Source organism: Kineococcus terrestris, from assembly GCF_041020755.1.
GTDB lineage: Bacteria > Actinomycetota > Actinomycetes > Actinomycetales > Kineococcaceae > Kineococcus > Kineococcus terrestris.
Genome location: NZ_JBEUEI010000001.1, coordinates 112,324 through 227,666, shown reverse-complemented (window position 1 = coordinate 227,666; position 115,343 = coordinate 112,324). Strand labels below are relative to the sequence as shown.

95 protein-coding genes (2 of these 95 only partly in view) are annotated in these 115,343 nt (G+C 76.6%); 44 read left to right on the top strand and 51 right to left on the bottom strand.

The genetic code is table 11. The features are described from left to right. The 7 genes from AB8M62_RS01010 to AB8M62_RS00980 all read right to left on the bottom strand — a co-directional run. On the bottom strand, positions 1–178 hold the start of the coding sequence (locus AB8M62_RS01010) for a hypothetical protein (RefSeq protein WP_369068349.1). Its footprint begins 635 nt before the window's first position; the window shows 178 of its 813 coding nt (coding positions 1–178); it begins with the start codon at positions 176–178; its stop codon lies off the left edge, out of view. Next, complete coding sequence (locus AB8M62_RS01005; RefSeq protein ID WP_369068348.1) at positions 175–2,217, bottom strand: alpha-galactosidase; 2,043 nt, start codon at positions 2,215–2,217, stop codon at positions 175–177. The genes AB8M62_RS01010 and AB8M62_RS01005 overlap by 4 nt, the downstream gene beginning before the upstream one ends. Next, on the bottom strand, positions 2,214–2,999 hold the full coding sequence (locus AB8M62_RS01000) for a carbohydrate ABC transporter permease (RefSeq protein WP_373694824.1): 786 nt from the start codon (positions 2,997–2,999) through the stop codon (positions 2,214–2,216). Before AB8M62_RS01000 ends, AB8M62_RS01005 begins: the two co-directional genes overlap by 4 nt. 89 nt (positions 3,000–3,088) lie before the next feature. After that, positions 3,089–3,970, bottom strand: a complete 882-nt coding sequence (locus AB8M62_RS00995; RefSeq protein WP_373694823.1) for a carbohydrate ABC transporter permease — start codon at positions 3,968–3,970, stop codon at positions 3,089–3,091. A 101-nt stretch (positions 3,971–4,071) separates the two neighbouring features. Continuing rightward, a complete protein-coding gene (locus tag AB8M62_RS00990; RefSeq protein WP_369068346.1) occupies positions 4,072–5,367 on the bottom strand; it encodes an ABC transporter substrate-binding protein in 1,296 nt (431 codons plus the stop codon). Beyond that, positions 5,364–6,716: a cellulase-like family protein gene (locus AB8M62_RS00985; RefSeq protein WP_369068345.1), complete on the bottom strand. Its 1,353-nt coding sequence runs from the start codon at positions 6,714–6,716 to the stop codon at positions 5,364–5,366. Before AB8M62_RS00985 ends, AB8M62_RS00990 begins: the two co-directional genes overlap by 4 nt. Next, positions 6,713–10,117 carry a DUF5107 domain-containing protein gene (locus AB8M62_RS00980; protein ID WP_369068344.1) on the bottom strand — a complete coding sequence of 1,135 codons (3,405 nt, stop codon included), beginning with the start codon at positions 10,115–10,117 and terminating at the stop codon, positions 6,713–6,715. Before AB8M62_RS00980 ends, AB8M62_RS00985 begins: the two co-directional genes overlap by 4 nt. A gap of 106 nt (positions 10,118–10,223) precedes the next feature. Between AB8M62_RS00980 and AB8M62_RS00975 the strand changes: the two genes are divergently transcribed. Next, entirely contained in the window at positions 10,224–11,093 is an 870-nt protein-coding gene (locus AB8M62_RS00975) for an AraC family transcriptional regulator (RefSeq protein WP_369068343.1), read from the top strand. Positions 11,094–11,345: 252 nt separating this feature from the next. Then, entirely contained in the window at positions 11,346–12,761 is a 1,416-nt protein-coding gene (locus AB8M62_RS00970) for an ATP-binding protein (protein ID WP_369068342.1), read from the top strand. Between the two features lie 25 nt (positions 12,762–12,786). On the opposite strand, the gene AB8M62_RS00965 is transcribed toward AB8M62_RS00970, so the two are convergent. From AB8M62_RS00965 to AB8M62_RS00930, 8 genes are all read right to left on the bottom strand, one after another. Next, positions 12,787–14,574, bottom strand: coding sequence for an ABC transporter ATP-binding protein (locus AB8M62_RS00965; RefSeq protein ID WP_369068341.1), 1,788 nt, complete (start codon positions 14,572–14,574; stop codon positions 12,787–12,789). After that, positions 14,571–16,460, bottom strand: a complete 1,890-nt coding sequence (locus AB8M62_RS00960) for an ABC transporter ATP-binding protein (RefSeq protein WP_369068339.1) — start codon at positions 16,458–16,460, stop codon at positions 14,571–14,573. Before AB8M62_RS00960 ends, AB8M62_RS00965 begins: the two co-directional genes overlap by 4 nt. Before the next feature lie 67 nt (positions 16,461–16,527). Continuing rightward, positions 16,528–19,911, bottom strand: a complete 3,384-nt coding sequence (locus tag AB8M62_RS00955; protein WP_369068338.1) for a glycosyl hydrolase 2 galactose-binding domain-containing protein — start codon at positions 19,909–19,911, stop codon at positions 16,528–16,530. Positions 19,912–19,926: 15 nt separating this feature from the next. Continuing rightward, positions 19,927–20,844: an ABC transporter ATP-binding protein gene (locus AB8M62_RS00950; protein ID WP_369053049.1), complete on the bottom strand. Its 918-nt coding sequence runs from the start codon at positions 20,842–20,844 to the stop codon at positions 19,927–19,929. Continuing rightward, positions 20,841–21,698, bottom strand: a complete 858-nt coding sequence (locus AB8M62_RS00945; RefSeq protein WP_369053051.1) for an ABC transporter ATP-binding protein — start codon at positions 21,696–21,698, stop codon at positions 20,841–20,843. Before AB8M62_RS00945 ends, AB8M62_RS00950 begins: the two co-directional genes overlap by 4 nt. Beyond that, the gene (locus AB8M62_RS00940) at positions 21,695–22,669 is read right to left on the bottom strand and encodes an ABC transporter permease (RefSeq protein ID WP_373694818.1); all 975 of its coding nucleotides are present in this window, start codon (positions 22,667–22,669) and stop codon (positions 21,695–21,697) included. Before AB8M62_RS00940 ends, AB8M62_RS00945 begins: the two co-directional genes overlap by 4 nt. A 13-nt stretch (positions 22,670–22,682) precedes the next feature. Continuing rightward, the gene (locus AB8M62_RS00935) at positions 22,683–23,669 is read right to left on the bottom strand and encodes an ABC transporter permease (RefSeq protein ID WP_369053053.1); all 987 of its coding nucleotides are present in this window, start codon (positions 23,667–23,669) and stop codon (positions 22,683–22,685) included. Between the two features lie 27 nt (positions 23,670–23,696). Next, entirely contained in the window at positions 23,697–25,430 is a 1,734-nt protein-coding gene (locus AB8M62_RS00930) for an ABC transporter substrate-binding protein (protein ID WP_369068337.1), read from the bottom strand. 220 nt (positions 25,431–25,650) lie between these two features. On the opposite strand from AB8M62_RS00930, the gene AB8M62_RS00925 reads away from it, so the two are divergent. Then, a complete protein-coding gene (locus AB8M62_RS00925; RefSeq protein ID WP_369068336.1) occupies positions 25,651–26,886 on the top strand; it encodes an ROK family transcriptional regulator in 1,236 nt (411 codons plus the stop codon). A gap of 37 nt (positions 26,887–26,923) precedes the next feature. Then, positions 26,924–27,529 carry a YdeI/OmpD-associated family protein gene (locus AB8M62_RS00920; protein ID WP_369053059.1) on the top strand — a complete coding sequence of 202 codons (606 nt, stop codon included), beginning with the start codon at positions 26,924–26,926 and terminating at the stop codon, positions 27,527–27,529. A gap of 13 nt (positions 27,530–27,542) precedes the next feature. Here AB8M62_RS00920 and AB8M62_RS00915 read toward each other — a convergent pair whose 3' ends face one another. Beyond that, positions 27,543–28,151, bottom strand: coding sequence for a hypothetical protein (locus tag AB8M62_RS00915; protein ID WP_369053062.1), 609 nt, complete (start codon positions 28,149–28,151; stop codon positions 27,543–27,545). 125 nt (positions 28,152–28,276) lie between these two features. Here AB8M62_RS00915 and AB8M62_RS00910 point away from each other — a divergent pair, with 125 nt between their 5' ends. Beyond that, positions 28,277–29,200 carry a hypothetical protein gene (locus AB8M62_RS00910; protein WP_369053064.1) on the top strand — a complete coding sequence of 308 codons (924 nt, stop codon included), beginning with the start codon at positions 28,277–28,279 and terminating at the stop codon, positions 29,198–29,200. Positions 29,201–29,212: 12 nt separating this feature from the next. Here the strand turns inward: AB8M62_RS00910 and AB8M62_RS00905 are convergent, their stop codons facing one another. The 5 genes from AB8M62_RS00905 to AB8M62_RS00885 all read right to left on the bottom strand — a co-directional run bounded on the left by AB8M62_RS00905 (position 29,213) and on the right by AB8M62_RS00885 (position 35,155). Next, a complete protein-coding gene (locus AB8M62_RS00905; protein WP_369053066.1) occupies positions 29,213–30,880 on the bottom strand; it encodes an ABC transporter permease in 1,668 nt (555 codons plus the stop codon). Beyond that, positions 30,877–31,851, bottom strand: a complete 975-nt coding sequence (locus tag AB8M62_RS00900) for an ABC transporter ATP-binding protein (RefSeq protein WP_369053069.1) — start codon at positions 31,849–31,851, stop codon at positions 30,877–30,879. Before AB8M62_RS00900 ends, AB8M62_RS00905 begins: the two co-directional genes overlap by 4 nt. Before the next feature lie 72 nt (positions 31,852–31,923). Further along, positions 31,924–32,619, bottom strand: a complete 696-nt coding sequence (locus AB8M62_RS00895; protein ID WP_369053071.1) for a TetR/AcrR family transcriptional regulator — start codon at positions 32,617–32,619, stop codon at positions 31,924–31,926. A 91-nt stretch (positions 32,620–32,710) separates the two neighbouring features. Beyond that, the gene (locus AB8M62_RS00890) at positions 32,711–34,396 is read right to left on the bottom strand and encodes an amidase (RefSeq protein WP_369068335.1); all 1,686 of its coding nucleotides are present in this window, start codon (positions 34,394–34,396) and stop codon (positions 32,711–32,713) included. Between the two features lie 120 nt (positions 34,397–34,516). Then, on the bottom strand, positions 34,517–35,155 hold the full coding sequence (locus tag AB8M62_RS00885; RefSeq protein ID WP_369053075.1) for a hypothetical protein: 639 nt from the start codon (positions 35,153–35,155) through the stop codon (positions 34,517–34,519). Positions 35,156–35,339: 184 nt separating this feature from the next. On the opposite strand from AB8M62_RS00885, the gene AB8M62_RS00880 reads away from it, so the two are divergent. From AB8M62_RS00880 to AB8M62_RS00870, 3 genes are all read left to right on the top strand, one after another. After that, complete coding sequence (locus AB8M62_RS00880) at positions 35,340–35,801, top strand: pyridoxamine 5'-phosphate oxidase family protein (protein WP_369053077.1); 462 nt, start codon at positions 35,340–35,342, stop codon at positions 35,799–35,801. A gap of 49 nt (positions 35,802–35,850) precedes the next feature. After that, positions 35,851–37,122, top strand: a complete 1,272-nt coding sequence (locus tag AB8M62_RS00875; protein ID WP_369053079.1) for a hypothetical protein — start codon at positions 35,851–35,853, stop codon at positions 37,120–37,122. Between the two features lie 293 nt (positions 37,123–37,415). Next, a complete protein-coding gene (locus AB8M62_RS00870; RefSeq protein WP_369053081.1) occupies positions 37,416–37,682 on the top strand; it encodes a DUF8836 family protein in 267 nt (88 codons plus the stop codon). A 207-nt stretch (positions 37,683–37,889) separates the two neighbouring features. Here AB8M62_RS00870 and AB8M62_RS00865 read toward each other — a convergent pair whose 3' ends face one another. Further along, positions 37,890–38,948 (bottom strand): hypothetical protein, encoded by a 1,059-nt coding sequence (locus AB8M62_RS00865; RefSeq protein ID WP_369053083.1) that lies wholly within the window; start codon positions 38,946–38,948, stop codon positions 37,890–37,892. Positions 38,949–39,000: 52 nt separating this feature from the next. Beyond that, positions 39,001–39,879 carry a LysR family transcriptional regulator gene (locus AB8M62_RS00860; RefSeq protein WP_369053085.1) on the bottom strand — a complete coding sequence of 293 codons (879 nt, stop codon included), beginning with the start codon at positions 39,877–39,879 and terminating at the stop codon, positions 39,001–39,003. A 110-nt stretch (positions 39,880–39,989) separates the two neighbouring features. On the opposite strand from AB8M62_RS00860, the gene AB8M62_RS00855 reads away from it, so the two are divergent. Next, positions 39,990–41,327: an MFS transporter gene (locus AB8M62_RS00855; RefSeq protein ID WP_369068334.1), complete on the top strand. Its 1,338-nt coding sequence runs from the start codon at positions 39,990–39,992 to the stop codon at positions 41,325–41,327. Between the two features lie 168 nt (positions 41,328–41,495). Beyond that, positions 41,496–42,656: a hypothetical protein gene (locus tag AB8M62_RS00850; protein WP_369068333.1), complete on the top strand. Its 1,161-nt coding sequence runs from the start codon at positions 41,496–41,498 to the stop codon at positions 42,654–42,656. Positions 42,657–42,694: 38 nt separating this feature from the next. Here the strand turns inward: AB8M62_RS00850 and AB8M62_RS00845 are convergent, their stop codons facing one another. Continuing rightward, positions 42,695–43,537 (bottom strand): alpha/beta hydrolase fold domain-containing protein, encoded by an 843-nt coding sequence (locus AB8M62_RS00845; protein ID WP_369068332.1) that lies wholly within the window; start codon positions 43,535–43,537, stop codon positions 42,695–42,697. A 20-nt stretch (positions 43,538–43,557) separates the two neighbouring features. After that, complete coding sequence (locus AB8M62_RS00840; protein ID WP_369068331.1) at positions 43,558–44,376, bottom strand: hypothetical protein; 819 nt, start codon at positions 44,374–44,376, stop codon at positions 43,558–43,560. A 223-nt stretch (positions 44,377–44,599) separates the two neighbouring features. Here AB8M62_RS00840 and AB8M62_RS00835 point away from each other — a divergent pair, with 223 nt between their 5' ends. Genes AB8M62_RS00835 through AB8M62_RS00825 form a run of 3 tightly spaced genes read left to right on the top strand, consistent with a single transcriptional unit; the run spans position 44,600 to position 47,221 of the window. After that, positions 44,600–45,442 (top strand): fumarylacetoacetate hydrolase family protein, encoded by an 843-nt coding sequence (locus tag AB8M62_RS00835; RefSeq protein ID WP_369068330.1) that lies wholly within the window; start codon positions 44,600–44,602, stop codon positions 45,440–45,442. Further along, entirely contained in the window at positions 45,439–46,212 is a 774-nt protein-coding gene (locus AB8M62_RS00830) for an SDR family NAD(P)-dependent oxidoreductase (protein WP_369068329.1), read from the top strand. Before AB8M62_RS00835 ends, AB8M62_RS00830 begins: the two co-directional genes overlap by 4 nt. Before the next feature lies 1 nt (position 46,213). Then, on the top strand, positions 46,214–47,221 hold the full coding sequence (locus AB8M62_RS00825; protein ID WP_369068328.1) for an aldo/keto reductase: 1,008 nt from the start codon (positions 46,214–46,216) through the stop codon (positions 47,219–47,221). Here AB8M62_RS00825 and AB8M62_RS00820 read toward each other — a convergent pair. From AB8M62_RS00820 to AB8M62_RS00810, 3 genes are read right to left on the bottom strand one after another with little or no spacing between them, the layout of a single operon-like run. Further along, positions 47,205–48,125, bottom strand: a complete 921-nt coding sequence (locus AB8M62_RS00820; RefSeq protein ID WP_369068327.1) for an acetamidase/formamidase family protein — start codon at positions 48,123–48,125, stop codon at positions 47,205–47,207. The two genes, AB8M62_RS00825 and AB8M62_RS00820, sit on opposite strands and share 17 nt — an antisense overlap. 19 nt (positions 48,126–48,144) lie before the next feature. Then, positions 48,145–50,268 carry a hypothetical protein gene (locus AB8M62_RS00815; protein ID WP_369068326.1) on the bottom strand — a complete coding sequence of 708 codons (2,124 nt, stop codon included), beginning with the start codon at positions 50,266–50,268 and terminating at the stop codon, positions 48,145–48,147. Continuing rightward, positions 50,265–51,602: an ABC transporter substrate-binding protein gene (locus tag AB8M62_RS00810; RefSeq protein WP_369068325.1), complete on the bottom strand. Its 1,338-nt coding sequence runs from the start codon at positions 51,600–51,602 to the stop codon at positions 50,265–50,267. Before AB8M62_RS00810 ends, AB8M62_RS00815 begins: the two co-directional genes overlap by 4 nt. A gap of 181 nt (positions 51,603–51,783) precedes the next feature. Between AB8M62_RS00810 and AB8M62_RS00805 the strand changes: the two genes are divergently transcribed. From AB8M62_RS00805 to AB8M62_RS00795, 3 genes are all read left to right on the top strand, one after another. Further along, positions 51,784–52,815: an alpha/beta hydrolase gene (locus AB8M62_RS00805; RefSeq protein WP_369053109.1), complete on the top strand. Its 1,032-nt coding sequence runs from the start codon at positions 51,784–51,786 to the stop codon at positions 52,813–52,815. An 88-nt stretch (positions 52,816–52,903) separates the two neighbouring features. After that, positions 52,904–55,408 (top strand): putative bifunctional diguanylate cyclase/phosphodiesterase, encoded by a 2,505-nt coding sequence (locus AB8M62_RS00800; protein WP_369068324.1) that lies wholly within the window; start codon positions 52,904–52,906, stop codon positions 55,406–55,408. A gap of 149 nt (positions 55,409–55,557) precedes the next feature. Continuing rightward, a complete protein-coding gene (locus AB8M62_RS00795; RefSeq protein WP_369053113.1) occupies positions 55,558–56,382 on the top strand; it encodes an aldo/keto reductase in 825 nt (274 codons plus the stop codon). 124 nt (positions 56,383–56,506) lie between these two features. On the opposite strand, the gene AB8M62_RS00790 is transcribed toward AB8M62_RS00795, so the two are convergent. The 4 genes from AB8M62_RS00790 to AB8M62_RS00775 form a co-directional block, all read right to left on the bottom strand. Next, the gene (locus AB8M62_RS00790) at positions 56,507–57,631 is read right to left on the bottom strand and encodes an alpha/beta hydrolase family protein (RefSeq protein ID WP_369068323.1); all 1,125 of its coding nucleotides are present in this window, start codon (positions 57,629–57,631) and stop codon (positions 56,507–56,509) included. Continuing rightward, a complete protein-coding gene (locus tag AB8M62_RS00785) occupies positions 57,628–58,887 on the bottom strand; it encodes a kynureninase (protein ID WP_369068322.1) in 1,260 nt (419 codons plus the stop codon). Before AB8M62_RS00785 ends, AB8M62_RS00790 begins: the two co-directional genes overlap by 4 nt. Before the next feature lie 76 nt (positions 58,888–58,963). Then, on the bottom strand, positions 58,964–60,010 hold the full coding sequence (locus AB8M62_RS00780; RefSeq protein WP_369068321.1) for an NAD(P)-dependent alcohol dehydrogenase: 1,047 nt from the start codon (positions 60,008–60,010) through the stop codon (positions 58,964–58,966). 72 nt (positions 60,011–60,082) lie between these two features. After that, a complete protein-coding gene (locus AB8M62_RS00775) occupies positions 60,083–60,403 on the bottom strand; it encodes an L-rhamnose mutarotase (protein WP_369068320.1) in 321 nt (106 codons plus the stop codon). Positions 60,404–60,510: 107 nt separating this feature from the next. On the opposite strand from AB8M62_RS00775, the gene AB8M62_RS00770 reads away from it, so the two are divergent. Next, positions 60,511–60,837, top strand: coding sequence for a putative quinol monooxygenase (locus AB8M62_RS00770; protein ID WP_369053123.1), 327 nt, complete (start codon positions 60,511–60,513; stop codon positions 60,835–60,837). On the opposite strand, the gene AB8M62_RS00765 is transcribed toward AB8M62_RS00770, so the two are convergent. Further along, a complete protein-coding gene (locus AB8M62_RS00765; RefSeq protein WP_369053125.1) occupies positions 60,777–61,772 on the bottom strand; it encodes a cupin domain-containing protein in 996 nt (331 codons plus the stop codon). The two genes, AB8M62_RS00770 and AB8M62_RS00765, sit on opposite strands and share 61 nt — an antisense overlap. A 189-nt stretch (positions 61,773–61,961) precedes the next feature. Between AB8M62_RS00765 and AB8M62_RS00760 the strand changes: the two genes are divergently transcribed. Further along, complete coding sequence (locus AB8M62_RS00760) at positions 61,962–62,369, top strand: pyridoxamine 5'-phosphate oxidase family protein (protein ID WP_369053265.1); 408 nt, start codon at positions 61,962–61,964, stop codon at positions 62,367–62,369. A 34-nt stretch (positions 62,370–62,403) separates the two neighbouring features. Here the strand turns inward: AB8M62_RS00760 and AB8M62_RS00755 are convergent, their stop codons facing one another. The 5 genes from AB8M62_RS00755 to AB8M62_RS00735 all read right to left on the bottom strand — a co-directional run bounded on the left by AB8M62_RS00755 (position 62,404) and on the right by AB8M62_RS00735 (position 70,388). Continuing rightward, complete coding sequence (locus AB8M62_RS00755) at positions 62,404–65,184, bottom strand: alpha-L-rhamnosidase (protein WP_369068319.1); 2,781 nt, start codon at positions 65,182–65,184, stop codon at positions 62,404–62,406. Between the two features lie 58 nt (positions 65,185–65,242). Continuing rightward, a complete protein-coding gene (locus AB8M62_RS00750) occupies positions 65,243–66,070 on the bottom strand; it encodes a carbohydrate ABC transporter permease (protein WP_369053127.1) in 828 nt (275 codons plus the stop codon). Further along, on the bottom strand, positions 66,067–67,020 hold the full coding sequence (locus AB8M62_RS00745) for a carbohydrate ABC transporter permease (protein ID WP_373694822.1): 954 nt from the start codon (positions 67,018–67,020) through the stop codon (positions 66,067–66,069). Before AB8M62_RS00745 ends, AB8M62_RS00750 begins: the two co-directional genes overlap by 4 nt. Continuing rightward, positions 67,014–68,327, bottom strand: a complete 1,314-nt coding sequence (locus tag AB8M62_RS00740) for an ABC transporter substrate-binding protein (protein WP_369068317.1) — start codon at positions 68,325–68,327, stop codon at positions 67,014–67,016. Before AB8M62_RS00740 ends, AB8M62_RS00745 begins: the two co-directional genes overlap by 7 nt. Positions 68,328–68,525: 198 nt before the next feature. Next, on the bottom strand, positions 68,526–70,388 hold the full coding sequence (locus tag AB8M62_RS00735; protein ID WP_369068316.1) for a diguanylate cyclase domain-containing protein: 1,863 nt from the start codon (positions 70,386–70,388) through the stop codon (positions 68,526–68,528). A gap of 265 nt (positions 70,389–70,653) precedes the next feature. Between AB8M62_RS00735 and AB8M62_RS00730 the strand changes: the two genes are divergently transcribed. After that, positions 70,654–72,615: a serine/threonine-protein kinase gene (locus AB8M62_RS00730; protein WP_369068315.1), complete on the top strand. Its 1,962-nt coding sequence runs from the start codon at positions 70,654–70,656 to the stop codon at positions 72,613–72,615. Between the two features lie 11 nt (positions 72,616–72,626). Here the strand turns inward: AB8M62_RS00730 and AB8M62_RS00725 are convergent, their stop codons facing one another. Next, positions 72,627–73,985 carry an MFS transporter gene (locus tag AB8M62_RS00725; RefSeq protein ID WP_369068314.1) on the bottom strand — a complete coding sequence of 453 codons (1,359 nt, stop codon included), beginning with the start codon at positions 73,983–73,985 and terminating at the stop codon, positions 72,627–72,629. Positions 73,986–74,251: 266 nt separating this feature from the next. On the opposite strand from AB8M62_RS00725, the gene AB8M62_RS00720 reads away from it, so the two are divergent. From AB8M62_RS00720 to rplI, 6 genes are all read left to right on the top strand, one after another. Beyond that, entirely contained in the window at positions 74,252–76,516 is a 2,265-nt protein-coding gene (locus tag AB8M62_RS00720; RefSeq protein WP_369053135.1) for a transglycosylase domain-containing protein, read from the top strand. Between the two features lie 67 nt (positions 76,517–76,583). Continuing rightward, positions 76,584–78,017: a glycosyltransferase 87 family protein gene (locus tag AB8M62_RS00715; protein ID WP_369068313.1), complete on the top strand. Its 1,434-nt coding sequence runs from the start codon at positions 76,584–76,586 to the stop codon at positions 78,015–78,017. 235 nt (positions 78,018–78,252) lie between these two features. Continuing rightward, a complete protein-coding gene (gene rpsF / locus AB8M62_RS00710; protein ID WP_369053138.1) occupies positions 78,253–78,549 on the top strand; it encodes a 30S ribosomal protein S6 in 297 nt (98 codons plus the stop codon). Further along, positions 78,549–79,133, top strand: coding sequence for a single-stranded DNA-binding protein (locus AB8M62_RS00705; protein ID WP_369068312.1), 585 nt, complete (start codon positions 78,549–78,551; stop codon positions 79,131–79,133). The genes rpsF and AB8M62_RS00705 overlap by 1 nt, the downstream gene beginning before the upstream one ends. 113 nt (positions 79,134–79,246) lie before the next feature. Next, complete coding sequence (gene rpsR / locus AB8M62_RS00700; protein ID WP_369053140.1) at positions 79,247–79,483, top strand: 30S ribosomal protein S18; 237 nt, start codon at positions 79,247–79,249, stop codon at positions 79,481–79,483. A gap of 14 nt (positions 79,484–79,497) precedes the next feature. Further along, entirely contained in the window at positions 79,498–79,950 is a 453-nt protein-coding gene (gene rplI / locus AB8M62_RS00695) for a 50S ribosomal protein L9 (protein ID WP_369053141.1), read from the top strand. 77 nt (positions 79,951–80,027) lie between these two features. Here the strand turns inward: rplI and AB8M62_RS00690 are convergent, their stop codons facing one another. Then, positions 80,028–80,435, bottom strand: coding sequence for an ASCH domain-containing protein (locus AB8M62_RS00690; protein WP_369068311.1), 408 nt, complete (start codon positions 80,433–80,435; stop codon positions 80,028–80,030). A gap of 281 nt (positions 80,436–80,716) precedes the next feature. Between AB8M62_RS00690 and AB8M62_RS00685 the strand changes: the two genes are divergently transcribed. Both AB8M62_RS00685 and AB8M62_RS00680 read left to right on the top strand, forming a co-directional pair. Further along, on the top strand, positions 80,717–81,541 hold the full coding sequence (locus AB8M62_RS00685) for a class I SAM-dependent methyltransferase (protein WP_369053144.1): 825 nt from the start codon (positions 80,717–80,719) through the stop codon (positions 81,539–81,541). A gap of 49 nt (positions 81,542–81,590) precedes the next feature. After that, on the top strand, positions 81,591–82,373 hold the full coding sequence (locus tag AB8M62_RS00680; protein WP_369068310.1) for a carbon-nitrogen hydrolase family protein: 783 nt from the start codon (positions 81,591–81,593) through the stop codon (positions 82,371–82,373). 4 nt (positions 82,374–82,377) lie between these two features. Here AB8M62_RS00680 and AB8M62_RS00675 read toward each other — a convergent pair whose 3' ends face one another. Beyond that, the gene (locus tag AB8M62_RS00675) at positions 82,378–83,727 is read right to left on the bottom strand and encodes an MATE family efflux transporter (protein WP_369068309.1); all 1,350 of its coding nucleotides are present in this window, start codon (positions 83,725–83,727) and stop codon (positions 82,378–82,380) included. Between the two features lie 448 nt (positions 83,728–84,175). Here AB8M62_RS00675 and dnaB point away from each other — a divergent pair, with 448 nt between their 5' ends. The 7 genes from dnaB (at position 84,176) to AB8M62_RS00640 (ending at position 94,414) form a co-directional block, all read left to right on the top strand. Next, positions 84,176–87,328 (top strand): replicative DNA helicase, encoded by a 3,153-nt coding sequence (dnaB, locus tag AB8M62_RS00670; RefSeq protein WP_369068404.1) that lies wholly within the window; start codon positions 84,176–84,178, stop codon positions 87,326–87,328. Positions 87,329–87,426: 98 nt separating this feature from the next. Then, a complete protein-coding gene (locus AB8M62_RS00665; protein WP_369068308.1) occupies positions 87,427–88,416 on the top strand; it encodes an LLM class flavin-dependent oxidoreductase in 990 nt (329 codons plus the stop codon). Between the two features lie 52 nt (positions 88,417–88,468). Further along, entirely contained in the window at positions 88,469–89,833 is a 1,365-nt protein-coding gene (locus AB8M62_RS00660; protein WP_369068307.1) for an alpha-amylase family glycosyl hydrolase, read from the top strand. Between the two features lie 241 nt (positions 89,834–90,074). Beyond that, entirely contained in the window at positions 90,075–90,569 is a 495-nt protein-coding gene (locus AB8M62_RS00655; protein ID WP_369068306.1) for a hypothetical protein, read from the top strand. A gap of 88 nt (positions 90,570–90,657) precedes the next feature. Continuing rightward, a complete protein-coding gene (locus AB8M62_RS00650; protein ID WP_369053154.1) occupies positions 90,658–91,332 on the top strand; it encodes a DUF305 domain-containing protein in 675 nt (224 codons plus the stop codon). A 303-nt stretch (positions 91,333–91,635) separates the two neighbouring features. Continuing rightward, positions 91,636–94,017 (top strand): heavy metal translocating P-type ATPase, encoded by a 2,382-nt coding sequence (locus tag AB8M62_RS00645; RefSeq protein ID WP_373694817.1) that lies wholly within the window; start codon positions 91,636–91,638, stop codon positions 94,015–94,017. A 100-nt stretch (positions 94,018–94,117) separates the two neighbouring features. Continuing rightward, the gene (locus tag AB8M62_RS00640) at positions 94,118–94,414 is read left to right on the top strand and encodes a metal-sensitive transcriptional regulator (RefSeq protein WP_369068304.1); all 297 of its coding nucleotides are present in this window, start codon (positions 94,118–94,120) and stop codon (positions 94,412–94,414) included. Between the two features lie 59 nt (positions 94,415–94,473). On the opposite strand, the gene AB8M62_RS00635 is transcribed toward AB8M62_RS00640, so the two are convergent. Further along, positions 94,474–94,863, bottom strand: a complete 390-nt coding sequence (locus AB8M62_RS00635) for a TIGR03618 family F420-dependent PPOX class oxidoreductase (RefSeq protein WP_369068303.1) — start codon at positions 94,861–94,863, stop codon at positions 94,474–94,476. A gap of 11 nt (positions 94,864–94,874) precedes the next feature. Then, positions 94,875–95,507, bottom strand: a complete 633-nt coding sequence (locus tag AB8M62_RS00630) for a TetR/AcrR family transcriptional regulator (protein WP_369053159.1) — start codon at positions 95,505–95,507, stop codon at positions 94,875–94,877. Between the two features lie 99 nt (positions 95,508–95,606). Here AB8M62_RS00630 and AB8M62_RS00625 point away from each other — a divergent pair, with 99 nt between their 5' ends. Then, positions 95,607–96,770 (top strand): epoxide hydrolase family protein, encoded by a 1,164-nt coding sequence (locus AB8M62_RS00625; protein ID WP_369068302.1) that lies wholly within the window; start codon positions 95,607–95,609, stop codon positions 96,768–96,770. 51 nt (positions 96,771–96,821) lie between these two features. On the opposite strand, the gene AB8M62_RS00620 is transcribed toward AB8M62_RS00625, so the two are convergent. The 4 genes from AB8M62_RS00620 to AB8M62_RS00605 all read right to left on the bottom strand — a co-directional run bounded on the left by AB8M62_RS00620 (position 96,822) and on the right by AB8M62_RS00605 (position 100,490). Further along, entirely contained in the window at positions 96,822–97,718 is an 897-nt protein-coding gene (locus tag AB8M62_RS00620; protein WP_369068301.1) for an NAD(P)-dependent oxidoreductase, read from the bottom strand. A 14-nt stretch (positions 97,719–97,732) separates the two neighbouring features. Then, positions 97,733–99,169 carry a four-carbon acid sugar kinase family protein gene (locus tag AB8M62_RS00615; protein ID WP_369068300.1) on the bottom strand — a complete coding sequence of 479 codons (1,437 nt, stop codon included), beginning with the start codon at positions 99,167–99,169 and terminating at the stop codon, positions 97,733–97,735. Between the two features lie 309 nt (positions 99,170–99,478). After that, positions 99,479–100,186, bottom strand: coding sequence for a FadR/GntR family transcriptional regulator (locus AB8M62_RS00610; protein WP_369053165.1), 708 nt, complete (start codon positions 100,184–100,186; stop codon positions 99,479–99,481). Positions 100,187–100,277: 91 nt separating this feature from the next. Further along, positions 100,278–100,490 carry a hypothetical protein gene (locus AB8M62_RS00605; protein WP_369053166.1) on the bottom strand — a complete coding sequence of 71 codons (213 nt, stop codon included), beginning with the start codon at positions 100,488–100,490 and terminating at the stop codon, positions 100,278–100,280. 393 nt (positions 100,491–100,883) lie between these two features. Between AB8M62_RS00605 and AB8M62_RS00600 the strand changes: the two genes are divergently transcribed. Together AB8M62_RS00600 and AB8M62_RS00595 are read left to right on the top strand one after the other, a co-directional pair. Then, a complete protein-coding gene (locus tag AB8M62_RS00600; RefSeq protein WP_369053167.1) occupies positions 100,884–102,110 on the top strand; it encodes an acyltransferase family protein in 1,227 nt (408 codons plus the stop codon). 44 nt (positions 102,111–102,154) lie between these two features. After that, complete coding sequence (locus AB8M62_RS00595) at positions 102,155–103,621, top strand: sensor histidine kinase (protein ID WP_369068299.1); 1,467 nt, start codon at positions 102,155–102,157, stop codon at positions 103,619–103,621. Here the strand turns inward: AB8M62_RS00595 and AB8M62_RS00590 are convergent. Continuing rightward, on the bottom strand, positions 103,594–104,271 hold the full coding sequence (locus AB8M62_RS00590; RefSeq protein WP_369053170.1) for a response regulator transcription factor: 678 nt from the start codon (positions 104,269–104,271) through the stop codon (positions 103,594–103,596). The genes AB8M62_RS00595 and AB8M62_RS00590 overlap by 28 nt on opposite strands. Before the next feature lie 265 nt (positions 104,272–104,536). Between AB8M62_RS00590 and AB8M62_RS00585 the strand changes: the two genes are divergently transcribed. Continuing rightward, positions 104,537–104,809 carry a GlsB/YeaQ/YmgE family stress response membrane protein gene (locus AB8M62_RS00585; protein WP_369053172.1) on the top strand — a complete coding sequence of 91 codons (273 nt, stop codon included), beginning with the start codon at positions 104,537–104,539 and terminating at the stop codon, positions 104,807–104,809. Positions 104,810–104,880: 71 nt separating this feature from the next. On the opposite strand, the gene AB8M62_RS00580 is transcribed toward AB8M62_RS00585, so the two are convergent. Then, positions 104,881–105,633, bottom strand: a complete 753-nt coding sequence (locus AB8M62_RS00580) for a sulfite exporter TauE/SafE family protein (RefSeq protein ID WP_369053175.1) — start codon at positions 105,631–105,633, stop codon at positions 104,881–104,883. Positions 105,634–105,716: 83 nt separating this feature from the next. Here AB8M62_RS00580 and AB8M62_RS00575 point away from each other — a divergent pair, with 83 nt between their 5' ends. From AB8M62_RS00575 to AB8M62_RS00560, 4 genes are all read left to right on the top strand, one after another. Beyond that, positions 105,717–107,111: a DNA polymerase IV gene (locus tag AB8M62_RS00575; RefSeq protein ID WP_373694816.1), complete on the top strand. Its 1,395-nt coding sequence runs from the start codon at positions 105,717–105,719 to the stop codon at positions 107,109–107,111. Positions 107,112–107,255: 144 nt separating this feature from the next. After that, positions 107,256–108,458, top strand: a complete 1,203-nt coding sequence (locus AB8M62_RS00570; protein ID WP_369068298.1) for a GNAT family N-acetyltransferase — start codon at positions 107,256–107,258, stop codon at positions 108,456–108,458. Beyond that, on the top strand, positions 108,455–109,309 hold the full coding sequence (locus tag AB8M62_RS00565) for a DNA-3-methyladenine glycosylase family protein (RefSeq protein WP_373694821.1): 855 nt from the start codon (positions 108,455–108,457) through the stop codon (positions 109,307–109,309). The genes AB8M62_RS00570 and AB8M62_RS00565 overlap by 4 nt, the downstream gene beginning before the upstream one ends. A 63-nt stretch (positions 109,310–109,372) precedes the next feature. Beyond that, complete coding sequence (locus tag AB8M62_RS00560; protein ID WP_369053181.1) at positions 109,373–110,107, top strand: SDR family oxidoreductase; 735 nt, start codon at positions 109,373–109,375, stop codon at positions 110,105–110,107. Between the two features lie 163 nt (positions 110,108–110,270). On the opposite strand, the gene mprF is transcribed toward AB8M62_RS00560, so the two are convergent. Together mprF and AB8M62_RS00550 are read right to left on the bottom strand one after the other, a co-directional pair. Further along, entirely contained in the window at positions 110,271–112,820 is a 2,550-nt protein-coding gene (mprF, locus tag AB8M62_RS00555) for a bifunctional lysylphosphatidylglycerol flippase/synthetase MprF (protein WP_369068297.1), read from the bottom strand. Between the two features lie 231 nt (positions 112,821–113,051). Then, on the bottom strand, positions 113,052–113,969 hold the full coding sequence (locus AB8M62_RS00550; RefSeq protein WP_369068296.1) for a LysR family transcriptional regulator: 918 nt from the start codon (positions 113,967–113,969) through the stop codon (positions 113,052–113,054). 74 nt (positions 113,970–114,043) lie between these two features. Here AB8M62_RS00550 and AB8M62_RS00545 point away from each other — a divergent pair, with 74 nt between their 5' ends. Then, positions 114,044–115,303 (top strand): MFS transporter, encoded by a 1,260-nt coding sequence (locus AB8M62_RS00545; protein ID WP_369068295.1) that lies wholly within the window; start codon positions 114,044–114,046, stop codon positions 115,301–115,303. Further along, positions 115,300–115,343 carry the 5' portion of an NAD-dependent protein deacetylase gene (locus AB8M62_RS00540; RefSeq protein WP_369053190.1) on the top strand. It continues 802 nt past the right edge of the window, so 44 of the gene's 846 nt are visible here — the first part of the coding sequence; its start codon is at positions 115,300–115,302; its stop codon lies beyond the right edge, outside the window. The genes AB8M62_RS00545 and AB8M62_RS00540 overlap by 4 nt, the downstream gene beginning before the upstream one ends.

Below are 115,343 nucleotides of genomic sequence, written 5' to 3'. Positions count from 1 at the left end.
CCTCCACCCCACCCGCGTCGACGAACGCGTCACCGGGCCGCACGGCGGCGCGCGCCGCTGCGGGCACGGCGGGGTTTCGCCACAGCCACTCCCGCTCGGGCGTGCGCAGCGACGTCCACCGCCCGCCGCGGGCGTCGTCGGTCTCCACGACCAGCGAGCGCGGCCGCCACCCGCTCACACGCGGTCCAGTACCACGACGTCGCAGTCGCCGCGCGACCACGTCACCGCCAGCCCGTCCTCCGCCCGGACCGTGGAACCGTCGGAGCGCGCACGCAGCAGGGAACCGGCGGGCAGGTCGCCCAGCGGCACCCGCCAGGCGGCGGGGCGGCCCGGTCGCGCCCACGCCAGCACGACCACCGTCGCCGCGTCCGTGTACTGCACCGCGTAGGCCACCTCCGACGGGGTGCCGTGCCGGCGCACCACGCCGCCGTGCAGGACGTGCCGCACCGACCGGTGCAGCGCGACCAGCTCGCGCACCCGCCCCCGCTGCTCGGGGTTCCACCGCAGCAGGTCCCCGCCCAGGCCCATGACCCCGGCCATCGCCACGACGCACCGGAAGTCGAGGCTGACCGGCTCGCGGTCCAGCACGTCGGGCTCGTCGGTCACCCAGGAGCTCATCACCCACGCCGGGTACGCGGACAGGAAGCCGTGCTGCACGGCCAGCCGGTCGCGCGGGCCGGTCTCGTCGCTGGGCCACACCACGTCGGTGCGGGCCAGCACCGCCAGGTCGATCCGGCCGCCGCCGCCCGCGCACGCCTCCACCGTCACGTGCGGGAACTCGGCGCGCAGCGCGTCCAGCACCCGGTGGTACGCCTGCGTGTGCCGCCACGACCAGTCGTCCCCGCCGGGCACGGCGGCGCCGCCGTCGGTGACGGCGCGGTTCATGTCCCACTTCAGGTAGCTGACCTCGTACCGGCCGAGCAGGCGGCGCAGCGTCGCCAGCACCCACGCCTCCACCTCCGGCCGGCCCAGGTCGAGCAGGAGCTGGTGGCGCAGCCGCACCGGGTCCCGGCCCGGGACGCGGTGCACCCAGTCGGGGTGGGCGCGGTGCAGGTCGCTGTCCTCGTTCACCGCCTCCGGCTCCACCCACAGCCCGAAGCGCAGACCCCGCTCGCGCACACCCGCGATCAGCGGCTCCAGCCCGTCGGGGAACTTCGCCCCGTCGACGTCCCAGTCGCCGAGCCCGGCGCGGTCGGAGGTGCGGCCGCGGAACCAGCCGTCGTCGACGACGAACACCTCCGCGCCCAGGTCGGCGGCGACGTCGACCAGCGCGAGCTGGTGCTCCACCCGCACGTCGAAGCCGGTGGCGTACCAGGAGTTCGCCACCACCGGCCGGTGCTCCGGGCCGGTGGAGCGGGCCAGGGTGCGCTGGTAGGCGTGCCAGGCCTGGGCGGCCTCGTCCGGCCCGCCGCGCACCCACAGCCCCGCCAGCTCCGGGGTGGTCACCGACCCGCCCGGCGGCAGCGTCACCACGCCGGACTCGTCGTCGGGGCCGCCGGCCACCCGCACGTGGTCGGTGAACGGCACGGCCTCCACCTGCAGCCGCCACGACCCGCTCCACGCCAGCGCCACCGCGTACGTGCCGGCGTCCCGGCCGTCGCGGGCGCGGACGGTGACGACGGGGGAGGCGCTGTGCGAGGTGATGCCCTGCCGGCTGCCGAGGCTGAACGTCCCCACGGGCAGGTCCACGACGGCCCCGGTGAACTCCCGCGACCACGCCCCGGTCAGCGTCCCGACGTGCGCGCCCGGCCCCACGGGCGGGGTGAACGCGCCGCCCCAGCAGCGCAGCAGCTCCACCGCGTGCTCGGAGCGGTTGCGGACGACCGCGTGCTTGGTGACGACGTCGTGCGCCGTGCTGCTGCGCAGCACCAGCTCCACGTCCAGCCCGGCCAGCTCGTCGGTGAACGGTGCGCGCAGCTCGTGCGCGTCCCCGTCCACCGTCAGCACCGGATCGCCGGCGGGGCGCAGCCGGGCCCCGCGCAGCCCGTCGGCGCGGCGCACCACGAGCTCGGCGGCGTGCGCCGCGCGGGTGCCCAGCGCGGTGGCCTCCAGCGGCAGCAGGTCCAGCGGCGTCTCGAACGACGCGCGCCGCGGCGCGCGGGCCGGCTGGGCGCCGCCGCGGGCGCCCCAGTGCACGCGCACCAGGCCCGCCCCGTCCGGGGCGGGCGCGACGACGTGCTCACCGGAGCGGGTCGGCAGCGTCCACGGGCCGCTCACTTGTTCGAGCCCACGAGCAGCCCGGAGACGAACTGCTTCTGGAAGAGGAAGAACACGATGGCGGTGGGGACCGCCGCCACGAGGGAGGCCGCCGCGATGACGTTCCAGGCGCTGGAGTAGCCGCCCATGAGGTTCAGCAGCGCCGCCGTGATCGGGAACTTGGACTCCGAGCGCAGCACCGTCAGCGCCCAGATGAGGTCGTTGAAGATCCACGTCGTGGCGAGGGCCGCCAGCGCCGCCATCGCCGGGCGGCTCAGCGGCAGGACGATCCGCCAGTAGATGCGCCCCGCGCCCGCCCCGTCCAGGCGCGCCGCCTCGAACAGCTCCTCCGGCAGCCCGCGCATGAAGCCGTGCAGCACGAAGGTGTAGAAGCCGATGCCGAAGCCCACCTGCACCGCCACGAGCGCGAAGAGGGTGTCGGCGATGCCGAGGGACTCGCTGATCCGCGCCACCGGCACCAGCAGGATCTGCGGGGGCAACAGGTTGCCGGCCAGCATCGCCAGCAGGATCGTCTTGCGGCCGGGGATGGCGAAGCGGCTCAGGGAGTACGCCGCCCACGAGGACAGCACCAGCGAGGCCAGCACCGCGCACGCGGTCACGGCGACGCTGTTGCCCAGCGCCCGCACCAGCCCGCCGCCGCTGAACGCCGTCGCGAACCCGTCGAGGGTGAAGGAGGCGGGCATCGCCGCCAGCCCGCGCGCGGCGATGTCGTCGAAGGAGCGGAACGCGATGAGCCCCACGTAGACGACCGGGCTCAGCCACAGCAGGGTCAGCGGCACCATGAGCACGTGCAGCCACGGCGAGCGGGCCCGCCGCGGCTTGCGCCACTCCTGCGGCGTCGCGGCCGTGCCGGGGGCGAGGGTGGTGGCGCTCACGACTGCTCCTCCGCGCGGGCCTGGCGGGCCAAGTAGGTGATGATGAAGCCGATCGCCAGGACGAAGATGACGACCGCTATCGCCGAGGCGTAGCCGAGGTTCCCCGACGTGAACGCCTGCTGGAACATGTACGTGCTCAGGAGCTGCGTCGTGTTGTAGGGGCCGCCGCGGGTCATCGCCCACACGATGTCGAAGGTGCGCAGCGAGTCGATGACGGTGACCGCGAAGACCACCGTGTTCACCCCGCGAAGCTGCGGCATGACGATGTGCCAGAAGCGCTGCCAGGCGCTGGCGCCGTCGACGGCCGCGGCCTCCTCCAGCGTGGCGTCGCAGCCCTTCAGCCCCGCCAGGTACAGGACCATGATGTAGCCGACCTGCCGCCACACCGCGGCGACGAGGATCGCCGCCAGCGCCACGTCCGGGTCGGCCAGCCACTGCCGCGTCAGCGACTCCAGCCCCACCGCCTCCAGGCCCGCGTTGATCGGCCCGCCCGGCTGGTACATGACCCGCCAGAACAGGCCCGTCACGGCCATCGAGACGACCATCGGCAGGTAGATCGCGCTGCGGTAGAAGCCCACCCCGCGGCCGGGCTTGTTGAGCGCCACCGCCAGCGCCAGGCCGCCGACCACGGACAGGACGCCGAAGCCGACCACCCACAGGGCGTTGTTGGTCAGCGCCGTGCGGAAGATCGGGTCGTCGGCGAGATCTGTGAAGTTCTGCAGGCCCACCGGCTCGGCCGGGCTGATGCCGTTCCAGCGGGTCAGCGACAGGGAGAAGGAGTTGGCCGCCGGCCAGAAGACCCAGAACAGCTCCACGGCCACCGGCACCAGCAGGAAGACCCACACCAGCAGCGGCACCCGCCGCAGCCGCGCGCCCAGCGACGGGCCGCCCGGCCGGGCGGGACCGCCGGAGCGGGCGGCGGGACGGGTACCGCCCGGGCCCCGCCCCGCCGTCCGCGCCGCGGCCGACACGTCGCTGCTCACTGCCCGAAGACCCCCTCCGCGGCCCGCTGCCACTCCTCCAGGATCCGGTCGCGCGAGCCCGGGTCCGCGAGGAACTGCGTCAGCGCGGTGTCCGCCGTCGTCTGCAGCGCGTCGGAGGAGTCGCGGTTGAAGAACTGGGTGATCTCCTCCGTGGAGTTGAGCAGCTCGATGCCCTTCTGCACCAGCGGGCTGAACTGCGAGGTGTCCACGTCCGGGGACGTCGGCAGGTTGGAGGAGCCGGACTGCTCGATGAACGCCTGCTGCTGCTCGGGCGCGGCCAGGTAGGACAGGAAGGCGATGGTCGCGTCCGGGTCGGCGGTGCCGGCCGCGGCGAAGTAGCCGTCCGTGGGCGCCTCCTCGGCCGTGGGCACGTCCGGGTTGATCACCGGGACGGAGAAGAAGTCCAGGTCGTCCTGCTGGTCCTCCGGGAAGTACTGGGTGACGAAGGCGCCGATGAGGTACATGCCGGCCTGGTCCTGCGCCATCGGCACGGCCGCGTCCTGCGCCGAGTAGGACGCGGCATTGGGGTCGAAGTAGGGGATGAGCCGCTCGTACTGCTCCATCACCGCGACGACCTCCGGGTCGGTGAAGGAGCGCTCCCCGGCCAGCAGCTCCCGGTGGTACTGCGCGCCGTTGACCCGCAGGTTGAGGTAGTCGAACCAGCCCGAGGCCATCCACGGGGTCGAGCCGATGCCGTTGGCCAGCGGCGCGACGCCCTGGCCGGACAGGTTCTCGCACAGCGCGAGGAACTCGTCCCACGTGCTGGGCGGCTCCACGCCCCAGCGCTCGAAGGCGCTGCGCTTGTAGAAGACCGACCACCAGTAGTAGTTGGTGGGGACGAAGATCTGCGTGCCGTCGTCGGCGGTGGACAGGTTCTTCAGCGCCTCGGAGAAGCCGGCGCAGGCGCCGTCCCCCTCCCACATGCTCGACACGTCCAGCAGCAGGCCCTGGGCGGCGTAGTCGCGGGCCACCGACCCGGCGTACCAGCTCATGACGTCCGGCGGGGTGTTCGAGCGCAGGTAGTTGGTCAGCTGGGCGCGGAACTGCTCGGTGGCGACCGAGTTCATCGTCACGTCGCCGTCGTAGCCCTGCACGATCGCCTCGAGGGCGGCCTTGGGGGCGGTGTCCTGGATGGAGTTCTGGAAGACGATGCCGCCGCCGCCCCCTCCACCGCCGGCGGCCGTGCCGCCGCCCTCCGAGCCGCTGGTGCCGACGCAGCCGGTCAGCAGACCGGCCCCGCCGAGGCCGGCCGTGGCCGCGAGCAGGCTGCGCCGCGAGAGTCGGGAGTTCATCGTCGAACCTCCTGTGCGCCGTCCTCGGCGCGGTCGGGGTGGGTGGTGCCGGGCCCGTCGGGCCGGTCGGAGGGGGTGGTGCCGGTCAGGAGGGCCGCGCACTCGCGCTGGAGGGCGACGTCCGCCCACATGCTGTGCTGCGGCGCGGCGTTGGAGCAGACCACCGCGCCCCACGCGCCGAGGCGGTGGGCGTCGCGGACGGCGCGGCGGCACAGCTCCGCGCCGACCGGTCCCTCCTCGAAGCGCCCGTGCTTGGGGGTGTAGCCGACGTACCCCTCGCCCAGCACGAGCGGGACGCCGCGGGCGGCGGCGTGGTCGGCGGCCACCTCCAGCCACAGGGTCAGCTTCTGCTGCACCGCGAGCCGGTGCTCGCCCCAGCGGTCGTACAGCCAGCGGTCGAAGGCCTCCGGGTCGCACCAGTCGTGCACGTACACCTCCGGCAGCGACACGACGGTGGCGTCCAGCTTCCAGGCGTTGCCCTCGCCCGGCCCCCAGTCGCCGACCTCCGGGGCGCCGGGGCGCAGCAGCGGCGCGGCCCGCTCGCGGGAGAACCCCTCGACCGGCCCGCGCAGGCCGAAGACGTCGATGAGCTCCTGCAGGTTGCCGTAGGCGTAGGGGTGGACGACGAGGACGTCGGCGCTGGGCGGGACGGCGCTCAGCGCGGCGACGGGGACGCCGGCGTAGTTCACGGTGCACAGCCGGTCGGGGTGGCGCTGCTTGAAGCGGCGGATGCCGCGCTCCAGGCGGTCCGTCAGCGCCCTCACCGCCGGGTCGCCCCGCTCCACACCGAGGCCGTCGACGAGGAAGCCGATCTGGACCTCGTTGTGCAGCTCGGTGAACAGCACCGTCCCGTCCAGGCCCTGCTCGACCAGCAGGTCCAGCAGGTCGGCGTGCGCGTCGGCCAGGACCTCCGCGCGCTCCTCCGGGTCTACCGCGTGCAGCGCCTCGTACCAGGCGGGGTCGAGCGCGAACGACGGCGACTGCTGGTACTCCCAGCTGGAGACGATGACGTGGACGCCGTGGCGCTGGGCCGCGCGGAAGAACGCGAGGGTGTGCGCGCGCGCGTCGATCGTCGTCTCGTGGGCGACGTCGTACCAGCGCACGCCCTGCCCGTACTCCCCGCCCAGCGGGCCCAGCCGCAGCGCGGAGGTGTCGAGGCCGGAGCGGAACAGCAGGAACGGCATCGCGCAGATCCGCACGGTGTTGTACCCGCGCTCGACGGCCTGCGCGAAGGCCGCGTCCAGGTCCTCGAACGGCTCGCCCGGCCCCGTGCGCACGTACCAGGAGAAGTCCCACAGGCTGATGACGAGCTTCTCCGGCGCACCGGCCGGCAGGTTTCGGGTCCTCACCGGGCCACCTCCTCGACACGTGTGACGGACGGTTCGGGAACGCCCAGCAACCCCGGGCAGGTGGCCAGCGCGTGCGCCAGGTCGGCTGCGTGCCGGCTGGCCGCCAGCCGCGGGTCGTCCAGCAGCTCGCGCGCGCGGGCGGCGTCGCCGTCCAGCAGCGCCAGCTGCGCGTCCAGCACCGCGCTGCGCCGGTCGCGCACCACGAGCGGGTCCTCCTCGAACAGCAGCAGGTCCGGCAGCGAGGTGGCGAAGTAGTCCACGACCGGGACCGACGCCGCGAACTCGTCGCGGAAGCGGCGCAGCGACGCGGTCAGCGGCCCGTCGTCGCGGCCCAGCCGGCGCAGCGCCAGCACCGAGGAGAACGTCGCCTCGCTGTGCTCCTGCGTGCTCATCGCCAGGAAGTCCCCGCGGTGCTCGGCCGCGACCTCCCACGCCGTGCGCGCCGCGGCCGCGTCGCCGGCCGCGGCCAGCGCGTCGCCCAGCAGCAGGTGCAGCTGCGCGGTGGCCGCCAGCGGGTGCCGCGCCTCGCCCAGGCACGCGGGGCTGTCCAGCGCCGCCCGCAGGTGCGCGACGGCCGCGGCCGGGTCGTCCGCGAGCACCTCCAACGCCAGGCGGGTGCGGGCCCGCTCCCACGCCGAGAGGACCTGCCCCTCTCCGCCCTCCCACGGCTGGAACGTGCGGCCGGTCAGCAGCTGCACGGCCCGCGCGGCGTCGCCGGTGCTCACCAGCAGGTGCGCGACCTCCACGAGCGCGTCGTCGCGCTGCTCGGCCAGGTCCCAGCGCTCGCGCCAGCGCGTCAGCCGCTGCTGGGGGCCCAGGCCGCGCAGCGCGTCGAGCTGGTCCACCTCGAAGCGCAGCCGCGCCTCGTCGGGGGCGGCCTCCTCCGCCCGCGCGTACGCGGCGCGCGCCGCCTCGAGGTCGTGGTGGTCGTTGACCAGCGCCAGGCCGAGGTTGCGGTGCGGGACCGGGTCGTCCGGGGCGCCCGCCGCACCGGCCAGCCAGTCCTCGACGGCGTCGGCGTGCCGGCCCGCCGCGTACAGCCAGTGCCCGCGCAGCGCCCGCGCCCGCGGGTCGGCCGCCGAGGCGCTCAGCGCGGCCACGTCCTCGCGTCGGCCCGGGAAGCACCACGTCGTGTCGCGGGTGGCGGCGTCGGCGCGGGCCGCGGCCGCCTCACGAGCGCGGCCGAGACGGTCGAGGACGAGGGCGCGGTGGTGGGCCAGCAGCGGGCCGGCCGCCGGCTGCCCCGACGCCCGCAGGGGCTCGCGCGCCTCCGCCTCGTCGAGCACGCGCAACGCGCCCTCCAGCTCCCCGGCGCCGGCCAGCTCCAGCGCCACGTCCAGGCAGGTCTGCGCGTCGGCGCTCGCGGGCAGGCCGTCCAGGTGGCGCAGCCACGCGTCCAGCGGGTCCAGGGCGCGGGCGGCGGCCAGGACGTCCTCCGCCACGCCGGACTCCACGTCGCCGAGGCGACGGCGGCACACCACCTCCAGGGCGGCGGCCTGCAGGTGCTCCGGTTCCACCCGGCGCACGTCCGCCAGCCGGTGCAGCGCGGCCGCGGTGCGCCCGGCGCGCGCGTCCAGCCGCGCCATCCGGTACCCGGCCGGACCCCGCCACGCCCGCGTCCACGACGCGCGCCCGTAGGCGTCGTAGGCGTCGTCCTCGCAGCCGCGGGCCTCCAGGACCACACCGAGCAGGTACAGCGCGGTGGTGTCCTGCGGGGTGGGGTGCCGGGAGGTGAGGCGGTCCACCGCGCGGCGCAGCAGGTCCTCCGCCCGCTCGTCCAGGCCCGCGCGGTAGGCGCGCACCGCCAGGCCCACGAGGCTCGGCACGTGCCCGGGGTCGCGGGCCAGCGCCTCGCGCCAGTACGGCTCGGGGGAGCGGGTCGCGTGCCGGTACAGCTCCAGGTGCTCGGCGGTCAGCGCCAGCTCCTCCACGCTGGTCACGTCCGCCGGTGCGGGCGGCTCGGTGGCGGGGCCGGGGACCTCCCCGATCCCGGTGCGCTCCTCGGCGGTGCTCCAGCGCACCAGTTCCCGGCCCTCGTGGACGACCGACACCTCCACGTCGCCCGCGGGCACCTCGTGCGCGCGCAGCAGCGCCGCCGACGGGTCCAGGTCCACCGTCTCGACCGCGACGACGTCCCCGCCGGCGCGCAGCTCCACCCGCACCCCGGCGCGCGGGCGGGTGACGACGACGGCGAGCCGCACCCGGTCGCCGTCGCGGCGCAGGCTGACGGCCGCGTCGGCGCTCGCCCGGTCCACCGGGCCGGTGTGCCGCACCGGGTACCAGGACTGGGTGAACACCTTCGTCTCCCCGGGCGCCAGCACCGAGAAGTCCGGCTGGTTGTCGGTGAACACCCCCGCCATCAGCTCGACGTAGTGCGCGCCGTCGTCGGCCAGGTTCGCGTCCCACGCGTGCCCGAACGGGGAGTTCCCCCACGTCCACTGCTTCTTGCCGACCGCGACCTGGTGGTCGGCGACGTGGACGAAACCCACCCCGCTGGCGTGGTCGTAGCCGCCGAAGAAGTCCTCCCGGCTGCCCAGGGCCATGTACGAGGTCGGCACGGGGATCGTGCGGTACCAGTCGATCCGGTCGCCGGTACCGCGCGCGCCGTCGGCCGCGGTGAACTCCTCGCCGGCGCGGGCGGGGTAGTCCACGCCGTAGTAGTGCCGGTCCGCGGCCGGGTACCCGGTCACCGCGCGCTTGGCGTGGTCGGCGACCACGGTCACGTCGTGCGGGAAGAAGGACTGGTAGTCGTCGTCGACGCGGGCGGCCACGTTGGCCCACCACAGGAACGACTGCGGCAGCTCGGTGCGGTTGGCCAGGCGCACCTGGAGCTCCAGCACGGAGCTGCCCGGGCGCAGCCGCAGCGCGTGCGTGCCCCGCATGCGCGTGAACGGGTCGTGGTCGGAGCAGCGGACGACGACCGCGCCGTCCTCCTCGGTCACCGCCTCCCAGTCCGTCGGCAGGTAGGTGGCCGGGCGGTGGTGCTGCGGCCAGTTGAACTCCACGCCGCCGGCGATCCACGGCCCGGCCAGCCCCACCAGGGCGGGTTTGACGACCGGGTTCGCGTAGAAGAGGTCCCGGCCGCTGGTGCGGTCGCGGACCACGTGCACGCGCCCGCCCAGCTCCGGCAGCACCACCACGTGCAGCCACTCGTTCTGCAGGTGCACCGCCGTCCAGGCGTGCTCGACGGGCTCGGTGGCGATGCGGTGGTGGAACGGCAGCGGGTACACCCGCCCCGAGGAGCCCTGGTAGACGCGGCGGTCCAGGTAGGCGGGGAACACCTCCGGCGGCAGCGGGTGGTACGTCGGCAGCGTCAGCGGCGCGCTCCAGGCCGCGGCCGGGAGCTCCGCCAGGGCGGCGGGCCGGGCCGGCAGGCCGAGCTGCGTCTCGTCGTCGAGCATGCCGCGACGGTAGGCCGGAGATCACCGCGCGGAGAAGGGACGATCCGACGCGAGCACCTGGACGATCCGACGGTCAGGACCACCCGGACGGCGCTAGCGTCGCGGCGTGCGCATCCGCGAGGGGTTCCCCGGCCAGCGCCTGCGGGTCCTGCCCGCCGACGTCGCCCGCGCCGCCGCCGCGTCCGGGCCGACGTCGCGGTTGCTCGTCACCGACGCCGGGTACTTCCCGCACGCCCACCACCACGGCCGCACCCGCCGCCGCGGCGCCAGCGGCACCGTCGTCATCGTGTGCGTGGGCGGGCGCGGCTGGTGCCGCACCACCGGTGGGGAGGTGGCCGTCGCCGGCGGGCAGGCGCTCGTGCTGCCCGCCGGCCTGCCGCACACCTACGGCGCCGACGACGCGCACCCCTGGACGATCTGGTGGCTGCACGCGGCCGGGCCCGACGCCCGTTCCTTCGACCGCCAGCTCGGCGGGGACCCGCCGCGCCCCGCCGTCGTCGACCTGCACGACGTGCTGGAGGTCCAGCGCGACGTCGAGCGCGTCGTGGAGCACCTGGAGACCGACGAGACCGGCCCGACCTTGCTGCGCGCGGCCGGCGCCGCCTGGTCGGTGCTGGCGCAGGTGGCCGCCGACGCCGCCGCCGGCAGCCCCGAGCGGCGCGAACCCGTGCGCCAGGCCCAGGAGCACCTGCGCGCCCACCTCGACGCGCCCGTGTCCGTCACCGCCCTGGCCCGGGAGGCGGGGCTGTCCACCTCCCACTTCACCGCCCTGTTCCGCGCCGCCACCGGGGGAGGGGTCGTCGAGTACGCCAAGCGGCTGCGGATGGCCCACGCCTGCGAGCTGCTCGTCACCACCGACCTGCCGGTGGCTGAGGTCGCCCGCTCCGTCGGGTACGCCGACCCCTTCTACTTCGCCCGGCACTTCCGCGGGGTGCACGGGTGCAGCCCGACGGCGTTCCGGCGCCGGGAGGAGTGAGGACGCGTCACTCACCTGGCGCGTGACTTACCTGGGACGTCACTCACCTGGGACGTCAGCGGTGCCGAGCCGCTGCGTCAGCGGGAGGTGGCGTCGGGGAGGGGTTGACAGCCAGCCTGCGCGGCCACGGCGACGCGCCGGTCGTGGGCGTCGCCGGCGCGGCGTGTCGGCCGGTACTCGCAGGCCGGCTGTCAGCTCTGTCGGGCTGCAGAACTCCCCATGCATCTACTCTAAAGATGTTAGAGTACAGAAGTGGAGCAGCGAGACGTCGACGAAGCCCTGGAGGCACCTCCGGAGGAGGTCGGCCGCGCCCTCGCCGCCCTGCCGGAGAGCCAGTGGTTCGAGCGCAAGAGCGCCCGCACCAGCCCGGCCAAGCTGAGCCAGGCGGTGATCGCCCTCGCCAACGCCGAGGGCGGCACGCTCGTCGTCGGCATCCACGACGGCCGGGTCGAGGGCACCGACGCGGACCCCCGGCACCGGAACGAGCTGCAGCAGGTCCACGTCCAGCACGTGCAGCCGCCAGCCCGCGTCCACACGCGCTTGCTGCCGTGCCGCACCGACGACGGCCGCGACGACCACCTCCTCGTCCTGGACGTGAACCCCGGCGACGAGGTGCACGCCACCACCAGGGACGACGTGTACCTGCGCCTCGGCGACGAGACCCGCCGCCTCACCTACGTGCAGCGCCGCGAGCTCTTCTTCGACCGCCGCCAGGCGGGCTTCGAGGCCCAGCTCACCGCCGTCCGCCTCGACGACCCCGGTGACGTCGACGTCGAGGCCGCGCAGGCGTACGCGGCCCGGGTCGGGCACCCGACGTGGCAGGGGCTGTTCGCGGCGCGCGGGCTGGTGCGGGACGGCAGGCTCACCGTCGCGGGCCTCCTCCTGTTCGGGCGCCACCCCGGCAGCGAGTTCCCCAACGCCCACGTCCGGGTCACCCGCTTCGCCGGCCGCGACCGCGGGACGGGTTCGCGGCAGCAGGTGCTGTCTGACGAGCGCGTCGAGGGTCCGCTGCCCAGGCTCCTGCGCGACGTGCCCGCGCACGTCCGGCAGGTGCAGCCCCGCCGACGGGCCCTCGGCAGGGGAGGGCGGTTCGAGCAGGTGCCCGCCGTCCCGGAGGACGCCTGGCTGGAGGCCGTGGTCAACGCCGTCGTCCACCGCTCCTACAGCCTGCAGAGCGACCACGTCCACGTCGACGTCTTCGACGACCGCGTCGAGGTCGAGAGCCCGGGGAGGTTCCCCGGGCTGTCGGACCTGCGGGACCCGCTGTCCATCCACCGGTTCGCCCGCAACCCGCGGATCGCCCGGGTGTGCGCCGACCTGGACTTCGGGCAGGAGTTCGGCGAAGGCATCCGCCGCATGTTCGAGGAGATGCGGCTGGCGGGCCTGCAGCCGCCCCTGTACCGGCAGACGGAGAGCAGCGTCCGCCTGGTCCTCGCCGCGGAGCGTTCGGCCGGTGACGACGGGGCCCGGCTGCCGGAGGAGACCCCCCTGGTGGTCGCCGCACTGCGCGAGGCCGGACGACTGAGCACCCGCGACCTCGCCGAGGTGATGGGCCTGGCGCGCCCCACCGCGATCAAGAGGCTCGCGCAGCTGCGCGAGCAGGGCGTCGTCCGCTGGAACGGGCAGTCCCCCCGGGACCCGCGGGCCTACTGGGACCTGCCGTCCTGAGCGCCGTGGACCGAGCCCTGCTGCCTCAGGAGTGCTGGGCCGTCCAGGCCGCGTGCAACCGCGAGTACGGCCCGCCCGCGTGCGCCAGCTCGGCGGCCGGGCCCACCTCGACCACGCGCCCGGAGTCCACGACCACGACGGTGTCGGCGGCCTCGGCGGTCGAGAGCCGGTGCGCGATCGCCACCGACGTGCGGCCGGACAGCACGCCCTCCAGCGCCCGCTGCAGGCGCACCTCGGTGGCCGGGTCGACCGAGGAGGTCGCCTCGTCCAGCACCAGCAGGTCCGGGTCGGCCAGGTGCGCGCGGGCCAGCGCCACCAGCTGGCGCTCGCCGGCGGACAGGCGCTCGCCGCGCTGGCCGACGGGGGTGTCCAGCCCCTCGGGCAGGTCCTCCAGCCACGCGGTCAGGCCCAGGTCGGCGAAGGCCGCGGTCACGTCGTCGTCGGTGGCGCCGGGCCTGCCGCGGCGCACGTTGTCCCCGACGGTGGCGTCGAAGAGGAAACCCTCCTGCGGGACGGCCACCACGCGCCGGTGCAGCTCGCGCCCGGGCAGGTCGCGCGCGTCCACGCCGTTGAGCAGCACCCGCCCCGAGGCCGGGTCCACCAGGCGGGTCACCAGCCGCGCCAGCGTCGTCTTGCCCGAACCGGTCTCCCCGACCACGGCCGTGCGCGACCCGGCGGGCAGGTGCAGGTCCACTCCGCTCAGCACGACCCTGTCGGTGCCGGGGTAGGTGTAGGCGACGTCCTCCACGCGCACCTCCACCGGCCCGGCGGGCAGCTCCCGCACCCGCTCCGGCGCCGGGTCCGGCACCACGACCGGGGTGTCGACGAGGTCGACCACGCGCCGCCACCCGGCCAGGGCGTTCTGCAGCTCGTTGAGGACCTCGGTGGCCGCCTGCACCGGGCCCACCCACAGCTGCGCGAGGAACAGGAACGCCAGCAGCCGGCCCAGGGTGATGTCGTCGTCGACGCCCAGCAGGGTGCCGACCACGATGACGAGGGCGACGACCAGGCCGGAGACGAGGACGCCGGTGGAGAACGTCGCCGCCGTGGCGACCTGCGCCTTGACGGCCTGCTTGCGGTGCGCCTCCACGGCCGCGTCCACGTTGCGCCACGAGCGCGCCGAGGCGGCGTGCGCGCGGATGACGTCGGCGCCCACGACCGTCTCGGAGACCGCGCCCAGCAGTTCGCCCATCCGCACCCGCACCGCCGCGTAGGCGCGCGCCACGGGCCGCTGCAGCTGGTGGCGGGCCAGGACCAGCGGCACGAAGCAGCCGATCACCACCAGGGCCAGCTGCCAGGAGTAGACGAGCATCAGCGCCGTCGCCAGGACGACCTGTCCCAGCGACAGGACGAGCACGAGCATGCCGGTCTGCAGGAACGTGGAGATGGTGTCCACGTCGCTGGTGACGCGGCTGACCAGCGACCCGCGCCGCTCCCCGGACTGGGTGAGCACCGACAGGTCGTGCACGTGCCGGAACGCCCGGGTGCGCAGGTTCGCCAGCCCCGCCTCGGTGGCGCGGAACAGGCGCACGTTGACGACCCACGCGGTGACGGACGTGACGACGAGGACCGCCGCGGCCAGCGCGCAGATCAGCACGACCCGGCCCACGTCCGGGCCGCCGTCGGCCAGCACACCGGTGTCGATGGTCTGCTGCACCGCGATCGGGACGACGAGCTTGCCGAGCGTCGTGGCCGCGGCGATGGCCAGGGTCAGACCCAGGCCGTCGGCGAACTGCGGGGCCAGTTCCCGCGAGCGGCGCAGCACGCCCTCGCGGCGGCGGTCGGCGGGGGAGGGGGCGGTGGTCGCGCTCACGCCATCCCCGCCCCGCGGGCCGCCTCGCCGCGCTCGCGCGCCGCGCGCGCGTACGCGGTGACGAGCTCGCGGTAGCCCTCGTCGCGCGCGGCCACCTCGTCCGCCGGTCCCCGGTCCACGACCCGTCCCCTCTCCAGGTGCACCACCTCGTCGGCCAGCGCGATCGTCGCCGGCCGGTACGCCACGACCACCACGGTCGTGCCCGCCCCGGAGTCGGCCAGGCCGTCCAGGACGGCCCGCTCCACCGCCGGGTCCAGCGCGCTGGTCGCGTCGTCCAGCACCAGCAGCCGCGGCCTGCGCACGAGAGCCCGCGCCAGGGCCAGGCGCTGGCGCTGCCCGCCCGACAGCGTCGAGCCGCGCTCGCCGACCAGCTCGTCCAGCCCGTGCGGCAGGGCGGCGACGAAGTCCTCGGCGCGCGCCAGGCGCAGCGCCTGCCACACGTCCTCGTCGTCCACGCGCCGGTCGGCGGGGACCTCCTCGCTGTCCAGGCCGAGGGCGATGTTGCCGCGCACGGTGTCGTCGAAGACGAACGTCGTCTGCGGCACCAGGGCCGCCGCACCGGCCACGCGGCCCTCGGCCAGCTCGCGCACGTCGACGCCGTCCAGCAGGACCTGCCCGGAGGTGGGGTCGACCAGGCGCACGAGCAGCCCGGCCAGCGTGGACTTGCCGGCGCCCGTGCCGCCGACGACGGCGACGGTCGTGCCGGGGGCGACGTCGAGGGTGACGTCGGCCAGCGCGGGCCGGGCCTCGCGCCGGGCCGGGCGGGCGGGCGCGTCCGGGCCGCGGCGCTGCGCGGCCAGCGGGTCGGCGGCCGGCTCGGGGTGGCGGTAGCCCAGGCCGGTCGCGGCGACGGTCGCGGGCGCCTGGGAGGCGGGCAGGTCGCGCGCGCCCCACGGGGTCGTCGCCGCCTCGCGCAGGACCGCCTGCACGCGCGCGTCGCCGGCGACGGTGCGCGGCAGCTCGGCCAGCACCCAGCCGAAGGAGCGCACGGGGAAGGCCAGCAGGCTGAGCAGGTAGGCGATCTGCACGAGGTCGCCGACGCTGACGTCCCCGGCGGCGGCGCGGGCGACGCCGACGGCGAGGACGGCGAGGGTCCCCAGGCTCGGCAGCGCCTCGATGATCGGCTCGAACGCGCCGCGGGTGCGGCCGGCGGCGACGTTCGCGGCGCGCAGGCGGTCGGCGTCGGTGGCGAAGCGCTCGACCTCCTCCTCGCCCAGGCCGAGGGTCTTGACGACCAGGGCGCCCTCGAAGCTCTCGTGGGCGGTGGCCGACACCTCGCCGCGCAGCTGCTGCACGCGCGCCACGCGCGGGGACATGCGCCGCTGGTAGGCGACGTTCGCGGCCAGCAGCGCCGGCAGGACGAGCAGGCCGACGGCGGCGAGCACCGGGTCGGCGGCGGCCATCGCGACCCCGGCGACGGCGATGAGGACGACGACGCCGAGCGCGAACGGCAGCACCGCCATCGCCTGCCAGGTGGCCTCCACGTCGGAGCCGGCGGTGGCCAGCAGCCGTCCGGCGGGGTGGGCGTGGTGCCACGACAGCGGCAGTTCCAGGTAGCGGCGGGCCAGTCGGCGGCGGTAGCGCGCCTGCAGCGCGTACATGGTGGCGCCCGCGGCGATGCGCCGCAGCAGGATCCCGACGACGGTGACGAGCGTGACGCCCATCAGCGTGGCCCCGGCCAGCCACACGTCGCCGGTGTCCACGGAGCCCTCACCGGTGACGGCGGGCACGACGACGCGCTCGGTGGTGCGCCCCACGAGCCAGCCGGTGGCGGCGGTGCCGGCGCCGTAGACGAAGGACCCGACGACGGCCAGGCCGAACAGGCGCGGTTCCTCCCGCGCACCGCGGGCCAGGGTGCGCATGCCGCTGACGAAGGTGCCGCTCACTGCACGAAGACTGGCACGCGGCCGGTGATCCGGCCGGTCGAGGTGCGCCGCGGCAACCAGCCGGGTCTCAGACGCCCACCCGCTCCCGAGCGGGCGCGGTGGTGCCGCGCACGACGACGGTCGACGGCGGCCCCGCGGGCATCCGCGCGTCGCCGCCGGCCAGGACGCTGAGGACGGCGCGGCCCAGGCGCTCGCCGCGGTGGTGCACGTCCAGGCTCATCGCCGTGGTCGGCGGCACGGACAGCTCGCACAGCGGGGAGTCGTCCACGGCCAGCAGGCTGACCTCGCCCGGCACGTCGACCCCGCGGGCCCGCAGGTGCTCCAGGGCCGCCACGGCCATGACGTCGTTGTCGAACAGCACGGCCGTGGGGGGTTCGCGCCGCGCCAGCAGGGCGTCGACGGCGCGCACGCCCGCGGCGGCGCTGTAGTCGGTCTCCACCGTCGCCACGACGAGCCCGCGCCGGCGGGCGTGCTCGGCGACGGTGGTGGTGCGCTCGCCGGTGTGCACCAGGCGGCGGGGCCCGCACACGTGCCCCAGGCGGCGGTGCCCGAGGGCGACGAGGTGGTCCAGGGCCGCGCCGACGCGCACGGCGTCGTCGGCGACCTCGCTCGTGCACGCCCACGGGCTGTCCACGTGGGCGGCGAGCACGAACGGCAGCCCGAGCCCGGCCAGGGCGCCGGGCCGCGGGTCGTCCTCGACGAGGTCGACGACCACGGCGGCGGCGACCTCGTCGTCGGCGCTCCAGCGGCGGTAGGCGGCCAGCTCGGCGTCGGGGTCGTCCACGAGCAGGACGAGCACCGCGAACCCGGCCGGGTGCAGCACCTCCTCCAGGCCGTCGACGAGCTCGGCGAAGAACGGCTCGACGCCCATCCGGTGCGTGGGCCCGGGGATCACCAGGCCCACGACACCGCCGGTGCCGGGGGGGGGGGGGGGGGGGGGCGGCCCCCCCCCCCCCCCCCCCCCCCCGAACTGGTTGGCCGTGCGCAGGACGTCCCGCCCGCCGAAGCGGGCGGTGTCCACGGCGGCGGCCGTGCGCACGGTGAACGTGCGCGACTCCCCGGGCAGCAGGCTCACGAGCCCGTCGTCGACGGCGGCGTCGGGCGCCAGCACGTCGGCGAGCAGGGTGACGTCGCGGGCGACGGCGTGGGCGCGCACCCGCACCGCGTACCCGCCGGGCACGGGCGTGACGCTCGCGGTGACGGGCTCGGGATCCCAGGCGGTCTCGCGGTCCTCGGCGAACGCGTGCAGGGTCCGCGACCCGCCGGCGTCCACGACGAGCACCTCGCGCGCCGGGTCGCCGGCGCCGGTCAGCGCCGCCGGCAGCGGCACCTCGGCCACCGAGCGGGCCGCGACGTCCACGGCGAGGACCTCCTCGTGGTGCACCCGCCCGTCCACGCCGGTGCGCCGGGCCAGCGCCCGCACCGGCCACGGCTGCCCGGTGTCGTTGACGACGGCCAGCACCAGACCCTGCTCCCGCGGCTGCACGGTGACCACCCTCGGAGCGTAGGCGTGCCGCAGCGCGTGGAAGGCGGGCTTGCGCCGCCCGGCGCCGTCGACGACCGACCAGGAGGTGACGGGCCAGCAGTCGTTCAGCTGCCAGTAGACGCTGCCCGCGGTGCGCGGCCACCAGGAGCGGTGGTGCTCCACGGCCGTGGTCACCGCGCGCGCCTGGTTCAGCTGCGCGGCCCACACCCAGTCGTCGAAGTCCGCGGGCACGCCGGTGTGCGGGGCCATGCCGCGCTCCAGCTTGCCGTTGCCGTCCACGGCCTTCTGGTGGGCCAGGAACACCGCGGAGGTGGTGGAGCGCTCGCCCGGCCCGAGCAGCTCGGCGAGGGTGGCCGCCGACGGCGGCGCCTGCCAGCCGTACTCGGAGCAGAAGCGCGGCACGCGGTCGCGGTAGCGGGTCCAGTCCAGCTCGTTCCACACGTCCCACACGTGGTGGGTGCCGTGGTCGGGGTCGTTGGGGTGCGGGCCGGCCACGCCCTCCGGGCCCGCCGGGCTGGAGGGGCTGCCGGGGGAGTACGGGCGGGTGCCGTCCAGCTCGGCCAGCACGCGCGGGACCAGCTCCTCGTACCAGCCCAGCCCCCACGTGGACCCGCCCAGCTCCTCCTTCCAGCCCCAGTCCTCGTGCCCCCACAGGTTCTCGTTGCCGCCGTTCCACACCGCCAGGGACGGGTGCGCGGCCAGGCGGGTCGCGTTGTCGCGCAGCTCCGCCTCCAGCTCCGCGCCCAGCGGGTCCTCCTCGGCGTAGGCGGCGCAGGCCAGCAGGACGTCCTGCCACACCAGCAGGCCCAGCTCGTCGCACAGGGCGTAGAAGTCGTCGCTCTCGTAGATCCCGCCACCCCACACGCGCACGAGGTTCACGTTCGCCTCGACGGCGTCGCCCAGCGCCCGCGCGTACCGGGCGCGGTCCAGCCGGGTCAGCAGGTGGTCCTCGGGGATCCAGTTCACCCCGCGCACGAACACGGGCAGCTCGTTGACGACGAGGACGCAGGAGGTGCCGTGCTCGTCGGGCGTGGTGTCCAGGCGCACCGAGCGGAAACCGGTGCGGTGCCCGGAGCGGTCCAGGAGGTCGCCGGCGGCGGTGCGCAGCTCCACCTCCACGCGCACCAGCGGCTGCTCGCCGTACCCGCGCGGCCACCACACCGGGGCGCGCTCGACGTCCACGGCCACCTCGGCGGCGCGCGCGCCCGCGGCGACGGGCGCCGACGCGGTCAGCTCACCGCCGGGCAGGTCGCGCACCCGCACGTGCACGACCAGGCCGCCGGCCCCCTCCAGCCCGGAGCGCTCGACGTCGACGGCCACCCGCAGGCGGCCGGTGGAGCCGTCGAGGACCGCCAGGGGCCGCACGGCGGCCAGCCGCGCTGTCCGCCAGCGCTGCAGCGACACCGGCCTCCAGATCCCGGCGGTCTGCAGGTCCGGGCCCCAGTCCCAGCCGAAGCTGGCCGCCATCTTGCGCACGGCGTTGAACGGGTGGGCGTAGGCGCGCGGGCGGGCGCCGAGGTCCTTCTCCACGCCCTCGGCGTGCTCCAGGGCGGAGGTGAACCGCACCCGCAGCCGGTTCTCCCCGGCCGCCAGCGCGCCGGTGACGTCGAACCGGTACCGCCGGTGCATGTTCGCGGTGCGCCCCAGCGGGACGCCGTTCAGCTCCAGCGCGGCCACGGTGTCCAGGCCGTCGAGCGCCAGGTCGGTGCGCTCACCGGCGGCGGGGGCACCGGCGGTGAACGTCAGCTCGTAGTCCCAGGCGCTGCGGTGCAGCCACGCCTGGTCGGCCTCGTTCAACCCGGCGTAGGGGTCGTCGAGCAGACCGGCGTCCAGGAGGTCGGTGTGCACGGTGCCGGGCACGGTCGCCGGCAGGGGGCCGGCGGCGAAGCCGCGGCGCACCCGCTCGGGCAGGTCGCCCTCGAGCGGGTGCAGCGTCCAGCCGTCGTGCAGCTGCTGCACGTCCACGGGGGTGTCCTCTCCTCAGGTGGTGGCGCGCGAGCGGGCCGCGCCGTCGGTGGTGCGGTCGGTGCTCGTCCAGGCGCCGAGGTGGTGGTCGTAGCAGACGGTGCCGTCGATCGAGGCGCGGTCGACGACCTGCTCGCCGGCCACGACCTTGCCCACGCGCTCGGGGTCGGGCGCGGCTGCCGCCAGCAGCTTCGTGTAGTCGTGGTGGGGGTCGAGGATGACCGCGTCGGCCGGCCCGCGCTCCACGACCCGGCCCCGGTACAGCACGAGGACCTCGTCGGAGAAGTGCCGTGCCGTGGCCAGGTCGTGGGTGATGTAGAGGACGGCCAGGTCCTCCTCGCGCTGCAGGCGGGCCAGCAGGTTCAGCACGCCCAGGCGGATCGACACGTCGAGCATCGAGACCGGCTCGTCGGCCACGAGGACCTTCGCGCCGGGGGCCAGGGCGCGGGCGATGGCCACGCGCTGGCGCTGCCCGCCGGACAGCTCGTGCGGGCGGCGGGCGGCCACCACGTCGGAGGGCGTCAGGTTCACCCGCTCCAGCAGCTCCAGCACCCGCTCGTGGGTCTCGCGGGCGCCGCGGGTGCGCTGGTGCAGCTGCAGCGGCCGGGCGATGTGGTGGGCCACGGAGTGGAAGGGGTTCAGGGAGGCGAACGGGTCCTGGAACACCATCTGCACCTGCCGGCGGTACAGCGAGCCCTGCACGGGGGTGCCGTCGTCCAGGGTCACGTCGACCGAGCCGGAGGTGGGGCGCTCCAGCCGGGTCAGCAGCTTGGCGATGGTGGACTTGCCCGACCCCGACTCCCCGACGAGGGCGACGGTCCGCCGCGGCAGCAGGTCGAAGCTGACCCGGTCCACGGCCCGCAGCGCGGTGCGGCGCACCCCCGCCCGCACGCGGTACTCCTTCGTCAGGTCCTTCACGGCGACGCTGGTCACGCGACCTCCTCCTGCACGCCGGTGCGGACGAACGCGCCGCGCTCGCCGGACAGGCTGGGGAACGAGCCGAGCAGCTGGCGGGTGTACGGGTGCGCCGCCCGCCGGTACAGCGCCTCGGCGGTGTCGAGCTCGACGATCCGGCCGTGGCGCATGACCGCGATCCGGTCGCTGATCTCCAGCAGCAGCGGCAGGTCGTGGGTGATGAAGACGACCGCGAAGCCCAGGTCGTCGCGCAGCCGGACGATCTCGCGCAGGATGTCGCGCTGCACGACGACGTCCAGGGCGGTGGTGGGCTCGTCCATGACCATCACCTGCGGTTCCAGCAGCATCGCCATCGCGATCACCACGCGCTGGCGCATGCCGCCGGACAGCTCGTGCGGGTAGGAGCGCGAGCGGGCGGGGTCGACCCCGACGCGCTCGAGCACCTCCGCCGAGCGGGCGCGCCGGCGCTGCCGCGACATCGAGCGGTCGTGCGCGCGCAGGGTGTCGTCGAGCTGGGCGCCGACCGTGCGCACCGGGTTGAGGGCGTTCATCGCGCCCTGGAAGACCATCGACAGCTTCGCCCAGCGGAAGGCGCGCAGGGCCTCGCCCTCCAGGGCGAGCACGTCGACCTCGGTGCCGTCGCGGTCGTGGAAGAGGACCGACCCGGCCGCGGTGCGCGCCGGCGGCTGGTGCAGGCGGCTGACCGCGTACGCCAGCGTCGTCTTGCCGCAGCCGGACTCCCCGGCCAGGCCGAGGACCTCCCCGCGGTGCAGGACGAACGAGGCGGAGTCGACGGCCGTCACCGGCTGCTCGGTCTCGTAGACGACGCTGACGTCGCGGACGCTGAGCACGGGTTCGCGCGTGGCGGTCACCGCTGCTGCCTCCTCGCGGCCTTCGCGGCCAGGCGGGTCCGCCTGCGGTGCAGGCGGACGTTCTTCAGCTTGGGGTTGACGATCTCGTCGATGGAGAAGTTGATCAGCGACAGGCCCGTCCCGAGCAGGGCGATGAGCAGGCCCGGCGGGGCGAACCACCACCAGGCGCCCAGCGGCAGGGCGAAGCCGTTCTGGGCGTAGAAGAGCATCGTGCCCAGCGTGGAGGAGCCGGAGGCGCCCAGGCCGAGGAAGGACAGGCCCGCCTCGCCGAGGACGGCCGCGATGACGGCGAAGACGAACTGCGAGGCCAGCACCGGCAGCAGGTTCGGCAGGATCTCCACGACGATGACCCGCCACGAGCGCTCGCCGGCCAGCCGGGACGCCGCGACGTACTCGCGCTGGCGCACCGACAGGGTCTGCGCGCGCAGCACCCGCGCCGACGCCGCCCAGCTGGTCAGCGCGAGCACCACCGCGATGGTCCACAGGCCCCGGCTCTCGCGCGGGACGAACCCGGAGATGACGATGACCAGCGGCAGTCCGGGGATGACGAGGAAGACGTTGGTCAGCAGGGAGAACGCCTCGTCGGCCGCCCCGCCCAGGTAGGCGCCGTAGATGCCGAAGAACGCCGACAGGACGGTGGCCAGGACCCCCACGAGGAAGCCGATCTGCAGCGACCCGCGGGTGGCGTGGGCGAGCTGGGCGAGGACGTCCTGCCCGGTCTGGGTGGTGCCCAGCCACAGGTCCGCCGTGGGGCCGGCCAGCCCGACGTCCCTGATGGTGTCCGGGTCCCCGACCAGGAGCGGGCCGAGGAGGCCGAACAGGCAGATCCCGCCGACCAGGGTCAGGCCCAGCGCGAGCCACGGGGTCATCGTCGGCAGGAGCAGCCGCCAGGCCGGGGTGGGGCCGCGCCGGTCGGCCGGCTCGGCGCTCGCGCCCAGGTCGACGGGCGGTGCGGACTCGATGTTCGTCACGGGACCTCCTCCGTCACCGGGCGCGGGTGCGCGGGTCGATCAGGGTGTACAGCAGGTCGACCACGAGGTTCGCCCCCAGCACCGCGAGGGTGATGAAGAGGAACACGCCCTGCATGAGCGCGTAGTCGTTGTTCGTGACCGCGGCCAGCAGCCGCGAGCCGATGCCGGGGTAGGAGAACACCTGCTCGGTGACCACCGACCCGGACACGACGAACGCCAGCGAGATGGCGAACCCGGCCACCGACGGCAGCACGGCGTTGCGGGCCGCGTAGTCGCGCAGCACCCACCGGTCCGGCAGGCCCTTGGCGCGGGCGGTGAGGACGTAGTCCTCGGACAGCGTGGAGACCATCATGTTGCGCATCCCCAGCAGCCAGCCGCCGACCGAGGCCAGGACGATGGTCAGCGCCGGCAGGAACCCGTAGTAGAGCGCCGAGCCGATGAACGCGGTGTTCCAGCCGGGGTCCAGGACGACGTCGTAGCCGCCCTGGGCGGGGAACAGGCCCATCACCCGGGACAGGACGTAGACGAGGACGAGCGAGAGCCAGAAGTACGGCACCGCCGCCAGCAGCGTGGTGGCGGGGACCATCGAGTCCAGCCACGTCCCCGGCCGCCACCCGACGAACGCGCCCAGGAGGACGCCCAGCAGCGCCGCGATGACGGTGGCGATGCCGATGAGGACCACCGTCCACGGCATCGATGCGCCGATGACCTCGGTGACCGGTGCGGGGAAGTAGCTGATCGACGTCCCCAGGTCGCCCCGGAAGATGTTGGTCAGGTAGGTCCAGTACTGCGCGAGCAGCGGCTGGTCGGTGTCCCCGCCCAGGAGCGTGGCGTAGGCCGCACGGGTCTCGGCGGTGACGGTCGCACCCCGCTGGCTCAGCTTGGCCAGCAGGATGTCGACCGGGTCCCCGGGCAGCAGGCGCGGGATGACGAAGTTCAGCGTCAGCGCGGCCCAGCAGGCGACGGCGTAGAAGCCGAGCTTGCGCAGCAGGTAGTTCACGTCGTCTCCTCGCCCGGGGACCCGCGCTCAGTCCGCGCTGTTCGGGGTCAGCGTCTTGAAGACCTCGGCCGCGTCGAAGGCGGACCACACGGCCGGGAAGGCGTACTGGTCGCCGTCGACGGGCCAGCCGGAGAACTTCGCGGTGTTCCACACGCTCGTGTTCGACCCGGTCATCAGCGGGACGTACGGCATCTGCTCGACGACGGCGGCCTGGATGACGTCGAACTGGGCCTGGCGGCCGGCGGTGTCCTCGGGCGAGAGGCGGGCCAGCTCGTCCAGGGCCGCGTCGACGGCCGGGTCGGCGAACCTCGAGTAGTTGTTGCCGAGGGCCGTCTCACCCACGGGGGAGGTCATGCGGCTGTCGTAGAAGTAGCTGTAGACGTAGAAGGGGTCCGGGGCGGGCCCCTGGTGCAGGGAGTCGATGACGAGCTCGAAGTTCCCCTTCAGGCGCTTGTCGGTCCACTCGTTCCAGGAGGACTGCGCGGCGTCGACCTCGATGCCGGCCGCCTTGGCCTGCTCGGAGACGGCCTGGATCGCGGTGATGTAGTCGGTCCACCCCGTGACGACCTCGACGGTGAGGGCCAGCCTCTCGCCGTCCTTCTCGTAGATCCCGTCGGCGCCCCTGGTCCAGCCCGCGGCTTCGAGGACGCGGCTGGCCTCCTCGGGCTGGGCCGTGCTGGGAGCGACCTTCGGCTCCACGGACGCCGAGATCGTGGACTCCTGGCTCCGGGTCAGCGCGAACGTCGGGGAGATCTCGACCGCGGTGTCCTGGAAGGCCAGCCGGTTGAGCTGGGTGCGGTCGACCGCGTGGAAGAGCGCCTGCCGGACGGCGGGGTCGGTCTGCGGGCCCTCGCACCCCAGGTCGGCGTTGGCGCACGCGCCCAGGACCATCTGGGCCTGCGCGATGGACCCGGTGTCGTAGTTCGGGAAGTTCCGGCTGGTGTTGGCCATGTCCGGGATCGGGCCGGTCTGCCAGTCGATCGTCCCGGCCGCGATGGCGTCGGCGCCGGCCTGGTTGCCCGACAGGGCCAGGAACCGGACGGCGCTCACGGCGGGCTCGCCACCCCAGTAGTCGGGGTTGGCGGTGAGGGTGAAGGCCTGCCCCTTGAAGTCGCCCAGCGTGAAGGCGCCGGTGCCGACGGGGTCCTCGACGACGTCGGTCTCGGGGTCGATGTCCCGCCACAGGTGCTCGGGGACGATGACGATCGAGCTGAGGGTGTCCGGGCCCTTGGTGAAGGCGGGGGCGTCCCACGTGAACGTCACGTGCGTGGCGTCGACCTTGCTGACGGTCCCGTCGAAACCGGTGCTGTTGATGCCGGGGGTGTCCAGCAGCATCTGGTAGGTGAAGACGACGTCGTCGGCGTCGAAGGCCTCGCCGTCGGTCCAGGTGACGCCCTCGCGCAGGGTCACGTCGAGCTGGGTGCCGTCCTCGTTCCAGGTGTACTCGGTGCCCAGGAGCGGCTTGGGGTCGCTCGCGGCGGTCTTGTTGATGAAGAAGAGCGTCTCGTAGATCTTGCCCCTCGACCCGATCTCCGAGGGGGAGAAGGGGTTGAAGTTGAGCTGGTAGTCCCCGGCCTGGCCCGTGTAGGCGATCAGGGTGGTGCTGGAGCCGCTGGGACCGCTGCCCTCGGCCCCGCCGGAGCAGCCGGCGGCCAGCAGGGCGGTGACGGAGATCCCCGCGGCGAGCAGGCGCAGGCGCCGGCGGCGGGTGCGGGGGGAGGTGGACGGGGCGGGGAGCGGGTGCGACGACGTCAGGCGCATGGCGGGGTCCTCGGTCTCCTGGCCGCGACTCGCGGCGGTGCGAGTGCCGGACCGCTCCTCGGGCACCGCCATCGGTACCGGGTCTTCCACGATCCGTCGTCATCAACTTAATCAAGTGAACTAAGAAGCGTCAAGACCTCCGGCGGCCCCGCGCGCCCCGGCTACAGTCGAGTTCGCCGGCCGGCCGCGCGCCCGCCGCACCCGCCCCCCAGGAGCAGTCATGACGTCGCTCGACGAGCACCCCGGCGTCCGCCGCCGCCCCGGTCGCCCCGGAGCCCGCGAGCGCCTCATGGACGCCCTGCGCGCCTCCGGCCCGGTCAGCCGCGTCGAGCTGGCCGCCCTCACCGGCCTGACGGAGGCGTCCGTGTCGACCACCGTGCGCCGCCTGCTGCAGGAGGGGCTGGTCACCGAGGTCGGCCGCGCCCCCACCGCCGGCAAGCCCCGCACGCTGCTGCAGCTGGACCCGGGAGGACGCACGGCCGTCGGCATCGACCTCGCGACCACGACCGTCACGTACGTCCTCACGAGCCAGACCGGCGGCGTCCTCGCGCGCCTGACCCGGCGGGTCGCGGCCCGCGCCACCGCCGACGACCTCGCGGCCCGCCTGGCCGCCGACGTCGACCGCCTCCTGGAGGGTTCCGGGCACCCGCGGACGACCTGCCTGGGCATCGGGCTGGTGTGGGGAGGAGCCGGGAACGGGATGCTGCGCCGCGCCGCGCGCGGTCCCGGGCCCGACGAGGGCGGGCGGCAGCGCGGCGTCGACGGCGAGCGCCTGCGCGAGCGCCTGTCCGAGCTGACCGGGTGGCCCGTGCTCGTGGAGAACGACGCGACGGCCGCGGCCGTCGGGGAGTACTGGGTCGCCCGCCTGGACAGCGGCCGCTCGTTCGCCGCCCTCTACCTCGCCGACGGCATCGGCGCGGGCCTCGTCCTCGGTGGCGCCGCCCACCGCGGCGCCCGCGGGCTGGCGGGGGAGTTCGGGCACGTGTGCGTCGACGTCGACGGCCCGCCGTGCCTGTGCGGGGCCCGCGGCTGCCTGGAGGCCGTGGCCGGCCCGGTGGCCGTCGTCGCCCGCGCCCTGGCCGACCCGGTGGCCCGGGCCGAGGCCGGGCTGGGGGCCACCTCGCGCCGGGCCGTGGTCACCGACTTCGCCGCCGTGGCGCGCGCCGCGCGCACCGGCGCTCCCGCCTGCCGGGCGCTGCTGGCCGGTTCCGCCCGCTACGTGGCCGCCGCGGCCGAAACCCTCGTCAACCTCGTCGACGTCGACCTGCTCGTCCTCACCGGCCCCGGCTTCGCCGCCGCCTCGAGCATCTACGGGCCCGCCATCACCGAGCGCGTCGGCAGTCCCGGTCGGCGGGTGTGGGGCCGCACGGTCGGCGTGACCGTCTCCACCGCCGCGGCCACCGCCCCGGCCGTCGGCGCCGCGGCCCTGCTGCTGCAGGAGCGCCTGGCCCGCTGAGGCCCTCCGTGTCGGAGGTGCGCCCTAGCGTGCCGTCGTGGCCGCGCAGGAGCTGGAGGAACTCGTCGTCCCCGACGCCGCCGCGCTGCGCGCGTGGCTGGCCGAGCACCACGCCACCTCGCCGGGCGTCTGGCTGGCGCTGGGCCGCAAGGGCGGGACGGTGACCACGCTGACGTGGCAGCAGGCCGTCGACGAGGCGCTGTGCGTCGGGTGGATCGACGGGCAGGGCCGCAAGCGCGACGAGCAGACCTCGCTGGTCCGGTACACCCCGCGCGGGCCGCGCAGCCTGTGGTCGCAGCGCAACGTCGCCAACGTGGCGCGGCTGGAGGCCGAGGGCCGGATGCGGCCGGCGGGGATCGCGGCCGTGGAGGCGGCGAAGGCCGACGGCCGGTGGGCCGCCGCGTACGCGGCGCCGTCGGAGGCGGAGGTGCCGGACGACCTGGCGGCGGCGGTCGCCGCCGACCCCGCGGCGGCGGCGCTGTTCGCGGTCCTCACCAAGACGAACCGGTACGCGCTGATCCACCGCCTCGGCGCGGTGAAGCGGCCCGAGACGCGGCAGCGGAAGATCGCGGAGTTCGTCGCGATGCTCGCCCGCGGCGAGACGCCGTACCCGCAGAAGGCGCGACCGCAGGACCCGCGCTGACCACGAGGCCGGCTCACCCGTCGTCGGTGGCGCGGGCGGGTGCGTAGCGCCCCCGCGCGTACGCCAGGACGACACCGGTCATGACGAGGCCGGCGAGCACCGCCGCCGCGTCGGCGGCGCGGGGGACGCCGAGCGCGCCGGCCGCCAGCCCGAGCCCGCCGAGGGCGGTGACGGCCCCGCCGAGGTGCAGGAACATCCGCTCGCGGAACGCCCGCGCGAACGGGACGAAGTGCAGCCCGACGGCCAGGGCGATCAGCGCGGGCCGCAGCTCGCCGCGCCCCGCCGCGTCCAGGGCCCGCGACCCGGCGGCGATGAGGACCAGCTCGCCCACGACGCAGCCGCCGTACACCGCCAGGGCGAGCGGGCTCGGGCGGGCCAGCGGGCCCAGCGGCACCGGCCGCACGTAGTGGGCGACCAGGGCCGCCACGACGCCCACCGCCGCCGCCGTCCCCGCGAGCGCGGCCACCACCGGACCCAGCGCACCGGAGTAGCTGGCGACGAACACCGCGCCGCCGGCCAGGCCGACCAGGCTGCCCCAGCGCCGCGGGTCCACCAGCAGCGGCGGCTCGCCCGCGGCGCGGCCGTGGGCCACCCCCGCCCGGGAGCCACCCGCGGGGTTCACCGGTCACCTCGCGTCGCCGGTCCGCTCACGCGGCCATCCTGCCCCCACCGGCACCGGCGGGCTCCGTCCCGCGCCCGGCGGGGGCCTAGGCTCGGCGCCCCGACGACGACCTCCCGGAGCCCGCCGTGCCGAAGAAGAAGCCCGCCCGCCGCAGGGGCGGCGACCCGCGCCGCGCCCCCCGGCCCACCGGGCCGCAGTCGCCGCTGAAGGTCGGCGGCAGGGCGCTCGGCGCGCTGCAGGTGCCGTTCCGCACCTGGCTGGAGGCGCAGGACGCCGACGAGACGTGGATGGACCCCGGCGACGTCGAGGCCCGGCTCATGGAGTCCCTCGGCTGGCTCGTCCTGGAGGGCCGCGACGAGGTCGTCGAGGGGTCCGGGAACCACGTCGCGGCCGGTGAGCTGACCGACCTGCTGTGGCGCACCGTGCCCGCCGTCGCCGAGGCCAACGACCTCGACGCCGGTGAGCTCGCCGAGGAGGTCGCCACCGCCTGGCGCCTGTACCTGACGTTCCTCGACGAGAGCGGCGCCTGGCCCGGCACCGGCGACGACCTGGCCGACTGCCTGGACGCCGTCAGCGCCACCCCCGTCGCCCCGCAGCCGAACGTCGTCCTCGCGCTGCTGGCGCAGCTGGCCGCGCAGCAGTCGCCGGAGGACGAGCGCGCCGGCCTGGTCGCGGTCCCGGCCGCCGCCGAGGCCGCCGCCGGGGCGGGAGGCACCCCGGACGACGAGCTGCGCGCGGCCCGCACCGCCGTCGCCGAGCGGATCGCCGAGCGCCTGGACGTCCTCGACGGCCGGCCCGCCGTGCAGTCCGCCGTCCTGTCCGTCCTCGTCTCCGCCGCCACCGGCCAGCCGCAGGACGGCGACGGCCTGGCCGCCGCGCTCGCCGGCGGCGACGAACCGGACGCCGTCGACGAGGCGCGCGCCCTGCTCGGGCAGCTCGTCGCCGACGGCGTCCTCACCGGTTCCGACCCGTGGACCGGGTCGCCGGCGCTCGCCGCGCCGCTGCTGTCCGTCGTCGACGCGTTCGTCGAGGTGGGCGGCCGCTCCTGAGGGGCGGCCCCCTCACACCGCCGGCAGGTCCCGGCGCCGGAAACCGGCGAACGCCAGCGCCCACAGCGCCGCCGCGACCGCCGCCGTCACCAGCAGCGGCGCGGCGGTGACGTCCTCCAGCGGCACCCGGGGGGCGGCGTCGAACGGGTCGAGGGCGGCGACCGCGGCGGGGACGTCGAGCAGCGGCCCGAACACGCCGACGACGGCGGCGAACGCCAGCAGCGCCCACGGGACGGCGGCCGCCGCGCGCGGCACCCACGCGTACAGGGCCGCGGTCAGGCCCAGGTACACCGCCAGCGCCGGCACGTGGGCGAGGACCGCGACGAGGTAGGTGCCCGGCCCGGGGTCGGTGACGCCGACGAGCACGGCCCCCAGCCACAGCGTCACGCCGGTGACCAGCACGAGGACGCCCGTGCCCAGCGCCGCCGTCCCCGCCTGCGCGGCCAGCCAGCGGCTGCGCGACACCGGGAGCGCCAGCACGGGTTCCAGGCGGCCGGCCGACTCCTCCCCGCGCGCCCGCAGGACGGCGGCGATCCCGTACCCGGCGGCCAGCAGCACCCCGAACCGCACCATCACCGCGAGGAAGCCCGCGACGAGCTCGTCGCGGCCGCCGAACAGCTCCAGCACCTGCGGGCTGGTGGCGGACAGCTCCCGGAACATGTCCTCCACGCCCTCCAGGTAGGTGCCGGTCGCCAGCCACATGAGGCCCAGCCCGGCGCTCCACCACGCCAGGGCCGTGCGCTGCTGGCGCCGGGCCAGCGCCGCGGGCGAGCGCAGCGACGGCGCCGCCGCGGCCCGGCCCGGCCGCGGGGCCAGCAGGCCGGCGCCGACGTCGCGGCGCCCGGCCAGCCACGCCCCCAGCACGAGCAGCGCGGCGGCCAGCGCGACGTGCAGGAGCAGCGGCCACCAGCGCAGGTCCACGAACGCGCGGGTCTGCTGCGCCCAGCCGATGGGGGACGTCCACGACAGCCACGAGCCGTGGGTGCGCTGCACGTCACCGAAGGCGCGGGCCAGGAAGGCGGCGGCCAGGACGGCGACGCCGAGGCCGACGGCCCCGCGGGCGTGCTGGGTGACCTGGGCGACGACGACGCCGACGGCGGCGAACACCGCCCCCAGCAGGACGGTCGCGACCCCCAGCGCCAGCGAGTCGACGAGGGCGAGGCCGCCCGCGACCATCACCAGGGCGCTGAGCAGGCCGATCGCGACGTCGGCGAGCAGGACCGCGCAGAACGCGGCCGCGGCCTGGGCGTGGCGGCCCGCGACCCCGGCGCGCACGAGGTCGGCGCGCCCGGACTCCTCCTCGCCGCGGGTGCCGCGCACCACCTGGGTGACGTTGAGCAGGGCCAGGGCGATCGCCACCCAGCCGACGAGCTCGTTGGTGAGCATCGCCCCGACCGTGTAGTCGTCGAGGCCGTAGCCGGGGCCGGCCATCATCGTGCTGACGGGCGACTCCACGAGCGCCGCGCGCGACTGCCGCTCCGCGCTCGTCGTGTAGAGCGCCGACAGGGCGGTGACGAAGTAGGCGTGCAGCGCCACGAGGGACGCCGTCCACACCGCCAGGCGGACCCGGTCGCGGCGCAGCGCGAACCGCAGCAGGTGCCCGGTGCCGGTCAGGTCCAGCACCGGCGCGCGGGTCCCGGCGCGGCGGGGTGCCGGACGGGCCGGCGCGAGCGCGCTCACCGCGCACCCGCCGCGTCGCGGGAGCCCTCGGTGGAACTCCCGCCGGAACTCCCGCCGGGAACCTCACCGGTGTCGCCGTAGTGGCGCAGGAACAGGTCCTCCAGCGACGGCGGTGTCGCGGTGAACCCGTGCACCCCCAGCGGTGCCAGCGCGCCCAGCACGTCGCCCACCCGGTCGTCGTCGACGTCGAAGCGCACCCGCACCGACCGCCCGGCGGGTTCCGCCGAGAACCCGTGCACACCGGGCAGTCCGGCCACCGCGCGCGGGTCGGCGTCGACGACCGCCCGCACGGTGGAGCGGGTCAGGTGCCGCAGCTGCTCCAGCGTCCCGTGCTCCACGGACCGGCCGGCGCGGATGATCGTCACGGTGTCGCAGACCTTCTCGACCTCGGGCAGGACGTGGCTGCTCAGCAGCACGGCGGTTCCGCGGGCGCGGGCCTCGCGCACGAGGTCGGTGAACACGGCCTCCATCAGCGGGTCCAGGCCCGAGGTGGGTTCGTCGAGGACGAGGAGTTCCACGTCGGAGCAGAACGCGGCGACGAGGGCGACCTTCTGCCGGTTGCCCTTGGAGTAGGTGCGCGCCCTGCGGGTCGGGTCCAGCTCGAAGCGCGCGAGCAGTTCCGCGCGGCGGGCGGGGTCGACGGGGCCGCGCAGGCGGGTCAGCAGGTCGACCGCCTCCCCGCCGGTCAGGTTCGGCCACAGGTCGACGTCGCCCGGCACGTACGCCAGGCGGCGGTGCAGGGCGACGGCGTCGGCCCACGGGTCCCCGCCGAGCAGTTCCACGCGGCCGGCGTCGGCGCGCAGCAGCCCCAGCAGGACGCGGATGGCGGTGGACTTGCCGGCCCCGTTGGGGCCGAGGAAGCCGGCGACCTCGCCGGCGCGGACGGTGAGGTCGAGGCCGTCCAGGGCCTGGACGCGGCCGAACGCCTTGCGCAGGCCGCGGACCTCGAGAGCGGTGGTCGTCGTGGACACGGGTGCTCCCCGGGGTGACGTGGTGTGGTGGTGCGGAGGTGGCCTCGCGGACCGGGGGTCGCGGGCGGTGGGTCAGCTGACGTCCTCGTCGGCGGCCGCGGGCGGGTCCGGCACGTAGGCCAGGTAGTCGTCGAGCATGCGCCGGGTGGTGAGCATCCCCTCGGTGTAGAGCTCGAGGGCCGGCAGGGCCACGGCGTCGAAGTGCCGGCGCATCAGGCCCGTCAGGTCGGCGGGGTCGGCCGGCGGGTCGAGCGTCACCGACAGCAGGCCGGCGCCCAGGGTGCCCAGGACGAGGAACCGCGCCCTGGCCCGCTCGTCGCGGCTGGGGCGGATCGTGCCCGCCGCGACGCCGTCGGCCAGGTACTCGACCGCGTCGTCGACCATGTGGTCGACGAAGTCGCGGGCCAGCGGCCCGCCGTGCTGCAGCGAGCGCAGCACGTAGGCGAACACGTGCGCGAACCGCTCCGCGGTGGCCAGGGCCTGCAGGAAGGTGCCGCCGCCACCGGTGACGAGCTGCTCGTGCTTGGCGCGGCGCACCACCTCCAGCACGTGCGCGTCGCACGCCGCGCGCAGACCCTCCTTGGTGCCGAAGTGGTGGATGACCAGCCCGGCGCTGACACCCGCGTCGGCGGCGACGGCGCGCACCGGGGCGCCGAACCCCTCGCGCCCGAAGCGCAGCACCGCGGCGTCGCGGATGCGGGCGCGGGTCGTCAGGTCCTCCGCGGGGACGTCCGCGAGGACCCTCCCGGCCCGCTCGGCTGAACGCACGTGCAGCAGGCTAGACGCGTGTTCAGCCCGCGTCCAGGGGGGTGGTGCCCGCAGCCTCCCCACCGGGCTGCGGGCACCTGGAACGCCGGGCTCAGCCGCGCTCGCGCGCCGGCCCGGTCGGCGTCACGACCTCCGGCACGGTCCCGTCAGCGGGCAGTTCCGGCGTGCTGGCCGGGGGCCGGCGGTGACCGGTGGCCTGCTCGTAGTCGTAGGCCATCGCGAGCATCGTGGCGTCGGTGGAGCGCGGCGCCACCAGTTCCAGGCCGACGGGCAGGCCCTCGGAGGTGAAACCCGCCGGCAGGGAGATCGAGGGCACGCCCGTGTTCGCGCCCACGTCGCAGAACGTCGTGCCCGCCCAGTCCGCGGCGGTCGGCGCCTCGCTGGTCGGCATCGCCAGGGCGTCCAGGTCGTGCTCGGCGAAGAACGCGTCCACCGCCGCCTTGCCCGCCTCCTGCGCCGCGACGGCCTCGTCGTAGTCCGGGTTCGGCACGTCCGCCAGCTCCAGCCAGGAGCGCCGGGTCTCCTCGCTCAACGCCGACCGGCCGTCGGCCACGACGTCGGAGAACGTCAGCCGGTCCTCCGGCGCGGTCAGCTCCGCCAGGCCCTCGGGCCAGCGGGCCGGGGTCTCGGCGAGGAACGCGTCGACGCTCGCGCGCATGTCGATCCACCCGCCGCTGGCCAGCTGCCCGGTGACGAACTCGCGCGTGAACGGCACCTCGACGACCTCCGCGCCCTGCGCGGCCAGGTCCGCGACGGCCCGCTCGACGACCTGCGTCACCTCCCCGCTCCCGGGGCGCGGGCCGTCCGGCGTGGACCCCGAGAAGTCCCAGCGGACGACCCCGATCCGCTTGCCCTCCAGGGCGGTGTCGCTGAGGCCGTCCACGAAGGTGGACGGGTCCTGGTCGTCGGCGACGACCGTCTGCGGGTCGGCCGGGTCGTACCCCGCGAGGACGCTGCCCAGCAGCGCGGCGTCCTCGACCGTCAGCGTCATCGGCCCGGACACGTCCTGGCGCAGCGACAGCGGGACGATGCCCGCCACGCTCGTCAGGCCCATCGTCGGCCGGTAGCCCACCAGGCTCTGGTGGGCGCTGGGGCCGATGATCGACCCGCACGAGTCCGTCCCCAGGCCCGCGGCGGCGAAACCGGCCGCGACGCTGGCCGCCGCCCCGCCGCTGGAACCGGACGCGCTGCGCGACTGGTCGTAGGGGTTGTTGACGTACCCGCGCACGGAGCTCTCGGAGAACGTGCCGTGCCAGGCGAACTCCGACATGTTCGACTTGCCCAGGACCAGCGCGCCGGCCGCGCGCAGCCGCGCGACCGCGGTCGAGTCGTCGTCGGTGCGGTAGTCGGCCAGCGCGACGCTGCCCGCCGACGTCGGCATGTCGTAGGTGGCGTAGTTGTCCTTCACGAGCACCGGGACCCCGTGCAGCGGGCCGCGGACCGTCCCGGACGCGCGCTCGGCGTCCAGCAGCCGGGCGTTCTCCAGGGCGGTCGGGCTGACGGTGACCACCGAGCGCAACCCCGGCTGGTCGGCGTAGGCGTCGTCGTAGGCGGCGATGCGGGCCAGGTAGGCCTCCACCAGGTCGACCGACGTCGTCTCCCCGCGCTCCAGCAGGTCCACCGCGTCGGCGACGCCCAGGCCGAGGACGGGCGGCGGGGCGTGGTGCGCGGGGACGGCGGGTGCCGCCGCGACGGGTGCGGCGGCGGCGGGGGCGAGGCACAGGACGGTCGCCGCCAGCAGGGCGGTGCGGCGGCGGGCGCGGGTGGGCACGGGCACGGGTCTCCTCCGGTGGGCGGGGTGCGGCCCGGCGGAAACTAGGTGCCTCGTGTGTCGTCGGCGTGACGGCCGTGGGTCGGACCGGTCACGGGAGTTCCCCGGCCGGTGCCGGGCGGTTCCTCAGCCCGTGGTCAGGTCGGTGTCCGCCAGCACGGGCGCCGAGGACGCGCCACCGCGGCGCAGCGACACCCGGTACGTCCAGCGGCCCCCGGACGCGGGCGCGCCGGTGGTGAACCAGCCCTCGTCGTCGGCGTGCGGCACCGGCGCCGGGTCGACCGGGCGCCAGGCGCCGCCCGCCGGACGGACCTCGAACACCGGCACCTCGCCGTCGGCGGGACGGGGGTGCACGAGCAGGTCGACGGTGCCGGTGCGCGGGCTGCGGACCTTCAGCCAGCCGGCCGGGCGCGGCGCCGGGGCGCTCGGGGCGCTCGGGGCGCTCGGGGCGGCCGGGCGCGGCCGGGCCACGGGGGGCACCGGGGGTTCGACGGCGGCGGGCTCGGCGGGCTCGGCGAGCTCGGCGGGTCCGGCTGGCACGGCGGCGGGTCCGGCGGCGGGTCCGGCGGCGGGACCGGTGACGGGACCCGGCGGGACGGGACGGGCGCCGCGGGCCCCCCGGGCGACCGCGCCCGCCAGCGACGACGCGGTGCGCGCCGACGTCAGCGGCGAGCCGGTGACCAGGCCGAGCGAGACCAGCCGCAGCAGGTGCACGACGCCCAGCCCGAGACCGCGCACCAGCGGGTGGTCGTGCTCGAGCGCCACGGGGACCTCCGGGGGACGGGGACGCCCCGCGCGCGGGGCCGTACTCCTGCTCATCGGCGCGGGAACCGCGGGTCTGGAGGCCCCCTCCACCAAGCCCTCCACCGGGCCCTCCACGACGTGCCCGCCCGCTGCCGGGCTGGCACGATCTCCGCACGACGGACGGCGCACGGCCAGGGGGCTCGCGATGGTGGACGAGGGCGGCGAGGGCAGGGGCGGCACGACGGAGGAGCTGTCCCGCGAGGACTGCTTCCGGTTCCTGCAGTCCCACCAGGTGGGACGTCTCGGGGTGGTCCTCAAGGGCTACCCGGTGATCCTGCCGGTGAACTACGCGCTGGACCGCGGGGTCGTCGTCGTGCGCACGCGCAGCGGCAGCGCGCTGTCGGCGGCCGACCACGCCAACGTCTGCTTCGAGGTGGACCAGGTCGACCCCGCCCACCGCACCGGCTGGAGCGTCCTGGTGCGCGGGCTGGCCGAGGACGTCACCGACCTCGAGGGCGACGACGTCCTGCGCGCCAGCCGCGCCGCCGGCACCGACCCCTGGGTGGGGGAGCGGGACCGCTGGCTGCGGGTCATCCCGCACGAGGTGACCGGCCGGCGCATCCGGCCGCGCGAGCTCGCGGCCGTGGAGCTGGGCGGCTACCTGTGACGCGCCCGCGGGCGTGAGGGCGCGCGCGGCGGCTGGCAGGCTGCTGCGCATGACGACACCGCAGCCGCCCGGCGACCCCGCGGACCGCCCGGAGCCTGTCAGCCCTGGACCCCTCGACGGGGTCGTGGTGCCGGGGCTCCCCGGGGACCTCGGCCCCGCGGACCGCGCGCTGCGCGACCTGCGCGCGCCGCTGGTCGCCTGGTTCGACGAGTGGACCGGCGAGGACCCGGAGGTGGACGGCGAGGCCGTCGTCGAGGTCTTCGCCGGCACCCTGGACGACCTGCTGGAGCTGCGCGGCGGCGAGCCGACCGCGACCGCCTTCACCCCCGCGGACCTGGAGCTGCTGCTGGGGCGCGTCGTGCCTGCGCAGGTCGCCGCGAGCGGCACGGAGGACCCGCAGGGCGTCACCGACGACCTGCGCGCCGTCTGGTCGGCCTACCTGCTGTTCCTGGAGGAGACCGGCCGCTGGACCGGCACCCCCGAGGACCTGGCCGCCTGCCGCGAGGCGCTGCACCCCGCCGAGCCCGACGTCGCCGAGGTGCTCGCCGCGGCCGCCGCCGACGTGGACGCGCAGCAGGAGGACGCGGTCGTGCTCACCTCCTTCCCGGTGCGGGCGGCGCGCGCCGTCCTGGAGCGCGTCGGCGACCGCCTCGCCGTCCCCGAGGACGAGGAGCTGGCCCTGCCCGACGTCGAGGCGCTGCTGGCCGCCCTCGACGTGCGCCCGGCCGAGGCGCCGGCCGCGCTGGAGGACGTGCCGTGGCTGCAGCAGGTCGTCGTCACGATGATCGACCTGGAGCTGCTCGACGGCGACGACGAGACGGAGCTGCGCCCGGGCCCGCAGGCACCCACCTGGCTGGACCCCGACGAGGAGGCGCGCGCGGTGCGCCGGGCGCTCGTGGGCCGCTTCGTCGTCCACGACCCGGACGTCCTGGGCGGCGGGTTCAGCGTCGCCGAGGCGCTGGTGCCGACCGTCCTGGCCGCCGCGGCGACCGGCACCCCGTTCAGCTCCCGCACCCTGGACCGCCTCGTCGACCGGGCCGGCCCGCTGGGCGCGGCGGCCGGCGCCGCCCTGGAGCAGCTCGTGGACCGCCTGGGCGACCTGCGGGCGTTCGGCCTGGTCAGCGAGGAGCCGTGGACCGTCGAGCCGGGCCTGTGGCCGGCGCTGGCGGCCGCCACCGCCGAGGAGGACGAGGAGGCGCCCGGCCCGCTGGGCGACCTGTTCGCCGGTCCCGACGTCGAGCAGCTCTTCGACGCCGTCGCCGGCAGCCTGGGCCTGAGCGAGGAGCAGAAGCGGCAGGTGCGCGGGGCCCTCGGCGGCTGACGGCCCGCCCGGGCGGTGGCACCGGCCCCGCCGCCCGGGCATGACGCGCGTCACAGCCCGCCCGGGAAGGGGTGCGGGGGGTCGCCGGTTGTACCGGGTGGCGGTGCCCCGGACATGCCCCGGGCTCCAACCCTCGTCGCTGCGAGCGACCACCGTGCCGACAGGCGCTGGCGGGGCACCGCCGTCCACTCCCACCCCGCGGCCGCGACGCCGCTCCCGCGGGGTCCTCTCGCTCCGGGCGAGCACTCCCTCAGCACCACCCCCAGCACCACCCGAGCCGCCAGGAGGCAGCTGTGAAGGGCGACCGCGTCGAGGTCGTCGTCGAGGCCGGCGACGACACCCGCACCTACGAGGTCCAGGCCACCCGCGCCGGCCGGCGCGTGGAGGTCGCGCACGGCCGCGGTGTCGTGGAGGTCACCGAGGTGACCCGCGGCGGCACCGCCGTGCGCACGGCCCGCTTCATGGCCGCGCGCGTCGTCGCGCTCGTCGAGCACCCCGCCCCGCGGGCGGTGCCGCTGGACGACGACGAGCCGGCCACCCCGCTGGTCCGCTCCGCCTGAGCGGACCGGCACCGCCGACGGCCTCGCGAGCACGCGCTCGCGGGGCCGTCGGCGCGTCCGGCCGCCCTCTCGCGGTGATCACGGACAGGTGAACGCTCACCCATCCATGATCACCGCGGGGTCCTGCCGTGATCTCGCTGGTGATCCCTGCAAGACCACGGCGGGAGGGGCGGGGTCGCGGGACGAGCGGAGCGGGGAGGGGCGGGGTCAGTCGTCCTCGCCCTGGGCGCGCATCCGGGCCACGTCGGCGTTGACGAGGCCGAGCAGCACCAGGTCGACCACCAGGCCCGCGGTCGCGGCGAACTGCGAGGTCGCGAACAGGAACACCTGCGTCACCAGCAGCGAGACGAGCACCGCCCGCTGCAGCGACTCCACGGCGGCGCGACGGCCCGCGCGGCGCGCCTGCACCACCGCGACCAGCGCGAACAGCAGCGACGCCGAGGCGCCCACCAGCACCCCCCGGCCGGACACGCCCAGCCCGCCGCCGGCGCCCTGCAGCGCCGCGACCGTCAGCGCCGACCCGGCCGCCTGCACCAGCAGGAGCACGGCCATCGCCGGCACCGCCCACGGCCGGTGGGCCGCGCGGTCGAACCCCCGGTCCACGCGCGCCCACAGGTGCTCCAGCCGCGCCGGCACGGGCGCCGGGGCCGGCTCGACCGCCGCCAGCAGCGTCCGCAGCTCGGCCGCGCCGGGGGAGCGCGGCACCCGCTCCAGCGAGCGCAGCACCTCGTCGCGCCGGCTCGCGGGCAGCCGCCCGGCCAGGCCGTCGACGAGCACGTGCGCGGCGTTGGCGACCACCTCGTCGTCCTCCAGCGTGCGGTGCCGGCGCCACCAGTAGGCGCCCACCACGAGGGCGGCGAACACCACGTACATGATCGCGGCGGCGGGCTCGAAGAAGTAGTCGTTGTCGGCCGTGACGAACTTGCCGACCTCGTCGATGAACAGCCCGAACCCGACGCCGCCCAGCAGCGCCGCCACCGGCCGCGGGCCGCGGCCGACGTAGGCGAACTGCAGCACCAGCGCCGCCAGCATGAGCAGCCCCCCGGGCAGGACGTGGGCGACGTGCAGGTCGCTGTCGCCGCCGATGCGCGGGTAGCCGCTCAGCGCCAGGAAGGCGCGCGTCACGAGGATCGTCGCGACCCCCGCGACGACGAACGTCGTCAGGTGCTGCACGGCCTTCTCGCTGCGCACGAGGTCCATGCGCAGCAGCGGGCTCAGCCGCCGGGACGGCGCGCGGGAGGTGGGGGAGGGGACGAGGGCCGGCACCCGGCCACGCTAACGAGCCGCCGGCGCCCCGCGCCCCCGGGCGGCGCGCCGTTCAGGAGGGCGCCAGCGTCCCGGGGCCGCTGGACAGCACCGCCGCCGCCAGCGCCCGCGAGGCGGGCCGGTCGCGCGTGCGGGGGTTGGTCAGCAGCACCAGGTCGATCTGCCCCAGCTCGGGCAGCTCGTGCCGCTTGCCCAGCGGCGTCAGCTGCGGCGGCACCAGGCTGGTGGCCAGGCAGGAGACGCCGATCCCGGCGGCCACCGCGGCGATGAGGCCGTTGACGCCGCGGCACACGCACGCCGTGCGGTAGGCGATCCCGGCCGCGTCCAGCGCCTCGTGCATCGCCGAGGCGCTCAGGCTCGGGCCCGGGTAGACGGCCAGCGGCACCGGCCGGGCCAGGTCCAGGCGGGTGGTGGGCGTGCCCACCCACACCAGCCGCTCGCGCTTGACCAGCTGCCCCTCGCCCGAACCGCGCGGGCGCTTGCCGATGAACACGTCCAGGCGGTCGTTGCCCAGCCGCCGGTGCAGGCTGCCGGACTGGTCGACCGTCAGCTCCAGGTCCACGCGCGGGTTCTCGGCGCGGAAGTCGCGCAGGATCTGCGGCAGCCGGGTCAGCGCCAGGTCGTCGGACATGCCGATCCGCAGCCGCCCGTGCGGGCGCTCGCCGCGGAAGTAGCCGGCGGCCCGCTCGTGGCTGGCGAGGATCGCGCGGGCGAAACCCGCCATCGCCTCCCCGTCCGGGGTCAGCGCCACCGAGTGCGTGTCGCGCTGCACCAGCAGCCGTCCGACGGCGTCCTCCAGCTTGCGCACGTGCTGGCTGACGGTGGACTGGCGGACCCCGGTGCGGGCCGCGGCCTGCGTGAAGGAGTTCGTCTGCGCCAGCGCCAGGAACGAGCGCAGCTGCACCGGGTCGAACGTCGCCGTCGGGTCCACTCGACCGCCCCATCACGGATCGGAATGACTGATAGTCGCCCGATCACGGTAACTCCTCGCCGTGGAGGGGGGTAGGAAGGAGGAGACGACGCACCACGAGAGGCCCCACCGTGACCTCGGCGACCGCCGACACCCGCACCGCACGACCGCCCCGCCGCCACCTCCCGCCGCACATCCCCCGGCCGCACCTGCCGCGCGCCACGTTCGCCGCGCTGGCCGTGCCGAACTTCCGCCTCTACGTCGGCGGCCAGGCCGTCGCCAACACCGGCACCTGGATCCAGAACATCGCCCTGGACTGGCTGGTGCTGCAGCTGACCGGCAGCCCCGCCGCCGTCGGCGTCGCGATGGCGCTGCAGTTCACGCCGATCCTGCTGTTCGGCATGCACGGCGGGATGCTCGCCGACCGGTACCCGAAGCGGACCATCCTGCTCGTCACGCAGCTGCTCAACGCCTGCGTCGCGCTCGCGCTGGCCGTGCTGACCGTCACCGGCGCCATCACGGTGGGCCTGGTCTACGTCCTCGCCCTCGTCGGCGGCCTCGTGTTCGCCGTCGACAACCCCACCCGGCAGAGCTTCGTCAGCGAGGTCGTGCCCGCGCACCACCTGCGCAACGCCGTCGCCCTCAACGCCGCCGTCTTCCAGACCACCCGCCTCGTCGGGCCCGCCGTCGCCAGCGTCCTCATCGCCGGCGTCGGCACCGGGTGGGCGTTCGGGATCAACGCCCTGTGCTACCTCGGGCCCACCCTCGCGCTGGCCGCGATGAGCACCGCCGCCCTCGTGCGCCACCCCGTCGCCCCGCGCGCGAAGGGGCAGCTGCGCTCCGCCCTGCGGTACGTGCGCGAGCGCCCCCACGTGGCGTGGACGATCGCCCTCGTCGGCGTGTTCGGCACCTTCGGGCTGAACTTCCCCGTCGTCCTGACCGCCATGGCCAGCCGCACCTTCGACGGCGACGCCGGCCTGTACGGGTTCTTCAACGTCGTCGTGGCCGTCGGCTCCATCGCCGGTGCGCTCATCGCCGGCGGGCGCACCCACACGCGGCTGCGGCTCATCGTCGCCCTCGGCGCGGCCTTCGGCGTCGCGCAGCTGCTGGCCGCGTTCGCGCCCACGCTGGAGCTGTTCGTGGTGGCCCTGGTCGCCATGGGGGTCACCAACCTCGCCTTCCAGGCGATGGCCAACTCCACCGTCCAGCTGTCGGTGGACCCGGAGTACCGCGGGCGCGTCATGGGTCTGTACGTGCTCGTCTTCATCGGCGGCACGCCGTTCGGCGCCCCGCTCATCGGCTGGGTCACCGAGCACGCCGGGGTGCGCGCCGGGATGGCGGTGTGCGGGGCGGTGCCGCTGCTGGCGGCCCTCGTCATCGGCGCCGTCCTCGCGCGCCGCGCCGCCCGGCTGGAGCGCGGGACGGTGCCCGCCGCGGTCCCGGCCACGGCGCCGACCGCGGTCCGCTGAGGACGCTGTCCACACGGCTCCACAGTCGTCCACACCCTGTGTCCACAGCTGTGGACGACGGTGGGGACCGCGGGCGGGCGGCGGGGAGGACGACGCCGCCGCGCGCGCCCCGGTGCCGACCGCGCCCCGGTGGGTAGGGTGGGCCGACCGTCGACCACGAGGTGCCCCGTGCCGAAGAAGAAGCTCGCACGCCGACGCCCCGGCGGCCCGCAGCGGCCCACCGGGGAGCTGTCGCCCGTGCGCGCCGGCGGCCGCGCCCTCGACGGCCTCCAGGTCCCCTACCGCACCTTCCTCGAGCTCGAGGAGGACGAGACGGTCATGCCCGCCGGGGACATCGAGGCCCGGCTCATGGAGTCCCTCGGCTGGTTCCTGCTGGAGCGCGGCGAGGACGTCGTGCCCGCCGCCGCCCGCCGCTTCGAGGCCGACGACCTGCGCGGCTTCCTGCACGAGCTCGTCCCGCAGGTCGCGCAGGAGCACGGCGTCGACCCGCAGGCCCTCGTCGACGAGACCCGCGTGGCGTGGACGACCTACCTGATGTTCCTCGGCGAGTCCGGGCAGTGGGAGGGGCAGCCGGAGGAGCTCGCCGCCTGCCTCGACGTGGTCTCCGGCGGCGCCACCGGCGCCGAGGGGGACAAGCACACCGTCCTCGACGCCGTGGAGGCCGTCGCCGTCGCCGCCGGGGACGACGCCGAGCGCCGCGCCCTGGCCCGGCTGCCGTTCACCCGCGGGGTGGGGGCGCTGCTGGACCGCCTGGCCGCCGGCGAGGACGTCGGCACCGCCGACGTCGCCACCGGCCGCGGCGTCGACCTCGTGCGCGGGGCCGTCGGCGAGGACGGGCCCGACGCGACGGCGCTGTGGCTGGAGTGGCTGTCCGGCGGTGTCGTGGAGGTCGAGGACGGGCGCACGCGCGTGCCGGGCGCTCGCCGGGGTGAGGACGGCGCGGACAGCGGCGAGGACGGCGCGGACGCGGACGAGGGGGACCTCGACCTGGACGTGGCCCGCGACGTGGCCGTGGCGTGGGTGGGCGAGCAGCTGGCCGCCGCGGGGTCGCCCGCGGCCGTCGTGGGCGCGCTGACCGCGCTCGCGGCCGCCGTCGTCGACCCCGTCGACGAGGCGGGCCTGGCCGACACCCTCGCCGGCTCGGGCGACGAGGCGCTCCTGCCGCAGGTGCGGGCCGTCGTGCAGCGCCTGGCCGACGGCGGTCTGCTGTCCGGCGAGGCGCCGTGGCGCGCCGACGAGGGCTTCGCCCGCACCGTCCTGCAGGTGCTGGAGCAGTTCTTCGACCCGCCCAGCGGCGGCGACTTCTTCGACTCCGCCGGCCGCGGCTGACCCCCGCGACCCGGCCCGGCGCGGTCCGGTACCGCGCCTCAGCGGCGCAGGACCTCGTCCAGCCAGTCGAGCACCGGGCCGGTCAGGCGCCGCTCGAACTCCGGGCCGGCGTGCCCGACGCCCGGCAGCAGCCGGAACGTCACGTCCGCGCGCCGGCGCACCAGCTCCTCCACGACGAGCACCGTCTGCTGGTGCGGCACCAGCGGGTCCTCCGAGCCCGCGGCCAGCCAGAACGCCGGCAGCACCGGCGCCGCCCGCAGCCACGGCACCGGGTTCGCCTCCTGCACCAGACCGGGCACCTCGGCCAGCGGCGCGCCGAGGAACCGCGACTCGGGGGAGTCCGGGCCGCCGTGGTCCATCACGGGCGTGCCGTCGCGCGGGGGAGCGGCCGCCAGCTGGGCGTCCATGAGGGAGAAGTCCGAGGGCCCGTACCAGCCGACGACGGCCGCCACCGAGGAGTCCGCGCCGACCGTGTCGAAGGGCGTGCGCCGCCCGCCCGTCGCGCCCGCCATCACCGCCAGGTAGGCGCCCGCGGAGCGGCCCCACGCCGCGAACCGCTCCGGGTCCAGGCCCAGCTCGCCGGCGTGGTGGCGCAGGTGCGCCAGCGCCCGCTTCACGTCCTGCACGGCCGCGGGGAACACCGCCTCGCCGGACAGGCGGTAGCCGACGGCGGCGACGGCGTACCCGCGCGCCAGCAGGGCCGGCAGGGCGTCCAGCTCGCGCGTGCGGTCCCCGGCGCGGAACGCGCCGCCGTGCACGGCCACCACCACCGGGTGCGGACCGGGCCCGTCGGGCACGTGCAGGTCGAGCAGCTGGCGGGGGGAGTCCGAGCCGTAGGGGACGGTCCGCCACGGGAGGGGCGCGGGGGGCTCCGGGGGCACCCGCCGACCGTAGCGGCGCCTCACAGCGGGGGAGCGGCCAGGCTCTCGTAGGCGTCCAGCTCCCCGTGGTGCGCTTCGCGCTCGCCCGCCGCCGTCCACGCCATCGCGACGGCGTGGCGCTGCAGCTGCACCACCTCGTCGGGCGCCAGGTCCGCACCGGCCACCACCGCGCGCAGGGCCGCCGTCGGGCCGGACGGGGCGGAGGCCGCGACGGCCACCCGCACCCCCGCGCGCAGCAGCCTGGCGACGACGTCCGGGTCCGGGCGGCACGTCAGGCCCGCGCCGCGCCGGCGCACCAGCTCCAGCAGCTCCGGGTCGCCGGCCAGGCCGCCGGCGTCGGACAGCCGGTCGGCGCCCAGGTCCCCCAGCGCGCGCCGCGCCCTCCCGGCGCCGCCGTCGCCGTCACCCTCGCCGGCCCGGTCGGCGGCGCCGCAGCGGACCGCCAGGCCCAGCCCCGCCTCCCGCACCCGCGCGGCGAGCCCCCCGGGCCCCCCGTCGAGGTCCCCGTCGAGCTCGGCACCGGCGAGGAGGTCGCGGGAGGCCAGGACGTCCTCCAGGAGCTCCGGCGCCGAGGCGTCCAGGCGCACCACGAACCCGCAGGTCGTGCCCCGCTCGCGCTCGACCTCGTCCGCCGCGGCGCGGAGGTCGCGCAGCAGGTCGCCGAGCGGGACGCCGCCCGCCGGGCGCGGGTCGAACGTCACCTCCGCGTGCAGGACGTCCTGCTCGGCCGCCGCGCGCAGGTACGCGGTCAGCCGGGCGGGCAGGTCCCCGTCCTGCGCGTCCAGGCGCACGTCCAGGTCGCACTTGGGCAGCTCGTCCACGAACGCCGTGAGGTCCACCGCGCGATCCTCCCGCGCCGACGTCCCCGTGTCTGCCCCGGACGTCTCTCCGCGGAAACCCGGGTCTTCGCGGTCCGTCGCGCCACGACACGCTGGAAACCCGGGTTTCCGCGGGGAGACGAGCGGGGTGGTCGCGTTGACACCCCGTCGGGGCCGGTGCCAGGCTCCGTGAACGCTCACGGTGGACGATCACCGCGGGACGACGACGGAGTCTGGAGCAGCGGTGAAGCTCGTGCGCCACGGACCCGCGGGCGCGGAGCGCGCCGCGGCCCTCCTCGACGACGGCTCGGCCGTCGACCTCTCGGACGTCCTGCCGGCCGACCGGCCGTGGAGCTCCGAGGACCTGGAGCGCGCCGCCGGCGCCGTCCCCGGGGCGGCGGCCGTGGACCTGGCCGGCCGGCGCCTGGGCGCGCCCGTGCCGCGGCCCGGCGCGGTGTTCTGCATCGGCCTGAACTACCGCGACCACGCCGCCGAGACGGGTGCCGAGCTGCCCGCCGAACCCGTCGTGTTCCTCAAGCTGCCCGCGACCGTCGTCGGCCCGCACGACACCGTCCTCGTCCCCCGCGGCAGCGAGAAGACCGACTACGAGGTCGAGCTGGGCGTCGTCGTCGGCCGCACCGCCCGCTACCTGGACTCCGCCGAGGAGGGCCTGGCCCACGTGGCCGGGTACGTCGTCTCGCACGACGTGTCCGAGCGCGAGTTCCAGCTCGAGCGCGGCGGCACCTGGGACAAGGGCAAGAACTGCGAGACGTTCAACCCGCTGGGCCCGTGGTTCGTCACCGCCGACGAGGTCGGCGACCCGCAGGACCTGCGGCTGCGCACCTGGGTCGACGGCGAGCTGCGCCAGGACGGCACGACCCGCGACATGGTGTTCGGCGTCGGGGAGCTCGTGGCGTACCTCAGCCGGTTCGCCGTCCTGCAGCCCGGCGACGTCGTCAACACCGGCACCCCCGCGGGGGTGGCGCTGGGCCGGCCGGACCCGAAGCCGTACCTGCGCGCCGGGTCCGTCGTCGAGTGCGAGGTCAGCGGCCTGGGCCGCACCCGCAACCCGCTGGGCGCGGCGTGAGCGCACCGGCGACGCTGGCCGGCTGCCGCGTCCTGGTGACCGGCGGCGCCTCCGGCATCGGCGCCGCCACCGCCGCCCGGTTCCTCGCGGAGGGTTCCGCGGTCGCCGTCCTGGACCGCGACGTCACCGGCGCGCCGGCCGGGACGGTGACCTGCGAGGCGGACCTGACCGACGACGCCGCCGTGCGCGCCGCCGTCGAGCGCGCCGCGACGGCCCTGGGCGGGCTCGACGTCCTCGTCAACAACGCCGGCACCGGCGCCGTGGGCACCGTCGCCGACGGCGACGACGAGCAGTGGCACCGCGTCTTCGACGTCAACGTCCTCGGCATCGTGCGCACCACCCGCGCCGCCCTGCCGCACCTGCGGTCCTCGGCGTGCGCGGCCGTCGTCAACACCGGTTCGGTCGCCGCCTGGACCGGCCTGCCCGCCCGCGCCCTGTACTCGGCCACCAAGGGCGCCGTGCAGGCCCTCACGCTGGCGATGGCCGCCGACCACCTGGCCGACGGGATCCGCGTGAACTGCGTCAACCCCGGCACGGCCGACACCCCGTGGGTGCAGCGGCTGCTGGCGGCCGCCGACGACCCGGCCGCCGAGCGCGCCCGGCTGGAGGCGCGCCAGCCCACCGGCCGGCTGGTCACCGCCGAGGAGGTCGCCCACGCGGTCGTGCACCTGGCCGACCCCCGCTCGGGCGCCACCACCGGCACCGTCCTGGCCGTCGACGGCGGCCTGCACTCCCTGCGCCTGCCGGCGCCCGCACCGGAGGTGTCCTGACGTGATCACGGCGGAACTGGGGTCGACCGGGGTGCGGGTCACCGCGCTCGGCTTCGGGGGAGCCCCGCTGGGCAACCACCTCGCCGAAGTCGCCGACGACGACGCGCGCGCCGCGCTGGACGCCGCCTGGGACGCCGGGGTGCGCCTGTTCGACACCGCCCCCCACTACGGCGTCGGGCTGTCCGAGCGCCGCGTCGGTCAGGCGCTGCGCGGACGCCCCCGCGGGGAGCTCACGCTGTCCACCAAGGTCGGCCGCCTCGTCGTCCCCGCGGACTCCGAGCGGGGCAGGACCGGCGACGCCGACCACGGGTTCGTCGTCCCCGACACCCACCGGCTCGCCTTCGACTTCTCCGCCGCCGGGGTGCGCCGCTCGCTGGAGGAGTCGCTGGAACGGCTCGGGGTCGACGCCGTCGACGTCCTGCTCGTCCACGACCCCGACGCGCACCTCGACGAGGCCCGCGCCGGCGCCCTGTCGGAGGTCGTGCGGATGCGCGAGGAGGGCCTCGTGCGGGCCGTCGGCGCCGGGATGAACGACGCCGTCCCCCTCACCGGTTTCGTCGAGGAGTTCGACCTCGACGTCGTCCTCGTCGCCGGGTGCTGGAACCTGCTGGACCGCTCGGCCCTGGACCACCTGTTCCCCGCCGCCGCGCGCACCGGCACCTCGGTGCTGCTCGGCGGGGTGTTCGCCTCCGGCGTCCTGGCCACCGACCGCCCCGCGCCGGGCGCCACCTACCGCTACGCCCCCGCGGGCGCGGACCTGCTGGCCCGCGTCCACGGCCTGGCCGACGTCGCCGAGCGGCACGGGCTGACGCTGCCGGCGCTCGCCGTCCGCTTCGCGCTCGCGGCCCCGGCGGTGGCCTCGGTGCTGCTGGGCGTGCGCACCGCGGAGGAGGTGCGGCGCAACGCGTCCCTGCTCGGGGAACCGGTGCCGGACGCGGTGTGGGAGGACCTGCTGCGCGCCGGGCTGCTGGACGAGGAGGCGGTCGCGGTCGTCACCGGCGCCGCCTGAGGGCGTCGTGCGGCAGGGCCGCGTGCACGCCCCACGTCCGGTTCGCCACCTGGGTGACGCGCAGGTCCACGCACGCGCTGGCCAGCGCCAGCGCGCGGGTGCGCGGCAGGTCGAAGAGGGCCGACACCCAGGTGAGCATCGCGCCCAGGGCCGCGTCGGTCGCGGCGCCCAGGTCGGCGTCGAACCCGAACGTCAGCCGCTCGCGCGGTGTCACGGCGTGCACGCCCGGCAGGACCGGGTCGGCGACGAGGTCCAGGCCCAGCACGGACGTCGTCCCGCACTCCACGGCCGTCCCGCAGACCTCCCCGTCGCCCTGCGCGGCGTGCCCGTCGCCGACGCACAGCAGCGCGCCGTCGACCTGGACGGGCAGGAACAGGGTGCTGCCGGCCACCAGCGAGCGGCAGTCGACGTTCCCGCCCGTGCCGGGGCGCGGCGGCACGGTGGAGTGCTCGCCGGGTTCCGCCGGCGTGGTGCCCAGGACGCCGAGGAACGGCGCCGTGCGCACCTCGAACCCGTCCTCGTCGACGGCCGTGCCCGCCGCGTCGTCCACCTCCCACAGCACCCGCACGGGGTCGGTGGCGCCGAGGCGCTCGTTGAGCGGTGTCGGCGTCCCGGCGACCGTCCAGCCCCAGCCGTCGGTGCGCACGGAGCGCACGTGCACGGCGAGGACGTCGCCGGGACGGGCGCCCTCGACGGCGACCGGCCCGGCCAGGCAGTGCCCGCGGCCGTCGGGGAACATCCGCGGCGCGTCGCCGCCGGCGGGCGGCCGTTCCAGGTGCCCGCCGGAGTCCAGGGCGCGCACCTCGACCTCGTCGCCCGGGCGCACCGCGAGCACGGGCGGGCGGGAGGGGTCGAACACGTCGGTCACCAGGTGCGGCAGGGGGTCCAGGCGGTGTCGCGTCACCCGCCGATCCCACCACCGCTCAGGGCGAGCGCACGAGCCCCTCGGCGCGCACGTCCCACGAGCCGTCGTCGGGGAACCCCGGGGCGGGCCGGCCCCCGTCGCCGTCCCAGCCGCCGGCCATGAGCGCGACCGCCGCCAGCAGCCCTCCGTTGCCGGGCAGGTAGGCGGGCAGGACGGGGCTCTGGTGGTTGTGCCCGCTGGGCAGGTGGTGGTTCTTCGCGTGCGGGGCGAGCAGCACGTCCACGGCCAGGCCTGGTTCGCCCACCCGCGCGGCGGTCATCGCGGTGGCGGGGAAGTCCCAGCCCCACGCGCTGGCCCAGTCCCAGTCGGCGAGGACGTCGTGCAGGCTCGCCCGCACCACCGCGGGGTCCACCAGGCCCGTGTCCGGGACGACGCCCAGCGCGCCGAGCATCGAGGGGTGGTCGGTGCGGCGCAGCGGCTCGTCGAGGTCCAGGGCCGCCAGCACGCCGTCGCGCACCACGGGGGCGGCGATCCGCTCCGCGACCCGCTCCCAGGACGGGTCCGGCACCAGGCCCGCCCGGCGGTGCAGCTCCGCGGCCGTGCGCAGGCACCAGCGCCACTGCGCCAGCTCGAACGACGGGTCGGCGGCGCGCTCGCGCACGTCCGCCCACGACTCCTGCGCGGGCACCAGCGGCGGCGGCAGGTGCAGGCGCCCGTCCGGGCCGGGCACCGGCAGGGCCGCGGCGAACCGGGCGGTCTCGGCGACCAGCGGGACCCACCGGCGCAGCACCTCCGCCTCCCGGTCGGTGCCGGCGGCGCTGCGCCGCAGCAGTTCCGCGAACTGCACCGGGTGGGGCTGCTGCCACAGCAGGAACGGGCCGATGTCGCTGGGCGTCTCCTCGCCGTCGGGGGTGACCTGCTTGGGCCAGCGCGCCCCCGGCAGCCCCTGCCGGTGGGCGGTGCGCCGGGCCCGCGGCAGGACCCGCTCGTACCAGGGCAGGCTGCGCTCCAGCAGGTCCGCGCGGCCCCACAGCGGGAAGTGCGCGGCGTGCCAGGGGTGCATCTCCAGGTGGCCGCGCCCGCGCCAGCTGTTGACCAGCAGCCCCGTCTCCGCCGGCGGCAGGGTGCCGGCGCTGTGCACGGCGGTCAGGTGCTGCGACAGCACGATCCGCCGCTGCAGCTCCCCGGCGCGCGGGTCGCGGCTGGCGGTGACGTCGACGGCGGCGCCGCGCGTCCAGAACTCCTCCCACCAGGCGGAGGACGCGGCCAGCACCTCACCGGCGCCGGGGACGTCGAGGTCCCCCTCCGCGCCCGGTGCGGCGAGCAGCACGAGGTCCAGGGTGCCGGTGCCGGACGGCACCACGTCCACGGCGTGCGCGCCGGCGACCCGGACGGAGCCGTCCGTGCGCGCGCCGAGGCGGTAGCGCGTGGCGTCCAGCGTCCGGTGGACGAGCGCGCCGGCAGCGGTGGTGCGCACGTCGGTGCGGTGCGCGCCGGGGCGGGTGTCGTCGCGCGAGAGGTTCCACGACGGCGACGCGGCGCTGAAGCCCACCCGCACCCCGATCCCGGTCAGGTCCCCGCGCACGCGCACCGCCAGCGCGTCGGCGTGCGGGTGCGCGGCCGTGGTCACCTCGAACCGGCGACCGGCCAGGTCCACGCGGCTGGTCAGCGTCCCCGACCACAGGTCCAGCCGCTGCCCGGCGTCGCGCAGCTCGTGCGGGCGCGCGGGCCGCCCGTCGACCGTGAGGCCGGCGCGGAACAGGTCGAACCGGTGGGGGTTGGCGCGCAGGTGCGCCTCCGCCGCGCTCAGCCCGGCCGCGCTGCGCCCGTCCGCGCCGCGGGTCATGTCCACGTAGACGGCCGGGCCGTGAGCGGTGTCCACGACCCGCTCGGCGTCGGCGGTGGAGAACCCCGCGGGGTCCGGGTCGCTGTGCCAGGCCCACTCGGCCAGCGTCCCCAGCATCGAGCCGGCCGGCCCGCCGCCGGCGTCGGGCAGCGGGTGCAGCTGCGGGAACGTGTGCAGGCCGGTGACGTCGACGGTGGTCGCGAACCGCCCGTTGCCCACCGACAGCGGGCTGGCGGGCAGGACGCCGCGCACGACGACGTCGTGCGCGGCGACGAGGGCGCGCCGGTCGAGGCGCGGGGGAGTCCCTGGAGGAGTTCCGGGGATCGTGGCGCTCACGCGCCGATCGCCGCCCCGACCTGGTCCAGGAAGGCCTGCGCGGCGTCGGCGGGGGTGGTCCGCTCGAACAGCACGTCGGCGTTGAGGCGCTCGACGACCCCGCGGGTCTCCGTGGAGCCGACCGGGCCGATGACGAGGGCGTCGCCGACGAGCGGGGTGACGCGGGCGACGAACTCCGCCTGGGCCCGCTGGTCGTCGTCCAGGTCCGGCGTGATCGCCGCCAGCACCTCGGCGTTCGCCGGGATCCCGCGGTCGGCCCCGATGATGCGCCCCGCCTCGGGGGAGTTGACGAGGAAGTCCACCAGCCGCGCCGCGGCCTCGCGGTTCCGCGTGCGGGAGCTGATCGCGTACAGCTGCGAGGCCTGCAGCCACATGCCCGGCTGCCCGGTGGACTCCCCGGGCGCGCGCAGCAGCTGCAGCGGTTCCCCGGCCGCGGCGCGCAGCGCCGGCAGCGTGTTGCTCCAGCCCAGGGTGATCGCCGCCTGCCCGCGGCCCATCAGCGTCTGCTCCGGGGCGGCGTCGCCGAGCAGCTCCGTCGTGATCGTCGCGGGGGGCGTGGCGCCGTCCCGCGACATCCGCAGCGTCCTCGTCCACCACTCCTCCAGCGTCGCCGCGGAGATCGCCAGACCGCCGTCCTCGGTGTAGAGGCCCTCGCCGCGCTGGCGGGAGAACAGGTCCAGCGCGTCCGCGGTGGTCGGGTCGACAGCGCCGACCACGCCCTCGGGCGACGCCGCGGACAGGTCGCCGGCCAGGGCCTCGAACTCCTCCCACGTCCACGTCGCGTCGTCCGGCAGGGCGACGCCCGCGGCATCGAAGAGGGCGGGGTTCACGACCGCGCAGTACGTGTTCACGCCCGTCGGGACGCCGTACTGCACGCCGGAGAACTCGCCGTTGGACAGGGCCGCCGCGTCGATGCCGTCCAGCGGCAGCGCGTCGGAGACCTCCGCCAGGTCCAGCAGCGCGCCGCGGTCGCCGTACTCGCGGGGGTACGCGCCGCCCAGCGTCATGACGTCGGGGGCGTCGTTCGCGGCGACGTTCGTGGCCAGGCGGTCGAAGTAGCCGGTGAAGTCCGCCCACTCGCCGCTGACCGTCGTGCCGGGGTTCGCGGCCTCGAACGCGTCGATCGCCGCCTGCGTGTCGGCGGCCCGGTCGGCGTTGCCCCACCAGGAGAAGCGCAGCGCGCCGTCGCCCCCGCCGGAGGAGCCGCCGCCGCAGCCGGCCGCGAGCAGCGTCAAGGCGCCCAGGCCGCCGGCGCCGACCAGGCGGCGGCGGGTCAGCAGGGGGCCGGTGGAGCGGTGGCCGGGTGCGTGGTGGGGCGTGCGGCCGGACGTCATCGTCGTGGGGTCCCTCCCGTCCGCGACCTCGCGGACTCTCTTGAAACGTTCTACGGGCCCGGGGCCGGGAGGGTCAACCCGCCACGGGCCGAAACACGACCGAAACTCCCGCGTCGCCCGCGGGACACGCGCGCGGAGGACCGTGGGGCGGGACCGGACCCGAGGACCCGAGGAGGGACCCGTGCCGACCACCGCCCCCGGCCCGCGCGCCACCGACCGGCTCCAGGTCGTCCACCCCCGTGGCGAGCTGCGGCCCGACCCCCGCCTCAGCGACCCCGACGCCGCCCGCCTCGTCGCCGAGCACGCCCGGCGCACCGCCGGCTGGACCCCCCGCCACCTCGCCGGCGTCGCCACCGCCCGCGCCCGCGACCGCCGCGGCGGCCCCGGCCCCGTCGACGACGAGCAGGTCCTCGTCACCGACCTGCACGTGCGCGGCGCCGCCGGGCCGTTGCGCGCGCGCCGCTACGTCCCCCGGACCACCCTCGCCGGCGCGGGCACGCTCGTGCACCTGCACGGCGGCTGGGTCACCGGCGACCTCGACACCGACGACGCCCTGTGCCGGGTGCTGGCCGCCCGCACCGGCGCCGTCGTCCTCAGCCCCTGCTACCGGCACGCGCCCGAGCACCCCTTCCCCGGCGGGCTGCGCGACGCCGCCGCCGTCCTCGGCCTCGTCGCCGACGGCGCCGTGCCCGGCGTCCCCGCCGGCCCGCTGGCCGTCTCCGGCACCTCCACCGGCGGCACCCTGGCCGCCGCCCTGGCCCGCTGGGCGCGCGACGGCGCCGCGCCGCCCGTGGCCGCCCAGCTGCTGCTGTCGCCCGTGCTCGACCACCGCCTCGACCGCGACTCCCACGCGCGCTACGGCGACGGCCTGCTGCTGACCCGCGACGACCTGGCCTGGTCCTGGGACCTGTACCTGCCCGACCGGCGCCGGCGCGCCGAGCCCGACGCCAGCCCGCTGCGCGTGAGCGACCCCGCCGGGCTGCCGCCCGCCGTCCTCGTCGTCTCCGGCGCCGACCCGGCGCGCGACGAGGGTCTGGAGCACGCCGAGCGGCTGCGGGCCGCCGGTGTGCCCGTCGAGCTGCTCCTGCGCGAGGGCGTGCCGCACGCCCACGTCGCCCTGCCCGGCCTGCCCGCCGGCGAGCGCGACCTGGCCGCGGCCGCCGACGCCCTGCGCGCCCTGCTCGCGCGGCGGGCGGCGCCCGCCGTCCGCTGACCCGCGACCCGCTGCGCCCGCGACCCGCCCGCCCCGCCGATGCCCGCGAGTCCCCCCACCGGGGGGACCGGTGCGGCAGGATCCGCACGTGACCTCCCCAGCCCGGGGCGTCGCGACGGCCGCCGCCGGCCCGCGACGCCCCCTCGGCGCGCCGGCCGGCGGCCCGGGGCGGTCCGACCCCGGCGACGTCGCGCCCGCCCCGCACCCCGCGCCGCGCCAGCGCGCCCTCCTGCTGGCCACGACCGCCTGCTGGTGCGCCTACGCCCTGCTCGTCCTGGCCGGCGGCCTCGGCGGCGCGTGGAGCGGGGCCGCCCGCTGGGGCGACCTCGTGCCCGGCACGCTCGTGCAGGCCGGTGTCGTCGTCCTGCTGGCGCGGCGCTCGCGCGCCGGCGGGCCCGAGGCGCGCGCCTGGGGCACCTACGCGCTGGCGTGGGCCGCCTACAGCGCCTCCGAGGTCGCCCACGACGTCGTCGTCGCCCGCGGCGGCTCCCTCGACCCCGCCGGGCGCCCGCTGCTGGTCACCCTCGCCCTGCAGGCCGGCTACCTCGCCGCCTACCCGCTGGTCCTGCTCGCGCTGGCGCGGCTGCTGCGCCGCCGGCCCGGCGCCCCGCGCGCCGGTCACCTCGCCGGCCACCTGACCGGCACCGTCGCGCTCGTCCTCATCACCGCCGCGCTCCTGCAGCAGCTGCTCGTCCACCCCCTCGCCGAGCGCACCGGCCACCCCCTGCCCACCACCACCGCGTGGGTGCTCAGCACGGCCGCGGACGTCGCGGTCGCCGTCTGCGCGGCGGCCGTCGCCGCCGGCTCGCGCGGCGACCCGCGCTGGTGGTCCCTGGCCGCCGGCACGCTCGTCTTCTCCGTCGGGAACGTCGTCTGCGTCGTCCTCGCGCTGCAGGGGCGCTACCACCCCGGCACCGGCCTGGACCTGCTGTGGACCGGCGGGATGCTGCTGGCCGCCCTCGCCGCCGTCCGGCCCGCCCGCTCCCGGCCGCCGCGCCCGCCCTCGTCCACCGCCATCCTGGCCGCGCCCGTCCTCGTCGTGCCCGCGTGCGTCGGCCTGCTCTTCGCCGGCCAGTTCGCGCCCCTGGCCACCGAGGTCGCCTGGGCGTGCCTGCTCGCCGCGGTCCTCGCCGCCGCCCGCTCGGCGGGTGCCGTCCGCGAGCTCGTCGACCTCGCCCAGTACCGCCGCGCCGCCCTCACCGACGAGCTGACCGGCGTCGCCAACCGCCGCGCCCTGCTCGCCGACCTGGAGCGGCGCAGCGCCCGCGCCGAGGTGTTCGGCCTGCTCGTGCTCGACCTCGACCGCTTCAAGGCCGTCAACGACGGCCTCGGCCACGCCGCCGGCGACGAGCTGCTGCGGCAGGTCGTGCGCCGCCTCGCGGCTGCCCTGCCCGTCGGCTGCCTCGTCGCCCGCCTCGGCGGCGACGAGCTGGCCGTCGTCCTGCCCGGCAGCGGCCCCGAGGAGGCCGGGCGCTTCGGGGCGCTGGCCGCCGCCGCCGTCACCGGCCCCTACGACCTGCTCGGCACCCGCGTGCACGCCGGCGGCAGCGTCGGCGCCGCCGCCCACCCCGCCCACGCCGGCACCCCCTCGCGGCTGCTGCGGGTCGCCGACGACGCCATGTACCGGGCCAAGGCCGACGGCGGCGGCGTGCGCACCTGGTCCCCGGCGGTCCACCCCGGGGACGCCCGCGCCGGGCAGGGCGCCGGCGACCCCGCCGCCCGCGACCTGCTGCGCCGCACCCAGCTGCGCACCGCCCTCGGTCTCGACCCCGCCGCCGCCCCCGAGGACCGCCGCGCCGCCGGCCGGCTCGTCCTGCACTACCAGCCGCAGCTGGACCTGCGCGACGGCACCCTGGCCGGCGCCGAGGCCCTCGCGCGCTGGGAGCACCCCGCCCTCGGGCTGCTCGGGCCCGCCGAGTTCCTGCCGCTGGCCGAGCGCGACGGGCTGATGCCCGCCCTGACCGGCTGGGCGCTCGCCGAGGCGCTGGGCGCCTCCGCGCGCTGGTCGGCCCGCGGCCACGACGTCCGCGTCGCCGTCAACGTGCCCGCCAGCGCCCTGCGCGACGGTTCGCTGCCCCTGGCCGTGGCCGGGCTGCTGGCCGAGCACGGGCGCCCCGCCGAGCTGCTGCAGCTGGAGGTCACCGAGTCCGTGGCGATGGCCGACCACGAGGCCACCCAGGTGCTGCCGCAGCTGGCGGACCTCGGGGTGTCCCTGAGCATCGACGACTTCGGCACCGGCTACTCCTCCCTGGCCTACCTGCAGCGCCTGGTCTTCGACGAGGTCAAGCTCGACCGCACCTTCGTCGCCGGTGTCGGCACCGACTCCCGCTCGGCCGCGATCGCCGCCTCAACGGTGTGGCTGGCCCACCAGCTCGACGTGCGCATCGTCGCCGAGGGCGTCGAGGAGGCCGCCGTGCGCGACGCCCTCACCGACCTCGGCTGCGACGTCGGGCAGGGCTTCCACCTCGCCCGGCCCCTGCCGGAGGACGGGTTCACCGCGTGGCTGGACGTGTGCGACGTGCCCGCCGGCGGCTCCGGCACCCTCGCCGCGCCCGCCGTCCCGCCGGTGCCGCGGCCTCCCGCCGAGGCCTGACGCCGGAGCCTGACGCCGGAGCCTGACGCCGGAGCCCGAAGCGGACCTCCCGCCGCGCGCGCGGGCGCCCGTCCACCTAGCCTCGCGCGGGTCACCGGGCGCCGCGGCACGCTGTCCGCCGCGCGCCCCACCGCGACCGAGGAGGACGCATGAGCGGGGTCCCCGACCTCACGCTGCACGACGGCACGACCATCCCGCAGGTCGGGCTGGGCGTGTTCCAGGTGCCGCCGGAGCAGACCGACGAGAACGTGCTGCGCGCCCTGGAGGCCGGCTACCGGCACGTCGACACCGCCGCCGGGTACGGCAACGAGGCCGGGGTCGGCAACGCCCTGCGCACCTCGGGCCTGCCGCGCGAGGAGGTGTTCATCACCACCAAGCTCGCCAACGGCGAGCACGGGCGCGACAAGACCCTGCGCGCCTTCGACGCGAGCATGCAGAAGCTGCAGCTGGAGGTCCTGGACCTCTACCTCATCCACTGGCCGCAGCAGGCCGACGACTACGTCGAGACGTGGAAGGCGTTCGAGGAGCTGCACCGCGACGGGCGCATCCGCACCATCGGGGTGTCGAACTTCCAGAAGACGCACCTGCGCAAGCTGCTCGACGAGACGGAGGTCGTCCCCACCGTCAACCAGGTCGAGCTGCACCCGTACCTCGTGCAGGAGGACCTGCGCGCCTTCCACGCCGAGCACGGCATCGCCACCGAGGCGTGGAGCCCCATCGCCAAGGGCGGCCAGCTGCTGTCCGACCCGGTGATCACCGAGATCGCCGCCGACCTGGGCCGCGACCCCGCCCAGGTGGTGCTGCGCTGGCACGTGCAGCTGGGGAACATCGTCATCCCCAAGTCGGTGACGCCCGAGCGGATCGTCAGCAACCTCGACCTGTTCTCCTTCGAGCTGTCGGACGAGCAGGTCGCGCGGATCAGCGGCCTCAACCGCGACGAGCGCACCGGCCCGGACCCCGACACCTTCGGCTGACGCCTCCGCCCCCTCACCGTGATCATGGACGGGTGAGCTTTCACCCGTCCATGATCACCGCGATCTCGCTGGGAAACCCTGCGAGATCACGACGGGAGGGGGTGGTGGGGGAGCGGGGCCGGGGTCAGGGGCGGACGCGGGTGGCGACGAGGTCGGCGACCTCCGCCCACAGCGGTGACGCCGGGTCGACGGGGGCGAAGTGGTCGCCCTCGCCCTCCACCTCCAGGACGTCGTCGCCGGCCGCGCGCGCGGCGGCGGCGAACGAGCGGGACACGTCGAGCAGGTCGGGGTCGTCCTGGCGGGCGCGGACGACGGCCACCGGCAGGCCGATCGGCAGCCGCGCCAGCGGCGAGGAGGCCGCGTAGACGTCCGGCACCTCCTCGGCCCGCCCGCCCAGCGCGCGCGAGGCCGCGCCCTCGGACAGCCACCGACGGTCGACGGTCACGAGGTCCAGGCACCCGGCCAGCGACACCACCAGCGCCGGACGCACCACCGCCCCCTCCCCGCCCGCCAGGTCCGCGGCCAGCCGCACCACCAGCTGCCCGCCCGCGGAGTGCCCGAGCAGCACGACCCGTCCCGGGTCCAGCCGCGCCCCCGCCGGTCCCGGCACGTCCGCCAGCGCCCGCACGGCCGCGGCGACGTCCGCGGTGGTGGCGTCCCAGCCGTCCGCGTCGGGCCGGCGGTACTCGGCGTTCCAGCTGGCCCACCCGCGCGCCGCCAGGTCCACCGCCAGCGGTTCGAGGGTGTCCGCCTCCCAGCGCGAGCGCCAGTACCCGCCGTGCACGAGGACCGCGACGGGCACCGGGCCCGTCCCCGCGGGCAGCCGCAGGTCGGCGTGCTGGTCCGGGTGCGGGCCGTAGGCGTGCCGGACCGACGGGTGCGCGCGCTGCGCCCACCACGCGTCCACCGCCCAGCGCAGCCCCGCCAGCCCGCGCCCGCGCACGTGCCGGCGCACGGCGCCCGAGCGGTCGGGTCCGCGCTCGACGACGTCCACGCGTACGACCCGCGCGTCCCCCAGCGCCAGCCCCAGGGCGTCCACGTCGACGGCGGGCGGGGGCAGCAGCAGGAGCTCCCCGTCGCGGGCGGCGGCGGCCGCCGCGTCGCGGAACGCGGCGTCCGAGGCGGTCGCCACCAGCCGCGCCCCGACCCCGCGGGCCGCGGCCGCGCGCGCCAGGACCTCCCGGGCCGTGCGCTCGTCGCCCAGCGCGCCGGGCGCCGCGACGGCCGGGACGACGGGCGTCCCGCTCACGCCGGTGCGCCCGCGGCCACCCCGCGCAGCGCGAGCACGCCGTCCAGGACCTCGGCGAAGCTCGTGGACAGCGGCGCCAGGCCCAGGCGGATCCCGTCGGGCGCGCGGAAGTCCGGCAGCACCCCCTGCTCCCACAGCCGGTCGTTGACGGCGCGGAAGTCGCTGCGCCGCAGCGTGAGGTGCCCGCCGCGGCGCTCCGGCTCGCGCGGGGAGGCGACCTCGACGCCCAGCGGGGCCAGCAGCTCGTCGGCCGCCCGCAGCGCGAACGACGTCAGCAGCACCGACTTGGCGCGCACGGCGGCCGTGCCCGCGCGCTCCAGCTGCTCCACGCCCACCCGCACCGGGACCATGGCGACGATCGGCGGGGTCCCGGAGACGAGCTGCCGCGCGGCCGCCGCGGGCTCGTACGCCGGGCCCATCGCGAACGGGTCGGCGTGCCCCATCCAGCCGTGCACGGGCTGGCGCAGCCGGCCGTGGTGGCGGGCGGCGAGGTAGGCGAACGCGGGGGCGCCGGGCCCGCCGTTGAGGTACTTGTACGTGCAGCCGACGGCCAGGTCGACGCCCCAGGCGTCCAGGTCCACCGGCACCGAACCCGCCGAGTGGCACAGGTCCCACAGGACCAGCCCGCCGGCGTCGTGGACGACGCGGGTGATCGCCGCCGCGTCGGCCAGGTGCCCGGAGCGGTAGGAGACGTGGCTGAAGGTGGCCAGCGCGGTGCGCTCGCCGACGACCTCGCGCACCTGCTCGGCGGTGATCCCGGCGGCGGGGTCGGTCTCCACCCAGCGCAGCGTCAGGCCGCGCTCGGCGGCGATCCCCTGCAGGACCCAGCGGTCGGTGGGGAAGTCGCCGGTGTCGCAGACGACCTCGTCGCGGCCGGTGGCGACGGCGGCGTCCACGGCGGCGCGCACCAGCTTGTAGAAGAGGACGGTGGTGGAGTCGGCGACCACGGTCTGCCCGGGCGCCGCGCCCAGGGCGACGCGGCCCAGGTGGTCGCCGACCTCCTCGGGCCAGCCCATCCACCCGTCGGTCCAGCCGCGGATGAGGCGCCCGCCCCACTGCTCGCGCACGAACGCGTCCAGCGCGGCGGCGGTGGCCCGCAGCGGCCGGCCCAGGGAGTTGCCGTCCAGGTAGGACGTCACCGCCGGGGCGGCGTCGAGGAGGAACTCCTCGCGGTGAGCCGCCAGGGGGTCGGCGGCGTCCAGGTGGGCGGCCTCCTCGCGCCAGGGCGCGAGGAGGCGGTCCGGCGTCAGCGTCATGCCGGGCATCCTGCCCCGCCGCGGCCGGCGCGGGGGCGTCCCCCGCACCGGCCGCGGTCCCGTCGGGTGCGGCCGGTCAGCCGATCGTGGCGGTGTCGATGACGAAGCGGTAGCGCACGTCGGAGGCCAGGACGCGCTCCCACGCCTCGTTGACCTGCTCGGCGCGGATGACCTCGACCTCGGCGCCGATGCCGTGCTCGGCGCAGAAGTCCAGCATCTCCTGGGTCTCGGGGATGCCGCCGATGTTCGACCCGGCGACCGAGCGGCGCGCGGGGATGAGGGAGAACACCTGCAGCGACAGGGCCTCCGGCGGGGCGCCGACGTTGACCATCGTGCCGTCCACGGCCAGCAGCGACAGGTAGGCGTCCAGGTCCAGCTTCGCGCTGACCGTGTTGACGATCAGGTCGAAGGAGCCCTTCAGCTGCTCGAAGGTGTCCGGGTCGCTGGTGGCGAAGTAGCGGCTCGCGCCCAGGCGCAGGCCGTCCTCCTGCTTCTTCAGCGACTGCGACAGGACGGTCACCTCCGCCCCCATCGCGGCGGCGATCTTGACGGCCATGTGGCCGAGGCCGCCCAGGCCGACGACGGCCACGCGGGTGCCGGGGCCCGCGCCCCAGTGCCGCAGCGGCGAGTAGGTGGTGATCCCCGCGCACAGCAGCGGGGCGGCCTCCTCGGAGGAGATGCCCTCGGGCACGCGCAGGACGAAGTCCTCGGTCACGACGATCTTCTGCGAGTAGCCGCCCTGGGTGGGCCGCCCGTCGCGGCCGGTGGCCGCGTAGGTGCCGGTGTTGCCCTTCAGGCAGTACTGCTCCAGGCCCTTGACGCAGTTGGCGCACTCGCGGCAGGAGTCGACCATGCAGCCGACGCCGACGCGGTCGCCGACGGCGTGCTTCGTGACCTCCGAGCCGACCTCCTCGACGACGCCGACGATCTCGTGGCCGACGACGATCGGGTAGGGCACCTGGCCCCACTCGCCGCGGGCGGTGTGGATGTCGGAGTGGCAGATGCCGGCGTGGGTGATGCCGATGAGGACGTCGTGCGGGCCGACGTCGCGGCGCTCGATCGTGGTGGGGGCCAGCGGCTGGTCGGCCGCGGGCGCGGCGTAGGCCTTGACGGTGGTGGGCATGGGCGCCATCGAAGCACCGCGCTGCGGTGGTCGCACGACGTGGTGGCCCTCCCCCGGGGGGCCCGCGAGCGCTCAGGCGAGGTGGAAGTACTCCTGCAGGCGCTCGCGCTCGCGGACGGTCCCGTCGCCCGCCGCCGCGGGGGCGAAGAAGCGCGACATCGTCGCCTCCCAGCGGGCGCTGACGTCCTCGCGCTCCATCGCGGCCGTGGCGGCGGCGAAGTCGTCGGCCTCGCAGTAGCCGACGACGAGGCCGTCCTCGCGGCGCAGGAAGAGCGAGTAGTTGCGCCAGCCGCTGCGGCTCAGGACCTCCGGCCACACCTCCTGGTGCACGGCGAGGTACTCCTCGACGAGCTCGGGACGCAGGTGCAGCAGGAAGCAGGCGCGGTCGGTCACGGTCGCTCCGTCGGGACGTGAGACGTTTCAGGGCTCACGACCCTAGGCGCCCGCGCCCGCCCCCGGCAAGGACGCCCGGGCGGGGCGCCCGTCCTACAGTGGGCGCCGTGATCCTCATCGTCGTGAAGTGGCACGTGAAGCCCGAGCTCGCCGACCAGTGGCCCGAGCTGACCCGCGAGTTCACCGAGGCGGTGCGCGCCGAGCCCGGCAACCTGTTCTTCGACTGGTCCCGCAGCGTCGAGGACCCGAACCGGTACACGCTCGTCGAGGGGTTCCGCGACGACGAGGCGGGCCGCGTCCACGTGGCCGCGGAGCACTTCCGGAAGGCGGTCGGGCAGATGCCGGACTGGGTCAGCCGCAGCCCCGAGATCATCTACGTCGACGCCGCGGACGTCGACGGGTTCGGCCCCATGGCGGAGGTCCAGCCCCGCTGAGGCGCCCCGGGGGCCCGCGGGTCCCCGGCGTCCGCCGGACCCTCCACGGCCCGCCGGAACCCGCTCGGGCTGGTGCCGCGGACCCGGCGGAACGCGGCGCTGAACGCGAAGGGGTCCGCGTACCCGACGCGCCGCGCGACCTGCGCGACGGTCGCCTCCGGCCGCTCCAGGAGCAGGTCGGCGGCCAGCGTCATGCGCCAGCGGGTCAGGTACGTCACGGGCGGTTCACCGACGCGGTCGGTGAACCGCTCGGCCAGCGTCGAGCGCGACACCCCCGTGCGGGCCGCCAGCGACGCCACCGTCCACGGGGCCGCCGGATCGGTGTGCAGCAGGCGCAGCGCCTCGCCGACGACGGGGTCGCGCTGCGCCGACCACCAGCGCGGCGGCCGCCCGCCGGGCCGGTCGAACCACGTGCGCAGCGTGCACACCAGCAGCCAGTCCAGCAGCCGGTCCAGCACCGCCTGCTGCCCCGGCGCCTCGACGGCGACCTCGGCGGCCAGGTGGTCCAGCACGGGGTCCTCGACGTCGCCGGACTCGCCGCCGCCGACCCGCAGCACCGGCGGCAGGGCGTCCAGCAGGCGGCGGCCGATCTCCCCGCGCGCCGGGTAGGCGCCCACCACGAGCGTCGAGGCCCCCGGCGGCGCGCTGCCGGGCTCCGCCCGCCCGGGCCGCCAGGGCACGGGGTCCACGTCCGCGGCGGGCTCGCTGGTCAGGCGGAACGGCGCCGGCCCGCGCACCACGACCGTCTCCCCGGCGGCGACGGGTTCCGGCGGGCCGTCCTGCGGCACCACCCGCGCCGCGCCGGACAGCAGCGCGCACAGGGTCAGGGGCGCCCCGCCGTCGAAGCGCAGGTCCCACGGCGGCCGCAGGACCGAGACGCCGAAGAGCGAGCCGTGCGAGCGGACCCCGCGGACCAGGTCGCTGAACACGTCCACGGCGCGGAGCGTAGGCGCGGGCGGTCGCCGGGACCAGGCCGGGCGCTGGACGAGCGCCCAGGTGCCCCGGCGTCGCACCCATGGCGCCGTCCGGGCGGGCGGCGGTGTGCTGGACCCGTGAGCGAGCAGACGACCCACCGACCCGCCGACCACCCCGCCGACCACCGCCCCGACCACCGCGCCGACCGGCTGACCGGGGAGGACCGCGAGCTGCTGCGCCGGCCGCTGCTCGGGTTCTTCACCGCGGCCGCCGGCCCGGTCCCGCCGCAGCCGCGCCCGGTGTGGTTCGAGCTGACCGCGGACGACGAGGTGCAGCTGTTCACCCCGCCGGGCTCGCTGAAGGTGCGCCGGCTGGAGCGCGACCCGCGCGCCTCCCTCGTCGTGGCCGCGCCCGCCGACGAGCGCGAGCACTGGGTCTCGGTGGCCGGGCCCGTCACCGTGGAGACCGACGGGGCGCACGAGCTGGCCGAGCGGCTGGCCGCGCGCTACTGGGACCTGGGCGACCCGGTGCGCGCCGCCGACCGCGAGGGCCTGCTCGCCGAGCGGTACGTGCGGCTCGTCCTGCACCCGGAGACGGTGCGCCGCACCGTCTTCTGAGCCGCCGGACGTCCCGGGTCCAGGACGTGGCGGTTCAGGACGTCGCGGCCCGCACCGCCTCGTCCGCGCGCTGCTGCACCGGCAGCGGCACGCGCCGCAGGACGTCGGCCAGGCGGCCCCGCGGCACCCAGCGCGTCTGGTCGCGGACCGCCCGGGCGAGGTCCTCGTCGTGGGCGCGCAGCGTCGCCATCAGCGCCGCGTAGGCGGCGGGGTGGTCCAGCACGTCGGCGGGGCTGGAGGCGAGCGTCACCGGTCCCCGCGGTGCCGGCCCGACGCCGGGGTCGGCGCCGCGCCACTCGTGCCGGCCGGAGACGACGTCGAGGACCTCCTCGCGCGCCCACGGCAGGCGCACGCGCGCCGTGGTGCCGGTGGGCACGACGGCGGTCACGACCAGCTCGCCGTCCTCGCGCCGCCAGCCGGCCTCGGCCCGCCCGTAGGGGGTGTCGTGGACGAAGCGCGCCGAGTCGAGCCCGGGCAGGGGGTGCGGGGCGACCTCGATGCGCCGGTACCCGGGCGCCGCCGGGGCCAGGCCCGCGACGACGCGGTGCAGCCAGTCCGCGACCGCGCCGAACGCGTAGTGGTTGAACGAGGTCATCTGGCCGGGGTTCACCGACCCGTCCTCCAGGAGGCTGTCCCAGCGCTCCCACACGGTCGTGGCGCCCATCGTCACCGGGTACAGCCACGAGGGGCACTCGGTCTGCAGCAGCAGCCGCGCCGCGGCCTCGTCGTGGCCCGTGGCCGTCAGCGCGTCGCACACCAGCGGGGTGCCGACGAACCCGGTCGCGACGCGGTACCCGGCGGCGCGCACGAGGTGCGCGAGGCGCCCGCCCAGCGCGGCCCGCACCTCCGGGTCGGTGACGATGCCGTACCGGATCGCCAGCGCGTACGCGGTCTGGGTGTCGCCGACCACGCGCCCCGCGGGGGTGACGTGCTCGCGCAGCCAGGCCCGGCGCACCTCCTCGGCCGCGTCGCCGTACCGCCCGGCGTCCTCCTCCCGGCCCAGCAGCCGGGCGGTGCGCGCCAGCAGGTCCGCGGAGCGGAACAGCTCCGCGGTGGCGACGAGGTCGGGGTCGGTGCGCGCCTCGCCGGGGCGGTCCGGCGGGGCGGCGGGGTCCAGCCAGTCGCCGAACTGGAAACCGCCCTCCCACAGCCGGCGCTCCCCGGCGGCGGCCAGTTCCACGTCCACCCAGGCGCGCATGCTCGCGTACTGGGCGGCCAGCACGCCGGTGTCGCCGAACCGCTCGTGCAGGACGGCGGGGACGACGGTGGCCGCGTCGCCCCACGCGGCGGCGGGCACCACGTGCGGGCGCACGCTCGGCACCACGTACGGCACCACGCCGTCGTGGTCGGCCTGCTCCAGGGCCAGGTCGCGCAGCCAGGAGGTGAGGAACCCGTCGCAGTCCAGCAGCGCCGAGGCGGTCGGTGCGAACACCTGGATGTCGCCGGTCCAGCCCAGCCGCTCGTCGCGCTGGGGGCAGTCGGTCGGCAGGTGCAGGAAGTTGCCGACGGTGCCGCGCACGACGTTGTCGTGGAACCGCGACAGCAGCTCGTGGGAGCACTCGAACCAGCCGGTGCGGCGCAGGTCGCTGGAGACCACGACGGCGACCACGTCGGCGGGGTCGAGGTCGCCGGGCCAGCCGTCGACCTCGGCGTAGCGGAACCCGTGGAACGTCGACCACGGTTCCCACGTCTCGCGGCCGGTGCCGGCCAGCACGTACCGGTCGGTGGCCTCCGCGCTGCGCAGCGGACGCGTGCACAGCTCCCCGTCCTCCAGGACCTCCGCGTGCCGCAGCGTCACGGTGGCCCCGGCCGGTCCGGAGACGGTGAACCGCACCCACCCGACGAGGTCCTCGCCGAAGTCGAGGACCGTGCGCCCGGACGGTGTGGTGAGCACCTCGGCGACGGGCACCTCGCGCAGCCGGCGGGCGCCGGGCGACAGCCGCGCCTCCGGCACCGGGCACGGTCCGTCCACGCGCACCGGGGCCCAGGCGGAGTCGTCGAACCCGGGGGAGGACCAGCCGGGCAGCGCCCGGCGCGCGTCGAACGTCTCGCCGGGGTAGATGCCGCTGCGCCGCAGCGGACCCTCCCCGGTGGCGCGCCAGTCCCCGTCCGTGGTGATCGTCCGGGTGGTGCCGTCGGCCAGCTCCACGACCAGCTGCAGCGCGGCGGCGGGCTGCTCGCCGTAGCGGCGCGTGCCCATCCGGTCCAGCGGGAACGTCTCGCAGAACCAGCCGCCGGCCAGCCGCACGCCGACGGCGTTCTCCCCGGCCGTCAGCAGGCCGGTGACGTCGGTGCTCTCGTGCAGCAGGCGGTGGTCGTAGGCCGTCCAGCCCGGCTTGAGGACCTCGTCGTCGACCTCGCGGCCGTTCACCTCGACCTGGTAGACGCCCTGCGCGGTCGCGTACAGCCACGCGCGCCGCACCGGCGCGTCGAGCGTGAACCCGCGCCGCAGCAGCACCGGCTGCGCGGGGCCCGCGGGATCCGCGAGGCCGACGGTGGCCGCGGACCACTCCCCGTCGGCGAGGAACCCGGCGACCACGGGCCGCGGCTCGCTCCAGCCCGAGACGGAGCCGTCCCGGCCCGTGACCCGCACCCGCAGCGCGTGCTCCTCGCGCGGGCGCAGGTCCTCGAACGGCCAGCCGACGAGGACGGAGTCCTCGCCCTCCAGCACGGCGGTGCGGGTGCCGGCCGGGCCGGTCAGCTCGACCTCCGCCGAGGCCTGCCACCACCCGGGGGTCGCGCACTCCGTGACCCAGCTGATCCGGGGCCGGGCGGTGGCGACGGTGGTGCGGTCGGTGGCGTGCTCGGCGGTCACGCGGACCACCTGGGGTGTCGCGGGCACGGGGGAGTCCTCCCGGTCGGTGGCCGGCGCGTCAGCCCTTGACGGCGCCGGAGGTCATCCCGCCCACGATCTGCCGGTTGAAGAAGACGTACAGCAGCAGCATCGGGATCGTGATGAGCAGGATGTTCATGAAGAGCAGGTTGTACTGCGTCGTGAACTGGCTCTGGAAGTTGTAGAGGGTCAGCTGCACGGTCGCGTTGCGCTCGCCGGGCAGGAAGTACAGCGGCGTCACGAAGTCGTTGAAGACGTTGACGGCCTGCACGACGACCACCGTGACGACGACCGGCTTGAGCAGCGGCAGCACCACGGTGAAGAACAGCCGCAGCGGCCCCGCGCCGTCGATGACCGCGGCCTCGTCGACCTCGCGGGGGATGGTGGCGATGAAGGCGCGGAAGAGCAGGATCGAGAAGGACAGCCCGAAGGCGATCTGCACGAGGATGAGGCCGGGCATCGTGCGGAACAGCCCGATGGCCTGCAGGACCCAGATGGTCGGCACGACGGCCGGCGGGATGATGAGCCCGGACAGCACGAGGAAGTTGACGAAGGGGTTCCACCGGCTGGGGCGCCGCTGCAGGACGAAGGCGACCATCGCGGCCAGCACGACCATGCCGGCGACGCTGGCGACGGTGAGGATGGTCGAGTTGATGAAGGCGATGACGAGGATGTAGTTGCGCGTCTCCAGCACCTCGACGAAGTTCTGGACCACCGCCATCTCGGTGGGCCAGGAGAACTCCAGGCGGTTGGCCTCGGCCCGCGTCTTCATCGCCGTCAGGAGGATGAAGACGAAGGGGACGATGAAGACGACCCCGGTGACGACGATCGCCAGCGCGCCGCCGCCCCAGCGGTAGAGGGCCTTCACAGCTCCACCTCCCGGCGGTTGAGCAGCCAGGTCAGCGGCAGGACGATCGCCGTGACGAGGAGGAAGAGGACGACGTTGCCCGCGGTGGACAGGCCGTAGAAGCCCGCCTGGTACTGCTTGTAGATCACCGAGGCGATGACGTCGGAGGTGAAGCCCGGCCCGCCGCGGGTCATCGCCCAGATGAGCTCGAAGGAGCGCAGGCCGCCGATGAGCGAGAGCGTGATGACGGTGGCGGTGGCCCCGCGGGCCAGCGGCAGCGTGATGTGCAGGAAGTTCTTCAGCGGCCCGGCGCCGTCGACGCGGGCCGCCTCGAAGTACTCGCGCGGGATGGTGACGATGCCGGCGATGAAGATGAGGGTCGCCAGGCCCACGCCCTTCCAGACGTCCACGAGCGCCACCGAGTACAGCGCCCACCGCGGGTCGGTCAGCCAGCCGGGGCCCTCGATGCCGACGGCCGCCAGCGCCTCGTTGATGAACCCGCCGAAGGGGTCCATGAGGACCTGGAAGGTGATGCCGACGCCGATGGTGCTGACGAGGACGGGGAAGAAGACGACCGAGCGCAGGTACCCGCGGGCGGCCACCTGGGAGGTGAGGAACAGGGCCAGCAGCATCCCCAGGACCACCTTGGCCCCGGAGGTCAGCACGGCGTAGACGACGGTGTTGCGCAGGCCGGTGACCAGCTGCGGCTCGTCGAAGAAGAGCCGGAAGTTGTCCAGGCCGATGAACTCGCTGTCGAAGAGGGTCCAGCGGGTGAGGCTGAACCAGAACGACGCGAACGTCGGCAGGACGAACAGGACGCCGAACACGACCGCCGCGGGCAGGTAGAACCAGGTCGGGTACGGGCTGCGCCGGCGGCGCCCCCGCCCCCGGCCGGGTCCTCCCGGCCGGGGCGCGGAGGCCGCCCGGGCGGCGCGCGCCGGGCTGTCGGTCGCCACCGGGTCCGTCACCAGCCCTCGAGGCCCAGCTGCTGGGCCTGCTTGGCGACGTCCTCGTCGTACAGGCGCGCCGCGTCGTCCGCCGGGCGGATGCCGGAGCCGACCTCGACGGTCAGGTTCTCGAGGTTGGGACCCTTGACGGGGGAGAGGAACTCCAGCGCGGGGGTGGCGCGCTCCTCGTCCAGGTACACCTGGATGTCGTCGGCGGCCGCGGGGGTCTCCTCGGGCAGCTCGCAGCCCTGGACGGGGTAGGGGCCGGTGGGCAGGGAGCCCTCGCTCTGCGCGTCGCAGCCGGCGGGGCTGGCGATGAAGGCCACGAGCCGCTTGGCGGCGTCGAGCTCCGCGCCCTCGGTCGTCGCCGGGATGTAGGCGGCGTCGGGGGTCCAGACGGTGATGCCGTTGGTGGCGGCGTCGTCGCCCGGCAGGCCGAACACGCCGATGTCGTCGATCGCGTCGGGGAAGCTCTGGGCCAGCTCGGACACGACGCCGGTGAGGATCGGGAAGTGCACGCCCTCGCCCTCGGCCAGCAGCGCCAGGCCGTCCGGGTACAGGGCGGAGGGGAAGTTCTCGTTGAACAGGCCCTCCTCGAAGGCCTCCTGCTGGTGCTCGAAGCCGCGCAGCGCCGCGGGCGAGGTGGCGTAGCCGACCTGGTTGGCGGTGTAGCGCTCGGGGAAGTCCGGCTCGGCCGCGAGGACGTTGTGGAAGTCGCCGAGGACGAACAGCTGGGACGTCCACGTCTCGCCGTAGGTCTGGATGATGCCCGCCCGGCCGGAGTCGCGGGCCGCGCGGCTGTTGGCCAGGAACTCGTCCCACGTCCGCGGGACCTCCAGGCCCAGCTCCTCGTAGACGGCCTTGTTGTAGAGGACGGCGCCGGCCTGCACGGCGCCGAAGGGGGCGCCGTAGGTGCCGTCCTCGCCGCCGGCCGCGTCGAGGAAGGCCTGGTCGACGTTCCCGACCCACTCCTGGTCGGACAGGTCCACGAGCTGCTGCTGGGGGTTGAGCGCCTGCAGCAGGGACCCGCTGTTGTAGACGAACACCTCGGGCATGTCGCCGGTGGCCAGCCGGGTCTTGATGAGGTTGTCGCCCTCGGTCCCGCCGGGGCGCGTCTCGACGGTGACGTCGACGTCGGTGTTCTCGGCCTCGAAGGCCTCGGCGACGGCCTCGGCGGCCAGGACGTTCTCCTCGGCGTTGCCGACGAGCAGGGTGATCGCGGTGACGCCCTCCTCGCTGGAGGAGCCCAGCGAGCCCGCGCTGCACGCGGACAGGGGCAGCGCGGCGAGGGCCGCCGCGGCGATGAGCGCACGGGTGCGGGGTCGGGCCATGTCGCTGGTCTCCTCATCGAGATCAACTGCCGGGCGGGTCCCTCCCGCCCGGACTGAGACGTTTCAACCTCAGGTGCCCACGACAGTAGGTCGGTCCGGCCGCAGCGTCAACGCCTGTGCCGGACCGACCCCCGCGCGGACGCGCGGTAAACGTTTCCCTTGCCCCGCAGCGGGCCTCGTGGCGCGGTGGGCGCGCTCTCAGCCCTGGCTGCGGCGGCGCGCGCGCAGGTCCACCACGCGCGGACCGGCCGAGCGCACCCGCCCCTTGCCGGAACCCTTCGCCTCGTACATCGCCGCGTCGGCCTCCTGCAGGACCCGGGCGGCGTCCTGGCCGGGCGCGGCCACGGCCAGGCCCACGCTGATGCCGACGGGGAAGCTCCACCCGGCGACCTCGAACGGCTGCGCCATCGACTCCACGATCCGCTGCGCCACGGCCAGCGCCGCGTCGCCGTCGGGCAGGTCGGGGCACACGACGGCGAACTCGTCGCCGCCCAGGCGCGCGACGGTGTCGCCGGGGCGGACCGCGGCGGCCAGGCGCTCGGCCACCCCGATGAGCACGTGGTCGCCCGCGGCGTGCCCGCCGGTGTCGTTGACGGGCTTGAAGTCGTCCAGGTCGCAGTACAGGAGGGCGACCTCGCGCCCGGAGCGCCGCGCGCCGGTCAGGGCGTGGCGCAGCCGGTCCTCCAGCAGCGTCCGGTTCGGCAGGCCCGTCAGGTGGTCGTGCAGCGCGGCCTCGCGCAGGCGGCGCTGCACGAGGCGGCGCTGGGTCACGTCGACGACCTGCACGACCGCGGCGACCTCGCCGGTGGCCGGGTCGCCGGCGGTGGGCCAGGCGGCCGCGGCCAGCTCCAGCCAGGTGCCCTCCCCGTCGGGGCCGCCGTGGCGCAGCTCGGCGTGCCAGTGGGCGGCCTCGCCCTCGCGCACCCGCTCGACCATGTCGACGACCGCGGCGGTGAACCCCTCGCGGTGCTCGTCGGCGACCTGCTCGGACCAGTCGCTGCCCACCGCCACCCCGCGGCCCAGCAGGCTCGTCAGGCGGTCGTTGACGCGGGCGACGACGGCGGTGCCGTCGGCGCGCAGCCGCAGCAGGGCGACGCCGAGCAGGGCGTCGTCGAAGGTGCGGCGGAACAGCTCCTCGCGCCGGCGGGCGTCCACCACGGCGCGGTCGCGCGAGCGCACCACCAGCGACATCACCAGCGTCACGGCACCGGCCGTCAGCAGCAGCCCCTGCAGGGCGCGGGTGGCCTGCTCGGCGCCCAGCTGCCCGGAGGCGCCCGCGCTGCCGGCCGTGGCGACCAGGGCCACCACGAGCAGGCAGCTGAGCGCCCGTCCGGTGCCCAGCCGCGCCGCGGCCCACAGCACGGGGACGACGACGAGGAACGACCACGGCCCGGGGGCCGGGGTCCAGAGGACGGCGGTCGAGACGCCGGCGGCGGCGAGCAGCGCGACGGCGTGCTCGAGGACGAGCGCGCGCTGGCGGCGCAGCGCGGGGCCCGGCACGGGCAGCAGGAGCAGCGGCGCGACGAGCATCACCCCGAGCAGCTGCGCGGGCAGGTGGTGCACGAGGCCCTGGCCGCCGAGCGCCTGCAGGCAGGCGCCGGCCAGCGTCCCGGCCAGGCCGGCGGCGAGCAGGCGCCAGGCGTCGCGGCCCCGGCGCAGCCGCAGGGGCCGCCCGCCGGTGAGCAGCCCCGCGACGGAGCCGCCGACGGCCACCTGCAGGGCCTGGGCGGTGGCGAAGAGGGTGGCTGTGCCGGCGTCCCCGCCGGCGCGGGCGCCGAGCAGCGCGCCGACGAGGGTCCCGGCCACCACCCACCAGCGGCGGGCGGGCCGGCGCGCGGCCAGGGCGAGGGCGACGCCGGCGGCCGGCCACCAGGGCGCGCCGCCCGGCTCGGCGGCGCCCACGAGGTGCGGCACGAGGGCGGTGAGCAGGGCCACGACCAGGGCGGTGCTGACGGCCAGCCGCACCCCGCCGCCGCGCACGCGGTCCTCGCGCGACGTCCGCGGCTGCGCCGGACGGGTGGTGGCGGCCGCTGTCTCGACACGCTCCGTGGTCGTGATCACGCACGCTGCATCGGCAGGTCGCGTCCCGGGCTTGAGCGCCCGGTCGGGGGAACCCGCCGCGGCGCCGCGGCGTCGTAGCGGGCGTGGTGGTCCGGGGGTGGTGCGCGTCCGCGCGTGCGGGCGCGTGTACCCCTCCCCGGCCGCCGCGTCGAGCCCGGCGGGCCCGCCACGCCCGCGGACGGGGGTCGCCGTCCCCCGGATGGGGCATCATGAGAGGCCCGTACACGGTGCCCCCGGGCACCGCCGAGGCGCGGAGGTGCCACCGGTGAGCAGCGAGGGTTGGCCGGACGAGCGGCTGACGGCGCCGGACGCGCCGTCGGTGCTCCGCCACCGCGCGGGCCCGGCGGACGACCCCGACCGCTACGAGCTGCTCGGGGAGACCGAGGGCGCCGACGAGGCGTGGCACGTGCTCGACCACCGCGCCCCGGCCGGGGAGGCGCTGTTCACCCTCGCCGCCCTGCGCCCGGCCGCCGAGCCGGCCGCCGACCGGCTGTCCGACCAGACGCCCGACGGCGAGGACGGCGAGGACGGCGAGGACGGCGCCGGCGGCGCCGCGGACCCCCCGCTCGACCCGGCCGGGGTCTGGCGCGAGCGCGCCGCCGGCCTGGCCCGGGTCCGGCACGAGGCGCTCGCCCGCGTCGTGACGTCCTTCGCCGGTCCCGCCCCGCACCCGCCGGGCCGCCTGGACCTGGACGCGCCCCTGTGGCAGTACGCCGTCCTCGAGCAGGCCTCCGGCCGCTCCGTGGCCGACTGGCTGCGCGACGACCCCGGCGCCGGGCTGGAGGACCGCTTCGTCGTCCTGGCCACGGCCGCCGGTGTCCTGCAGGAGCTGCACCGCGGGTCGGGGCAGTCCCCGCCCCTCGTGCACGGCGACATCACGCCCCGCTCGGTGCGGCTGGCCGGGTTCCGCCCCGCCGACGGCGTCCGCCTGGCCGGCGCCAGCCTCGGCGGGCTGCGCACCGGGCCGCTGCGGCCCTCCGTCGGCCCGTACACGGCGCCGGAGGTGCGCGCGGGCGCGCTGCCCTCCTCCGCCGGGGACGTCTTCGGCCTCGGCGCCACCGCGGTCTTCCTGCTCACCGGGCAGCCGCCGGCCGTCGGCCCCGACGGCGGGCTCGACACCGCGCTGGTGCGCCGCCAGCTCGCCGTGGCCCCGGCCACCGCCCCGCACGCCGGGCTGGCCGACCTGCTCCTGCAGGCGCTGGCCGACGACCCGGCGCAGCGTCCCGACCGGCTGCCGGCGTGGGTGAACGGTCTGCGCGCGCTGGCGGACACCGGCGCGGGGTCGCACTTCGGCCTCGACGGCGCGGCCACCGCGGCCCTCGGGGCCGCCGCCCTGCACGAGGCCGTGCCCGCCGGCTCGTCCCGGGCCGCGCACCGCCGCGAGAGCGGCGTGCTGGCGGACGTGCGCTCGCTGCCGCGCCGCCCCGTGGCCGCCGTCGTCGGCGCGCTGGTCCTGGCCACCGCGGGCACCGGCATCGCCATCGCCGCCGTCCAGCAGGGCCGGCTGGCCGACGTCCCCAACCCCGTGGCCATCGTGCAGCCGCCGCCGGTGACCACCACCGCCGCGCCGCCGTCCGTGGCCCTGCCCGAGGAGGCTCCCGCCCCGGCCGAGGCGCCCACCGGGACGGGCGGGGGCACCGGGGGCTCGGGCAGCGCCGGCGGTTCCGCGCGCACGGGCGAGCGCACCGCGCCCCCGGCGACCTCCGCCGTCCCCTCGGGCACGCCGTCCGGGCTCGAGGGCTCGCCCCCGCCGTCGGCGGTCGACCCCACCACGGGTCTGCCGCTGCCGCCGCCGGCCCGGCCGCCGGCGCCCTCCACGACCCCGCCGGACCCGTTCACGCCCGCCCCGGCCGTGCCGCCCCGGCCCACGACCGCGCCGCCGACGAGCGCGCCGACCGCGCCGCCGACGACCGCGCCGCCCCCGGTCACGCCCGCCCCGCCCACCCTCACGCCCCCGCCGCCGTCCTCGGCGCCGCCGCCCCGCCCGACGCGGCCGCCGCGGCCCACGCGCCCGCCGCGGCCGACCACGCCGCCGACCACCCCGCCGCCGGTCTCGACGCCCGCCCCTCCGGTGGTCACCCCCCCGCCGGTGGTCGAGCCCGAGCCGACGAGCGCGCCGCCGGAGGAGCCGCCGGAGGAGGAGGAGGAGGGCACCGCCGGCCCCACCGGCTCGCCGGAGCCCTCCGAGGACGTCACGCCCCCGGACGCCGAGGTCCCCCTGCCCTGACCCCGCCCGGGTCAGGACGCGCGCGCCCCGGCGGGCGGGCGCGCGCCGGCCCGCCCGTGGGCGGCGGCGACGAGCGCGTACCCGCACGCCAGCACCACCGCCACGACGCCCAGGCGGCCGTCGTCGGGCACCAGCAGCACCGACGCCCCGGCCGCCAGCACGTAGCTGACGTTGAAGACGAGGTCGTAGGCGGTGAAGACGCGCCCGCGGTAGGCGTCGTCCACACCGCGCTGCACCACCGTGTCCACCCCGATCTTGGCGCCCTGCCCGCCCACCCCGAGCAGGAACGCGGCCACCGCCAGCGCGACGACGTCCGTGGTCAGCCCCACGAGCAGCTGGGCCGCGCCGGCCAGCAGCAGGCAGCCGCGGATCCACGCGGTGACGCGCTCGCGCCGGGCGCCCCAGGGGGCCGCGAGCGCCGCCGCCCCCGACCCGGCGGCCACGGCCGTCAGCAGGACGCCGAGCACCGCCAGGCCCCGCGAGGGGTCCTCCACCGGGGCCAGCGTGCGCCGGCACAGCACCACGACGGCGACGGTCGTCAGCCCGAACGCCCACCGGTGCCAGGCCACCACGCCCAGCGCGGCGGCCGCCGCGCGCCGCTCGCGCAGGTGCGCGACCCCGGCCGCGACGTCGCGCGAGGCGCGCCGGACGACGGCGACGGGTCCGGTGCCGGAGCGCCCGCCGGACGGCCGGGGGGAGGGGTCGGGCCCCAGCAGGTCGCGGGGGAAGGCCAGCGCGACCAGCCCCGCGGCCGCGTACGCGGCGGCCGCCACGCACAGCGCGCCGACGTCGGCGCCGGCGTCCGTGCCGAGGACCGCGGCGACGCCCACGGTGACCGCGGCGCCCGCCCCGGCCGCGACGGTGCCGGCCGTCGGGGTGATCGAGTTGGCCAGGACCAGCCGGCCGGGGGCCACGACCCGCGGCAGCGCCGCCGACAGCCCGGCGAGCAGGGCGCGGTTGACCGACAGGGTCGCCAGCGCCAGCACCCCGAGGACGACGTCGCCGGCGCCGCGCGCCAGGGCGACCGCCACGCAGGCGGCCAGCGCGGCCCGCAGCAGGTTGCCCCACCCGAGCACGGAGCGGCGCGGGCGGCGGTCCAGCAGCACGCCCGCCCAGGGGCCGACGACCGTGAACGGCAGCAGCAGCACCGCCGAGGCCAGCGCGACGCCGGCGGGGGTGGCCTGCCGCTCGGGGGCGAAGAAGAACAGCGTCGCCAGACCGGCCTGGAAGGCGCCGTCGCTGGCCTGCCCGACCAGCCGCACCGCCATCAGGTGCCGGTAGCGCCGGGTCGCCAGCAGCTGCCGCAGCTCGGCGGGGACGCCGGCGTCCGCGCCGTCCCGGGCGTCCCCGCCGGGCCGTCCCGCCCTCACCGCGCGCTCACACCGTCACGGTACGCAGCGGGGTCGGCGGGGGCAGGCCCCCGTCGGTGGGGGAGCGGGCGGGGTGCGGTCGGCGCGTGGAGGTGTCGTGAGCGCCGCCGGCCGCGGCGCCCGCGCGGCGCGGAGCACCCCGCGGCCCGCGCATACTGGACGGGCCGGGGATCTCGAGGGGCGCACCGCTCCTGCCGATGGATCACCAGCACCCGACGTGCGTGCCGGTCCCGCACGCCGCCCCCACCACGGAGGAACGCACCGCAGTGGCTCGACGCCGTCCTGCCCCCGGGTCCGCGCAGCGCCGGCCGCAGCAGCCGGCCGCGCGCCGCCCCGCCGCCCGACCCGCCGCCCGGAAGGGCCGCCGCGGCCGCCGCGCGCTGGCCTGGCTCGCCGGCCTCGTCGCCGCCGGCGCCGTGCTGGGGGTCGGCGGGCTCGCCGCCGCCTACGCCGTCACCGACGTGCCGGACCCCAACGAGCTGGCCGACGCGCAGATCAGCACCGTCTACTTCAGCGACGGGCAGACGGAGCTGGGCACCTTCGCGGCCCGCAACCGCGAGGTCGTGGGCATCGACGAGGTGCCCGACGTCGTGCAGCACGCCGTGCTGGCCGCCGAGGACCGCTCCTTCTACGAGAACCGCGGGGTCTCCCCGACGGGCATCGCCCGCGCGGTGTGGAACAACGTGCGCGGCGGCTCGCAGCAGGGCGGCTCGACGATCACGCAGCAGTACGTGAAGAACTACTACCTGACCTCCGAGCGCTCCTACGCGCGCAAGGCGCAGGAGTTCATCCTCGCCCTGAAGATCGACCAGCAGCAGACCAAGGACGAGACGCTGCAGGACTACCTCAACACCGTCTACTTCGGCCGCGGCGCCTACGGCGTGCAGGCCGCCGCGCAGGCGTACTTCGGCCGCGACGTCGGCGAGCTGGACGTCTCCCAGGCCGCCCTGCTGGCGGCCGTCCTCAAGGCGCCCAGCGCCCTGGACCCCCTCAACGACCCCGAGGGCGCCGCCGCCCGCGTCGACTACGTGCTCGACGGCATGGTCTCCGAGGGCTGGCTGTCGGCGGACGACCGGGCCGCCGCCGGGCTGCCCGAGACGGTCCAGGAGCAGCGCGAGGACGCCCTGCGCGGGCCGGACGGCTACCTGCTGACGACGGTGCGCGCGGAGCTGGAGAGCGCCGCGGGCCTGACGCAGGAGCAGATCGACCGCGGCGGCTACCGCATCGTCACCACCTTCGACGCGCGGGCGCAGGAGGCGGCCGTGCAGGCCGTGCAGGACCAGCTGCCCGCCAGCGTCCCCGAGGGCCTGCAGGTCGCGCTGTCGGCGATCGACCCGGCCACCGGCGGGGTGCGGGCCATGTACGGCGGGGCCGACTACCTGCAGCGCAACCGCAACGCCGTGACGCAGGACATCGCCCAGGCCGGGTCGACGTTCAAGCCGTTCACCCTCGTCGCGGCGCTGGAGCAGGGCGTCTCGCTGCGCAGCACCTACAGCGGCGCCAGCCCGATGACGGTCGACGGCAACACGTTCCGCAACTTCGGCGGCTCCAGCTACGGGCGGATCAACCTCGTGACGGCCACCGCCAACTCGGTCAACACGACGTACGTGCAGCTGAACGACGAGGTCGGCCCCGAGGCCACCCGCCGGGTCGCGGTCGACGCCGGCTACCCGGCGGACACCAACACCCTCGGTGACGCGGACACGACCCTGTCCAACGTCCTGGGCACGGCCTCGCCGCACCCGATCGACGTCACGCAGGCGTACGCGACCTTCGCCGCGCAGGGCGTGCGCAACGACTGGCACACCATCGAGAGCATCGACGACGCCGACGGCACCCGCGTCTACACCGCCTCCCCGACGCAGCGGCGCGTGTTCGCCGAGGACGTCATGGCCGACACCACGTACGCCCTGCAGCAGGTCGTGCAGCAGGGCAGCGGCCGCTACGCCCGCAACCTGGGCCGCCCGGCCGCGGGCAAGACGGGCACGTCCTCGGGCAACATGTCCGCCTGGTTCGCCGGGTACACCCCGCAGCTGGCCGCCAGCGTCGCGATGTACCAGGTGGGCGAGTCCGGGCCGGAGAAGCTGTCCCTGGGCGGCGGGGAGGTCACCGGCGGCTCGTACCCGGTGCGCATCTGGACGTCGTTCGTGCGCGCCGCGCTGCAGGGGGTCCCGGAGGCGGACTTCCCCTCGCCCAGCTACGTGGGGTCCTCCAGCTCCTCGGGGACGGCGTCCACCCCGTCCTCCACCCCGTCGCGCACCGCGCAGGAGTCGCCCAGCGAGTCCCCGACGGCCACGGAGGAGCCGACGGAGGAGCCCACCGAGGAGGCTTCGGACGAGGCCACCGAGGAGCCGGCGGAGCAGCCGACCGGCACGCCGACCAGCACCGCCACCGGTTCGCCCACGGCGCCGCCGACCGCCCCGGACGGCGGCGGTGGTGACGGCGGCGGTGGTGACAGCGGCGGCGGTGGCGGCGACGCCGAAGCGTCGCCGCAGGCCGACGAGGGCGCGGACGCCGCGCCCGTCCCCTGACCACTCGTCCCCTGACCACCCGCGCCCTGACCACCCGCGGGCGGCCCGCCTGCGGCACGCTGCTCGGGTGAGCTCCCAGCGCCCGCCCACCGGGCCCGCCAGGCCCGCCAGGCCCATCAGGCCCGTCGAGCCCGTCGCCCCGACCGCTGCCGACCCGGTCGCCCGCGCCGGCAGCGAGGTCCTCGGCGGGCCCGCCGGCCGGCGCCTGGGCCCCGGGGCGCCGTGGTGGGCGCGCCCGCTGCCCGTCGCCCTGCTCGTGGCGGCCGTCGCCGTGGCGCTGGGCGCGGTGAGCAAGCACCACTGCCGCACCGCCGGGTGGAACACCCCCGACCAGTTCTGGCACGCCTGCTACGCCGACGGTCCCGTCGTCTACACCTCCTCCGGGCTGGCCCAGGGCCTCGGCCCGTACGGCGACGGCGTCTCGCTGGGGCAGCCGCCGCTGACGGCGGCGCTGGCGTGGCTGCTCGGCCTGCTCGCCCCCGACGAGGTCAGCGTCGCCGCCCAGCGCGCCTACTTCGACGCGATGGCGGTGGCGCTGGCGCTGGCGGCGCTGGCCGTCGTCGCGGCCGTCGCCGTCGCCGCCGGGCGCCGCCGCGGCTGGGACGCGCTCCTCGTGGCGGCCAGCCCGGTGCTCGTGCTGACCTCCCTGGTGTCCCTGGACCTGCTCGGGGTGGCGCTGGCCGCGGCGGGCCTGGCGGCGTGGGCGCGCCGCCGGCCGGTCCTGGCCGGTGTCCTCGTCGGCCTGGCCGCCGCCGCCCGCACGTGGCCGGCGCTGCTGCTGCTGGCGCTGCTGGTCGTGGGCCTGCGCTGCGGCCGCGCCCGCGCGGTCGCCGGGACGGCGGGGGTGGCGGCGCTGACCTGGCTGGCGGTGTCGCTGCCGGTGGCCCTGGTCGACCGCGCCGCCTGGAGCGCCCACCTGACGACGTGGGCGGGCGAGCGCGCCGGGTACGGGTCGGTGTGGCTGCTGCCGCAGCTGTGGGCGGCCTCCGCGGGGTCCGCGGACGCGCAGGGGCTGCCCGGGGCGGCGGTGACGGCGCTCGCGGTCACCGGCTGGGTGGTCTGGACGCTGCTGGTGGCCCTGTTCGTGCTGTGGCTGCCGCGCCGGCCGCGGCTGCCGCAGGTGGCGCTCGCCCTCGTGGCCGGCTGGTGCGTGCTGGCCCCCTCCTTCCCGGTGCAGGCCTCGCTGTGGCTGCTGCCGCTGGCGGCGCTGGCGGTGCCGCGCTGGCGCGACCACCTGCTGTGGTGGGCCACCGAGGCCGCGTACTTCGCCGCGGTGTGGCTGTTCATCGCCGGGCAGTCGGTGCCCGACCGGGCGCTGCCGCCGGAGCTGTACGCGCTGCTCCTGCTGCTGCGGGTGGCCGGGGTGGCGTGGCTGGTGGCCGCCGCGGCCCGCGACGCCCGCGCGCCCCGCCGCGACCCGGTGCGCGCCGGCGGCGCCGACGACCCGGCCGGCGGCGTCTTCGACCGCGCCCCGGACGCCCTGGTGGTCCGCGTCACCTGAGCGCGGGGGTCCGCGCCCGCCGGGTCCACACCCGCCCGGACCCGGCCGGCGGCGGCCGGGCTGTGGACGGCCGCCGGGCGGCGGGCACGCGCGCGGCAGGGTGGGTGCCGGGAGACCGGTAGACTCGTGCGGTCCCCCGCTCTCGCGTCCCCGCGGCGCGCGCGGCGGGGACGACGCCGATCGACCCTCCTGCCGCGGAGAGACCGCGGCCGCTGAGACCGGAGGAGGTGGGGTAATGAGCGCGCGTCAGTACGAGCTCATGGTGATCCTCGACGCGGAGCTGGAAGAGCGCACGGTGGGTCCGTCGCTCGACCGCTTCCTGAACGTCGTGCGCCAGGGCGGTGGCACCGTCGGCAAGGTCGACATCTGGGGCCGTCGCCGTCTGGCCTACGACATCAAGAAGAAGTCCGAGGGCATCTACGCCGTCATCGACCTGAACACCGAGCCGGCCGTGGCTCAGGAGCTGGACCGCCAGCTCAACCTCAACGAGGCGGTGCTGCGGACCAAGCTGCTCCGCTCCGAGGCCGCCTGATGGCCGGCGAGCCGACGATCACGCTGGTCGGGAACCTGACCAACGACCCGGAGCTGCGCTTCACCCCCTCCGGTGCCGCCGTCGCGAACTTCCGCGTCGCCAGCACCCCCCGGACGTTCGACCGTCAGGCGAACGACTGGAAGGAGGGCGAGGCGCTCTTCATGAACTGCACCGTGTGGCGCGAGGCGGCCGAGAACGTCGCCGAGTCCCTCACCCGCGGCATGCGCGTGGTCGTCACCGGCCGCCTGCAGTCGCGCACCTTCGACACGAAGGAGGGCGAGCGCCGCACCGTCATCGAGATGCAGGTCGACGAGGTCGGCCCCTCGCTGCGCTACGCCACCGCCAAGGTCAACAAGACCCAGCGCGGTGGTGGCGGCGGCGGGTTCGGCGGCGGTGGCCAGGGCGGCGGCTTCGGCGGCGGCCAGGGCGGCTCCGGCGGCCAGGGCGGTGGCGGTGGCTGGGGCGCGAGCTCCGGCGGCGGCCAGCAGCAGCAGGACGACCCGTGGGCGACCGGCCCCTCCGGCGGGAGCCAGGGCGGCGGCGGTGGCTGGGGCGGCTCGTCCAACGACGACCCGCCGTTCTGACGGTCGTCCCGACCCCGGGCCGCGGCGGCGGTGCCGCACCGGCCGGGGGTCACTGAAGAACCACACCACCATCCCGGGACGACTCCCGGGCTCCACGAGAGGGGAGCACCACGATGGCCAAGGTGCCCGTGCGCAAGCCCAAGAAGAAGCAGAACCCGCTCAAGGCCGCGAAGATCGAGAGCGTCGACTACAAGGACACCGCGCTGCTGCGCAAGTTCATCTCCGACCGCGGCAAGATCCGCGCGCGCCGGGTGACGGGCGTGTCCGTGCAGGAGCAGCGGGAGATCGCCAAGGCGATCAAGAACGCCCGCGAGATGGCGCTGCTGCCCTACAGCAGCTCCGCCCGCTGAGGAGGGGACACGAGATGAAGCTCATCCTCACCCACGAGGTGTCCGGTCTCGGGACGCCCGGTGACGTCGTGGAGGTCAAGGACGGCTACGGCCGCAACTTCCTCCTGCCGCGCAACCTGGCGACGCCGTGGACCAAGGGCGGCGAGAAGCAGGTCGAGGCGATCCGCAAGGCCCGCCGCACCCGCGAGATCGCGACCCTGGACGAGGCCAAGGCCGTGAAGCAGTCGCTGGAGTCCCGCACCGTCGCCCTCGCGGCGCGCGCGGGCCAGGGCGGCCGCCTCTTCGGCGCGATCACCCCCGCGGAGATCGCGCAGGCCGTCACCGCCGCCGGCGGCCCGGCCGTCGACCGGCGCAAGGTCGAGGTCCCGCAGCCGATCAAGGCCGTGGGCACCCACACCGCGCTGGTGCGCCTGCACCCCGAGGTCTCCGCCACGGTGACCGTCGAGGTCGTCGAGGCCAGCGCCTGACGAGGGAGCACCACCACGAGGGGCCGGTCGCGCGCTGCGCGGCCGGCCCCTCGCGCGTCCGGCGGCGTCGCGTCCGCTCAGGCGCCGGTCTCCAGGACGAAGCGCAGGCACACCACGGGGGTGTCCGCGCGGACGGCCACCCCGGCGTGGGCGGCCCAGAAGCGCTCGTGCGAGCGCGCCCAGTCCTCGTGGCCCTCGTACCCCTCGCCCTCGTCGCGGGCGAAGGCGTCGTCCACCGCGGCGAAGGGCACCACCCGGACCTCCGTGACACGGACCGTCGCCACCCGGGCGCCGGAGTCGTCGAGCACCGCCAGCCGCTCCCCGACGTGCTCGACCTCCTCGCCCTCGGCGGCGTAGTCGTGCTCGAGCAGGCCCGCGGTGGCGGTCTTCGCGCCCGCGAGCACCAGGCCCACGAGCTCGGTGCGCACCGCGCCGGGGGAGCCGAACTCGATGCTGCGCAGTCCGTCGACGCGAGGCCAGGTCACCGCGGCACCCTCCCACGCCGGTGCGCGCCCACCGGGAGTTCCCGGGCCCTTCCCCCGCACCCGCCCGAGTGGGACAGTGACCGGCGTCACACCGGGGCGGTGCCGCCCCGGCACCTCGCGTCGGACCCGCCACGAGCCGGTCGAGCACCCTCCCGCGCACGGGCCCGACGCACCGTCCGGCCCGCGGGGGCCGACGCCGCGCCCCCCGCCCGCCGCGCACCGCCGCGCACCGGACCGCCGGACGCACCGCCGCACCGACCGCAGGAGGAGAGGGGAGTCCGATGACCGCTGTCACCGAGGACGCGGAGCTCAAGGCGAGGCACCGCGCGATGTGGACGTCCGGCGACTACGCCCGGATGGTGGAGACGTTCCTGCTGCCGCTGGGGCCCCGGCTCGTGGACGCCTGCGGGTCGATCACCGGCGCGCGGGTCCTCGACGTCGCCGCCGGCACCGGCAACGCGTCGCTGCCGGCCGCCGAGCGCGGCGCCCGCGTCACCGCGAGCGACCTGACGCCCGCCCTGCTGGAGGCGGGGCGGCGCCGGGCGGAGGCCGCCGGCCTGGAGCTGGAGTGGGTGGAGGCCGACGCGGAGCACCTGCCGTTCGGCGACGCGTCCTTCGACGTCGTCCTGTCCTCCATCGGGGTCATGTTCGCCCCGCACCACCGCGAGGCCGCCGACGAGCTCGTGCGGGTGTGCCGGCCCGGCGGCACCCTCGGGCTGCTCAGCTGGACACCGGGCGGCCTGGTCGGCGCGCTGTTCCGCACGATGGCGCCCTTCGCGCCGCCCCCTCCGCCCGGCGCGCAGCCGGCACCGCTGTGGGGCGACGAGGAGCACCTGCGCGAGCTGCTCGGCGAGCGGGTCCACCTCACCGCGCTGGAGCGCGGCGTCCTGGAGGTGACGGCCTTCCCCGAGGAGCACGGCTTCGTCCGCCACTTCGTGCAGTGCTACGGGCCCACCATCGCCGTCCGCGCCCACGCGGAGCGCACCGGCCGCGCGCGCGAGTTCGACGAGGCCCTGGACCGCTTCGAGCGCGAGCAGGACCGCGGTGGGCCCGGGCGCTCCCGCTACGAGATGGAGTACCTGCTGGCCGTCGGCACCCGCGCCTGACGCGCCCGGCGCGGCGCGGGGGGACGGGCGGCTCTGGCACCCTGCCGGTGTGCGTGTCGCGCTCGCCCAGGTCTCCAGCAGCGCCGACCCCGCGGCGAACCTCGACCTCGTCGCCGCGGAGGTCGCCGCCGCCCGCGACGCCGGCGCCCGCCTCCTCGTGCTGCCCGAGGCGACCATGTGCCGCTTCGGCGTCCCCCTCGGCCCCGTCGCCGAACCCGCCGAGGGGCCGTGGGCCACCCGGCTGGGCGAGCTGGCCGACGCCGCCGGCCTGACCGTCGTCGCCGGCGGGTTCACCCCCGGCACCAGCGGCCGGGTCCGCAACACCCTGTTCGCCGCGGGCCCGGGCGTGCGCGCCACCTACGACAAGGTCCACGTCTACGACGCCTTCGGCCACCGCGAGTCCGACGCCGTCGAGCCCGGCGAGGGGCCCGTCCTCGTGCCCGTGGACGGCGAGCCGGTCGGCCTGGCCACCTGCTACGACGTGCGCTTCCCCGGCCTGTTCACCGCGTACGCCGAGCGCGGCGCCCGTCTCGTCGTCCTGGCCGCCTCCTGGGGCGCCGGGCCCGGCAAGGTCGAGCAGTGGGACCTGCTGGTGCGCGCGCGGGCGCTGGACGCCACGAGCGTCGTCGTGGCCTGCGGGCAGGCCGCCCCGGCCGTCCCGACGGAGGGGTCCGCGCCGACGGGGGTGGGCTTCTCGACGGTGGCCGGGCCGACGGGCGAGGTGCTGGGGCGGCTCGGGGCCGGGCCGGGCCGGCTGGTCGTCGACGTGGACCTGGACGCGGTGGACGCGGTGCGCGCCGCGCTGCCGGTGCTGGCGAACCGCCGCCTGTGAGGGGTCAGGCCCCCACGACCACCCACCGGTCCGTGCGCACGCGGTGCACGAGGGTGGCCAGGCGCGCCAGCGTGTAGACGCCCGCGAAGGAGATCCACAGCCACACCAGGCCGGCCCGCCCGGCGGGGGCCAGCGCCAGCACGGCCAGCGCGCACGGCAGGTAGCACAGCAGCGTCGCGCCGCCCGCGAGCGCCAGGTACCGGCCGTCACCGGCGCCGATGAGGACGCCGTCGAGGACGAACACCCAGCCCGCGACGGGCAGCGAGGCGCCCACGACGACGAGGGCGGCGGTCAGGTAGCGGTGCACCTGCTCGTCGGGGGCGAAGAGCCCGGCCACCAGCGGGGCGGCGAGCGCGAGGGCGGCGCCGAGGACCACGCCGACGGCGACGCCCCACTGCGCGGTGCGCCGCACGACGGCCCGCACCCCGTCCACGTCGGCGGCGCCGAGGGCACGGCCCACGAGCGCCTGCGCGGCGATGGCGAGGGCGTCCAGGGCCAGCGCGGTCGTCGTCCACACCGTCATCGCGACCTGGTGGGCGGCGATCCCCGCGTCGCCCTGGCGGGCCGCCACGAACGTCGTCACCAGCAGCGCCACCCGCAGCGTCAGGGTGCGCACCAGCAGCGGGACGCCGGCGCGGGCGCTGCGCAGCACCCCCAGCGGGTGCAGGCGCACGGGCGCTCCGGTGCGGCGCACCCCGCGGGCGACGACGACCACGAGGACCACCGCCATCAGCAGCTGGGTGGCCGCGGTCCCGGCGGCCGAGCCGGCGATGCCCCAGCCGAGGCCGAGCACGAGCAGCAGGCTGAGCGCGACGTTGAGCGCGGCGCCGCCGGCGGCCACGGCCAGCGGGGTGCGGGTGTCCTGCAGGCCCCGCAGGACGCCCGTGGCGGCCAGCACGACGAGCATCCCCGGCAGCCCCACCAGGCTGACCCGCAGGTACGTCACGGCGTACGGGGCGGCCTCGGGGGAGGCGCCCAGGGCGGTGACGAGCGGGCCGGCCAGCGGGGCGACGACCAGGGCGGTCGCCACGCCCAGCAGCAGCGCCAGCCAGATCCCGTCCACGCCCTGCGCGAGGGCCCCGCGCAGGTCCCCGGCGCCCAGCCGGCGCGCCACGGCCGCCGTCGTGCCGTAGGCCAGGAAGACGAAGAGGCTGACGGCCGTGGCCAGCAGCGCCCCGGCCACGCCCAGGCCCGCCAGCGGCAGGGTGCCCAGGCTCGCCACGATCGCCGAGTCGGCCAGCAGGAACAGCGGTTCGGCCACCAGCGCGCCGAGGGCGGGGACCGCCAGACGCAGGATCTCGGCATCCCGGCGCCCGACCTTGAGCCCCCCGCGCGAACCGTCACCGGACCGCAACCCGCACGCCACCCTCCCGATGTCCCGAGGTTCTCGTCCTCCACACCTGGTGGACAGGTGGGGACGCGCATCGTCGCAGGTCAGCGTCGTGCACCGGTGGTCGGGGGGCACCGGTCCCGGAGTTGTCCCCAGGGTTGTCCACCCCCTGTGCACCAGTGGTCCCCAGCCGTCCACAGGTTGTCGACAACCCTGTGCACAGGGCGGTTTGACCGGGCCGGGTGCCGTCGGTCAGTGTCGGAGGTTCCCGGTAGGACTGCTCGTGCGCGGGCCCGCGGTGGGCCCGGCGGTGGGGTGAGCCGGGGAGAGGGGCTGCGCGCACGTGACGACCTACGAGGACCGCCCGGCCCAGCAGCGCGAGGGTGCGGACGGGTCGGGCCGCGGGGGCCAGCGCGGCCGCGGCGGCCAGGGCGATCGCGGGCCGTCGGTGGGCAGCGAGCCGTACGAGCGGATGCCCCCGCAGGACATCGCCGCCGAGCAGGGCGTGCTCGGCGGGATGATGCTGTCCAAGGACGCCATCGCCGACGTCGTCGAGGTGCTCAAGGGCATCGACTTCTACCGCCCCGCGCACGAGATGATCTACGAGGCCGTCCTCGACCTGTACTCGCGCGGCGAGCCGGCGGACCCCGTCACCGTCTCGGCCGAGCTGACCAACCGCGGTGAGCTCGCCCGCGTGGGCGGCACCCCCTACCTGCACGACCTCATCTCCACCGTCCCCACGGCCGCCAACGCCGGCTTCTACGCCCGCATCGTGCGCGAGCGCGCCGTGCTGCGCCGCCTCGTGGAGGCAGGCACCCGCATCGTGCAGATGGGCTACGGCGCCGACGGCGGCGACGTGGACGCCATCGTCAACTCCGCGCAGGCCGAGGTGTACGCGGTCACGGAGAAGCGCACGAAGGAGGACTACGCCGTCCTCGGCGACGTCATCGAGGGCGCCATCGACGAGATCGAGGCCAGCAGCCACCGCGGCGAGGGCATGGTCGGCGTCCCCACCGGCTTCGCCGACCTGGACCAGCTGACCAACGGCCTGCACCCCGGGCAGATGATCGTCATCGCGGCCAGGCCGGCCGTGGGCAAGGCCCTGGCCCTGGACACGCCCCTGCCCACCCCGACGGGCTGGACGACGATGGGCGAGGTCCGCCCCGGCGACGAGCTCCTCGGCGCGGACGGGCGGCCCGTGCGGGTGGTCGCCGCCACGGACGTGATGACGGACCGCTCCTGCTACGAGGTCGTCTTCTCCGACGGCACCGTGCTGGTCGCCGACGGCGAGCACCAGTGGCTGACCTCCTCGGGCGGGCGCCGCGCGGTCGTGACGACGTCCTCCCTGGCCGCCGACCTCGCGCGCGCCGTCCCGCACCACGTCGACGCGGTCGCACCGCTCGACCTGCCCCCCGCCGACCTGGACGTCGACCCGTACCTGCTGGGGGCGCTCGCGGCCGGCTGGTCCGGCTCGCTCGACGACGTCCGCGGTGAGCTGGCCGCTGCGCTGGACGCGGCGGGTGCGGTGGGTCTGAGCGCCGACTCCGCCGGTGTGCCGCCGCAGGTGCTGCGCGGGTCGTCGCAGCAGCGCCGCGCGCTGGTCGCCGGTGCGGCCGACGTGGCCGGCCGGGTCGGGTCCGACGGCGTGGTGTCGCTCGACCTCGTGTCGGCGGCAGCCCCGCTCGTCGTGGAGGTGCTGCGCACGCTGGGCTTGGTCCCGGCGGTGGGCGACGGCGCCGGTTCCCGCGTCCGCGTGTCCTTCGCCGCGGACGGTGACTGGGTGTTCCGGTGCGGCAGCGAGCGGCTGGAGCTCAAGCGGGCCCTCCACGACCGGGATCGCGTCCCGTCCACCGCCCGGCGCGTCACGGCCGTCCGGCCGGTGCCCTCGGTGCCCGTGCGCTGCGTCGAGGTCGACGCCGACGACCACCTGTACCTCGCCGGCCGCTCGATGATTCCCACTCACAACTCCACTCTCGGACTGGACATCGCCCGGGCCGCGTCGATCAAGCACGGCCTCGCCTCGGTGATCTTCTCCCTGGAGATGGGCCGCAACGAGATCTCGATGCGCCTGCTGTCCGCGGAGGCGCGCATCCCCCTGCAGAACATGCGCAAGGGGACGATGCGCGAGGACGACTGGACGAAGCTTGCCCGCACCATGGGCTCGATCTCCGAAGCGCCGCTGTACATCGACGACTCGCCGAACATGTCGCTGATGGAGATCCGCTCCAAGTGCCGCCGGCTGAAGCAGCGCGCCGACCTCAAGCTGGTGATCGTCGACTACCTGCAGCTCATGACGTCCGGCAAGCGGGTGGAGAGCCGCCAGCAGGAGGTCTCCGAGTTCTCCCGCGCGCTGAAGCTGCTCGCCAAGGAGCTCGAGGTCCCCGTCATCGCGCTGTCGCAGCTGAACCGCGGTCCGGAGCAGCGCACCGACAAGAAGCCGCAGATGAGCGACCTGCGCGAGTCCGGCTGCCTGACCGCGGACACCCGCGTCCTGCGGGCCGACACCGGCGCTGGCACCACCCTGGGGGAGCTGTACGCCACGGGCGCGCGCGACGTCCCGGTGTGGGCGCTGGACGACTCGCTGCGCTACGTGCGCCGCCACCTCACCCACGTGTTCCCCACCGGCACCAAGCCCGTGCACCGGCTGCGCACGGCGTCCGGCAAGACGGTCCGCGCCACCGCCAACCACCCCTTCCTCACCTACGAGGGGTGGACGCCGCTGGGCGACCTGACGCCCGGCCAGCGGATCGCCGTGCCGCGGCACGTCCCCGCGCCGGAGATCGTGGCGGCGTGGGAGGACGACCGCGTCGTGGCGACCGCGCACGCCCTCGCCGGCGGACGGCTCCTGGACGTCGACCCGGCGCTCGCCGGCGGGCGGGTCCCCGTCGAGGTGTTCCACCTGCCGAAGCGGCAGATCGCCCTGTTCCTGCACCACCTGCGCGATGTCGCGGGGGACGTCGAGAGCGGTGCCACGACCGGCGGCCGCGTCACGTTCCGCTCCACCGGCCGCGTCCTGCTCGACGACGTGGCGCGCCTGCTGCTGCGCTTCGGCATCTCGGCCGAGCTGCGGACCGCGGGGGAGGGCTGGTCCCTGGACGTCACCGGCCCCGACGACCTGCGCCGCTTCCTGCAGGAGGTGGGGGCTCGCGGACCGGAGGCGCTCGCCCTCCTCGACCGGGTCCGCGGTGCGGCACCGGCCGCACCGGACGACGGGGTGTGGCAGCACGTCGGCCGCGAACTGTCGGGCGGCGCGGTCGCCGAGGAGGGCCCCGCGCTGTCGCGCATCGCCACGGTCCTCGAGGCCGCCGACCTGCACGTGGACGCCGTGAACGACGTCTTCTGGGACGAGGTCGTCGCGATCGAGCCCGACGGCGAGGAGCCGGTCTACGACGCCACCGTGCTGGGCGGCCACAACTTCGTCGCGGACGGCATCGCGGTCCACAACTCGATCGAGCAGGACGCCGACATGGTGATCCTCCTGCACCGCGAGGACATGTACGAGAAGGAGTCCCCGCGCGCGGGGGAGGCCGACTTCATCGTCGCCAAGCACCGCAACGGGCCCACCGACACGATCACCGTCGCCTTCCAGGGCCACTACTCGCGCTTCGTGGACATGGCCACCTGACGTCCCACCGGCCGGCGCCCACCGCCGGCCGGTGGAACAAGCGGGGCGGCGGCCCGGTTGCAGCCGACGAACAGTCCCGCTGGTGAAAGGTGCCCGTCGTGTCGCTCTCCCTGTCGATCCTGGACCTCGCCCACATCGGTCCGGGCAAGACGGCCGGTGAGAGCATCGCCGCCAGCGTCGAGCTGGCCCGCACCGCCGAGCGCACCGGGTACCAGCGCGTCTGGTACGCCGAGCACCACAACATGCCGCACATCGCGTCCTCGGCGCCCGCGGTGCTCATCGCCCACGTCGGCGCGCACACCTCCACCATCCGGCTCGGCGCCGGTGGCGTGATGCTGCCCAACCACTCCCCGCTGGCGATCGCGGAGCAGTTCGGCACCCTCGACGCGATGTACCCCGGGCGCATCGACCTCGGTCTGGGTCGCGCCCCCGGCTCCGACCAGGCGACGACGTACGCGCTGCGCCGCGACCCGTCGGCCTCCGAGACGTTCCCGCAGGACGTGGCGGAACTGCGCGACTACCTCGCGGGGCGCTCCAGCGTCCCCGGCGTGGACGTCGTCCCCGGTGCCGGGTCCCGCGTCCCGCTGTACGTGCTGGGCTCCTCCACGTTCGGCGCGCACCTGGCCGCCGCGCTGGGCCTGCCGTACGCGTTCGCCTCGCACTTCGCCCCGCAGGCCCTGCACGCCGCGGTCAGCGCCTACCGGCGCGAGTTCCAGCCGTCCGAGCAGCTGGACCGCCCCCACGTCATCGCCGGCGTGAACGTCGTCGCCGCCGACTCGGCCGACGACGCCCGCGCCGCCTTCGAGCAGGTGCAGCGCCGGTTCGCCGTCTCCCTGTTCGGCCGCGGCCGCACGTTCACCGAGGCGGAGGTCGACATCCTCATGCAGACCGCCGCCGGTCAGCACGTCGGCCAGATGTTGTCCTACGCCGCCGTCGGCACCCCCGCGGACGTGCGCCGCTACCTCGACTCCTTCCTCGACGCCTCCGGCGCCGACGAGCTCATCACCGCCCACCAGGCCCTCGACGACGAGGCGCGGCTGCGCTCCGTCGAGCTGCTCGCCGAGGTCGCGCAGGACGTCGCCGTCTGAGGCGCACCCACCCCGGTGGTGAGCGCACCGGCCACCGGGGCAGGGTGGGGGGATGAGCGAGCGAGCGGTCCCCGGCCCCGACTGGGTGCGGCACGCCGTCTTCTGGCACGTGTACCCGCTGGGTTTCACCGGCGCCGAGGCGCGCGCCGGGGACCTGACCGAACAGGTGCGGCACCGCCTGCCGCACCTGGCCGGCTGGCTCGACCACGTCCTCGCCCTCGGCGCGTCCGGTCTGCTGCTGGGTCCGGTGTTCGCCTCGGAGACCCACGGCTACGACACCGTCGACCACCTGCGCGTCGACCCGCGCCTGGGGAACGACGACGACCTCGACGCGCTGCTGCGCGCGGCGTCCGAGCGCGGTCTGCGCGTCGTGCTCGACGGCGTGTTCCACCACGTCGGCCGCTCCCACCCGGCGTTCCGCGCGGTGCTGGAGCAGGGGCCGTCCGCACCGACCGCCTCCTGGTTCCGGCTGCGCTGGCCCGGCGGTCCGGACGCGTGGACGCCGGGCACCGAACCCGACTACGACGACTTCGAGGGCCACCACCAGCTCGTCGCGCTCAACCACGCCGAGCCCGCCGTCGCCGACCACGTCGCCGACGTGATGACGCACTGGCTGGACCGCGGCGCGGCCGGGTGGAGGCTGGACGCCGCCTACGCCGTGCCCGCGGGTTTCTGGGCGCAGGTCGCCGACCGGGTGCGCGAGCGCCACCCCGACGCCTACCTCGTCGGGGAGGTCATCCACGGCGACTACGAGGCCGCCGTCGTCGACGGGCACCTGGACTCCGTGACGCAGTACGAGCTGTGGAAGGCGGTCTGGAGCAGCCTCAACGACGGGAACCTGCACGAGCTGGCGCACGCGCTGGGCCGCCACGACGGGTTCTCGCGGACGTTCGCGCCGCTGACGTTCCTCGGCAACCACGACGTCACCCGCATCGCCAGCCGTCTGCACGACCCCGCGCACCTCGCGCACGCCCTCGCCGTGCTCACCACGGTCGCGGGGACGCCGTGCGTGTACGCCGGGGACGAGCACGCCTTCCGCGGGGTCAAGGAGGACCGCGCCGGCGGCGACGACGCCGTCCGCCCGCCGTTCCCCGCCACGCCGGAGGAACTGTCGCCGCTGGGCCTGCCGACGTTCCACCTGCACCAGGAGCTCATCGGCCTGCGCCGCCGGCACGCGTGGTTGCACGGCGCGCGCACGAGCGTGCTGCACGTCGCGAACGACGCGCTCGCCTACGCCAGCGAGGGCGGGCCGGGGGAGCGGCTCGTCATCGCGCTGTCCACCGCGGGCGGGACGAGCGCCGTGCCCGCGCCGGGTGCGCGTGAGGTCCTCGCGGGTACCGGGCGCGTCCTCGACGCGGGGACGGACGGCGCGCGGGTGGAGCTGCCGCCGGGCGGGTGGGTGGTCGCCGCGGGGTGAGCCGTGGCCTCGGGGCGTGTACCGCCTGTCGACCGCGGCGGTGAGCACGACCCGGCGTCGGTCCGGGCCGCCGAACCCGGGCATGGACGCCCGGGGCACTGCTGTCGCGGACCGTCGAGGTGCCGGTGGGCCTCGCCGCTGCCCGGGAGGACGAGGACCAGGTCCCGGGGCGGACCTCTCGCGCACGAGGCTCTCGGGGTCGTCCCCTGGTGGTATACCCCCCAGGGGTTAACCTGGAGGCGTGCGACGGACCGCGGGCCCGGTGACCGGCTGGTCCCTGCTGCCGCGGCTGCTGCTGGTCGTGGCCCTGGGGGCCGGTCTGTCGGCGATGCACGTCCTGGCCGCTGCGGTGGGACCCCAGCGCACCTCGGGGCACGCCTCCAGCCGCACCGCCGGGGACGCCCCGGGGCACGTGGGGAGCGCTCCCCCGCACGGCCTGGCACCGGTGAGCGGGGCGGTGGCCTCGACGGGCGGCTCGACCGAGCCGCACGAGGCTGCGCGGGCGGGGGCCCGGCTCGGTGAGCACGACCACCACCCGACGGGTGAGTGCGTGCTGTTCCTGTCCGCCGGCGTCGCGCTGGTGCTCGTCCTGCTCGCCCGGTCCACCGCGCAGGCTCTGCGCGCGTCGTACCGGCTCGCCGGGGCGTGGCCCCGCCAACGCACCGCCACCACGCCGTGGCGCGGACCTCCGCCGTGGCGCTGGCCACGCGTGGCCCTGTGCGTGATCCGGGTCTAGGCCGAACGTCGGCGCGTCGTGGACGACGTCCACGCGCCGCCTCGTCGTTCACCCACACCCGTGACCTGTTCAAGGAGACGCACCCGTGATGCGCAACACCACCACCCGCACCACCCGCTCGACCCGACCTGCCGCCCGCCTCGGCGCTCTGGGCGCCGCTGCGACGCTGTCCCTGCTCCTGACCGCCTGCGGCGGTGACGACGCCGGCTCGATGGACCACTCCTCGATGGGCTCGGAGTCGTCCTCGTCGAGTCCTTCGGCCAGCGCGTCGAACGGCGCCGCGGTGGACGCCGAGCACGACGACCAGGACGTCGAGTTCGCCCAGATGATGATCGTGCATCACCGGGGCGCGATCGAGATGGCGCAGATGGCCGCCACCCGGGCCTCCAGCCAGGAGGTCCAGGACCTGGCCGCGACCATCGAGGCCGCGCAGCAGCCCGAGATCGAGCAGATGACCTCCTGGCTCGACGCCTGGGGCGAGCCGGTCGAGGCCCACTCCGGCATGCCGGGGATGGACCACTCCGGCATGCCGGGGATGATGACCGAGGAGCAGACGGGGCAGCTGCAGGACGCCACCGGGGACGAGTTCGACCGCCTGTTCCTGCAGATGATGATCGAGCACCACACCGGTGCGGTGCAGATGGCCGAGACCGAGCTGCAGGAGGGTTCCAACCCGCAGGCGCGGGAGCTGGCCGGCTCGATCGTGGAGAGCCAGAGCGCCGAGATCGAGCAGATGGAGGAGTTGCTCGCCGGCGCGAGCTGAGGCCGGGCCGACCGGTGGGGGGCGCGACCTGCCCGCCGGTCACCTCCTGGGCGTCCCTCGGGCCGTCACCGACCGGTCTCCCGGCGGTCGGCGGTCCGAGGGGCTCGGTGAAGGAGCCCGTGTCCGGGGAGTCCTGCCGGGGGTTCGGCTCGGCCGTGCGACGCGGCTGCCCGGACTCGTGCCGGTTCCCGCTCCCGGCCCCTTGTGCAATTACCCCCGGGGGGTATCTTTGCCGTCATGACCACCCGCGACGACGACCCACGGCTCGAGACCCGTCCGTCTGCGGTGGACCCCGTGTGCGGCATGACGGTGGACACCACGACGACCACCACGGCCGAGCACGCCGGCCGTACTCACCACTTCTGCTCCCCCGGCTGCCGGAGCGCCTTCGTCCAGGACCCCGGCCGGTACGTCGGTGCCGACCCCACCACCGCGGGCGGCCACGACCACCACGGTCACGACCACGGCGGTGGGCGTGGCGGCGCGGTCGTCCAGGCCGGCCCGGGCGAGGAGGTCGAGCACACCTGCCCGATGCACCCGCAGGTGCGCCAGAACGGCCCCGGCAGCTGCCCGATCTGCGGGATGGCGCTGGAGCCGGTCGTCGTGACCGCGCAGAGCGGCCCCAGCCACGAGCTGGTGGACATGCGCCGCCGGTTCCGGGTCGGGCTGGTGCTTGCGCTGCCGGTCCTGGTGCTGGAGATGGGCCGGCACTTCGTCACGGCCCTGCACGACCTGGTCCCGACCGGCGTGGCGACCTGGGGCCAGTTCGTGCTGGCCACCCCGGTGGTGCTGTGGGCCGGGTGGCCCTTCTTCGTCCGCGGCGCCGCCTCGGTGCGCAGCCGCAACCTGAACATGTTCACCCTGATCGCCATGGGCACCGGGGTGGCCTGGGTGTTCAGCACCGTCGCCACCTTCGCCCCGGGCATCTTCCCGGCCGCCTTCCGGGACGAGACGGGCGCGGTCGACGTCTACTTCGAGGCCGCCGCCGTGATCACCGTCCTGGTCCTGCTCGGGCAGGTGCTGGAGCTGCGGGCCCGGGAGCAGACCTCCGGCGCCGTCCGGGCCCTGCTGGACCTCACTCCCCAGACCGCCCGCCGCCTGGAGGCCGACGGCCGGGAGGTCGAGGTGCCCCTGGAGCAGGTCGCCCTCGGCGACCGGCTGCGGGTGCGTCCGGGGGAGAAGGTGCCGGTGGACGGCACCGTGCTCGAAGGCCGCTCCTCGGTCGACGAGTCGCTGGTGACGGGCGAGTCGATGCCGGTCACCAAGACCGACGGCGACCGGGTGCTGGGCGGCACCATCAGCTCCGCGGGGTCGCTGATCATGCGCGCCGACGCCGTCGGGCGCGACACGGTGCTGTCCCGGATCGTGGCCATGGTCGCCGAGGCGCAACGCTCGCGGGCCCCGATCCAGCGGCTGGCCGACAAGGTCTCGGCCGTCTTCGTCCCGGTGGTGATCGTCGTGGCGGTCGTCGCGTTCACCGTGTGGGCCCTCGCCGGCCCCGACCCGCGCCTGGCGCACGCGCTGATCGTGGCCGTCGCGGTCCTGATCATCGCCTGCCCGTGCGCGCTGGGCCTGGCCACGCCGATGTCGATCATGGTCGGGGTCGGCCGCGGTGCCCGCTCCGGTGTCCTGATCAAGAACGCCGAGGCGCTGGAACGGCTGGAGGAGGTCGACACCCTGGTCGTGGACAAGACCGGCACCCTCACCGAGGGCCGCCCCTCGGTCGACCGCGTCCTCCTGGTCCCCACCGCCCGGACCGACGGCGCCCCGACCGGTGCCGACCGCACCACCGGTGCGGGGGCCGGTGAGAGCGCCGAGGTCGAGGTGCTCCGCCTGGCCGCCGCCGTCGAACGCGGCTCGGAGCACCCGCTGGGGGAGGCCGTCGTCCGCGCCGCCGAGCAGCGGGGACTGGCGCTGCCGGCGGTCAGCGACTTCCAGGCCCCGGCTGGACGCGGGGTCAGCGGCGTGGTCGAGGGCCGCCGCGTGGCCATCGGCAGCGCCGGACTGCTGTCGTCCCTGGGCCTGGACGTCGGCCCGGCGCAGGCCCTCGCCGACGAGGTCCGTTCGACCGGGGCCATCGCCGTGCTGGTCGCGGTGGACGAGCGGGTGGCGGCGGTCGTCGCCATCGCCGACCGGGTCAAGGACAGCACCGCTCCCGCGCTGCAGCAGCTGCGCGGGGCCGGGCTGGACATCGTCATGCTCACCGGCGACAACCGCGTCACCGCTAGGGCGGTGGCGGCCGGACTGGGCATCGAGCGCGTCGAGGCCGAGGTCCTGCCCGACCGCAAGAGCGACGTCGTGCAGCGGCTGCGCTCCGAGGGCCGGGTGGTGGCCATGGCCGGGGACGGCGTCAACGACGCCCCCGCCCTGGCCGCGGCCGACGTCGGCATCGCGATGGGCACGGGCACCGACGTGGCGGTGGAGAGCGCCGGGGTGACCCTGCTGCGGGGGGACCTGACCGCGATCGTGCGGGCCCGGCGGATCTCGCAGCTGACGATGCGCAACATCCGCCAGAACCTGCTGTTCGCCTTCCTGTACAACGCCGCCGGCATCCCCGTCGCCGCCGGGGTGCTGTACCCGGTGTTCGGGCTGCTGCTCTCGCCGATCATCGCCGCGGCCGCGATGGCGCTGTCCTCGGTCAGCGTCATCACCAACGCGCTGCGGCTGCGCGCCCAGCGGCTGTAGCGACGGGGTGCGGGCTGCTCCGCGACCGGGCCGGCCGGACGGGACGCACCCGCGGATCGGCGATGATGAGGGACCCCGGCTGCCGCAGGAGGAGACAGCGATGACGGCCACGACGCCGCCCGGTTACGCCGACACCAAGACCTCGCAGCTCAAGCGGCTGCGCCGCGTCGAGGGCCAGGTCCGCGGGTTGCAGCGCATGATCGACGAGGACGCCTACTGCATCGACGTGCTCACCCAGGTGTCCGCGGCCACCAGGGCGCTGGAAGCGGTCGCGCTGAGCCTGCTGGAGGAGCACCTGGCCCACTGCGTCCGCGACGCCATCGCCCACGGTGGCGACGAGGCCGACGCGAAGATCAAGGAGGCGTCGGCCGCGATTGCCCGCCTGCTGCGCTCCTGAGCGCCCGCTGGAGGCGGGCTGTCGGCTCGCCCGGCGCTCGGCACCCAGCACTACCGGCGTCAGGGCGTGTGCAGCCTGTCGACCGCGACGGTGAGCACCACCCGCCGCTGGTCGGTGCCGCCGAACCCGGGGTAGGGGCGCCCGATGTACTTCTGCGAGAGCCCGTCGAGCTGCTCGCGCGCCCCCTCGGTGCTGGTCGCGACGACGCGGCCGCGCAGCGCCCACGAGCGCGAGGGGTTCGCCGGGTCGGCGATGCCGAGGGCGACCCGGCTGTCGCGGGCGACGTTGCGGGCCTTCTGGTGGGTCTCGACGGTGTTGACGATGACGTGCTCGCCGTCGGTGCCCGCCCACGTCTGGCTGATCTGCGGGGAGCCGTCGGGCATGAGGGTGGTCACGAAGCAGATCGCCCGGTCGTTCAGGACGTCGACGAGCGGCTGGGGCAGGGGCACGGCGGGGTTCCTCACTGGTGGTGGTGGCTGTAGAGGTGCTCGACGACGTCGCCGCCGGGAGCCGGTCCGGGCAGGTCGGCGTGCTGGAGGCCGGCGAGGGCGATCGCCAGGGCGCGCCGCCACAGGTCGGGGGCGGTGGTGGCGGAGGCGTCGAGGACACCGCCGACCATGACGTGGACGGCGACGAGGTCGGCCGGGACGACACCGGCGGGCAGCTGTCCGTCGCGCACGGCGCGCGCGATGAGGTCGGTGACCAGCGGGGTCATCCGCTCGTGCGCGCGGTGGGCGATGGCCCGCGGCCCCCGCTGCCCGCGCAGGATCTGCCCGAGCGCCCGGTTCGCGGCCTCGCGCTCGAGCTGCCGCTCGAGGAAACCCGTCAGCCCGCGCCAGGCGTCCTCGTCGCGGGCGGCGTCCTCGGCCATCGCGCACACGGCCTCGACGTGCTCGCTGAACAGGGCGTCGACGAGGTCGTCGCGGTCGGGGAAGCGCCGGTAGACGGTGCCGGTGCCCGTGCCGGCGGCGTGGGCGATGTCCTCGTAGGAGACGTCCAGGCCGTGGTGCGCCATGAGGTCGGCGGCGGTCGCCAGCAGCAACCGGCGGTTGCGCTCGGCGTCGCGGCGCAGGGGGCGGGCGGGGGGTGGCACGCGGCGAGCGTAACCAAGCGGAGGTCGGGTTCTCAAGTTGAACTCCGGTTCCACTTGTGGTCGGCTCCTGCCACCACCCCGACCAGCACGGAGGACCCCGTGACCCTCGCCCCTCCCGCGCCCGACCTCGTCCTCCCCTTCGAGGTCCACGTCCCGCAGGCCGACCTCGACGACCTCGCCGACCGCCTGGCCCGCACCCGCTGGCCCGAGGCGGAGACGGCCCCCGGGCAGGGGCCGGCCCTGCACCGCCTGCGCGACCTCGTCGCGCACTGGTCCGAGCGCTACGACTGGCGCCGCTGCGAGGCCGACCTGAACGCCCTCGGTTCCTCGCGCACCGTGATCGACGGGCTGGGGATCCACTTCCTGCACGTGCGCTCGGCCGAACCCACCGCCCGGCCCTTGCTGCTGTGCCACGGCTGGCCCGGTTCCGTCCTGGAGTTCCGGAAGCTGATCGGCCCGCTGACCGACCCCGTCGCCCACGGCGGCCGCGCCGAGGACGCCTTCCACGTCGTCGTCCCCTCGATGCCCGGTTTCGGGTTCTCCGACAAGCCGGCCGGACCCGGCTGGGGCGTCGCCCGGACCGCCGACGCGTGGATCGAGCTGATGCGCCGCCTCGGTTACGACGACTGGTTCGCCCAGGGCGGCGACTGGGGCGCCGCCGTCGTCGACGCGATCGGCCGCCGGCCCGGTTCCGGGTGCGCGGGGCTGCACGTCAACCTGCCGATGGTGTTCCCGACAGCGGAGGAGGTGCGCGACGCCGACCCGGTGGAGCGGCGGATGGTCGAGCGCGCGCAGCGGTACGCGGCGGACCAGGACGCCTACGCCCGCGAGCAGGCCACCCGCCCGCAGACGATCGGCTACTCCCTCGTGGACTCCCCGGTCGGGCTCGCCGCGTGGATCCTCACCATCTTCGACGACGTCGTCGACCACGACGGCGACCCGCTGGACGTCGTCGGCCGCGACGAGTTCCTGGACGACGTGATGATGCACTGGCTGCCCGGCACGGGCGCGTCCTCCGCGCGCCTGTACTGGGAGGCGCAGCGCGAGGGTGCCGGCGCCCGGGAGCCGGGCCCCACCCCGATCGGCGTCAGCGTCTTCCCCGGCGAGGCCGTCCAGGCGTCCCGGCGCTGGGTCGAGCGGCGCTACCGGACCGTCCTGCACCACGCCCTGCTCGAGCGCGGTGGCCACTTCGCCGCGATGGAGCAGCCCGACGTCCTCGTCGAGGAGGTCCGCACCACGTTCCGCCCGCTGCGCACCGCCTGAGCGCGGAGCGCGCGACGGACCGCGCCCCGGCCCGCGGGGCGCGGTCCGGGTTCAGGCGCCCGGTGCCACGACCCGCACGACGCTCGCGTCGTCGTCGGCGCCCATCCCGTGCGCCGCGCCCAGCCGGTACAGCTGCTCGGCGGCCGCGGCCACCGGCGTGGGCAGCCCGGCGCCCTTGGCGGCCGCCGTCACGATGCCCATGTCCTTGACGAAGATGTCCAGCCGGCTGAGCACCTCGGGGTCGCCGCCCTCCAGCGCCTCGACGACGCGCGGGCCGCGGTTGGCGAGCATGAACGAGCCCGCCGCGCCCGTGGCCAGGGTGTCCAGCGTCGTGCGCGGGTCCAGCCCCAGCGCCCGCGCCAGGGCGAGCGCCTCGGCGGCCGCCGCGATGTGCACCCCGCACAGCAGCTGGTTGACGGTCTTGAACGCCTGCCCGTCGCCGGGCCGGTCGCCGATGACGCTGAGGGTGGAGGCCAGCTGCTCCAGCACCGGCGCCACGCGCTCGCGGGCGGCGGGGGCGCCGCCGACGACGATGAGCAGATCGCCCTCCCCGGCGCGCACCGGGCCGCCGCTGAGCGGGGCGTCGACCAGGTCGATCCCCGTCTCGGCCAGCCGCTCGGCGACGGTGGTGACCTCCTCGATCCCGACGGTGCTGGTCATGAGGACGACCGCGCCGGGGCGCAGCACCGCGGCCACGCCGTCCTCGCCGAACAGCGCCGCGCGCAGCTGCGCCCCGTCGCGGACGGCGAGCAGGACGGCGTCCACGCCCTCGGCGGCCGCCCGCGCGGAGGAGAACGGCGTCACGCCCGCGGCCCCGGCCAGGTCCAGGCGCTCGCGGGCGATGTCGAAGCCGTGGACGGGCAGGCGCTCGGCGAGGCGGCGGGCCATCGGCAGGCCCATCGCGCCCAGGCCGAGGACGGCGACGACGGGGGAGGGGGTCTCGCTCACGGTGGTCTCCAGGGTCAGCGGGCGGTCAGGGCCGGGTCGGCGAGGGTGTCCACGACGGCGGCCAGCGAGGCGTCGTCGCCGACGTTGCCCGCGAAGACGACGTAGGGGATCCCGGCGGCGGGGCCGTCGACGGGCTCCCACAGCGAGACGATGCCCGGCAGCATCGGCCCGCGGACCACGGCGTGCCGGATGCCCAGGCCGTGGGCGGCGACGTCGCTGGAGGTGATGCCGCCCTTGGCGACGACGAACCGCGGCGGGCGGGCGGCCAGGACGCGCTGGACGACCTCGACGACGGCGGCGGAGACCCGGCGGGCGATCTCCAGGCTGGCGGCCGGGTCGTCGGTGCGCTGCAGGACCCGGCTGGTGGAGACGACGACGTCGCCGTCGGCGAGCAGGCGCACCGCCTCGTCCACGACCTCGCCCAGGTGGGCGGCGGCGCGGTCGGCGGCCAGGACCTGCGGGACGTCCACGACGACGGAGCGCGCCTGCGGGCGCTCGGCCTGCAGCCGCTCCAGCTGGCGGGTGGTGAGGGCGACGTGCGAGCCGACGACGACGAGACCGCCGCCGGGGGCGCCGCCGCCGGGCCCGAAGACCTCCTCCGCGCTCAGCGGCGCGCGCACGTCCAGCCCGGCGCGGGCGCGCACGAACGGCGGCCCGACGCGGTGCAGCAGCTCCTTGCCGCGCGCCTCGGCCTCCAGCAGCCCCAGCGACAGGGCGCGCAGGTCGTCCTCGGTGACGGCGTCGGCGACCACGGGGGTGGCGTCGGTGACGGCGGCCAGGGCGTCGGCGACGGCGCGGGCGCCGGAGCGGATCGTCGTCAGGTCCAGGACGACGACGTCGTCGCGCCGGTGGCGGCCGCCGGACTTCTCCTGCACCCAGTCGCGCAGGTCGGAGCTGGTGAACCCGAAGGTGGCGTCGCGGGCGAACTCGGTCTCGCCGACGGGCACCAGGCCGTCGGGGGTGCGGGTGTAGTGCGTCCCGCCGATCGTGACGCGCCCGGCGTCGGGGAAGGCGGGGACGAGGACGACGGCGTCCACGCGGCGGCCGGCGCGCTCGGCCAGGACGGCGGCGATGACGTCGGTCTCCAGCGGGAAGTGCCCGCGCAGGGTGGAGTCGCTGCGGCTGACGAAGTCGGCGCGCACGCCGGCGCGCTCGGCGGCGGCCAGGGCGTGGGTGACGACCTCGCGGTTGCGCTCGGCGGCCGCGGCCGGGTCGAGGCTGCGCGCGTTGGTGAGCACGTAGACCGCGGGCGCGGAGCGGGCGAAGGCCCAGTCGAAGTCGCTCTCGTCCCACGCGGTGAGCACGGGCAGGTCGTGCACGGACTGGGTGCCGGTGGGGTCGTCGTCGAGGACGACGAGCACGGTGGGGCGGCGGGCCACGACCTCGGCGACCGCGGCGGCGGGCACGGCGACGGGGGCGGGGTGGTGCGCGAGCAGGACGGCTTCGTCCACGGGTCCCTCCTCGTGATCAGATGTCAGACATCTTACATCACGGACGCCGAGGGGCCTCGGGCGTCGGCGCCCACCCGCACCCTGCTCCTCCGGCTCCCCTCCCGCGCGGTGATCATGGATGGCTGAGGTCTCACGCATCCATGATCACGGCGAGGGGAATGCGATGATCATGGATGGGTGAGCGCTCACCCGTCCATGATCACCGTGGTCTCGCGGGGTTCCCCAGCAAGATCACGGAGGGGGGAGGGGTGGCAGAGCCCCGACGAGGTGGGGGGACGCCGGGAGCGCGGGTGCGGGGAGGGCGGGGGGTCAGGCGGGGCGGCGCAGGACGAGGTGCCGCAGGTCCTCGGCGGTCTGGCGCAGGTGCTCCTCCATCGCGCGCCGGGCGGCGTCGGGGTCGCCGGCGCGCACCGCCGCCAGCACGGCCTCGTGCGCGGCGAGCGCGTTGACCTGCACCTGCGGCACCGCCGACGTCTGCTCCCGGCGCTCGCGCAGCACCCGCCCCAGCGGCTCGAACAGCACGGCGACGAACACGTTGCCGGTGGCGCGCAGCAGGACGTCGTGGAAGGCGACGTCGCTGCGCGCGAAGGCCTCCGGGTCGCCGGCGGCGTGCGCGGCGCGCATCCGCTCCAGCAGGCCGGCCAGCTCGGCCAGGTCGTCCTCGTCGCGCCGCTGCGCGGCCAGGCCGGCCGCGCCGACCTCCAGCAGGCGGCGCACCTCCAGCAGCTGCACCGCCGCGGACTCGTCGCCGGCGCCGGCGGAGGTGGCGCGCAGCACCGCGTCCAGGCCCGTCCAGCGGGCCACCGGCTCCACGTAGGTGCCGACCCCGGGCGCGGCGCGGACGACGTGCTGCGCCTGCAGGGTCTTCAGCGCCTCGCGCAGCGTGACGCGGCTGACGCCGTAGCGGGCGCACAGCTCCGCCTCCGACGGCAGCAGCGAGCCCACGGGCACCGCCCCGCGCACGACCTCGTCGAGCAGGGCCTCGGCGACCTCGCTGACCAACGACCTGCGCGGCACCCGGCCCCCTCGACCCCTCGGCTCCTGCTCGTCGCGGGCGGGACCGCCGCGGCGGCTGCCGAGTCTAGGCCGACCGGGTCGGCGCGGGACCTCAGGCGGCGGCGCGGCGGGCCAGGCCGGCCAGCGACCAGGAGCGCTTGCGCGGCGCGGGCACGGCCTCGGCGACGGGGGCGGGCGCGACCTCGGCGACGGGGGCGGCGGGGGCCGGCGCCGGCTTCGGCGCGGGCAGCGGGGTGCGGCGGTCGGCGTAGGCCTCGGCGGCCAGGACGGACATGATGCTGATGCCGGAACCGTTGCGGTACACGGGGACTCCTCTCCACGGGCCGGGGCTCGTCCCCTGCGCTGCAGAGGGGTTCGGGCCGCGCCGGGCGCCGCTGGAGCGCCGGGCGCCAGGACCACCCGCTCGCCCGGGAACTCGCGTCCGGCCGCCACGGCGCGTCCCGGCCGTCCTCCCGCCGCCGCAGCGCGGGCGGGTGGCGCGCACCCCGGACGGCGCACGCGGCACCCCGAGCGGTCGCTCGGCGTGGTCGACCCGTCACCGGTTCGGCGCCGCTGCACACGGGCGGGCGGTTGTCGAACCGGGTCCCGGTCGCGGGGACGGTCCCGTCTCAGCGGCCTCTCAGCGCCCGTGGGGCAGGGTCCCCCCGGTGCCCGCCGCAGCCCGCGGCGGACGCGGACGAGCCAGGGGGAGGCCCGTGTGACGGTGGAGGGTGTCCGGCCGCGGCCGGGACGGGAGAGCACGGGGAGGGCCGCCGGCACGGGCGGCCACGGGCGCGAGTTCCACCCGGACGTGGAGGGCCTGCGCGCCGTCGCGCTGTTCCTGGTGTTCCTGTCCGCGGCGGGCGTGCCGCTGCTGAGCGGCGGCGTGATCGGCGTCGACGCGTTCTTCGTCATCTCCGGGTTCCTCATCACCGGGCTGCTCGTGCGCGAGGTCGAGCGCACCGGCACCGTCTCGCTGGCGCGCTTCTACGCGCGCCGCGCGCGGCGCATCATCCCCAGCGCCGCGTTCGTGCTCACCGCGACCCTGGCCGCCGTCCTCGTGCTCGCGCCCGGGACGGCCCGCGCCCTCGCGCAGGACGTCGTCGCCGCCTGCCTGCAGGTGGCGAACTGGTGGCTGCTGGCGGGCGACCTCGAGGAGCTGTCCGCGCGGGCGGCGGCCAGCCCGCTCAAGCACTACTGGACGCTGGCGGTGGAGGAGCAGTTCTACGTCCTGTGGCCGCTGCTGGTCATCGCCGTCACGGCGCTGGCCCGCCGGCGCGGGTGGTCCCTGCGGCGCAGCCTGTTCGGGGCGCTGCTCGGTCTGTCGGCGGTGTCCCTGGCGGTGTCCGCGCTCGTCACCCCGGCCGCGGAGCTGCTCGGCTACCTGGGCACCGGCTCGCGCGCCTGGCAGTTCGGCGCGGGCGGTCTGCTGGCCCTGGCCGCCCCCCGCGTCGTGGCGGCCTGCCGGGAGCCGCGGGTCCGCCGCGCCGTCGTCGCGGGCGGCTGGGCGGGGGCCCTGGCGCTGGGCACCTCGGCGCTGTGGGTGGTCTCGCTGCCGTACCCGGGCACGGTGGCGCTCGTGCCGACCCTGGGCGCCGTCGCGGTCATCGCCGCCGGCTGCGCGGGCACCGGTCGCGGCACCGTCGGCGGCGTCCTGTCGCACCCGGTGCTGCGGTTCTGCGGGCGGCTGTCCTACGTCTGGTACCTGTGGCACCTGCCGGTGATCCACCTGGCCCACGAGGCCGGCGTCCCCGACGGCTGGCGCGTCGACCTCGTCCTCGCGGTCCTGTCCGGCCTGCCCGCGCTGGCGACCATGCTGCTCGTCGAGCGCCCGCTGCGCTTCTCCCCGCTGGTGGCCCGCTCGGACCGGCGCGGCCTGCTCACCGGCCTGGTGGCCACCGCCGTGCCGCTGACGCTGGCGGCCGCCGTCCTGGTGACCGGCTGAGAGCCGGACCGGGTGCGCCACCGGCCGCCCGGCACACTGGCCGGGTGCCCGAGCGCCCCTCCCCGCGCCGCGCCTGGCGCGCCGCGGGCGTGCAGGTGCGCTCCGCCGTCGCCGCCACCGTCCTGCTCGGCGTGCTCGTGCTGGCCGGCAGCGGCCTGGGCCTGCTCGTGCTGCGCGACTCCCTGCACGAGGCCGTCGAGGCCTCCGGGTCGGTGCAGGCGCGCCTGGTGCGCCTGAGCGTCACCGGCGAGCTGCTGCGCGCCGGGCCCGAGCGCAGCGACGACGACGCCCGCGAGGCCCTGGACCGCGCCGTCGGCGCCGACGACGACCGCGGCTCGCTCATCCAGGTCGTGCGCCAGGACGACGTCGTCGTCGCCGCCAGCCGCGACGTCGCCGGTCTCGGCCCCCTCAGCGACGCCCGGCCCCGGGTGGCCACCGTCACCCAGGAGCGCGGCGACGTGCCCGGGCTGGACGGGCGGTGGTTCACCACGACGCTGGGCGCCTCCGCCGACGACGAGTACTACCGCGTCGTCGTCGTGCAGCGCGGCACGGCCGCGGAGGCCACGCTGCGCACCGCCAGCGCGATCCTCGCCGTCGCCACCCCCGGCCTCCTGCTGGCCGTCGCCGCCGCCACGTGGGTGTTCGTCGGGCGCAGCCTGCGGCCCGTGGAGGCCATCCGCCGCACCGTGGAGGGCATCGGCGCCGGTCACCTCGACGGGCGCGTGCCCGTCCCCGACGGCCGCGACGCCGTCGCCCGGCTGGCCGAGACGATGAACGCGATGCTGGCGCGGCTGGAGGCCTCCCAGCGCGCGCAGCGGCGGTTCGTCGCCGACGCCAGCCACGAGCTGCGCAGCCCCGTGGCGACCCTGCGCGCCGCGGCCGAGGTGTGGGCCGAGCACCCCGGCACCTCCTCCCCCGAGGAGTTCGCGGCCCTCGTGGCGGACGAGAGCGCCCGCCTGGAGCACCTCGTGGCCGACCTGCTCGTCCTGGCGCGCGCCGACGAGGGCCGGCTGGCCAGCGTCCGCGGCGACGTCGACCTCGACGAGCTCGTGGGCGCCGAGGCGGCCCGGCTGCGCGCCACCACCGCCCTGGCGGTGCGGGTGGCGGCCGCCCCCGCGCGCGTGCACGGCGACGCCGCCCAGCTGGCGCGCGTGCTGCGCAACCTCACCGACAACGCCGCCCGGCACGCGCGCGGCGCCGTCGCGCTGGGCGTGCGCGAGCGGGACGGCGCCGCCGTGCTGGAGGTCGCCGACGACGGGCCCGGCGTGCCGGCCGCCGAGCGCGGCCGCGTCTTCGGCCGGTTCGTGCGCCTGGAGGAGGCGCGCGGGCGCGGCAGCGGCGGCACCGGCCTGGGCCTGGCGATCGTCGCCGAGCTCGTCGCCGCCCACGGCGGCACCGTCGAGGTGGCCGACGCCCCCGGCGGCGGCGCGCTGTTCCGCGTGCGGCTGCCCGTCCCGCCCACCGGCTCGCCCGCGGACGCGGCTCAGCCCCCGTCGGCGGCCAGCCGGTAGCCGTGCCCGCGCACGGTCCGCAGCGCCTGCCGGCCGAACGGCGCGTCGACCTTGCGGCGCAGGTAGCCGACGTAGACCTCCACGACGTTCGGGTCCGGCTGCACCAGCGGGTCCCACACGGCCTCCAGCAGCGCCTGCTTGCTGAGGACCTCGTCGGGGTGGTGCAGGAAGTGGTGCAGCAGGGCGAACTCGCGCGCCGTCAGCGGCACCTCCACGTCCCCGCGCGCCACCCGCCGCGTCGAGGGGTCCAGCGTCAGGTCGCCCGCGGACAGCACCGCCGGGCGGGCCGGCGCCCCCCGCCGCAGCAGCGCGTGCACGCGCGCCACGAGGACGCGGAACGCGAACGGCTTGCGCAGGAAGTCGTCGGCGCCCAGGTCGAACGCGTCGGTCTCGTCGTACTCGCCGTCCTTGGCGGTCAGGACCAGCACGGGCGTCCACACCCCGGCCGAGCGCAGGTCGCGGCACACCTCGTAGCCGTTGCGGCCGGGCAGCATGAGGTCCAGGACGAGCACGTCGTAGTCCTGCTCGCGCGCGCGCCGGAACCCCTCCAGGCCGTCGTGGGCGACGTCCACGGAGAAACCCTCGGCGACCAGCCCGCGCCGCACCGTCTCGGCCAGGCGCACCTCGTCCTCGACCAGCAGGACCCTCACCGACGCACCCCCGTCCGCGCACCGCGCTCCGCCGCCCGAGCCTCGCACGGCGCCGGCGCCGGGGGCGCGCCCGGGCGGCCAGGACCGCCCGCCCGCACCGCCGCGGGCACGGGCGGTGGCCCCTGCTCGACGGTCGGCGACCGTTCCCGGCCCGCTGCGCGACCGTCACCGGATGGTGATCCGGATCGGGCCGTTCCGAGTGGCCGAGGTCACGTCGCGCCCCTACCGTCTCGGCAGGAAGCGATCACCACGAAAGGACACGACCGTGCTGGGCACCATCATCGGACTCCTCGTCATCGGCCTCGTCGCCGGGTTCCTCGCCCGCGCGATCGTCCCCGGCAAGCAGTCCATGGGCATCGGCGGGACGATCCTGCTCGGTGTCGTGGGCTCGTTCATCGGCGGTTTCCTCGGCCGGGTCCTGTTCGGCAGCGGCGACAGCTTCGTGCAGCCGTCCAGCTGGATCGGCTCGATCATCGGCGCGATCATCGCGCTGCTGATCTGGACCCGCGTCGGCGGCCGCAGCCGCACCCGCGCCTGACACCCCGAGGCGCACGACCCGTCCGCTGAGCGCGGGCGGGGACCGAGCACCCGTCCGGCCGCGGCCGCCCCTCAGCGCAGCAGGTTCGCGCTCGAGACGGTGGTCGCGGCCAGGACGAGGTGCTCGAACCGCTTCTGGTCCAGGCGCTTGGCCACCCACCGGCCGGTGAACGCCCCGGCCACCACGGCGGGCAGCAGCAGCAGGTCCAGCCGCAGCGAGTCCAGCGTGATGAGCCCCAGGCCCACGCTGAACGGCAGCTTGAACACGTTGACGATGAAGAAGAACCAGGCGCCGGTGCCGAGGAAGGCCATGACGCCGAAACCCATCGTCAGCAGGTAGATCGACATCGCGGCACCGCCCGCGTTGGCGACCATCGTGGTGAAACCGGCGACGAAGCCGAAGAACACCCCGACGGCGATCCGGCGCCCCCGCGAGGCCGGCACGACGTCCCCCGCGCGCCGCTGCCGGAACACCCGCACGTAGTGGATCACCACGAGGGCCAGCAGCACCCCGCCGATGGAGCGGCGCATCACGGTGTCGCTGACGGCGTCCACGAACGCCACCCCGACGAGCACCCCGACGGCCACCGACGGGAACAGCCGCAGCAGCAGCCCCCAGTCGGCGTGCCGGCGGTACACCGCCAGCGCGAACAGGTCGCCGACGATGAGCAGCGGCAGGATCGTGCCCGTCGACTCCTTCGCCGGCAGGACCGCCGCGAACACCGCGACCGCGATGGAGGCGGCACCGCCCAGGCAGGTCTTGGCGAACCCGACGACGAGCGCGGCCAGCAGCAGGGCGACGAACCCGGTCGTCGTCACGTCCACGCGGCGGCCCCCGCCCGGTCGTGGCGGCTGCGGGGGGACGGGGGTGGGGCGTGGCGCACCCCGCGAGCGTAGGGGGCGCGAGGATGGGCTCCGTGCGGCTGCCCGACCCGACGCGACCCGGCGTGCTGCACCTGGACCTGGACGCCTTCTTCGCCGCCGTCGAGCAGCGCGACAAGCCGTCCCTGCGCGGCAAGCCCGTCGTCGTCGGCGGCACGGGCGGGCGCGGGGTCGTGGCCACCGCCTCCTACGAGGCGCGCGTGCACGGCGTCGGGTCCGCGCAGCCGATGGGGCAGGCGCGGCGGCTGAGCCCGCACGCGGCGTTCCTGGCGGGCCGGTTCGAGGCCTACCGCGCCGTGTCGGCGCAGGTGATGGCGATCGCGCGGGAGCTGTCGCCGCTGGTGGAGCCGGTGTCCCTGGACGAGGCGTACGTGGACGTCGGTGCGGTCCTGCCCGGCGTGGACGCCGCGGCCGTCGCGGAGGTGGGCGCCGCGCTGCGCGCGCGGGTGCGGGCGGCGACGGGGCTGACGGTGTCGGTGGGGGCCGGCGCCAGCAAGTTCGTCGCCAAGATCGCCTCGGACGCCCGCAAGCCCGACGGGCTGGTCGTCGTCCCGCCGGCCGAGCAGGCCGCGTGGCTGGCGCCGCTGAGCGTGCGCGTGGTGCCGGGGGTGGGGGCGGTGACCGCCGAGCGGCTGGCGCGCAGCGGCGTGCGCACCGTGGCCGACCTGGCCGCCGCTGACGAGGGCGACCTGGTCCGGCTGCTGGGCCGCGCGCACGGCACGTCGCTGCGGGCGCTGGCCCGCGGGCACGACCCGCGCCCGGTCGTGCCCGAGCGGGAGGCGAAGTCGGTGTCGGCGGAGGAGACGTTCCCCGTCGACCTCACCGACCGCCGGGAGCTGATCGAGCGGGCGCGGCGGACCGCCGCCCGGGTCGCCTCCCGGCTGCTGGCGGACGGGCTGTCCGGGCGCACCGTCACCGTCAAGGTGCGCCGCTTCGACTTCACGACGGTCAGCCGCTCGCGCACCCTCACCCACGCCACCTCCTCGGCCCGCGAGATCGGCGGGCACGCCGCGGACCTGCTGGCGGGGGTGGACGTGGCCGACGGCGTGCGGCTGCTGGGGGTGGGCGTGTCGGGGCTGAGCGAGTACGCGCAGGCGGACCTGCTGGCCGACCTGCTGCCGCCGCCGGGGGAGCCGGAGGAGCAGGAGGTGCTGGGCGAGCCGGAGGGGCCGGGGGACGGTGCCGAGGACGTGCCCGCGCCGGAGCCGGCGGGCGAGCCGGTGTGGCGGCCCGGGCAGGACGTCGTCCACGACGAGCACGGGCCCGGGTGGGTGCAGGGCTCGGGGGTGGGGCGGGTCACCGTGCGCTTCGAGGGCCCGCACACGCCCGTCGGCCGGGTGCGCACCTTCCGCGTCGGCGACCCGGCCCTGCGGCCCGGCCCGCCCCCCGTGTGGGACCCGGATCGTGACTCGCCGAGGTGAACGTGTTGCGCTCCGTGGGTGAACTCCCAGCGCGGTCACAGCTGCGGGTGGCACCCTCGGTGACCGGGTCGGGCGCGGGGGGCGCCCGGCCCGCGTCCCGACCGCGCGGCCGGGACGCCGGGACGACGCGGTGGGGGGACGGGCATGGGTGCGGGCACCAGGGCCGGCAGCGGGTACGAGGTCGAGCGGATCACCGTCGACGACGTCAGCGACGCGCTGCGCGCCGAGTGGTACGGCCTCCTCGGGCGCCAGGGCGCGCCCGCGAACCCGTTCAGCTCGCCGCTGTGGGTCGAGCACCACTACCGCACGGCCGTGCCCGACCGGGCGCAGCAGCACCTGCTGCTCGTGCGCGACGGCGCCGGCCGCCTGGCCGGGGTGGCGCCCTTCCACGAGCAGGTCGTGGGCCCGGCCCGCCTGCCGCTGGGCCGGCGCCTCGTCCTGGCCGGCTACGGCCGCCCCGGCCCGCTGGAGCTGCCGCAGGTCCTCGCGCCCGTCGACCCGCGCGGCGTCCACCAGGCCGTCGTGCGCGCCACCCGCGACGTGCCGGGCGTGGACTGGGCGGAGCTGTCGATGGCCCGCGACGACGCCTGGTTCGAGCCGGCCTGGGTGGAGGAGACCACCGCCGCGGCCCCGCACTCCGCCCACCGGGCCGCGCGCGCCTGCGTCGTGCTGCCGCTGGAGGGCGGCTGGGACCAGGTGCGCGCCGGTTTCAAGCGCAACCTCAAGGAGAGCCTGCGCCGCAGCCGCAACCGGCTGACCCGCACGGGCCGCGACTGGAGCGTGCGCGTGCTGGAGGGCGCCGAGGTCGACGACGCCGCCGTGCAGCGGCTGTTCCGCCTGCACGCGGCGCGCGCCGGGTTCGGCGGCAGCACCTCCACCCACCCCGACGCCTACGCCGACCCGGCGGTGCGCGAGCCGCTGCGGGCGCTGCTGCCGCGGCTGGCGGGGGCCAAGGAGGCCAGCCTGACCGAGCTCGTCGTGGACGGCGACGTCGTCGCCTCCCAGCTGGCTCTGCACGCGCCCGGCACGGCGTACGTGCACTCCTCCGGCCTGGACCCGGCGTACTGGGAGTTCTCGGCCGTCACGCTGCTGCAGGCGGCGGTGGTCCAGGCCGCCGCCGAGCGCGGGGACGCGTTCGTGAACTTCTCGCCCGGCCCGAACGTGGCGAAGATGCGCTGGAGCGAGCGCGTGCACGTGCAGGACGACGTCGCGTACGCGACCGGCTCGCGCGCCTCGGCGGTGCGCTACGCGGCGTTCTCCCAGCTGGCCGCCCTCAAGCAGGTGCGGCACGCCGTGGCGGTGGCGCGCGCCAACAGCCCGCGCCCGGCGCCCGGCGCGCCGTCCTGATCCTGTCGCTGCCGGCGGCGAGCCCGCTGGCGCTGACACCGCTGCGCCGGTTCCTCGCCGCCCACGCCGTGCCCGGGCTGGAGCGGCACGACCCGGTCACCGGTGAGCACGCCCGGCTGGTGCCCGGGGCCGGCGGGCCGGTGGCGGTGAGCGTCCGGCTGGGCGGGGAGGGGCCGGCCGGCGCCGTCGAGGTGGAGGTCGCCGACGGGCCGGACCCGGCGGGGGTGGCGGCGCGGGTCGCCCGCTGGCTGGACCTGGACGCGGACACCCGCGCGCCCGAGGCCGCGCTGGCCAGGGACGAGCTGCTCGGCCCGCTGGTGCGGGCCCGTCCCGGCCTGCGGGTGCCGCGCGCCGTCGACGGCGCCGAGACCGCGCTGCTGACCGTCCTGGGCCAGCAGGTGTCGCTGGCGGCCGCCCGCACGTTCGCCGGCCGGCTCGTCGCCGCCCACGGCCGGCCCGGTCCGGGCGGGCTGCGCGCCTTCCCCGAGCCGGCCGTCCTGGCGGCCGCGGGGCCCGAGGCGCTGCGCGCGGTCACCGGTGTCACCGGCGCGCGCGCCCGCACCCTGCACGCCCTGGCCGCTGCCCTGGCCGACGGCCTGGAGCTGGACGCCGCCGACCGCGCCGGCACGCGCGCGGCCCTGCTGGCGCTGCCGGGCGTCGGGCCGTGGACGGCCGACTACGTCGCGCTGCGCGTGCTCGGCGACGACGACGTGTTCCTCGACGGCGACCTGGTGGCCCGCCGCGCGGTGGGCGACCTGCCCGCCGCGCAGGTGCGCCGGCGGGCCGCGGCGTGGTCGCCGTGGCGCAGCTACGCCCTGCTGCACCTGTGGACGGGCGCGGTCTTCGCCTGATGCTCGCCGCGGCCACCGGCGGTGGTCGCGGACCGTCGCCACCGGTGTCGGTAGCGTGATCGCGTGGACGGGACCGTGGTCGTGACGGGTGGCAGCCGGGGCATCGGCGCGGCGGTCGTGCGGGCGCTGGCCGCCCGCGGCACGCCGGTCTGCTTCAGCTACGCCACCCACCGCGAGGCCGCCGAGTCCGTCGTCGCGCAGGCCGAGGAGCTGGGCACGACCGCCGTCGCGGTGCGCGCCGACGTCGCCGAGGAGGCCGACGTGCGCCGGCTGTTCGCCGCCGCCGACCGCCTCGGCCCGCTCGCGGGCCTGGTGAACAACGCCGGGCAGGTCGCCGCGCAGTCGCCCGTCGTGGACCTGGAGCCGGCGCGGATCCGCCGCCTGCTCGACGTCAACGTCCTCGGCGCGTTCCTGTGCGCGCAGGAGGCCGTGCGCCGCCTCGTGCCGGCCGGCGGCGGGACGGTCGTCAACGTGTCCTCGCGCGCGGCCGTGCTGGGCGGGGCGGGCGAGTACGTCGACTACGCCGCGTCCAAGGCCGCGGTCGACGCCCTGACGGTGGGGCTGGCGAAGGAGGTCGGGCCGGCCGGGGTGCGGGTGGTCGGGGTGCGCCCGGGGCTGATCCGCACCGACATCCACGCCGTCGCGGGGGAGCCGGGCCGGGTGGAGCGGCTGGCCCCCACGGTCCCGCTGGGCCGCGGCGGCGAGGCCGACGAGGTCGCCGAGGCCGTCGTCTGGCTGCTGTCGGAGGCCGCCTCCTACGTCACCGGCACGACCCTCGACGTCTCCGGCGGCCGCTGAACCCCGCGACCTCCGGCCGCCCTCACCCCCCGACCCCCTGTGATCTTGCAGGGTCTCCCAGCGAGATCACGGTGATCATGGATGGGTGAACGGCCCACCGTCCATGATCACGATGGGGGAGGGTGACCGGGCGGGGACGGCCGGGGGTGCGGGGGTGGCGGGATCAGCCGCGGACGAGGCCCCGCACACCGCCGCCGACGAGCGTGGCGACGTTCAGCATGGAGTTCGGCAGCGCCGGCCCGCCGGGGGCGGCGACGTAGCAGGTCCGCCACTCGGGCAGGAAGCCCTGCTTGAACGCCCGCAGGCCCTTGAAGTTGTAGAACTGCTCGCCGTGCGTCCACAGCAGGTGGCCGATCCGGTCCCAGAACGGGGCGGTGGCGTCGGTGCGCAGCCCCGACAGCGGGGCCATGCCGAGGTTGAACGCGGTGAAACCCCGCTCCTTCGCCCACAGCACCGCCTCCACGAACAGGAACGTCATGACGGTGCCGGGGCCGTCGGGCAGCCGCCGCATGAGGTCGACCTGCACCTCGCGCGCGTCCGCGCTGGTCCACAGCGTGGCGAACGCGACGACGCGCTCCTGCTGGCGCACCACGACCAGCGGGAACCGCCGGACGTAGTCCTCGTCGAAGGCGCCGAGGGAGAACCGCTTCTCCTTGCCGCTGCGCCGCTCCAGCCAGGCGTCCGAGACCTCCCGCAGCGCGGGCAGCAGCGGTTCCACGTCCTGCGGCGCGACGAACTCCACGGACATCCCCAGCCGCACCGACTTGTTGCGGCAGTTGCGCAGGTTCACCCGGGCCTTGCCGGTGAGGGTGAACCCCTCCAGGTCGACGACGGCCTCCTCCCCGAGCTTGGCCAGGCTCAGCCCGCACCGGCGGTACAGCTCGGCGTGCTCGGCGCGCACGTTGTAGAACACCGGCCGCCCGCCGTGCCGGTCCACCTCCTCCACGAACCCGAGGACGAGCTCGGGCACCTCGTCGGGGTCGCCGACGGGGTCGCCCATGACGACCCAGCTGCGTCCCTCGACCTGGTACATGAGGAAGGCGTCGCCGCCCGGGCTGACGTGGAAGCGCTTGTCGCCCGTGAACGCCAGCTGCGCCAGGCACGGGCCCGAGCGGGCGACGATGTCGCTGACGAGGGCCATCTGGTCCTCGTCCACGGTGTGCGGGGCCAGCGCCCGGGACCGGTGCACCCACCGCACCAGGAGGACGACCCCGACCGCGCCGGCCACCACGAGCAGCCGGTCGAGCGCCGAGGCCCCGTCGGCGAACGGCGCCGCCAGCAGCGGGACGTCCGCCGGGCTGCCGGAGCGGCTGGACTCCTGCCACCAGACCGCCGCGCCCAGCAGGACGGTCGCGGCGCCGGCCAGGACGAGGCTGCGCGGCCGCACGCACAGCGTGCCGCGGTGGAACGCCGGGCGGGCCGGTACGAGCAGCAGCGACAGCCCGCCGGTCACGACGGCCAGCACCAGGTCGCCGTGGGCGGCGGCGACGAGGGTGACCCCGGCCAGCAGGGCGACCGCGGCCGCCCAGGCGGCCTTCAGCCGGCGGTGCAGGCCGCGGGCCGTCAGCAGGGTGGCCAGCCCGGCCAGGCTGATGGTGACGGCCGACAGGTCCAGGGACCACGGCCCGGGCAGGTCGCCGACGAGGAGCGTGAAGACGCCCGCCCCGGCCGCGGCCAGCGCCAGGACGGAGGGGGTCAGCACCGAGGGGGTGAGCACCGGGGGTCTCGTCGCCGCGGGGGCGGGCGTCGTGCGCTCGCGCCCGGCCGCGGCGGCCTGCCGGGCCTCGTGGACGACGAGCAGCACGGCGGCCAGCGCCAGGGGCAGGACGAAGTAGGCCAGCCGGTAGGCGACCAGCGCGACCGCGAGGGCCGCGGGCGGGGTCGTCGGCCCGAGCAGCACGACGAGCGTCGCCTCGAAGACGCCCAGGCCGCCGGGGACGTTGCTCACCAGGCCCGCGACGGTGGCGATCGCGAACGCCACGGCGAACGGCAGGAACGCCGGCCGGTCCCCGGCGGGCAGCAGCACGTGCAGGACGGCCGCCATCGTCAGCCACTCCACCGTGGACAGCGCGACCTGCGCGAGCGCCAGCGCGGGCGCGGGCCTGTCGATCCGCCACCCGCGCAGGCCGATCGGCCGGCGACCGGCGAACGCCCACAGCAGGTACCCGGCGACCGCGGTCAGCAGCGCGCCCCCGAGGGCGGCGACCGCGGGCGCGGGCAGCCGCAGGGCCGCGCCGACCCCCGCGGGGTCGTGGACCGTCCCGCCGCCGGCCAGCACCGCCACGCCCAGGACCAGGGTGACGAGGTTGAAGCCGATGATCCGGGTGATGGCGAACCCGGGGACCCGCCAGGTGGAGTAGACCCGCGCGCGCAGCGCGGCCCCCACCACGGCCGAGGCGCCGAGGTTGTTGCCGAAGGCGGTGGCGATGAACGAGGCCAGGCCGTAGCGGCGGTACGGCAGGCGGTGCTCGACGTAGCGCAGCGCCAGCGCGTCGTACCCGGTCATCGCCAGGTAGGACAGCGCGGTCGCGCCCAGCGCGGCGGCGACCGTCCCCGGTCCCAGCGCGAGCAGGTCCGCGCCGAGCCGCTCCCAGGACAGGTCCCGGAAGGTGCGGTGCAGCAGGACGGCGGCGGCGGCGAGGAGACCCACCACCAGCGCCGGTGCGAGGGCTCGGCGCAGCGGGCCGGGCGACGGCCTGGACGGGGAGCTCACGCATCAGCAGTCGGCGGATCGGCGGTCGTCCTTGACGGGGCCGCCCGCGGTGGGACCTCCCACCCCCACCGTGATCTTGCAGGGAGACCCAGCAAGATCACGGTGATCATGGATGGGTGAACGGTCGACCATCCATGATCACGGCGAGGGTTGGGCGGGGCGGGTCGGGCGGGGCGGGTTCCGGACGAGGTGCCGGGGAGCACCGCGGCGGCGCGGCGGCGCGGGGGTCGGTCAGCGGGCCAGCAGGTCGGGGCTGGCCAGGACGAGGTCGCGGAAGGCGGCGGCCACCCGGGGCAGGGGCGCGTCGCGGTGGACCAGGCCCAGGGTGCGCGAGCGCGTCGGGCCGCTCAGCGGGCGCTCGACGACCCCCGCGGCGTCCGCGCCGCCGGGCGCCGGCGGCAGCACCGCCACGCCCAGGCCCGCGGCGACCAGCCCGCGCACGGTGCCCGCGTCCTCGCCCTCGAAGGCGACGGCGGGCGCGATCCCGGCCTCGGCGAACATCGCCTCGGCCGTCTCGCGCAGCCCGTAGCCGGGCTCGAACAGGACGAACGGCTCGCCGCCCGCGTCGCGCAGCGCCACCGCCGGCGAGCGCGCCAGCCGGTGCCCGGGCGGCAGGGCGAGCACGAGCGGCTGCTCGACGAGGGCGTGCGCGCGCAGCCCGGCGCGCCCGGGCAGCGGCGAGGTCAGGACGAGGTCCAGCTCCCCGGCGGTCAGGGCGTCCAGCAGCGCGCCGGCCGCGCCCTGCACGAGGGAGAAGCGGGCGCCCGGGTGCGCGGTGCGGAAGGCGCGCACGAGCGCGGGCACGGCCGCGGGGCCGAGGGTGTGCAGGAACCCCAGCGCGACGCGGCCGGTGCCGGGGGCGTCCTCCTCGCGCACCCGCCGCACGCCCTCGTCCAGCTCCGCGAGCGCCCGCCGCGCCGCCGCGGCCAGCTGCCGCCCCGCGCGGGTCAGCCGGACGCCGCGGCCCTCGGCGACGACGAGCGGCACCCCGACGGCCTCCTGCACGCGGGCCAGCGCCCGGCTGGTGGTCGGCTGGCCGAGGCCCAGCTCGGCCGCGGCGCGGGTGACGTGCTCGTGGTCGGCGACGGCCACCAGGACCCGCAGGGGCCCGGCGAGCGCGCGCAGGACGTCGGCGGTGGAGTCGTCCACACCGCCATCGAAGCATGAGTCCGAACCGACAGATGCATTGGACGCATGGGAGGCGCGTCCCTACCGTCGCCCGGGTGGACACCGCAGCGCCCGGGACGGGCCACCCGCGCGGCAGCCGCGGCTACCGGCGCGCCGTCCTGGCCCTGTCCGCCGCGGGCGTGGCGACCTTCGCGCAGCTGTACTCCGCGCAGGCCGTCCTGCCGGCCCTGGCCGCCGAGCTGGGCGGCACCGCCGCGCACGCGGCGCTGTCGGTGTCGGTGGCCACCGGGGCGCTCGCGGTGTCCGTCGTGGGCTGGAGCGCCCTGGCCGACCGCACCGGGCGGGTGCCCGCCATGGCCGCCTCGCTGCTGGTGGCGACCGCCGTCGGCCTGGCGGTGCCGCTGGCCGGCGACCTGGCGCAGCTGCTGGTGCTGCGGGCCCTGCAGGGCGCCGCCCTCGGCGGGCTGCCCGCCGTGGCGATGGCCTACCTGGCCGAGGAGCTGCGCGGGCGCGACGTGGCGCCCGCCGCGGCCGCCTACGTCGCCGGGACGTCGCTGGGCGGGCTGTCCGGGCGCCTGGTCTCCAGCGCCGTGGCCGACCTGGCCGGCTGGCGCTGGGGCGTGGCCGCCGTCGCGCTGCTGGCCGCCGCCGCCACCGCCGTCTTCGCCGCCCTCGTCCCGCGCGCCCGCGGGTTCGCGCGCCGCCGCCGCGACGACGGCGGTCCGCCGCTGGCCCACCGCGTGCGCGCGGCCCTGGCCGCCCCGGGCCTGCTGGCCCTCTACGCGCAGGCGCTGCTGCTCATGGGCGGGTTCGTCACCGTCTACAACTACCTGGCCTTCCGGCTGCTGGAACCGCCGTACGCGCTGTCGCAGACGCTCGTGGGGTCGCTGTTCGTCGTCTACCTGGCCGGGACGTGGAGCTCGGCGGCCGCCGGCCGGTGGGCGGCGCGCGCCGGCCGGCTGCGGGTGCTCGCGGTCGCCGTGGCGCTGTTCGCGGCCGGCACCGCCCTGACGGCCACGGCGCCGCTGCCGCTGGTGGTGGCCGGGCTCGTCGTCCTGACGGCCGGGTTCTTCGCCGCCCACGCCGTGGCCAGCGGCTGGGTGGGCGCGCTGGCCCCGCCGGGCGCGCGGGCGCAGGCCTCGGCCCTCTACACGTTCGGCTACTACGCCGGCTCGGGCCTGCTGGGCTGGCTGGGCGGGTACGCGTTCACCGCGGGCGGCTGGCCGGCGGTCGTCGCGGCCGTCGTCGCCTGCGCGCTGCTCGCCCTCGTGCTGGCCCTGCTCGCCCTGCGGGGCACCGGCGGCGTCCCCGACGCGAGGCGCCCGCGGCGCGCACGGGCGAGCATGGGCGCGTGAGCGCGCGCGAGCTGGACCGCCTGCAGGACCTCGTCGCCGC

Excerpts from the sequence above, each read along its gene's own strand:
- AB8M62_RS01000 (WP_373694824.1), bottom strand. The coding sequence starts at position 2,999 with ATGGTGCCGCTGACCCTGCTGTGGCTGAGCCCGGTCGTCTACGTGGGG.
- AB8M62_RS00990 (WP_369068346.1), bottom strand. The coding sequence starts at position 5,367 with ATGAACTCCCGACTCTCGCGGCGCAGCCTGCTCGCGGCCACGGCCGGC.
- AB8M62_RS00980 (WP_369068344.1), bottom strand. The coding sequence starts at position 10,117 with ATGCTCGACGACGAGACGCAGCTCGGCCTGCCGGCCCGGCCCGCCGCC.
- AB8M62_RS00930 (WP_369068337.1), bottom strand. The coding sequence starts at position 25,430 with ATGCGCCTGACGTCGTCGCACCCGCTCCCCGCCCCGTCCACCTCCCCC.
- AB8M62_RS00925 (WP_369068336.1), top strand. The coding sequence starts at position 25,651 with ATGACGTCGCTCGACGAGCACCCCGGCGTCCGCCGCCGCCCCGGTCGC.
- AB8M62_RS00880 (WP_369053077.1), top strand. The coding sequence starts at position 35,340 with ATGGTGGACGAGGGCGGCGAGGGCAGGGGCGGCACGACGGAGGAGCTG.
- AB8M62_RS00875 (WP_369053079.1), top strand. The coding sequence starts at position 35,851 with ATGACGACACCGCAGCCGCCCGGCGACCCCGCGGACCGCCCGGAGCCT.
- AB8M62_RS00810 (WP_369068325.1), bottom strand. The coding sequence starts at position 51,602 with ATGACGTCCGGCCGCACGCCCCACCACGCACCCGGCCACCGCTCCACC.
- AB8M62_RS00795 (WP_369053113.1), top strand. The coding sequence starts at position 55,558 with ATGAGCGGGGTCCCCGACCTCACGCTGCACGACGGCACGACCATCCCG.
- AB8M62_RS00785 (WP_369068322.1), bottom strand. The coding sequence starts at position 58,887 with ATGACGCTGACGCCGGACCGCCTCCTCGCGCCCTGGCGCGAGGAGGCC.
- AB8M62_RS00780 (WP_369068321.1), bottom strand. The coding sequence starts at position 60,010 with ATGCCCACCACCGTCAAGGCCTACGCCGCGCCCGCGGCCGACCAGCCG.
- AB8M62_RS00740 (WP_369068317.1), bottom strand. The coding sequence starts at position 68,327 with ATGGCCCGACCCCGCACCCGTGCGCTCATCGCCGCGGCGGCCCTCGCC.
- rpsF (WP_369053138.1), top strand. The coding sequence starts at position 78,253 with ATGAGCGCGCGTCAGTACGAGCTCATGGTGATCCTCGACGCGGAGCTG.
- AB8M62_RS00705 (WP_369068312.1), top strand. The coding sequence starts at position 78,549 with ATGGCCGGCGAGCCGACGATCACGCTGGTCGGGAACCTGACCAACGAC.
- rpsR (WP_369053140.1), top strand. The coding sequence starts at position 79,247 with ATGGCCAAGGTGCCCGTGCGCAAGCCCAAGAAGAAGCAGAACCCGCTC.
- rplI (WP_369053141.1), top strand. The coding sequence starts at position 79,498 with ATGAAGCTCATCCTCACCCACGAGGTGTCCGGTCTCGGGACGCCCGGT.
- AB8M62_RS00685 (WP_369053144.1), top strand. The coding sequence starts at position 80,717 with ATGACCGCTGTCACCGAGGACGCGGAGCTCAAGGCGAGGCACCGCGCG.
- dnaB (WP_369068404.1), top strand. The coding sequence starts at position 84,176 with ATGCCCCCGCAGGACATCGCCGCCGAGCAGGGCGTGCTCGGCGGGATG.
- AB8M62_RS00660 (WP_369068307.1), top strand. The coding sequence starts at position 88,469 with ATGAGCGAGCGAGCGGTCCCCGGCCCCGACTGGGTGCGGCACGCCGTC.
- AB8M62_RS00650 (WP_369053154.1), top strand. The coding sequence starts at position 90,658 with ATGCGCAACACCACCACCCGCACCACCCGCTCGACCCGACCTGCCGCC.
- AB8M62_RS00645 (WP_373694817.1), top strand. The coding sequence starts at position 91,636 with ATGACGGTGGACACCACGACGACCACCACGGCCGAGCACGCCGGCCGT.
- AB8M62_RS00640 (WP_369068304.1), top strand. The coding sequence starts at position 94,118 with ATGACGGCCACGACGCCGCCCGGTTACGCCGACACCAAGACCTCGCAG.
- AB8M62_RS00575 (WP_373694816.1), top strand. The coding sequence starts at position 105,717 with ATGGGCTCCGTGCGGCTGCCCGACCCGACGCGACCCGGCGTGCTGCAC.
- AB8M62_RS00570 (WP_369068298.1), top strand. The coding sequence starts at position 107,256 with ATGGGTGCGGGCACCAGGGCCGGCAGCGGGTACGAGGTCGAGCGGATC.